The 83,626-nt window shown below is 38.1% G+C and carries 76 protein-coding genes and 1 tRNA gene; 32 read left to right on the top strand and 45 right to left on the bottom strand.

Features of this window, described 5'->3' with window-relative positions:
• Positions 1 to 68 precede the first annotated feature (68 nt).
• The 7 genes from fusA to JEP36_RS14610 all read right to left on the bottom strand — a co-directional run bounded on the left by fusA (position 69) and on the right by JEP36_RS14610 (position 5,136).
• A complete protein-coding gene (fusA, locus tag JEP36_RS14640) occupies positions 69 to 2,183 on the bottom strand; it encodes an elongation factor G (RefSeq protein ID WP_198620034.1) in 2,115 nt (704 codons plus the stop codon).
• 78 nt (positions 2,184 to 2,261) lie between these two features.
• Positions 2,262 to 2,732 (bottom strand): 30S ribosomal protein S7, encoded by a 471-nt coding sequence (gene rpsG, locus JEP36_RS14635; RefSeq protein ID WP_004246897.1) that lies wholly within the window; start codon positions 2,730 to 2,732, stop codon positions 2,262 to 2,264.
• Positions 2,733 to 2,831: 99 nt separating this feature from the next.
• A complete protein-coding gene (rpsL, locus tag JEP36_RS14630; protein ID WP_004236497.1) occupies positions 2,832 to 3,206 on the bottom strand; it encodes a 30S ribosomal protein S12 in 375 nt (124 codons plus the stop codon).
• 127 nt (positions 3,207 to 3,333) lie between these two features.
• Positions 3,334 to 3,627, bottom strand: coding sequence for a sulfurtransferase complex subunit TusB (gene tusB / locus JEP36_RS14625; protein ID WP_198620035.1), 294 nt, complete (start codon positions 3,625 to 3,627; stop codon positions 3,334 to 3,336).
• Between the two features lie 31 nt (positions 3,628 to 3,658).
• Positions 3,659 to 4,027, bottom strand: a complete 369-nt coding sequence (gene tusC / locus JEP36_RS14620; RefSeq protein ID WP_198620036.1) for a sulfurtransferase complex subunit TusC — start codon at positions 4,025 to 4,027, stop codon at positions 3,659 to 3,661.
• Complete coding sequence (tusD, locus tag JEP36_RS14615) at positions 4,027 to 4,422, bottom strand: sulfurtransferase complex subunit TusD (protein ID WP_109374252.1); 396 nt, start codon at positions 4,420 to 4,422, stop codon at positions 4,027 to 4,029. The genes tusC and tusD overlap by 1 nt, the downstream gene beginning before the upstream one ends.
• A 9-nt stretch (positions 4,423 to 4,431) precedes the next feature.
• Positions 4,432 to 5,136, bottom strand: a complete 705-nt coding sequence (locus JEP36_RS14610) for a helix-turn-helix transcriptional regulator (RefSeq protein ID WP_069369616.1) — start codon at positions 5,134 to 5,136, stop codon at positions 4,432 to 4,434.
• A 347-nt stretch (positions 5,137 to 5,483) separates the two neighbouring features.
• On the opposite strand from JEP36_RS14610, the gene JEP36_RS14605 reads away from it, so the two are divergent.
• Together JEP36_RS14605 and JEP36_RS14600 are read left to right on the top strand one after the other, a co-directional pair.
• Positions 5,484 to 5,642: a hypothetical protein gene (locus tag JEP36_RS14605; RefSeq protein WP_198620037.1), complete on the top strand. Its 159-nt coding sequence runs from the start codon at positions 5,484 to 5,486 to the stop codon at positions 5,640 to 5,642.
• Positions 5,643 to 5,788: 146 nt separating this feature from the next.
• Positions 5,789 to 6,670 carry a DMT family transporter gene (locus JEP36_RS14600; protein WP_198630390.1) on the top strand — a complete coding sequence of 294 codons (882 nt, stop codon included), beginning with the start codon at positions 5,789 to 5,791 and terminating at the stop codon, positions 6,668 to 6,670.
• Positions 6,671 to 6,782: 112 nt separating this feature from the next.
• Here the strand turns inward: JEP36_RS14600 and fkpA are convergent, their stop codons facing one another.
• Positions 6,783 to 7,535 (bottom strand): FKBP-type peptidyl-prolyl cis-trans isomerase, encoded by a 753-nt coding sequence (gene fkpA / locus JEP36_RS14595; RefSeq protein ID WP_198626321.1) that lies wholly within the window; start codon positions 7,533 to 7,535, stop codon positions 6,783 to 6,785.
• A gap of 333 nt (positions 7,536 to 7,868) precedes the next feature.
• Here fkpA and JEP36_RS14590 point away from each other — a divergent pair, with 333 nt between their 5' ends.
• The gene (locus tag JEP36_RS14590) at positions 7,869 to 8,087 is read left to right on the top strand and encodes a SlyX family protein (protein ID WP_023583298.1); all 219 of its coding nucleotides are present in this window, start codon (positions 7,869 to 7,871) and stop codon (positions 8,085 to 8,087) included.
• A gap of 80 nt (positions 8,088 to 8,167) precedes the next feature.
• Here the strand turns inward: JEP36_RS14590 and slyD are convergent, their stop codons facing one another.
• The 4 genes from slyD to kefG all read right to left on the bottom strand — a co-directional run bounded on the left by slyD (position 8,168) and on the right by kefG (position 11,516).
• Positions 8,168 to 8,806, bottom strand: coding sequence for a peptidylprolyl isomerase (slyD, locus tag JEP36_RS14585; RefSeq protein WP_069369613.1), 639 nt, complete (start codon positions 8,804 to 8,806; stop codon positions 8,168 to 8,170).
• A gap of 88 nt (positions 8,807 to 8,894) precedes the next feature.
• Positions 8,895 to 9,098 carry a YheV family putative zinc ribbon protein gene (locus JEP36_RS14580; RefSeq protein WP_198630389.1) on the bottom strand — a complete coding sequence of 68 codons (204 nt, stop codon included), beginning with the start codon at positions 9,096 to 9,098 and terminating at the stop codon, positions 8,895 to 8,897.
• Positions 9,099 to 9,111: 13 nt separating this feature from the next.
• The gene (gene kefB / locus JEP36_RS14575; RefSeq protein ID WP_198620040.1) at positions 9,112 to 10,965 is read right to left on the bottom strand and encodes a glutathione-regulated potassium-efflux system protein KefB; all 1,854 of its coding nucleotides are present in this window, start codon (positions 10,963 to 10,965) and stop codon (positions 9,112 to 9,114) included.
• Positions 10,965 to 11,516, bottom strand: a complete 552-nt coding sequence (gene kefG / locus JEP36_RS14570) for a glutathione-regulated potassium-efflux system ancillary protein KefG (RefSeq protein WP_109374247.1) — start codon at positions 11,514 to 11,516, stop codon at positions 10,965 to 10,967. Before kefG ends, kefB begins: the two co-directional genes overlap by 1 nt.
• Before the next feature lie 121 nt (positions 11,517 to 11,637).
• Here kefG and JEP36_RS14565 point away from each other — a divergent pair, with 121 nt between their 5' ends.
• From JEP36_RS14565 to JEP36_RS14555, 3 genes are all read left to right on the top strand, one after another.
• Positions 11,638 to 13,572 carry an ABC transporter ATP-binding protein gene (locus JEP36_RS14565; RefSeq protein ID WP_198630388.1) on the top strand — a complete coding sequence of 645 codons (1,935 nt, stop codon included), beginning with the start codon at positions 11,638 to 11,640 and terminating at the stop codon, positions 13,570 to 13,572.
• Positions 13,573 to 13,903: 331 nt separating this feature from the next.
• Positions 13,904 to 15,592, top strand: a complete 1,689-nt coding sequence (locus JEP36_RS14560) for a methyl-accepting chemotaxis protein (RefSeq protein WP_198620041.1) — start codon at positions 13,904 to 13,906, stop codon at positions 15,590 to 15,592.
• A 540-nt stretch (positions 15,593 to 16,132) separates the two neighbouring features.
• Positions 16,133 to 17,878, top strand: coding sequence for a methyl-accepting chemotaxis protein (locus JEP36_RS14555; RefSeq protein WP_198630387.1), 1,746 nt, complete (start codon positions 16,133 to 16,135; stop codon positions 17,876 to 17,878).
• A 99-nt stretch (positions 17,879 to 17,977) separates the two neighbouring features.
• On the opposite strand, the gene JEP36_RS14550 is transcribed toward JEP36_RS14555, so the two are convergent.
• From JEP36_RS14550 to JEP36_RS14540, 3 genes are all read right to left on the bottom strand, one after another.
• A complete protein-coding gene (locus JEP36_RS14550) occupies positions 17,978 to 19,522 on the bottom strand; it encodes a methyl-accepting chemotaxis protein (RefSeq protein WP_198626320.1) in 1,545 nt (514 codons plus the stop codon).
• A 149-nt stretch (positions 19,523 to 19,671) separates the two neighbouring features.
• The gene (locus JEP36_RS14545; protein WP_109374242.1) at positions 19,672 to 20,532 is read right to left on the bottom strand and encodes an SIS domain-containing protein; all 861 of its coding nucleotides are present in this window, start codon (positions 20,530 to 20,532) and stop codon (positions 19,672 to 19,674) included.
• Positions 20,533 to 21,257: 725 nt separating this feature from the next.
• Complete coding sequence (locus JEP36_RS14540) at positions 21,258 to 21,863, bottom strand: LysE family translocator (RefSeq protein WP_198630386.1); 606 nt, start codon at positions 21,861 to 21,863, stop codon at positions 21,258 to 21,260.
• A 99-nt stretch (positions 21,864 to 21,962) separates the two neighbouring features.
• Here JEP36_RS14540 and JEP36_RS14535 point away from each other — a divergent pair, with 99 nt between their 5' ends.
• The 3 genes from JEP36_RS14535 to JEP36_RS14525 all read left to right on the top strand — a co-directional run bounded on the left by JEP36_RS14535 (position 21,963) and on the right by JEP36_RS14525 (position 24,096).
• Positions 21,963 to 22,943: a hydrolase gene (locus tag JEP36_RS14535; RefSeq protein ID WP_109374240.1), complete on the top strand. Its 981-nt coding sequence runs from the start codon at positions 21,963 to 21,965 to the stop codon at positions 22,941 to 22,943.
• Entirely contained in the window at positions 22,940 to 23,161 is a 222-nt protein-coding gene (locus JEP36_RS14530) for a YheU family protein (RefSeq protein WP_023583288.1), read from the top strand. Before JEP36_RS14535 ends, JEP36_RS14530 begins: the two co-directional genes overlap by 4 nt.
• 65 nt (positions 23,162 to 23,226) lie before the next feature.
• Positions 23,227 to 24,096 carry a phosphoribulokinase gene (locus JEP36_RS14525; RefSeq protein WP_198620045.1) on the top strand — a complete coding sequence of 290 codons (870 nt, stop codon included), beginning with the start codon at positions 23,227 to 23,229 and terminating at the stop codon, positions 24,094 to 24,096.
• An 89-nt stretch (positions 24,097 to 24,185) separates the two neighbouring features.
• Here JEP36_RS14525 and JEP36_RS14520 read toward each other — a convergent pair whose 3' ends face one another.
• Complete coding sequence (locus tag JEP36_RS14520) at positions 24,186 to 24,593, bottom strand: OsmC family protein (protein WP_023583286.1); 408 nt, start codon at positions 24,591 to 24,593, stop codon at positions 24,186 to 24,188.
• Between the two features lie 312 nt (positions 24,594 to 24,905).
• Here JEP36_RS14520 and crp point away from each other — a divergent pair, with 312 nt between their 5' ends.
• The gene (gene crp / locus JEP36_RS14515) at positions 24,906 to 25,538 is read left to right on the top strand and encodes a cAMP-activated global transcriptional regulator CRP (protein ID WP_004246872.1); all 633 of its coding nucleotides are present in this window, start codon (positions 24,906 to 24,908) and stop codon (positions 25,536 to 25,538) included.
• 97 nt (positions 25,539 to 25,635) lie between these two features.
• Here the strand turns inward: crp and argD are convergent, their stop codons facing one another.
• The 3 genes from argD to ppiA all read right to left on the bottom strand — a co-directional run bounded on the left by argD (position 25,636) and on the right by ppiA (position 28,486).
• A complete protein-coding gene (gene argD / locus JEP36_RS14510; protein ID WP_198620046.1) occupies positions 25,636 to 26,850 on the bottom strand; it encodes a bifunctional acetylornithine/succinyldiaminopimelate transaminase in 1,215 nt (404 codons plus the stop codon).
• 117 nt (positions 26,851 to 26,967) lie between these two features.
• A complete protein-coding gene (locus JEP36_RS14505) occupies positions 26,968 to 27,543 on the bottom strand; it encodes an aminodeoxychorismate synthase component II (RefSeq protein WP_100159719.1) in 576 nt (191 codons plus the stop codon).
• Between the two features lie 373 nt (positions 27,544 to 27,916).
• A complete protein-coding gene (gene ppiA / locus JEP36_RS14500; RefSeq protein WP_069369599.1) occupies positions 27,917 to 28,486 on the bottom strand; it encodes a peptidylprolyl isomerase A in 570 nt (189 codons plus the stop codon).
• A gap of 270 nt (positions 28,487 to 28,756) precedes the next feature.
• Here ppiA and yihA point away from each other — a divergent pair, with 270 nt between their 5' ends.
• A complete protein-coding gene (gene yihA / locus JEP36_RS14495; protein ID WP_099075959.1) occupies positions 28,757 to 29,389 on the top strand; it encodes a ribosome biogenesis GTP-binding protein YihA/YsxC in 633 nt (210 codons plus the stop codon).
• 151 nt (positions 29,390 to 29,540) lie between these two features.
• Here the strand turns inward: yihA and JEP36_RS17950 are convergent, their stop codons facing one another.
• The gene (locus JEP36_RS17950; protein ID WP_438361642.1) at positions 29,541 to 29,588 is read right to left on the bottom strand and encodes a hypothetical protein; all 48 of its coding nucleotides are present in this window, start codon (positions 29,586 to 29,588) and stop codon (positions 29,541 to 29,543) included.
• Positions 29,589 to 29,874: 286 nt separating this feature from the next.
• On the opposite strand from JEP36_RS17950, the gene def reads away from it, so the two are divergent.
• Entirely contained in the window at positions 29,875 to 30,393 is a 519-nt protein-coding gene (def, locus tag JEP36_RS14490) for a peptide deformylase (RefSeq protein WP_198630385.1), read from the top strand.
• A 107-nt stretch (positions 30,394 to 30,500) separates the two neighbouring features.
• On the opposite strand, the gene polA is transcribed toward def, so the two are convergent.
• The 4 genes from polA to JEP36_RS14470 form a co-directional block, all read right to left on the bottom strand.
• Positions 30,501 to 33,299 carry a DNA polymerase I gene (gene polA, locus JEP36_RS14485; RefSeq protein WP_198630384.1) on the bottom strand — a complete coding sequence of 933 codons (2,799 nt, stop codon included), beginning with the start codon at positions 33,297 to 33,299 and terminating at the stop codon, positions 30,501 to 30,503.
• A gap of 638 nt (positions 33,300 to 33,937) precedes the next feature.
• Positions 33,938 to 34,561, bottom strand: coding sequence for a thiol:disulfide interchange protein DsbA (gene dsbA, locus JEP36_RS14480; protein ID WP_109374234.1), 624 nt, complete (start codon positions 34,559 to 34,561; stop codon positions 33,938 to 33,940).
• A 20-nt stretch (positions 34,562 to 34,581) separates the two neighbouring features.
• The gene (locus JEP36_RS14475) at positions 34,582 to 35,577 is read right to left on the bottom strand and encodes a serine/threonine protein kinase (RefSeq protein WP_198626317.1); all 996 of its coding nucleotides are present in this window, start codon (positions 35,575 to 35,577) and stop codon (positions 34,582 to 34,584) included.
• A gap of 14 nt (positions 35,578 to 35,591) precedes the next feature.
• Positions 35,592 to 35,861, bottom strand: coding sequence for a YihD family protein (locus tag JEP36_RS14470; protein ID WP_023583277.1), 270 nt, complete (start codon positions 35,859 to 35,861; stop codon positions 35,592 to 35,594).
• A gap of 220 nt (positions 35,862 to 36,081) precedes the next feature.
• Between JEP36_RS14470 and mobA the strand changes: the two genes are divergently transcribed.
• Together mobA and mobB are read left to right on the top strand one after the other, a co-directional pair.
• Positions 36,082 to 36,666, top strand: a complete 585-nt coding sequence (gene mobA / locus JEP36_RS14465) for a molybdenum cofactor guanylyltransferase MobA (protein ID WP_198620050.1) — start codon at positions 36,082 to 36,084, stop codon at positions 36,664 to 36,666.
• Positions 36,667 to 36,677: 11 nt separating this feature from the next.
• Entirely contained in the window at positions 36,678 to 37,196 is a 519-nt protein-coding gene (gene mobB / locus JEP36_RS14460) for a molybdopterin-guanine dinucleotide biosynthesis protein MobB (protein ID WP_198630383.1), read from the top strand.
• A gap of 49 nt (positions 37,197 to 37,245) precedes the next feature.
• Here mobB and JEP36_RS14455 read toward each other — a convergent pair whose 3' ends face one another.
• Entirely contained in the window at positions 37,246 to 38,487 is a 1,242-nt protein-coding gene (locus JEP36_RS14455) for a PDDEXK-like family protein (RefSeq protein ID WP_198620052.1), read from the bottom strand.
• A 152-nt stretch (positions 38,488 to 38,639) separates the two neighbouring features.
• Entirely contained in the window at positions 38,640 to 40,298 is a 1,659-nt protein-coding gene (locus tag JEP36_RS14450; protein ID WP_198630382.1) for an alpha-glucosidase, read from the bottom strand.
• A gap of 216 nt (positions 40,299 to 40,514) precedes the next feature.
• Between JEP36_RS14450 and JEP36_RS14445 the strand changes: the two genes are divergently transcribed.
• Positions 40,515 to 41,495 carry a LacI family DNA-binding transcriptional regulator gene (locus JEP36_RS14445; protein ID WP_198626315.1) on the top strand — a complete coding sequence of 327 codons (981 nt, stop codon included), beginning with the start codon at positions 40,515 to 40,517 and terminating at the stop codon, positions 41,493 to 41,495.
• A gap of 285 nt (positions 41,496 to 41,780) precedes the next feature.
• Here JEP36_RS14445 and JEP36_RS14440 read toward each other — a convergent pair whose 3' ends face one another.
• From JEP36_RS14440 to JEP36_RS14425, 4 genes are all read right to left on the bottom strand, one after another.
• Positions 41,781 to 42,275 carry a RidA family protein gene (locus tag JEP36_RS14440; protein ID WP_198620055.1) on the bottom strand — a complete coding sequence of 165 codons (495 nt, stop codon included), beginning with the start codon at positions 42,273 to 42,275 and terminating at the stop codon, positions 41,781 to 41,783.
• 45 nt (positions 42,276 to 42,320) lie between these two features.
• Positions 42,321 to 43,742 (bottom strand): NAD(P)/FAD-dependent oxidoreductase, encoded by a 1,422-nt coding sequence (locus JEP36_RS14435; RefSeq protein ID WP_198630381.1) that lies wholly within the window; start codon positions 43,740 to 43,742, stop codon positions 42,321 to 42,323.
• A 619-nt stretch (positions 43,743 to 44,361) separates the two neighbouring features.
• Positions 44,362 to 45,717, bottom strand: coding sequence for a glutathione-disulfide reductase (gorA, locus tag JEP36_RS14430; protein ID WP_099075969.1), 1,356 nt, complete (start codon positions 45,715 to 45,717; stop codon positions 44,362 to 44,364).
• 144 nt (positions 45,718 to 45,861) lie between these two features.
• Complete coding sequence (locus JEP36_RS14425) at positions 45,862 to 46,704, bottom strand: 23S rRNA (adenine(2030)-N(6))-methyltransferase RlmJ (RefSeq protein WP_109374314.1); 843 nt, start codon at positions 46,702 to 46,704, stop codon at positions 45,862 to 45,864.
• 180 nt (positions 46,705 to 46,884) lie between these two features.
• On the opposite strand from JEP36_RS14425, the gene JEP36_RS14420 reads away from it, so the two are divergent.
• The 4 genes from JEP36_RS14420 (at position 46,885) to JEP36_RS14405 (ending at position 49,993) form a co-directional block, all read left to right on the top strand.
• Positions 46,885 to 47,274: a DUF1090 domain-containing protein gene (locus JEP36_RS14420; protein WP_198620057.1), complete on the top strand. Its 390-nt coding sequence runs from the start codon at positions 46,885 to 46,887 to the stop codon at positions 47,272 to 47,274.
• A gap of 330 nt (positions 47,275 to 47,604) precedes the next feature.
• Positions 47,605 to 48,624: an inner membrane protein YhjD gene (gene yhjD / locus JEP36_RS14415; protein WP_196534050.1), complete on the top strand. Its 1,020-nt coding sequence runs from the start codon at positions 47,605 to 47,607 to the stop codon at positions 48,622 to 48,624.
• A gap of 69 nt (positions 48,625 to 48,693) precedes the next feature.
• On the top strand, positions 48,694 to 48,903 hold the full coding sequence (locus JEP36_RS14410; RefSeq protein ID WP_006534633.1) for a 2-hydroxymuconate tautomerase family protein: 210 nt from the start codon (positions 48,694 to 48,696) through the stop codon (positions 48,901 to 48,903).
• Positions 48,904 to 48,982: 79 nt separating this feature from the next.
• A complete protein-coding gene (locus tag JEP36_RS14405) occupies positions 48,983 to 49,993 on the top strand; it encodes a serine hydrolase domain-containing protein (protein WP_198620058.1) in 1,011 nt (336 codons plus the stop codon).
• A 106-nt stretch (positions 49,994 to 50,099) separates the two neighbouring features.
• Here the strand turns inward: JEP36_RS14405 and JEP36_RS14400 are convergent, their stop codons facing one another.
• The 8 genes from JEP36_RS14400 to JEP36_RS14365 form a co-directional block, all read right to left on the bottom strand.
• On the bottom strand, positions 50,100 to 51,635 hold the full coding sequence (locus tag JEP36_RS14400; protein ID WP_232797608.1) for an insulinase family protein: 1,536 nt from the start codon (positions 51,633 to 51,635) through the stop codon (positions 50,100 to 50,102).
• Positions 51,636 to 51,808: 173 nt separating this feature from the next.
• Positions 51,809 to 52,519 carry a HAMP domain-containing protein gene (locus JEP36_RS14395; protein WP_196534052.1) on the bottom strand — a complete coding sequence of 237 codons (711 nt, stop codon included), beginning with the start codon at positions 52,517 to 52,519 and terminating at the stop codon, positions 51,809 to 51,811.
• Between the two features lie 519 nt (positions 52,520 to 53,038).
• Positions 53,039 to 54,040: a dipeptide ABC transporter ATP-binding subunit DppF gene (gene dppF, locus JEP36_RS14390; protein ID WP_196534053.1), complete on the bottom strand. Its 1,002-nt coding sequence runs from the start codon at positions 54,038 to 54,040 to the stop codon at positions 53,039 to 53,041.
• Positions 54,033 to 55,016, bottom strand: coding sequence for a dipeptide ABC transporter ATP-binding protein (gene dppD, locus JEP36_RS14385; RefSeq protein ID WP_196534054.1), 984 nt, complete (start codon positions 55,014 to 55,016; stop codon positions 54,033 to 54,035). Before dppD ends, dppF begins: the two co-directional genes overlap by 8 nt.
• A 12-nt stretch (positions 55,017 to 55,028) precedes the next feature.
• Complete coding sequence (dppC, locus tag JEP36_RS14380) at positions 55,029 to 55,931, bottom strand: dipeptide ABC transporter permease DppC (protein ID WP_160230778.1); 903 nt, start codon at positions 55,929 to 55,931, stop codon at positions 55,029 to 55,031.
• A gap of 10 nt (positions 55,932 to 55,941) precedes the next feature.
• Positions 55,942 to 56,961: a dipeptide ABC transporter permease DppB gene (gene dppB / locus JEP36_RS14375; RefSeq protein WP_196534055.1), complete on the bottom strand. Its 1,020-nt coding sequence runs from the start codon at positions 56,959 to 56,961 to the stop codon at positions 55,942 to 55,944.
• A gap of 165 nt (positions 56,962 to 57,126) precedes the next feature.
• On the bottom strand, positions 57,127 to 58,734 hold the full coding sequence (gene dppA / locus JEP36_RS14370; protein ID WP_100159698.1) for a dipeptide ABC transporter periplasmic-binding protein DppA: 1,608 nt from the start codon (positions 58,732 to 58,734) through the stop codon (positions 57,127 to 57,129).
• Positions 58,735 to 59,596: 862 nt separating this feature from the next.
• Positions 59,597 to 59,673, bottom strand: a tRNA-Pro gene (locus tag JEP36_RS14365).
• Positions 59,674 to 59,972: 299 nt separating this feature from the next.
• Here JEP36_RS14365 and JEP36_RS14360 point away from each other — a divergent pair.
• A complete protein-coding gene (locus tag JEP36_RS14360; RefSeq protein ID WP_198620060.1) occupies positions 59,973 to 60,278 on the top strand; it encodes a DUF5339 family protein in 306 nt (101 codons plus the stop codon).
• Between the two features lie 62 nt (positions 60,279 to 60,340).
• Here the strand turns inward: JEP36_RS14360 and JEP36_RS14355 are convergent, their stop codons facing one another.
• On the bottom strand, positions 60,341 to 60,664 hold the full coding sequence (locus JEP36_RS14355) for a YceK/YidQ family lipoprotein (RefSeq protein WP_198630380.1): 324 nt from the start codon (positions 60,662 to 60,664) through the stop codon (positions 60,341 to 60,343).
• A gap of 402 nt (positions 60,665 to 61,066) precedes the next feature.
• On the opposite strand from JEP36_RS14355, the gene JEP36_RS14350 reads away from it, so the two are divergent.
• Complete coding sequence (locus tag JEP36_RS14350) at positions 61,067 to 62,725, top strand: putative transporter (RefSeq protein WP_198620062.1); 1,659 nt, start codon at positions 61,067 to 61,069, stop codon at positions 62,723 to 62,725.
• A 265-nt stretch (positions 62,726 to 62,990) separates the two neighbouring features.
• On the opposite strand, the gene JEP36_RS14345 is transcribed toward JEP36_RS14350, so the two are convergent.
• Together JEP36_RS14345 and JEP36_RS14340 are read right to left on the bottom strand one after the other, a co-directional pair.
• A complete protein-coding gene (locus JEP36_RS14345) occupies positions 62,991 to 64,250 on the bottom strand; it encodes a valine--pyruvate transaminase (RefSeq protein WP_198630379.1) in 1,260 nt (419 codons plus the stop codon).
• A gap of 170 nt (positions 64,251 to 64,420) precedes the next feature.
• Entirely contained in the window at positions 64,421 to 65,005 is a 585-nt protein-coding gene (locus JEP36_RS14340) for a DNA-3-methyladenine glycosylase I (RefSeq protein WP_198620064.1), read from the bottom strand.
• A gap of 238 nt (positions 65,006 to 65,243) precedes the next feature.
• Here JEP36_RS14340 and glyQ point away from each other — a divergent pair, with 238 nt between their 5' ends.
• On the top strand, positions 65,244 to 66,149 hold the full coding sequence (gene glyQ / locus JEP36_RS14335) for a glycine--tRNA ligase subunit alpha (RefSeq protein WP_004246832.1): 906 nt from the start codon (positions 65,244 to 65,246) through the stop codon (positions 66,147 to 66,149).
• A gap of 9 nt (positions 66,150 to 66,158) precedes the next feature.
• Positions 66,159 to 68,231, top strand: coding sequence for a glycine--tRNA ligase subunit beta (gene glyS, locus JEP36_RS14330; RefSeq protein ID WP_198630378.1), 2,073 nt, complete (start codon positions 66,159 to 66,161; stop codon positions 68,229 to 68,231).
• A 56-nt stretch (positions 68,232 to 68,287) separates the two neighbouring features.
• On the opposite strand, the gene JEP36_RS14325 is transcribed toward glyS, so the two are convergent.
• From JEP36_RS14325 to JEP36_RS14315, 3 genes are all read right to left on the bottom strand, one after another.
• The gene (locus JEP36_RS14325) at positions 68,288 to 68,728 is read right to left on the bottom strand and encodes a hypothetical protein (protein WP_198620068.1); all 441 of its coding nucleotides are present in this window, start codon (positions 68,726 to 68,728) and stop codon (positions 68,288 to 68,290) included.
• Positions 68,718 to 69,605, bottom strand: coding sequence for an endonuclease/exonuclease/phosphatase family protein (locus JEP36_RS14320; protein ID WP_198620069.1), 888 nt, complete (start codon positions 69,603 to 69,605; stop codon positions 68,718 to 68,720). The genes JEP36_RS14325 and JEP36_RS14320 overlap by 11 nt, the downstream gene beginning before the upstream one ends.
• A gap of 216 nt (positions 69,606 to 69,821) precedes the next feature.
• Positions 69,822 to 71,108, bottom strand: a complete 1,287-nt coding sequence (locus JEP36_RS14315; protein WP_198630377.1) for a DUF3748 domain-containing protein — start codon at positions 71,106 to 71,108, stop codon at positions 69,822 to 69,824.
• Between the two features lie 136 nt (positions 71,109 to 71,244).
• Here JEP36_RS14315 and JEP36_RS14310 point away from each other — a divergent pair, with 136 nt between their 5' ends.
• The 6 genes from JEP36_RS14310 to recG all read left to right on the top strand — a co-directional run bounded on the left by JEP36_RS14310 (position 71,245) and on the right by recG (position 78,094).
• Complete coding sequence (locus tag JEP36_RS14310) at positions 71,245 to 71,862, top strand: trimeric intracellular cation channel family protein (RefSeq protein ID WP_088494339.1); 618 nt, start codon at positions 71,245 to 71,247, stop codon at positions 71,860 to 71,862.
• A gap of 305 nt (positions 71,863 to 72,167) precedes the next feature.
• Positions 72,168 to 72,791, top strand: coding sequence for a guanylate kinase (gmk, locus tag JEP36_RS14305; RefSeq protein WP_006534608.1), 624 nt, complete (start codon positions 72,168 to 72,170; stop codon positions 72,789 to 72,791).
• Between the two features lie 54 nt (positions 72,792 to 72,845).
• Positions 72,846 to 73,121, top strand: coding sequence for a DNA-directed RNA polymerase subunit omega (rpoZ, locus tag JEP36_RS14300; protein WP_006534607.1), 276 nt, complete (start codon positions 72,846 to 72,848; stop codon positions 73,119 to 73,121).
• Positions 73,122 to 73,150: 29 nt separating this feature from the next.
• On the top strand, positions 73,151 to 75,277 hold the full coding sequence (gene spoT / locus JEP36_RS14295; RefSeq protein WP_198630376.1) for a bifunctional GTP diphosphokinase/guanosine-3',5'-bis pyrophosphate 3'-pyrophosphohydrolase: 2,127 nt from the start codon (positions 73,151 to 73,153) through the stop codon (positions 75,275 to 75,277).
• Between the two features lie 2 nt (positions 75,278 to 75,279).
• A complete protein-coding gene (trmH, locus tag JEP36_RS14290) occupies positions 75,280 to 76,002 on the top strand; it encodes a tRNA (guanosine(18)-2'-O)-methyltransferase TrmH (RefSeq protein ID WP_198626304.1) in 723 nt (240 codons plus the stop codon).
• A gap of 4 nt (positions 76,003 to 76,006) precedes the next feature.
• The gene (gene recG / locus JEP36_RS14285; protein WP_198620072.1) at positions 76,007 to 78,094 is read left to right on the top strand and encodes an ATP-dependent DNA helicase RecG; all 2,088 of its coding nucleotides are present in this window, start codon (positions 76,007 to 76,009) and stop codon (positions 78,092 to 78,094) included.
• Positions 78,095 to 78,255: 161 nt separating this feature from the next.
• Here recG and gltS read toward each other — a convergent pair whose 3' ends face one another.
• Positions 78,256 to 79,473 (bottom strand): sodium/glutamate symporter, encoded by a 1,218-nt coding sequence (gltS, locus tag JEP36_RS14280; protein WP_109374336.1) that lies wholly within the window; start codon positions 79,471 to 79,473, stop codon positions 78,256 to 78,258.
• A 241-nt stretch (positions 79,474 to 79,714) separates the two neighbouring features.
• On the opposite strand from gltS, the gene JEP36_RS14275 reads away from it, so the two are divergent.
• The 3 genes from JEP36_RS14275 to JEP36_RS14265 all read left to right on the top strand — a co-directional run bounded on the left by JEP36_RS14275 (position 79,715) and on the right by JEP36_RS14265 (position 83,595).
• On the top strand, positions 79,715 to 81,106 hold the full coding sequence (locus JEP36_RS14275) for a uracil-xanthine permease family protein (protein ID WP_198620073.1): 1,392 nt from the start codon (positions 79,715 to 79,717) through the stop codon (positions 81,104 to 81,106).
• Positions 81,107 to 81,263: 157 nt separating this feature from the next.
• A complete protein-coding gene (locus JEP36_RS14270; RefSeq protein WP_198620074.1) occupies positions 81,264 to 81,818 on the top strand; it encodes a hypothetical protein in 555 nt (184 codons plus the stop codon).
• A gap of 100 nt (positions 81,819 to 81,918) precedes the next feature.
• On the top strand, positions 81,919 to 83,595 hold the full coding sequence (locus JEP36_RS14265; RefSeq protein ID WP_198630375.1) for an AsmA family protein: 1,677 nt from the start codon (positions 81,919 to 81,921) through the stop codon (positions 83,593 to 83,595).
• The last annotated feature ends 31 nt before the right edge of the window (positions 83,596 to 83,626 follow it).

Here is an 83,626-nt window from a genome sequence, read left to right as displayed (position 1 = left end):
CGACTATATTCCTTAATATCGCTCCCTCAAATAGAGGGAGCGTAAACTAAATTGAACTCGAAAGGATCTTATTTCGCTTTACGAGCTTCGATAATAGCCTGAGCGACGTTGCTAGGCGCTTCGTTGTACTTCAAGAACTCCATAGAGTAAGAAGCACGACCCTGAGTTTGTGAACGCAGGTCAGTTGCATAACCGAACATCTCAGCCAGTGGTACTTGAGCACGGATGATCTTACCGGTAGGCAGATCGTCCATACCTTCAACCATACCACGACGACGGTTTAAGTCACCGATAACGTCGCCCATGTAATCTTCTGGCGTTTCAATCTCAACTTTCATGACTGGCTCAAGCAGAATTGGCTTAGCTTTCATGAAGCCGTCTTTAAATGCCATTGATGCGGCAATTTTAAACGCGATTTCTGAGGAGTCAACATCATGGTAAGAACCATAATGTAAACGAGCCTGAATATCCACAACAGGGTAACCTGCTAATGGACCAGATTTCAGCTGTTCTTGAATACCTTTATCAACAGCTGGGATGAATTCTTTAGGAATTACACCACCAACGATATCGTTGATAAATACGTAGTTCTCTTCACCACCTGCTGGTAATGGAGACAGGTCGATAACAACATGACCATACTGACCACGACCACCAGATTGTTTCGCGTGCTTACCTTCGATATCAGTTACTGTATCACGAATAGTTTCACGGTAAGCAACCTGTGGTTTACCTACGTTCGCTTCAACTTTAAATTCACGACGCATACGGTCAACTAACACGTCTAAGTGCAGTTCACCCATACCAGCAATGATAGTTTGACCAGTTTCTTCGTCGCTTGATACGCGGAAAGATGGATCTTCTTGAGCCAGACGGTTCAGAGCGATACCCATTTTTTCTTGGTCAACTTTAGTCTTAGGTTCGATAGCAACAGAGATTACTGGCTCTGGGAATTCCATACGTTCTAAGATGATTGGTGCATCAATCGCACACAGAGTATCACCAGTAGTTACGTCTTTCAGACCGATAGCAGCAGCGATGTCGCCCGCACGAACTTCTTTAATTTCTTCACGCTTATTAGCATGCATCTGAACAATACGGCCAAAACGTTCTTTTTTGTCTTTAACCGGGTTCAGAACTGTGTCACCTGAGTTAATCACACCAGAGTACACACGGAAGAATGTTAAGTTACCAACAAATGGGTCAGTTGCGATTTTGAATGCCAGAGATGAGAATGGCTCTTCGTCGCTTGAATGACGTTCTGCTGGAGTATCTTTACCGTCTGGTAAGATACCCTTGATTGCAGGTACATCTGTTGGTGCTGGCAGGTATTCAATTACCGCATCCAGCATTGCCTGAACACCTTTGTTCTTAAATGCAGAACCACAGGTAACCAGGATAATTTCGTTATCTAGAACGCGTTTACGCAGAGCAGCTTTAATTTCTGCTTCTGTCAGTTCTTCACCGCCCAGATATTTGTCCATCAGTTCTTCTGATGCTTCAGCAGCAGATTCAACCAGGTTGTTGTGCCATTCTTCAGCTAAATCTTGCAGATTTGCAGGAATGTCTTCGTATTCGAAAGTAACACCTTGGTCTTCTTCATTCCAACGGATTGCTTTCATTTTAATTAAGTCAACAACACCGGTGAAATCTTCTTCAGCGCCTACTGGGATTTGCAGTGGAACTGGGTTTGCTGCCAGACGTGTTTTGATTTGTTCAACAACACGCAGGAAGTTTGCACCCATACGGTCCATTTTGTTAACGAACGCGATACGTGGTACATGATATTTGTTAGCCTGGCGCCATACTGTTTCTGACTGAGGCTGAACACCACCAACTGCACAGTAAACCATAACCGCGCCATCAAGAACACGCATAGAACGTTCTACTTCGATTGTGAAGTCAACGTGACCTGGGGTGTCGATGATGTTTACACGGTGAGGCTCGAACTGTTTAGCCATACCAGACCAGAATGCAGTAGTTGCTGCGGATGTGATAGTAATACCACGTTCCTGCTCCTGCTCCATCCAGTCCATTGTTGCTGAACCTTCGTGAGTTTCACCAATTTTATGGTTTACACCGGTATAAAACAGAATACGTTCACTTGTAGTGGTTTTACCGGCATCGATGTGCGCACTGATACCGATATTACGGTAGCGTGCTATGGGGGTTTGACGAGCCATTTTTTCCTCTCTCGTGGGCGTTCAATTCAGGTAAAGGACAGCAGAGCTGTCCTGAAAAGAGTTGCAATACTCCGTGGATTACCAACGGTAGTGTGCGAACGCCTTGTTTGCATCTGCCATACGGTGAACGTCTTCACGTTTCTTAACAGCAGCGCCTTTGTTTTCAGCCGCATCAGATAATTCATTTGCCAGGCGAAGAGCCATGGATTTATCACCGCGTTTACGAGCAGCTTCAACAATCCAACGCATTGCTAATGCATTACGACGAACTGGGCGTACTTCAACTGGAACTTGGTAAGTTGAACCACCAACACGGCGGGATTTAACTTCCACAGTAGGACGTACGTTATCTAATGCGATTTCGAACGCTTCCAGTTCAGTTTTGCCTGAACGCTGAGCCAGGGTCTCAAGCGCATTATATACGATAGATTCTGCAGTAGATTTTTTACCGTCTACCATCAGAATGTTTACAAATTTAGCCAGCAGTTCTGATCCGAACTTAGGATCTGGCAGAATTTTACGTTGACCAATTACACGACGACGTGGCATGGAAATACTCCGTTTAAAATTCAGGGTTGTCCAAAACTCAATGAGTTTATTTTGACATTATTTGTGAAAAAATGTTTGGCCTTACTTAACGGAGAACCATTAAGCCTTTGGCTTCTTCACACCGTACTTAGAACGAGCTTGTTTACGGTCTTTAACACCAGAACAGTCCAGCGCGCCGCGAACAGTGTGGTAACGCACACCTGGTAAGTCTTTAACACGACCACCACGGATTAAGATTACGGAGTGCTCCTGCAAGTTGTGGCCTTCACCACCGATGTAGGAAGAAACTTCGAAACCGTTAGTCAAACGCACACGGCATACTTTACGCAGTGCTGAGTTTGGTTTTTTTGGAGTGGTAGTATATACACGAGTACATACGCCACGTTTTTGCGGGCAAGCTTCCAGAGCTGGAACGTTGCTTTTAACAACTTTCGAGCTACGAGATTTGCGTACCAGCTGATTAATAGTTGCCATTTAAAAAAAGCTCCTGGTTTTTGCTTCGTAAACACGGATTTGAACTCTGTCTTGTCAACAAGACAAAACATGAGGACGCAGAATTTTATTGCTGACGGGCTCATGTGTCAAGAATTATACAGCAATTCTACGCTCCCCAATGAATTTGTTGGGGGTGTTTTACCGTTAAATCGACAAAATCACTATAATTGATGAGTTTAATATGATGAGATACTTGATCTTTTAAGCCTCTTGCCAAAACATCATCAATTAATGCGTAAACTGAAATTTGCTGTTGAAGACAATGTTTTAATAAGGGATTGTCTTCAAGGACTGCCAGTACACCATCTTGTATTAACAAAACATCATCTTCTTTTGTCAATAAAGATAAAAAAGCCTCTAAATCACTTTGATAAATAGAGACAGAATAAGTATACAACATAACCGTTCAACCTTCCTGACTAACTTCTGTATTAAAAGCGCAATACCACATCATATTCACTCAATTTTTGAGTAATATCTTGTTGGGATATCACCTGTGCATCCAACACAAAAGAAGTTTGAGAGGATAATCCACGATGAGCCATGTCTTTCTGTGATATATAGACGTTTGTCACATCATACAAGGGTAGCACTTTAAATGTTGCAGCATGATGACGTGACAAAATCCCTTCAGGCTGTTGATTTTCAACGAGTTGAAACACACCATCAGAGATAAAAAAAACACCAATATCTTCTGTTAATGCAGAGGTTGCGAGTAATGCATCTAAACCTTCTCGCCCTGCACTATTACCATGAGGTGCTTGAGTAAAAAGGAATGCGATCGAATTCATTTTCTTCATTAAAATTGCACCACTCGGGAACAGGTCAACATCGCTTGAGCCAGTGAACCCAAACCACTTAACTCAAATTCGGGCGCCATGTTATAGCTATCCATTTCCTGCTCTTTGGCCTGCTGCTCATCGATAATTCCTCTACGTAATGCAGCAGCAACACAAACATGCAAGGGGATTTGATGTTTTTTCGCCAAGGTAACCCACGCTTTAGGAAGATCAAATTCATCATTTGCAGGCGATACCAATTTATTGGCGTTCACAACACCTTCCCGATAGAAGAAGATTTGTGCAATCTGATGCCCTTTTTCAATAAGGGCATTGGCGAATAAATAGGCACTTGAAGCTTGTTCAGTTCCGTAATGAGGCCCTGTAACCACTAAACAATATGTCAAGGAACTCATAATGTTGCCTTATTCTCCATTTTTAAACTGGCGAATATAGAGATACACAGTATGTTTTGAGATATTTAAGCGGTCTGCAACCTGATTAATGGCATCTTTAATATCAAAAATACCTTTCTCATAAAGGCTTAACACGACTTGTTTATTCTTGGCATTATTCGCGACTTCACGATCATTATTTACTTCTTCAATCGTGAACTCTAATGTTTGAGCCACTAAATCATCAACAGATGAGGCAAAGTTAACATCCGATGCAACTTCATGTGTTTCTTCAGGAATAAAGGTTTTGATTATTTCAGAGAATGGAACATCAAGGTTCATATTAATACACAATAAACCAATGACACGACGTTCACGATTACGAATGGCAATCGTGATTGACTTCATCAATGCACCACTTTTTGCCCTAGTAAAATAAGCCTTTGAAAAACTTGAATCTTCATCTGTGATGTCATGTAACATTTGTAATGCCAAATCGGTAATTGGAGAACCAATCTTACGACCAGTATGTTCTCCATTCGCGATTTTAACCGCTGAACATTTCAAATCTTCCAGAGAGTGCAATACGATTTCGCAATGATTGCCGATGAGCATTGCCAAACCATCCACGGCAGCTTCATAGGACTTTAGTACTTCGTGATCAGTTTGAGTAAAAGGTCGGCTATCTAGTTTTTCAAACTCGCTGCTGTCACCATTAAATAACGGGCTAGACATTTGATTATATAATCCTTAAAGGCTTTAATTATGATAATGACTTGAGGTTCTATTTTTTATAACGATTCGTCATTGCGGATCAATTCAATATTAAAAAAATTTAAATATAAAAACAGAATTAAGAACAATTCTGACGTTAGATCGCCAGAAGATCTACGTCAAGTGACTTAGAATAAGAGCTTTGTGATAGGTCACAGCTTTTTTCATTTTTCTTTATATTTTGTACTCATTCCCACCTTTTATTTTTGCAAACTTCCCTTCTTAGGTGTGGTTAGGATAAAAATTGACACTATTGAATAGATTACCTATATTCCAAATCATTATTATTTTAACGAGTGATTAATCCCATGAATATACTGATGATATGCCAATCTCAGCAAACTTCATCAATAATAGGATTAATTTCTGTTGCTTCTATACCTATTGAGATCCTCGCTTCACCACCTCCGCCTGTGAAAGTGGTTGTAGTCAATACAACGGTTGTTGTTGCAACTCACATCGCTTGATTAACTTGCTTAGCTTAAGAACCTACTTAACCAACATCTATATAATGATATGTTATTTACGTTTATTCATTGATACTTTATCAATTCGCTAATAATCATTAAAAATAATCAAGCTCTCTTATTGCTTGTTTTACAGGTATATCATCATGTACTTAGGTCAATATTGGGCAAAATTCGGCCCGACGACATTATTCGTTTTATTATGGAGCAGTGGTGCTATTTTTTCTCGCTGGGGATTAGATAATGGTAGCTCATTTGCTATTTTAACTTGGCGCTTTATTATCGCTTTAGCATTTCTCTCTTTTTTGTGTATTCAACGCCATCGCTTTTTGCCACCAAAAGGAAGTCGTTTAAAAACGGCATGGGTCGGCTTATTGATTATTGGTGGTTATTCCATCTGTTATCTTTTAGCACTCGCTAATAGCATTACACCAGGAATGTTAGCCACAATTATGGGCGTTCAGCCGATTATTACACTATGGATAATAGAACGTAATTTTACCGCGACACGGCTATTAGGGCTTTTAATCGCCCTGGCAGGATTAGTGTTAGTGGTTGCCCAAAGTCTATTTAATACAGCCCTTTCATTAAAGGGAATGATTTACGCGTTAGTTGCACTACTTTGTATGAGCTTCGGTGCAATCTCACAGAAAAAACTGCAATTAGCACCAATGGATGCCCTACCGCTACAATATGTTGTTAGCCTTGTATTGTGCTTGTTATTTGTGCCATTCCAGCCTTTTCACGCCTCATTCGACATTGGCTTTATCATTCCTGTGCTTTGGCTTGCCGTGATTATTTCTGTTGTTGCTCAACTACTACTATACCGCTTACTCACAACAGGTAATTTAGTTAACGTCACGAGCTTATTTTATTTAGTCCCTGGCGTGACAGCATTGATGGATTACATCTTCTTAGGTAATAAAATGTCTTGGCTGAGTTTAGCGGGAATGGGTGCAATCATTGTGGGCTTACTGTTTGTTTTTAAAAAGCCCAAAACCATTATTATAGAAGAGACAGTAGACTAACTCTATGTTCACTATGCGCACTATGCATTAATAAGTGGTGAGCTATACATTAGAAATAAAAATGCTGACATCAATGTCAGCATTTTTTTAGTGATATTTAGAGATAAGTAAATTACTTATCGCTTTCAACACTCAGTAATTCAACTTCAAAGACTAATGTTGAGTTAGCTGGAATACCACTTGTTGCACGTTGTCCGTAGCCTAATTCTGGTGGAATAACTAACTTGATTTTACCGCCTTCTTTGATGTACTTCATACCTTCAGTCCAGCCAGGAATAACGCTTTTCAGGCTAATTGTCAGAGGTTCGTTACGATCATAAGAGCTATCAAATTGTTTACCATCAATCAGCATGCCTTTGTAGTTTACAGTAACGCGATCAGCATCTGTTGGTGTCTTACCTTTACCAGGATTTTCAACTAAATACAGTAAACCTGATTTGGTTTTTACCACACCTTTTTCCGCAGCAAACTCTGTACGGAATTTATCACCCGCAGTTTTATTCTCAGTCGCTTCTTTTTCCATTTTTGCTGTTGCAGCAGTACGGACTTGATCTTCAAAAGCAGCTAACGTTAATTCAATTTCAGAGTCTGATAATTTTGATTTACTATTAAATGCATCCTGAACACCTGCTAACAGTTGTTTAGAATCTAAAGTAATACCAATATTTTTTTGTTCTTGTAATGCAGCTTCCATATAGCGACCCATCGACGCGCCTAACGCATAGGCATTTTGCTCATTTTGAGTTTTAAATGCGCTATTTAGTGTTGGCACTTTAGCTGCTGCTTCTTCAGCGAATGCATGAGGTGCACTGAATGCGAAAGCTAAACTGGTTGCCAGCAACGTCGTTTTTAATAAAGATTTCATCCCATTCTCCAGTATATGTTAGTGAGTCGCTACGTTTTGCAAACGATCATCATAGATCTTCGCCAAAACATTTTGCATCACTTCTTGCTGTCGTTGCGGTATATACTCATCCGCGGGTAGCAATTTTATATGAATTTAAAAAATTTGCCGACACTCTTAACAGTTAATGTTAGGATTTTTGTCAGCACAGAGTGTTATCACATTAGCAAAATAGTCTTTTATCTCAAACCAGATTTATGTCTTCCTGTGTATATATCAGTAAATAAGATTAAATTTTACGAGTTTGTTAATCATATTCGTCGTAATAAGACATTTTAAAGGAGGAAAAACACAATGGATATTAAGGAAGTAGAGCGATTGCTCATTCAATTAGAAAGCAAAGTTGCTTTCCAAGACGCGACTATTGAAGAATTAAATCAGGTGGTCACACAGCAGCAAATTGAAATCAGCCGCTTTAAAGAAGCCTTAAAAATTGTTTCTGAGCGCCTAAAAAATTCTCAAACCTCAATACTTGCTAGACCCGAGGATGAAACGCCCCCACCTCACTATTAAGTCGCCATTCGCTGTTAATATCAAAAATGAAAACAAAAAAGGAGCGCTTAAACGCTCCTTTTGATCTTTTCAAAAAAAGATTAGTGCTGGCAACCACAACCGCCATTGCCGTGACCGTGACCACCGTGACCATGACCGCCACCACCGCAGCATCCACCTTCTTCACCGTGTGAATGACCATGACCGTGACCACCGCCACAGCATCCGCCTTCTTCACCGTGACCGTGGCCACCACAACATTCGTGCTCTTCTTCTTCACCGTGTACGTGACCGTGAGCTAATTCTTCTTCAGTCGCTTCACGAATTGCAACGATTTCAACATGAAACTTCAGGTTTTGACCTGCTAACATGTGGTTACCATCAACGATAACTTCGTCACCTTCAATACCTGTGATTTCTACTGGTACTGGACCTTGATCGGTATCAGCAAGAAAACGCATGCCAACTTCTAACTCATCAACACCCACAAAAACATCTTTCGGTACGCGTTGAACTAAGTTTTCGTCGTATTGACCATATGCATCATCAGAAGCAACTTCTACGTCGAATTTTTCACCGACTTCGCGACCTGTTAATGCATTTTCTAAACCACTGATTAAAGAACCACGGCCATGCAGATAGTCTAACGGTGCGCTCACCGTGGACTCATCAACTAAAACACCGTCTTCTGATCTTACTTGATAAGCCAGACTAACTACCAAGTCGTTTGCTACTTTCATGACATCTCCTACATACCCGTGGGCAAAATTTTCCCGATTGTAACGAAAAATAAATCTTCTGTATCGGGTTATATCAAAAAACCTACAATTATTGTGGTGTAAAGATCCCAATGACTTGTTCATTTTCACGAACAAGTGAGTTAACTTCACCCTCTGTTTGCCGTTGCTGGTGGCCACATTTTGCACATTCCACAATATCCACTTTATCTTCACGCCATATTTTGAGTGTATCTTGAGCTTTACAGTGTGGACACACGGCTCCTGCGATAAAGCGTTTACGGGTTGCAGACATGGGGTCAATTCTCCTATTTATCAATAGATTTTTTTTCTTTATGCATTTGAGGAATATCTTCGGTTAAAGATTCATCCCAAATATCAGGCTGATGGTGCTCTTGACGAATTTCTTCACTAAAGAGCTCCTCAAGTTCTCGTCTCGCTTCTTTCACTCGTGAAACGTTAGAGACTTCTTCAGGAGATTCATCCACCAGCTTTCTCAATAAGTTAATATCCAGACGACGGAAATGCTGTTGTGCCCGATAAGCTTGATGAGGATGCATGCCTAATTCAATTAACGTTTTACGTCCTAATTCTAAGGCGCTAGAAAATGTTTCACGACTAAAATCTGTCACACCCGCTTTGAGCAACTCATGAGCTTCAACACGCCCTCTTGCCCTTGCAATAATATGCAAATTAGGAAAATGGTGTTGGCAAAGATGAACGATTTCCATCGTAGCTTCGGGCTCATTGCAGGTGATAACAATAGTTTTAGCATGCTCAGCACCAGCAGCGCGCAATAGATTGAGATCAGTTGCATCACCGTAATAAACTTTATAGCCATATTTACGCATGGTGCTTATGCTTCCGACATCATGCTCTAATACCGTGACATTAATCTTATTCGCCATTAATAAACGCCCTACAACCTGCCCCATTCGACCAAATCCAACAAGAATGACCTCTGGGTGGTTATTTTCAACAAAGGGCTGTTCGTCCGTTTTAGCTTCATTATAACGACGAGCAAACACAGCGTCTGTCATTTGCATCACAAGAGGTGTTGTCATCATAGAAAGTGTGACAACAACCAACAATAACGCCATTTGCTGACTATCTAATACGCCCATTGCCATAGATGTTGAGAAAACAACAAACGCAAATTCCCCACCTTGGCTTAACACCGCTGAGAATTGTAAACGCGTGGAAAAGCGCAATCTAGCTAACCAAGCAATACTATAAAGTATCAACGCTTTCACAATAACCAGAACTAAGACGCCCAATAATACTTGTGGAAGATAACGCCATAAGATGCCGATATCTAAAGACATACCAACAGAGATAAAAAAGAGTCCTAAAAGTAGACCTTTAAAAGGTTCAATGGAGATCTCTAATTCATGTCGATATTCTGAATCTGCCAATAACACTCCCGCAATAAAGGTTCCCATAGCCATTGAAAAGCCTAGGGTTTCCATAAAAATAGCAGCACCCAATACCACAAGTAACGCAGCAGCTGTAAAAACTTCTCTTACGCCTGATTTCACAACTAAGCGTAAGAATGGGCGTAATAAATAACGACCACAAATCAGTAACCCAGCAAAAGCAGCCACCTTCACGCCAATACGATACCAATCACTGCTTGCCGTTTCTCCAGCTAACAAAGGAATAACGGCAAGGATAGGAATAACCGCCATATCTTGGAAAAGTAAAACAGCAAAACCTAATTGCCCACCTTCATTATGGTTCATTCCTTTCTCGTTCATAAGTTGCAATGCCATCGCAGTAGAAGACATCGCAATACCTAATCCACCAATAACGGCTGCCTGCCACGAGAAAGAAGTGAAAACGAGAATGAGTCCTGAAAAAATAGAGGCGGTTAATACCACCTGCATTGAACCAACACCAAAAATGGCACGCCTCAATTCCCATAATTTGGCTGGATTTAATTCCAAACCAATAAGGAACATTAAAAAGACCACACCTAATTCAGCAAAATGTAAGATGTTATCGACATCTTTAAACAGCCCTAAACCCCAAGGACCAATGGCAATACCAGCAATTAAATAACCGAGTACCGCACCAATTTTAAGGCGCTGTGCAATAGGCACCATAACCACGGCCGCACACAGGAAAAAGAGCACAGCTTTAATCATCCAATTATCTTCCATTAAGCTTGCTCCCCTTCAAGTGGCGCACTTAACCAATGGCGATAAGCTTCACTGATATGAGTCAGTGTTGTTTTAGATTGTTGTCTTGCTGAATACACAATCATTGGTGATAACCAGCGCATACCACACATTTCTGCCATTAATTCAAAGGGGCGTAATAATTCTGTGAGTGTGTAGTGATTTTTCCCATCATGTTGATAAGCCTGCTCAGGCTCTCCCGTTGTAATAACACAACGAAATGACTTACCCTTTAATTGTGCTCTACCTGCTTTGTTAGCAAATGGGCGAGTTAACACTCTATCTTGCCACTCTTTTAATAACGCAGGGCAACTATATGTTTGCAATGGAAATTGAAAAACGATCACTTGATGTTTACACAGCAAAGATTGTTCATGGTGTATATCAATAAAAAAATCAGGATAAATAGCATATAAATCATGGATAGTTATATTCTCTAAATCCCTCACCGCATTTAATAACGCTTTATTGGCGATTGATTGGCGCGGTTCGGGATGAACATACACCAGTAATACATTTGATGCGTTTGACATCATTCCTCCTTACAAAACGTGTCAGAAACCATTTTTTCCGTTACCATGCACGCATTGTGACCAACAGTTACGAACAACTTACTCTATATATTAATTTACATACTCTTAATAGACGATATTTATGATTGTTTTTTCTTCTTTGCAAATTCGCCGTGGTGTCAGAGTGTTACTGGACAATGCCAGTGCAACCATTAATCCAGGGCAAAAAATTGGTCTAGTTGGTAAAAATGGCTGTGGCAAAACCACATTACTTTCTTTATTAAAAGGTGAACTTCAAGCTGAAGCAGGCAATGTCACCTATCCTAGTACATGGTCAATGGCATGGGTTAACCAAGAAACACCTGCACTTGATGTACCAGCTATTGATTATGTTATTGATGGTGATAGAGAATACCGTCAGTTAGAACAACGATTACAAAAAGCTAACGAAATAAACGATGGTCACGCTATTGCACTGATACACGGGCAATTAGATGCAATTAATGCATGGACAATACAATCTCGTGCAGCGACCTTACTGAATGGTTTAGGTTTTAGCCAACAGCAACTTAATGAACCTGTAAAATCATTTTCAGGTGGCTGGAGGATGCGTTTAAACTTAGCACAAGCGCTGATTTGTCGATCTGATTTACTGCTACTCGATGAACCCACCAACCACTTAGATTTAGATGCTGTAATTTGGCTAGAAAAATGGCTAAAAAGCTACACAGGCACACTTATTTTAATTTCCCATGACCGTGATTTTCTTGATCCGATCGTGGATAAAATCTTGCATATTGAGCAAGAAAGAATCTTTGAATATTCAGGTAACTACTCTTCATTTGAAATGCAGCGTGCAACCAAACTCGCGCAACAACAAGCTTTGTTTGAGAATCAACAAGCCAAAATTGCACACTTACAGAGTTTTATAGATAGATTTAAAGCGAAAGCGACAAAAGCAAAACAAGCTCAAAGCCGTGTAAAAATGCTTGAACGAATGGAACGCGTTGCTCCTGCACATTCAGATAACCCATTCCAATTTAGTTTCCGCCAACCTGAAAGCTTACCTAATCCTCTTTTATCAATGGAGAAAGTCAGCGCGGGTTATGGTGAAAAAGTTATTCTTAATGACATCAAACTCAATTTAGTTCCCGGCTCACGTATTGGATTATTAGGGCGCAATGGTGCAGGTAAATCGACACTGATAAAATTACTTGCAGGCGAAATTCAACCGTTACGGGGGAAATTGGCTCTTTCTAAAGGCATTAAACTTGGTTATTTTGCCCAGCATCAATTGGAGTTTTTACGCTCTGATGAATCGGCACTACAGCATTTAGCTCGTTTGGCGCCCAAAGAAACTGAACAAAAACTACGTGATTACTTGGGCGGTTTCGGTTTTCATGGCGATAAAGTCACGGATGCTTGTGGTCAATTTTCTGGCGGTGAAAAGGCACGTTTAGTCTTATCACTCTTAGTTTGGCAACGTCCTAACTTGCTATTAATGGATGAACCAACAAACCACCTTGATTTAGATATGCGCCAAGCACTAACCCAAGCTCTAATTAGCTTTGAAGGGGCAATTGTTGTTGTATCGCATGATAGGCATTTATTACGCTCTACCACTGACGATCTCTATCTTGTACACGATGGTCAAGTTGAACCATTTGATGGCGATCTTGATGATTACCAACAATGGTTAGTTGATCAAAATCGTCAAGAGACACAGGCAAATAAAAGCCAACAAGATAACGACAATACTACGACAACCACCAATTTAAGTGCTCAAGATAAAAAAGAGCAAAAACGTAAAGAAGCTGAGTTTAGACAACAAACCCAGCCTTTACGCAAGAAACTCACAACATTAGAAAGCAAGATGGATAAATTAAGCCAAGAACTTAGTGATATCGAAACTGCTCTTTCTGATAGTGGTATTTATGATACTAGCCGTAAAAATGAGCTTTCTGATTGCTTAAGCCGACAAGGTGTTGCGAAATCTGCACTAGAAGAAGTGGAAATGGAGTGGATGGAGTTACAAGAAACACTGGAAGAAATGACAAACACATTTGAAGCCCAGTAATACAACCCGATTCATTAAAAAAGGAACTATTTTAAGCGAAATAGTTCCTTTCTTTTTGCTCTTCAATTCATTCTGAAAATTTATACAATTCATTTCACTTACAGTATTTATATCATTTTACAATAGCACGATTTACACAAAACATAATCTCACTCTATCTAAAAATAACCCAATCAAAATAATCATCTAACGTTTATTTTCTACCTATTTATATTAAGTAAGGGAAATAAATTCTTTCACGCTAAAGTTTTTAACATTCCAGCCGAATTAATCATTCTGCTAAGTGGACCTCCCACTTACCAACGAAAAGGCAAAGCTAATAGGTAGGGTTATGTTAAAACGAATTAAAATCTCTCAAGGTTTAATGTGTGTCCTGACTCTGTTTTGTATTATTCAGATCATTTCTGGAGTACAAAGCATTCACGATGCCTACCAGACTCAAAATACTCTTAAAAGAATTTCATACAGTTTCGATCAACTACGTACCATGGATAATACCTATGCGGAGTTGAATACATTACGTACTGATATTATTGCACAAGCATTTAGTTATATTTCAAACCCTCAAGCCGAGGATGCGAATATCACTGCATTTATGCAAACTATGCCTGCACGTAAAGCGCAAGTTGATGCATTGATGAATGAATATGTTGAGCTATCTGCGCAAACAGGTTTCGATCAGCAACGTATGGCGCAAATCAAACAGCTCTATCAAAAAAGCCGAGCTGATCTTGATTTACTGGCGCAGTATTTAAGTGAACGTAACACTAACGCGGTTCGTTTAATTTTAAAAAGCCCAGCAAACACTAACTTCACGAATTCCCTGTATGAAGCCACAGACTTTATTACCGATGAAGTTGTTAACCCTTCAGTCATTGAAGCAGAAGATAATTACCACAGCATGTTGTGGGTAGCATCACTCTTTATGGGTATCTTCCTCATCTTTACCACCTTAGTTCTTATTTGGATCCGCAAATACATTATTGTGCGCATTAACCAAATGATCACCTATCAAGAAACGATTGCTAAAGGTGATTTAGTCAGTCGCATTGATAGCGATATTTCAGGTAAGACTGAAATCGATCAGCTCATGCTTGGCTTACAGCAAATGCGTGCTCAATTAAAAGAGATGGTAAGCTCTATTCGCAATACTAGTGCAACTATTTACACTGGCGTACAAGAGATTGCTGCGGGTAATAATGACTTATCAAGCCGAACTGAAGAGCAAGCCAGCGCATTAGAAGAAACGGCATCCAGCATGGAGCAAATGACCGCAACTATTCGTAATAACACGGAAAGCGCTCGTGAAGTAACAGAGCTCGTTATGAGCACTGCTGATATTGCCGTACAAGGCGGTGAACATAGTAATAAGATGGTTATGACAATGACCGACATTGCCGATCGCTCACAAAAAATTGGTGAAATCACTGCGGTTATTGATGATATTGCTTTCCAAACCAATATATTAGCCCTTAACGCTGCTGTTGAAGCGGCAAGAGCGGGCGAACAAGGTCGTGGTTTCTCTGTTGTTGCCAGTGAAGTTCGCAACTTAGCACAGCGCAGTGCAGAAGCGGCGAAAGAGATCAAAGAGCTTATTGAATCGACAATATTACGTGTTAGACAAGGTAATGATCTCGTCGAACAAGTTAGTTTATCAATGGGTGAGATTGTTACATCTGTTAATCATGTTTCAGGTTCGATGAAGGAAATTTTATCTGCATCAGAAGAGCAAACGCGGGGTATTGCACAAATCAGCCTTGCTGTTAATGAGATGGATAAAGCAACCCAGCAAAATGCGGCGATGGTTGAACAATCAACGGCTGCTTCCGCCACATTAAGTGAACAAGCAAGTATGTTGGATACGATTGTGAATACATTTAAAGTGGAACACGAAAAAGTCGCACCCGCTAAAGCTAAATTGCCCGCATTTTCAGCTAAATCGCAAGACACTGAAACACTTAAAACCCCCACAATCAAAACCAATAATCACGAAACAGACGATAATTGGGAAAGCTTTTAATTATCTTTCTCACCCAACATCGAGAGAGATAGCGGTGTAAAAAATAGTCCAGAACATATAACAAAACCTCACCCTCCCCTACTCCCAGTCATTTTTCTGGGAGTATTTCTGATCTCACCGCACATAAACACAAAAAAACAGATCGTTTTTCATACGAAATAAAAGCATTTTTTAAGAAATATTAAGAGTATTTATGAAAGCGATAATTTTATTGTGCTTATCATAAGACAAAAAGATAAATAAAAATAAAATACTGCTTATTATCATTTTAATGCTTAATAAATCATTATTAATATTTATATTTTAACAATTAACACAAAAAATAAGTAAGTTAATATACTTATAGTCTTTTCTATTAATCATTAGAAAATTTTAGCCATTAGCTGACAATTAAAGCTAAAAAAAGAAATATAAGTCGTTTTTACTATCAAACAGAGTAGAAAAGGTAAAGTTTTTAAACATTGAGCCGAATAAGTTTAATTGATAAATAGTTATCGCTCCTTGCTGTGTGTCCTACAAACCAATTAAATAGGTAAGGCTATGCTGAAACGAATAAAAATATCTAATGGTTTAATGTTTATCTTAATACTGTTTTGCGCCATTCAACTTTTTTCTGGTGCAATGAGTATCCGTGACGCGAGTTTAACAAATAAGCGGATCTCACAATTAGCAAATGGCTTTGAACAGATAAAAACGATGGATTATGGTTATGCTGAGTTAAATAAATTACGTGAAGATATGCTAAATGTTATGTTTGACGCTCATCTCACACCCGATATTGCAGAAAATAAGATCTCTGACTTTCTTACCTCTTATCCAAAAAGAAAACAAGAAGTTATACGTATTATTACCGAGTACTTCACTGCTACTGAAGAAGCTAATTTTGATCCCGAAAAAATAGAGGGTATGAAAAAGCTCTTTAATCGTGTGCTTTACGATCTTGACCAACTTGCATCATGTCTAGAGATACGCGATTACTACGGTTTTCAATCTCTTTATGCACATAATACCAATGAACGCTTCACTCAATCCCTTTATGAAGCAACAGATTACCTCAGTGATAACGTTGTTACTCACGCAATAAAAGCAGCTCAAGGTAATTATGAACGTACCTTGGTGTTAGCTTTTGTCTTTATGTTTGTTTTTATTCTTTTCACTGTCCTTGTTGTACTTTGGATACGTCGAAATATTGTTTTACGTATCAATCAAATTGTCGATTATATGTCGGAAATTTCACAAGGAAATTTATTAGAAAATAAAGATGTCACAGCAAAAGGAAATAATGAAATCGACCAATTAATTACAGGTATTCAATATATGCGTACCGAACTGTCATTAATTGTGAATGCGATCCGAGGAACAAGTCATCATATTTATACTGGTGTTCAAGAGTTATCCGCAGGGAATACCGATCTTTCTTGTCGTACCGAAGAGCAAGCGAGCGCATTAGAAGAAACAGCATCAAGTATGGAACAACTCACAGCAACAGTGAGAAATAATACAGAAAGTGCTCGTGAAGTTTCACACCTTATCAGCCAAACTTCCAATATTGCCAGTAAAGGGGGCGATGTCACCAATAGAATGGTGAAAACGATGACTGACATTGCTGATAGCTCACAAAAAATTGGTGAGATCACTGCTGTTATCAATAGCATCGCTTTTCAAACCAATATTTTATCATTAAATGCTGCGGTTGAAGCCGCCAGAGCAGGTGAACAAGGTCGGGGTTTCTCCGTAGTGGCAACAGAAGTAAGAGAATTAGCACAACGCAGTGCCGAAGCTGCAAAGGAAATTAAAGAGTTAATTGATGCCTCTATTAGCCGTGTTCGCCATGGTAATGATCTTGTTGAGCAAGTCAGTATTTCTATGTGCGAAATACTGACATCCGTAAAACATGTTGAAGATTCAATGACTGAAATTTTATCTGCATCAGAAGAACAAACTCGAGGCATTACTCAAGTCTCTCTTGCAGTCACTGAAATGGATAAGGCAACACAGCAAAATGCGGCGATGGTTGAGCAATCTTCCTCTGTTGCCAGCTTATTGACTGAAGAAGCAGGTAATCTTGAACAAATCGTTGAACAGTTTAAAACGGCTGAAAGTGAACAGTTCAATAAAAAGGCACAACACAAAGTCATAGAAAAACCGTTCTCATCTGAAACATCACTACATACAAAAAATGAGAAGATAAAAAATACAGTCAAAGATGAAGTGAAAGAGAAAAAATCGGCAAAAGGAACCGCAACTGTAAATAACGATGAAGATGATGATTGGACAAGCTTTTAATCCATTGATTTGATCATGATAAAAACGTGATTTAGATAAACACAAAGACACCTATTTTTAGTAGGTGTCTTTTTCTTTTACTTCTTAAATAATGACAAATTAATGGAATACATTGATTGCACTAACTAAGTAGTTAGTTTGTACTTTCATTTCACCTGAAATCATTGAAGCTTTCGAAACATAATTCGCATTTTCATGCGTTATCGATTCCAATTTTTCAACAGCGCGACCAAGCTCTTTTAAACCTGCACTTTGCTCTGTGGATGCGAGACTGATTTCACCAATTAAATCGGTCACATTTTTAACATGTACCACAATATCTTCCATTGTTCCGACAGTTTCATTGACCTGCTTTGAACCAACTTTGATATTGCTACTTGAGGCATTGATCAATGCTTTGATCTCTTTCGCTGCTTCGGCACTACGCTGTGCCAATTCTCTTACTTCTGTTGCCACTACCGAGAAACCTCGACCTTGCTCACCCGCTCTTGCCGCTTCTACAGATGCATTAAGTGCAAGGATATTCGTTTGGAAGGCAATGCTATCAATAACACCAATGATATTACTAATACGATCAGAGCTTTTCGCAATATCATTCATTGTAGTAACGATATTATCCATTGCACTACCTCCTTTTATCGCTGCCTCACAAGTGATATTAGAAAGATTGTTTGCCTGCCCTGCCGTTTCACTATTACTGCTTACCGCCGTGGTTAATTCATTCATTGTTGAAGCGGTTGCTTCAACATTGCTGGCGGTTTGCTCTGTTCTCACATACAGATCGCGATTACCTGCGGCTAATTGATCACAAGAGATATCGACTTGATGAATTTGATGACTCACATCACTAACCAGCCAACGGAACATACGTCCTAATTGATTAACTGAACGCTGTGTCATGCCGACTTCATCGATGCGATTTATATATGTAACATTATGTTCATCGCCAGTTGCAACTCGATTCGCTTGCTCATTAAGTAGTCTAATTGGCTTAACAATTTGAAAATAGAGAACGCGTTCATTAACCATCAGTAATATCAGCAAAATCGCGATATGAATAAAAAGCGCATTACCTGATAAGCCTGCAAACCATGCACTTAACAACATAAAAGGTAAGGGTAAGAGGATAAAAAGACGGAGTCGTTTTTTTAATGAAATTGTTTGATTCCATGAGCGCCAACGTTGCCATCCTTTATAAACAAAAGCGCCTTTTAAAAACGTGTGTGAAGGATATTTACCTTGATTAAATGCGGCATAAAGTGCTGAGGCTTGTGCTATTTCCTCTTTTTTTGCCGCCGTCCTTACTGACATAAAACTTTGAATTTTACCCTGACGTATAATGGGAGTGACGTTTGCCCTTACCCAATAGTGATCCCCATTTTTACGCCGATTTTTAACGATCCCAGTCCAAACCTCGCCTTGCTTTAAAGTTCTCCACATATCCTTAAAGACTTCTGAAGGTATATCTGGATGCCGGACAATATTATGGGGTTTCCCCACCAACTCTTCGACTGAAAACCCACTGGCTTCGACGAAATCCTCGTTGGCATAAATAATATTGCCATCAAGATCTGTCGTCGACATCAGTGTTGCGTTTTCAGATACCGGGTATTCTCGCTGTGTCACCGGTTGATTGTTACGCATTAGTTACTCTCCTCGACATTGAAATTAAAATATCTCAACAAAAAAAGACTGCCTAAATAACTATCGTTTCGGCCGTTAGGAGAATAACTTTAGTAATAAGTGTAAATACCTACATTTAAATATTAGTTTTTTGAATCAGTTCAAAATTTTTAATTATCAAGGCTATTAATTAATGCCTGTGAACTTAGCACTAATGTCTTCGCACACTCATCACGTTTCTTTAATAACGCCATAAAAATAAGGTCAGTGATCGTATTTTGTGCTGTACGTGAAGAGATTGAAGCGCTTCGCCACTCACCTTCATCCGCAATTGTTTCTAATATATAATCAGAAATTCTTCCTAATGGAGAGTGTTTTTCTCCTGTAATAGCAATGATTTTTGCTCCCTGTTTTTTAGCCACAGAGGCCGCAACTAACATATCTTTTCTTTTGCCACTATAAGAAATAACTATCTGTAAATCCTTTGAACTTAACATTTGAGCAACAGATATCTGAACATGATGATCTGTTTCAATCAGAGTGGTTATTCCTATTTTCTGTAATTTATAACTTAAGTCTCTTGCGACTAACCCTGAACCACCAATACCAATAATCTGAACTCGCTGAGCTTCATCAATAAGCTGGATCACCTTTTCAAAATGAAGGTAATTAATTTGGCGAGTGGTATCACTGATAGAATTATTCTTCTCTTGAGCAAGTTTTTGAGCTATTACAACTAAGCTATCTTCAGAGCCAATCTGATTATGTAATATGCTAGGATCCTGCCCAGTATTTGCATTTTTTCGCCCAAGATCTTCGCTAATTGCAAGCTTCAAAGAAGGAAAACCTTTGAATCCAATTTTTTGGCTAAATTTAACAATAGCTGATTGACTCACACCCATTGTTTCAGCAAGTTGCTGTGATGAAAGAGTGACCGTTTTTTCTGGGTTCTCTAAAATATAATCCGCTATTTTACGTTGATTTGTCGCCATACCAGGCTTGATCCACGCAATTTTCGTTAATGTTGGCATAATGACAATATCCACTTCGAGTACAATATAGTTATATATGGAATAATTTTGATAAAACGTTTAATACCTAAAGTAATTAAGTTTTTAGAATAAAATCAATTAGAAACAAAATATGAGATACAATAAATCATAAAAAAAGTAATATTATTATCGAAATACTTGTTCTTATAATAACGTTATATTGACTCTTTTTATTCAATCTCTCACACATTAACCTCTATATTTTATAATACTTAATTTAATTTTTTCCAATTTTAAATAATAATTTATTCTTCTTAGTCAACAACACGATATAAACTGAATATACTTATATTCAGCAAAATTGCGTTTTTAAACATAATAATTAACTAAATGACAATATAAAACACATTTTAAAAACATTAACACAATAAAAAACCTTTAATTACAAACAGTAATAAGGAATAAATAATTCCTTCATGGCGGAATTATTTTTATTTTTAATGATATAAAAATAGGTTAAACGACATATTTAAATAAAAAGACGGATATTAAAAAGAGTAAAACCCCAAAACCAATAAGCCTTTTATATGATTGACACTGTAACATACATAATAAAGATGACAGATGATCGCAGATCTCTCTTTTGATAGATTAATGCTCTTTTTTTGATACACATTCAGAAAGATCATTTCAACCAAACTTAAAAAAACATCACTTTAATCAAGAAAGTTAATTTATCTATTGATTTATAAATGTTTTTTAATTTACCCTATCCAAATCAAAGGTACACAAAGTGCCGTTAATAATCCCATCAAGATATTAAAAATAAACCAAGACTGTCTGCTTTGTAAAAATAGACTAATTAATGTTCCGCCTAATATCCAAACAATACCGGCAACGAAATTAACAATAACCATAACAATACTAATAGCAATAACAGAGCTAAAATAAGCATCGCCCGATAAACTGAAGCTTCCTACTGCACCTAATCCCATCATCCACGCTTTTGGATTTAGAAATTGCAATAATCCGCCTTGAAACCAGCTTACTGCTTGGGGCGTTTTTGCTGGAATATCTAAACGCTGATAAGATGATGTTGCTGTTTTCCAAGCAAGCCAAAGCAGATACGCACTCCCGACTACCTTCAATCCAATATGCAGTGCAGGATAAATTATTAATAATGCGGCAACACCAAATGCAGAACTCAGCAAAACACATTGCATACCTAGCATAATGCCAGCCATCAGCTTTAATGAGCTTTTAAAACCTACATTAGCACCTGATGAAGTAAGCAATAAGTTGTTGGGTCCAGGCGTGATAGCAGCAATAAATAGGAAAATAGCTAACGATGAAATCAGACTAATTGTCATTATAAGTGCTCAAAGATGTGACAGATGTTTTATTTTCACCGAAAATAGCAGTATGTTATTTAGCAAACAAGTGTTAATTCATTTTGATAGACGGAAAATATGTCTCAATACTTTAATCCAATGCGTTGGGCTAAAAATCCACATTTACAAACGCTCTTACCAAGAATTGTACGTAGGACGCCACAACTTACGCCACATTGGCAACGACTCAATCTCCCAGACAACGATTTTGTCGATTTAGCGTGGAGTGAAGATCCGACAACTGCACTCAATAAACCGCGCTTAGTCATTTTTCATGGCTTAGAAGGTGGATTTAGTAGCCCTTATGCTCACGGCATGTTGGCCGCAGCAAAAGAGAGAGGCTGGCTAAGCGTTGTGATGCACTTTAGAGGATGTAGTGGTGAACCCAATAGACAAAAGCGCATTTATCACTCAGGTGAAACGGAAGATGCTCGCTACTTCTTAAATTGGTTGAAAAAGGAATTTGGTGAGCAACCAACAGCCGCCGTTGGCTACTCTCTTGGTGGAAATATGCTTGCCTATTATCTCGCAGAAAGCGGTGAAAATGCGGTTGTAGATGCTGCCGTTATTGTCTCTGCACCATTAATGCTAGAACCATGCTCAACAAAAATTGAACATGGCTTTTCTCGTTTTTATCAATGGTATCTGTTAAAAGAGCTGAAAAATAACGCGACACGCAAGCTTATTCGCTATCCTGAATCATTACCAATCAGCTTATTGACGATAAAATCCATTAAAAAACTACGTCAATTTGACGATCTTATCACGTCTAAAATTCACGGGTTTAAAGATGCGTTAGATTATTATCGCCAATGCAGTGCATTACCTTTATTAAATAAAATAAAGAAAACAACACTGATTATTCACGCGAAAGATGATCCTTTTATGTCTGCGGATGTTATTCCTGATATCACAACCTTACCAAATAACATTGAATATCAACTCACCGAGTTTGGTGGGCATGTCGGTTTTGTAAGTGGAAAACTTTCTAAACCCGTGATGTGGCTTGAAAGCCGAATACCTGACTGGTTATCCGCTTATTTGGAGAAAACCAAATGATAATTCCTTGGAATGAGCTTTCTACAGAGACACTTGATAATCTTATTGAAAGTTTTGTTTTACGAGAAGGCACTGATTATGGTATCCAAGAGAAAACGCTTGAACAAAAAGTCGCCGACGTAAAAAAACAACTTAAATCCGGTGAAGCCGTATTGGTTTGGTCAGAACTTCATGAGAGCGTCAATATTATGCCGGCATCGCAGTTTCGCTCTGGTTAGTTATTCAAAGCAAGCGATGTATCGCCGTCAATAAGGGCCAACCTTATTTAGCAAAAGGATAACCTATGTCAATCAAGCATCCTATCATCGCAGTGACTGGCTCAAGTGGTGCAGGAACTACCACAACAAGCCAAGCTTTTCGTAAGATATTCCAACAACTCAATGCAAATGCTGCATTGATTGATGGAGATAGTTTCCATCGCTATACCCGTCCTGAAATGGATATGGCGATAAGAAAAGCCAGAGAACAAGGTAGACATATCAGTTATTTTGGCCCTGAAGCAAATGATTTTAGCTTACTGAGTAAGACCTTAAGTCAGTATAGTGATACAGGACAAGGTCAATCTCGCAAGTATCTACACTCTTATGATGAAGCCACTCCCTACAACCAATTACCGGGTACATTTACACCTTGGGAGCCTTTGCCAAATAATACCGATGTTCTCTTTTATGAAGGGTTACACGGGGGCGTTGTCACCAATGAGCACAATGTCGCACAACATGTTGATTTACTAGTGGGTGTTGTCCCTATCGTAAACCTAGAGTGGATACAAAAGCTTATTCGAGACACCACAGAAAGAGGACACTCACAAGAGGCGGTAAGAGATTCGGTTGTACGTTCAATGGATGATTATATTAGCTATATTATTCCTCAATTCTCACGCACTCACATTAACTTCCAACGAGTTCCAACGGTTGATACTTCAAACCCTTTTTCTGCCAAAGCAATCCCCACTCTCGATGAAAGCTTTATTGTTATTCGTTTTCGAGGCTTAACCGATATTGATTTTCCCTATTTGCTTGCGATGTTGCATGGCTCATTTATGTCAACAATAAATACTATTGTTGTACCGGGAGGGAAATTAGGATTAGCGATGGAATTAATTATGGCGCCATTAGTCAAAAAATTATTAAATGGCGAAAAGATAAGTTAACCAAAATAAAATTTATCTCTATAAAAATAATATCCCATTAATTAAGGGATATTATTTTTCGAATTAAACTTTATTTTAAAATATCAAAATTAGTCAGCATCTTTTATTTCAAATGAATGCGTAATATTGGCTGCTTTTCCTAGCATTAAAGAAACAGAACAATATTTTTCTGCGGATAATTGAACAGCTCGTTCTACGATTTTATCCGTTAATTCTTTACCTGAAACAATAAAATGCAAATTAATATCAGTAAATAGACGAGGGGCTTCTTCGCGTCTTTCTGATGTTAATTTCACTTCACAATCAGTCACTTGGTGACGACCTTTACGTAAAATGCTCACAACATCAATAGCGCTACACCCACCCGCAGCAATTAATACCATTTCCATTGGGCTTGGTGCTTTATCACCTGAATTTCCATCCATCATGATTTGATGGCCAGAAGAAGACTCACCGACAAAAGATAAATCTTCTACCCACTTAACTCTCGCTTCCATTTATTTTCCCCTAAAGATGACAGAAACTAAAAGAGTACATTCTCATAATTCAACTAGCAATTAGCAAATAGGTTTATTATGCTGACTGCGTAAAACGAGACTTAATGCACTAATTGTGTTAAAAACAATATCTGCTTGATGATAGTGGTTAAGATCAATGCATTATTTTCTCATTTATTATAATCTACTCCATATTAACTTACCGTGTTCTCAGGAAGTTAATAGGTAAAGATAGGATTTTTAAGCACGCTGTATCAAAAGGGAACCTATCCGTTTTGAAAGGCTGCATTTAACGTACAGAGGATAACGCGAATGGTTCTCGGCAAGCCGCAAACAGACCCGACTCTTGAATGGTTTTTGTCACACTGCCATATTCACAAATATCCATCCAAGAGCACGCTGATCCACCAAGGTGAGAAAGCGGAAACACTTTATTATATTGTTAAAGGTTCCGTGGCTGTTCTTATTAAAGATGAAGAAGGAAAAGAAATGATCCTCTCCTACCTAAATCAGGGGGATTTCATCGGTGAACTTGGATTATTTGAAGAAGATCAAGAACGTAGTGCATGGGTTAGAGCAAAAACAGCCTGTGAAGTAGCAGAAATTTCCTATAAAAAATTCCGTCAATTAATTCAGGTTAACCCTGATATTCTGATGCGCCTTTCTGCTCAAATGGCGAACAGATTACAAACAACATCAGAAAAAGTAGGTAACCTTGCTTTCCTTGATGTTACAGGCCGTATTGCACAAACCTTACTAAACTTAGCAAAACAACCCGATGCCATGACGCATCCTGATGGCATGCAAATTAAAATTACACGTCAGGAAATTGGTCAAATCGTTGGTTGTTCACGCGAAACTGTAGGCCGTATTCTCAAAATGCTAGAAGATCAAAACCTGATCTCAGCACACGGTAAAACTATCGTCGTTTACGGGACTCGCTAAGTTTCCCTACCCCGAACAAACAATAGCCCAATAAAAGGGCTATTGATGATACAATCTGTATAAACCCCATCCTTATAGATGGGGTTTATAGTCCGCACTACCCTTTTACAAATTCCGCAATAGCCGCTTTTAATGCCACCATTCCTTCTTGTAATTCTTCTTGGGTAATAATTAACGATGGTGTAAAACGCATCACATCTGCTCCTGCGTTTAACATCATTAAGCCATGTTTGGCCGCAAGACCGAGTAACTCTTTGGCTTTACCTTTATATTGTGGTGCCAATTGCGCACCGATCAATAAACCTTGTCCACGGATTTGCGAAAAGACATCGTACGTTTGATTAATTGCCACCAGTTCATCCACAATCCATTGATAGCGCTTTTCTACACCCTCAAGTACCTCAGGTGTATTAATTAAATCAAATGCGACATTACCCACTGCACAAGCTAATGGATTGCCACCATAAGTTGTACCATGAGTCCCTACGCCCATTACAGAAGCTATTTCATGTGTTGTTAACATCGCACTGAGTGGAAAACCACCTCCTAGCGCTTTTGCAGTGGTAATAATGTCTGGTGTCACATCATAGTTCATATAGGCGAAAAGCTTGCCTGTACGTCCCATACCTGTTTGTACTTCATCAAAGACAAGCAGAGCTTGATGCTTATCGCACAATTCACGTAACCCTCTCATAAACTCAGGTGTTGCTGCCGTGACACCACCTTCACCTTGCACAGGTTCCAATACGACAGCACAAGTATGGTCGTCAATAACCGCTTTAACCGCCTCTAAATCATTGAAAGGAATATGCACGATATCTGCTGGCTTAGGGCCAAAACCATCTGCATATTTAGGTTGCCCACCAACAGATACTGTAAACAGTGTTCTGCCGTGGAATGCATGGTGAAAAGCAATAATTTTAGTTTTATAAGGACTATGGCGAGTGATGGCATAATGGCGAGCCAACTTAAATGCTGCCTCATTCGCTTCTGCGCCTGAATTGGCAAAAAAGACACGTTCTGCAAATGTGTTATCTATTAATTTTTGTGCTAAACGCAATGCTGGTTCATTAGTAAAAATATTACTAACATGCCAAAGTTGTTCGCTTTGTTCTTTCAAGGCTTGATTAAGAGCAGGATGAGCATGCCCCAGTGCTAAAACAGCAATACCACCAGCAAAATCAATATACGATTTTCCCTGCTGATCCCAAACACGGCTACCCATCCCTTTGACAGGAATAAATTCTGCGGGTGAATAAATTGGCAACATTACTTGATCGTAAGTTGCCCGGTTGATGCTTTGCTTTGTCATTACCCCACCTGATCGTTATTCATATTCAATATGAAAATATAATCACTAAATATGAATAAAAAATCAAATGTGGTTTTGTATAAAAAGGCTTTATTTCGCTATTTAAATGCTATCCATTTAATATTTAAGGAAATTATTTAATAGCTCATGTCCTTGTTCACTTAAAATACTTTCTGGGTGAAATTGAACCCCTTCAATTGGCAGAGTACGATGGCGAATTCCCATAATTTCATCAACATTTCCATCATGTTGGCTCCATGCCGTCACTTCAAAGGGAACTGGTAATGTCGTCGCATCAATCACTAAAGAGTGGTAACGCGTCACATTTAAAGGCCGATTAAGTCCCTTAAAAACACCTTGTTGATTATGATGTATTAATGAATTTTTACCATGCATCACTTCTCGTGCTCTGATAACTGATGCACCAAAAGCTTGTCCTATCGCTTGATGTCCGAGACAAACGCCAAGAATAGGAATTTCACCGGCAAACCGCTGTATAGCCTCAAGAGAGATCCCAGCTTCATCAGGAGTACAAGGTCCTGGCGAGATAACAAGATGTGCTGGCATCATCTTTTCTATCTCTTTAAGTCCGATCTCATCGTTACGCTTAACAACAACCTCAGCACCCAATTCACAGAAATACTGATAGAGGTTGTAGGTAAACGAGTCGTAATTATCAATAAGTAACAGCATATTAGCCTATCCGACTGATTTTCTTATCATTATCTATTTTATTACTATTTTAAAGCGAGTGTAGATTTGCCAAAATAGCTCGTTGTTTAACCGACTTGGGTACAACAAAGCCGATTATCATAGCACAGGTGTAAAATATGAATAGTAAGCAAGAAAACCTGCTGATTTATTGCGCAATAACAAGAATGACGGTAATTGATGATGAATAGAGTGATTAATAGCGTAGTGAATACTTATTGCAGGAGATCACACGAAAAAAGGAAGGATAAAAAAGATTTTTTTGTACTAAAAATCCCGGAATGAAAATATTCATTCCGGTTTATATGCATTTTATCTTATTAGAATAAGTAAATATCCTATCCTAATAATGCGTTTATTGTTTTACGACTTCCGCAGATAAAATAGTGACCGTTTTTACTGGCACATTTTGGTAAGGTCCAATATTACGAGTTGGAGCTTGTGAAATTTTATCAACTACATCCATTCCTTTCACAACTTTACCAAATACGGCATAGCCAAAATCACGTTGACCGTGATCTAAAAATGCATTGTCAGCCACATTAATAAAGAATTGGCTGGTTGCGCTGTCTTTATCTGATGTGCGAGCCATGGCAATAGAACCTTTTACATTGCGTAATCCATTGTCGGCTTCATTTTTAATTGGCGCTCTGGTTTGTTTTTGCTGTAAATCAGCAGTAAAACCACCACCTTGAACCATAAAGCCAGGAATAACACGATGAAAAGTGGTGCCGTTATAGTACCCATCTTCGACATACTGAATAAAATTTTTCGTTGTAATTGGGGCTTTTTTATTATCCAGTGATATTTCAATATTGCCTTCAGAGGTGACTAATTTAACGAAGGTTTCTCCCGTTGCCATTGCAAAAGTCGCTGTTGTTAAAGTGCAAGCGGTAACGAAGGTGACAAGAAAACGTTTTAACATGCAGGGATCCTTTACTTTAATAGTCTACAACTTACTTAATATGCAGCGATTCTAATTCGCTGAGGTAAATAGTGCCAATCATTTACCTTTATTTACGCTCAATAAGTCTAATTACGTTATAACAGGGTAAATTTTAATTTTTAAGCACTGTTATAAGTCATTAAATTGCGCCAAAATAGAGCAAATAAATATTTTAGATATTCATTTTCATGCAAAATTGAAATGAGTATGCATGAAAAGCCGCATTATTTCAGAGAGGTTTATACCATAATGACCCAATTTAATTACCAAAAAGCACATTTCATCATCAGTGCACCTGATATCCGTCATTTACCACCAGATACAGGAATTGAAATTGCCTTTGCGGGTCGCTCTAATGCCGGTAAATCCAGTGCTTTAAATGCGTTAACCCAACAAAATGGATTAGCCAGAACCAGTAAAACCCCAGGCCGTACGCAATTAATCAACCTTTTTCAAATTGAAGAAGGCTTACGCTTAGTCGATTTACCAGGCTACGGCTATGCCCAAGTTCCTGAAGAAATGAAGCGTAAATGGCAACGCTCTTTAGGTGAATACCTACAAAAAAGAGAGTGCTTAAAAGGTGTGGTTATTTTAATGGATATTCGTCATCCATTAAAAGATCTCGATATGCAAATGATTGACTGGGCTGTGGGCTCAGAGCTTCCTACTCTCGTTTTACTGACTAAAGCGGATAAACTCGCATCAGGCGCGCGTAAAAAGCAGTTAATGAGCGTACGTGAAGAGCTGGCAAATAAAGTAGGCGATATCCGCGTAGAATACTTTTCATCATTGAAAAAAATTGGCATTGATAAGCTACGTAACACACTTAATGAATGGTTTTCAGGCTCAGAAGAACAGCCTACAAATGATGACAACGCTTAATTATCTTCTTTTTTCTCAACGATAGCGTTCTGATCTTCTATTGATAAAAGGGAAATCACTTTTCCCTTTCACTTCTCGCACAAACCACTTCAGTGAATTTTAGATAAAAAAATGCCCCAGTCGAAATAAAGTCGACTGGGGCAGCTAATATTCAGCTAAATCCGATTACGTGAAGTAAAAGGTCTGAAAGATAGAACATCTTACCTCTGTACCCTACGAGAGATAATGTACTCTATTTTATTGGTTAATAAAAGCCCTTTTGTAATTTTTTTTCACATGCAGACACGATTCAGCTATGTGTTTATGTATTCAAACCATAAATAAATGTAGTTTAATTACATAATTATGAGACTTTAATCACTTACGTGAATATGATTAAAAATAGAACAAATCACACAAAAGGTGCGGTTTATCCTTAATGATTTTGTGATACGCTTATTGCGAGACCGTAGTAAATATGTAATTAGCGATAAAATGAGGTATCCATGGCTGTATTAACGCTCCTGCGTTTTCCAGATGAGCGTCTGCGCAGAGTCGCAGTACCAGTGGAAAAAGTAGATGACGAAATACGCACATTAATCGATGACATGATCGAAACCATGTACGCAGAACGAGGTATTGGCTTAGCAGCACCTCAGATTAATGTATCTAAACGCATTGTTGTAATTGATGTTTCTGAAAACCGAGATCAACCGATTGCACTTATCAATCCTGAAATTATCAGCACTGAAGATGAAGTGATGGATATGATGGATGGGTGTCTATCTATTCCAGATTCTTTTGCCCCAACAGAGCGTTACCGCTTCTTAAAGGTTAAGGCATTGGATAGAAATGGTGATGAAATTGAATTTGAAGCCGCTGATTTGTTTGCAGGCTGCATTCAGCATGAGTTAGACCATCTTGATGGCAAACTTTTTATTGACCATTTATCTCCGTTAAAACGCCAACGGATTGAGAAAAAACAGAAGAAATTAAGCAAGCTGATAGACTCGCAAGTTGCTTAATTATTCACTTATCTCTTTTTCACATATTGATAAGTTTTGACATAAAAAATAAAGGGCACAATGTATTTCATTGTGCCCTTTTAATATTTAAAAACGATACTTAAAAACTAGTGTGCTTCATCCCAGTTATTACCAATACCTACTTCCACTTTCAACGGAATAGCTAATTCCATACTGCTTTCCATCAATTTATGGATCATAATATTTGCGTTCTCTAGGTAAGACTCTCGCACTTCAAACACTAATTCATCGTGTACTTGCATAATCATATGCACATCAGCAGGACATTCATTGCAAATCCAATTATCCACAGCAATCATAGCTTTTTTGATAATATCCGCAGCGGTACCCTGCATTGGCGCATTAATCGCCTCACGCTCTGAAGCTTTACGACGAATTGCATTCTTTGAATTAATTTCTGGTAAATAGAGGCGACGACCATCTAACGTTTCAACATAGCCTTGTTCAGAAGCTTGTTTACGTGTGCGCTCCATATAGTCCAAGACACCTGGATAACGTTCAAAATAGAGATCCATATAACGCTGAGCTTCTCTTCTCTCAACACCAATCTGTTGCGATAAGCCAAATGCGCTCATGCCATAAATAAGACCAAAGTTGATCGCTTTCGCACTACGACGTTGCTCAGAGGTGACGTCTTCTAAAGGTATACCAAACACTTCAGATGCAGTTGCACGGTGAATATCTTTACCTTGAGCAAAGGCATCTAACAAACCTTTATCTTGCGATAAATGTGCCATGATCCGTAATTCAATTTGTGAATAGTCGGCAGCAACAATTTTAAAACCTTCACGCGCAATAAATGCTTGGCGAATTCGACGCCCTTCTTCATTTCTCACTGGAATATTTTGAAGATTCGGATCACGAGAAGATAAACGCCCCGTTGCCGTCACTGCTTGATGATATGAAGTATGTACACGCTTCGTCTTACTATTTACCATCAATGGTAATTTATCAGTATAGGTAGATTTCAGTTTCGCAAGACCACGATGCTCTAAGATTAAGCGAGGCAATTCATGGCTATGTGCTAATTCTTCTAATACTTCTTCATTGGTAGATGGCGCCCCTTTCGGGGTTTTCTTGATAACTGGCAATTGCAATTTATCAAATAAAATTTCTTGTAACTGCTTAGGTGAAGAGAGATTAAACTCTTGTCCAGCTAACGCAAACGTCTCTTTTTCAATTTCAGCCAAACGTTGTGTAATTTCTTGAGATTGAACAGCTAACACTTGAGCATCAATTAATACTCCCTTGCGTTCCATTCTAGAAAGCACAGGAACTAATGGCATTTCGATATCGCGGTAAACATGCTTAAGAGGCTCAATAGCGTCTATTTGAGGATATAGCGCTTGATGGAGTAATAAAGTGATATCGGCATCTTCAGCCGCATATAACGTCGCTTGCTCAACCTCAATTTGGTTAAAGGTGAGTTGACCTTTACCTTTACCCGCGATCTCTTCAAATGTCGTGGTTTTATGGTTTAAATGTTTTTCAGCCAAAGTATCCATATCATGTCGATTACTCACGCTATTTAATACGTAAGACTCCAACATCGTATCAAAATGAATACCGTTTAATTCGATACCTTCATTTTCCATAATGCCACGATCAAACTTCAAGTTTTGCCCAATTTTTAAAATATTTTTATCTTCTAAAATGGGTTTTAATGCCTCTAGCACTTCATTAACAGGAAGTTGGTCTGGCGCATCTAAATACTCATGACGTAGTGGAATATAAGCGGCTTTACCCGGCTCAATAGCAAATGATAATCCCACTAAACGAGCATCAATATTATTTAAGCTATCCGTTTCTGTATCGAATGCAAATGCAGGTGCTTTTTTGAGAAGCTCAACCCATCGCGCCAGACTTTCATGCGTTAAGACAGCTTCATAATTCTCTTGTGTAATAACAGGAAAATTAGCTGATACAGGTGCTTCTTTGGGTTTAACAGCTTCTGAGGTGTAAGGCACTGCAACTTTGTGTGTACTGCGTTGTGCTAACCAGCCACCATTTTGAAGATCACTTATCCAGCGTTTAAATTCATAACGCGTGAACATCTCTAATAATTGATCTAAATTTGGCTCATTAACCACTAAATCATCAAACGTTTTATCGAGTTCAACATCAGTTTTAATCGTTGCCAGCTTATAAGAAAGTTTTGCCACTTTCTCATGCTCTGCCATTTTAGCGCCAAGTGTTTTAGCGCCACGGAAACTCAATGTTGCAATATTATCAAGCTGTTGATAGATATCATCTAAACTACCAAGCCCTTGTAGAAGACCTAGTGCGGTTTTTTCACCAACACCGGGGACACCAGGGATGTTATCCGATGAATCGCCCATCAATGCGAGGAAATCAATAATCAGTTCAGGAGGAACGCCATATTTTTCTTTAACTTCATCAGGACCCAAAATAACGTTGGTCATGGTGTTAATCAGCGTGATCTTTGGCGTCACTAATTGCGCCATATCTTTATCGCCGGTGCTTATTAGGACATCACGCCCATCAGCCGCCGCTTTTAGTGCCAATGTTCCAATAACATCATCCGCTTCCACACCTGAAATAGATAACAAGGGTAAACCCATTGCTTGCACCATCTCATGTAAAGGCGCTATTTGTTCACGCAGATCATCTGGCATTGGAGGACGATTAGATTTGTATTCCTCATACAACTCATCACGGAATGTTTTACCTTTAGCGTCAAACACAACCGCAACATGGCTTGGCTTATACTGTATTATCAAGCTACGCAGCATGTTCAACACACCATACATCGCACCCGTTGGCTCACCTTGGCTATTGGTTAGCGGTGGAAAGGCATGATAGGCACGATAAAGGTATGAAGAGCCATCTACAAGGATAAAGGGGTTTTCTGCTATCTGGACCATAATCTGTTCATCATTGTTCTGAGGTTCGTTGATATGACTAGAATGCCACATCACAGCCCAATAGACGAATTTTACCTGTTCTTAAATGCAGAAATTCGGCTTAAATACTCAATTATTTATTATTAACCGAACTTAACAGAAAGAATAAGTATGAATGATAACTTAATATTAATTAAAGTACTTTTTTATCAGAAGCCATATCCATTAATCTGATTTCAATTAAAAACAAAGACTAAAAAGTAAACTTACTGTGTAAATTAGAAAGTATTTAAGATAGAGCTATTTATTCATCATAAATATTAACGTTCATATTAGTATCATCTTTTTTTATTAAGGATTTATTTTTTAGACAACACCAGAACAACCTGTGGATAACTCTGTGAGTAGTTTTGTAACTCTCTCTATATTAATAAGTTAGCTTCCTTTTAAATTTATTAACACAATTAAAAAATCAATCACTTAGCGAAATCATTAAGATATTATAAATTAATCTCAATATTTTTTATTAATGTGGATAGTTATATTATGACAAAAATATGAAAGTAAAAAAAATAGCACTCCTATGTCTTGAGTGCTATTTTTCATATAAGAATCTATATACTTTTACTTAGTCTATATAGGAAAAAATTAAGCCTATATTATTTTTTCAGCAATAATTGATTCACAATATCAGAATATGTTTTTGCATACTCTTCTGGTGATTTTGCGCTGATACCATCATTTTTCATTTTATATTTACCACCAATGATCATGGCAGGAACACCATTGATTTGGAAATCAGCGACAGCATTTTGTTGTTGGCTAACTAAAGAATTCACCACAAAGCTATTCATTGCAGCATCATAATCTTCGCCTTTAACGCCAGCCTTAATAAAGGCATTACGGATATCGTCAACAGAGCGAATAGATTGCGTTTCTTGAATACCTTTAAATAAAACTGGAGAAACTTGATCTTCAACACCTAAGGCCATTGCTACAGCCCAAGAACGTGTTAAGTCTTTACCTAAAGGTCCTAAGAAATCAACGTGGTAGCGGACAATATTAGTATTTTCTGGTACATTCTTTTCAACAGTACTATTGACTTTATACACTTCAGAAAATTGATAACAATGTGGGCAATAAAAAGAGAAAAACTCAACAACATCAGGCGCTGATGCAACAGGTTTAGAAAGGTTCGTATACTGTTTTCCTTCAGAAAAATCAGCAGCAGAAACACTGAATGCTAACACCATACTTGCTAACGCCAGCCAAATCTTTTTCATTTCTCATCGTCTCCTAAGAATTAATACATTGGACTAAGTTGTAAAGGAGGCTCATTTAACTGCTCCACTTGTCCCTTGAATAAGGCTAATTGCTTAAACCAAAAATCTTGCTCTTGAAACCAAATAAAAGCACGAGGGAAAGCAGGATCATTCCAGCGTTTTAATACCCACGCGAGATAATGCACCATTCTCATTGCTCTTAGTGGTTCAATTAATGACAATTCACGTAAATCAAAATCTTGGTATTCATAATAAGACTCAAGGATCGTATCTAACTGTATAACCTGCTCTTGCCGTGAGCCATTTAATAACATCCAAAAGTCTTGTACCGCAGGTCCCATTCGGGAATCATCAAAGTCAACCATTACAACTTCATCACGCCACAATATATTACCGGGATGGCAATCACCATGTAGCCGTAATATTTGCCATGCAGAGTCCTCTATTCTAGGACGCACATCATGAATAAGTTTATCTATAACCTCTATAAATTGAGGTTTGAGGTTATTAGGAATTAACGCACTACTTTCAAATTCTAATTTTGGCGCTATCAGATATTCTGCAATAGAAACTGTCGGTCGGTACTCATAACTCTTTTTTCTGCCTATTTGATGAATGCGCCCTAATGTGCGTCCTACTTCTTCTAGCTGAAATAAATTATCAGTTTCATATGCTCTCCCCCCTATGCTAGGGAATATTGCAAAATAAAAGCCATTATCAGAAAAATGAACTGTCTCACTATTAATCATTAAAGGGGCAGCAACGGATACCTCTGCCTCCTTTAATGCTAAAACGAATTCATGTTCTTCTTTTATTTGTTCATACGACCAGCGTTGAGGGCGATAAAATTTCACCACATAACGTTGTCGATGCTCATCCATAAATTGAAAAACACGATTTTCATAGCTATTTAATTCCGTTAACCCTGACTCAGGATAAAAACCGATTTTAACTAACGCGTCCCAAATGTTATCAGGTGAAAGTCCCTGAAAATTAAATGAGGCAGACATTTCCATTTTCTATCCTGAATTTAATCTTTAATCACGCCACGAGCACGTAAAATGGCGGTTTTAAAATCTTCTTCGTAATCTTTTTTCAGTCCTGGTATCACATCTGTTGGCGCTGAACCGCGCATTTTCAGATGGTAAATCAAAATATCATCAGTCAGATCAGATAATTGACCTTTAAAACCCGCTTCATCAGCCAGTTTCTGCAATAATTGAATTAAGTTTAAATCAGAATTTTCTTCCCAAACTGGGTGCAATAATTCCATAACTTCATTAAGACGGTGACATTTCATACAAAAAATCCTTATTATTAATTACAACAACAAAGTACCAATTATTATCCGATAGAAAAAGGAAACCTCTGTCAATATGCGTAAAGATTACGCTTTTTTGATAAAAATTGCTGTCGCTTTACATGAAATCTCATTAAGTCGATATTTTTTATTAGTATATCGTCTTTCCTTGATAAAAATCGTTCGGAAAATTTAGCCAATTTATTCACAAATATTGAATATGAAAATGAAGAATATTACAGGCGGTATACTTGCGGGTGGCCAAGCAACACGAATGGGAGGGGCTGATAAAGGGCTTCAAATTCTACATGGACAGCCTTTATACCGCCATATTGCCCAAAAACTAGCACCGCAAGTTGATAGCATACTGATTAGTGCTAACCGAAATTTAGAACAATATCGCCAAAGCCAATATCCTGTTATTACAGATGAAATAGAAGGATTTTCAGGGCCTTTAGCTGGCATGCTCACGTTATTAAAGCAAGCTTCAACACCTTGGGTTGCTTTTGTACCTTGCGATGTCCCCTATTTCCCTCTTAATTTAGTTGAAAAACTCTATGAGCAAAGAGGCGATGCATTAGCCGTTTATGTTGATGATGGTGAAAGAGAACATCCTACCTTAGCACTGCTAAATCGTCGTATTATTCCTATGCTAGAAACTTATTTAGCACAAGGTGATCGAAAATTAATGTTGTTTATGAAACAGATAAATGCGCATTCTGTTTTATTTGCGGATCAAGCAAGTGCTTTTATTAATTTAAATACCCCTGACGATATTGAAAAAGCCAACAAATTAAAAAAATAGGAATGAAAAATATGGCACAAGTAGATTTACCCCTTTTAGGGATCACGGCGTGGAGTGGAACGGGTAAAACGACACTACTAAAACAACTTATTCCAGAATTACGCAAAAGAGAAATTCGTGTAGGCATGATCAAGCACACTCATCATGATATGGATGTGGATAAGCCCGGAAAAGACAGTTACGAACTCAGAAAAGCAGGAGCAGATCAGACATTAGTCGCAAGCCAACAACGTTGGGCATTAATGACAGAGACGCCAGAACTACCAGAATTAGATTTGTATTACCTCGCATCTCGTTTTGATACGAGTAAGCTAGATTTAATCTTAGTCGAAGGCTTTAAAGGCGAAGCTATTCCTAAAATTGCGCTCTATCGCCATATCAACGAACGTGATTTTAATGACTTACTTGATGAGCACGTTATTGCCGTCGCCAGTGATTGTGATTTAAACGTAGATTTCCCACTACTAGATATCAATGCACCCGAGGCTATTGCAGAATTTATTGCAGATTGGCTTAAAAACAATAAATGATCGTTGTGGGCTATTTTTATAGCCCACATAAATGACAGTCTCTTAAATACTATTCTAATAATTCTAAATCAAATTCGTCACTGATTGTTTTAATAATAGTCACCACAGTTTCTGCAAAACTGTCTTCGCCAAAATCTCTCAACATTAGCCAAATATTATCATCAGCATTCCAATTCTGTGGCATATTGAGGCTTTCTTCTGAATATGCATACCAAGGATAATTTTCAGCATTTAGTTGACACTCAACATAATAGTCAGGAAATATTCGTTCAATTTCACTTTGAATTTCAGTGTAGTTCTTTAATTTATTTCTTTTGGGTGCTTCATTTTTTCTTTCAAAGCCCCAATAAAAATCTCTTAAATTTGAACTCTCAAATTTAAACACCAAATAATAAAGGCTATCATCGTTAAAATCGACATAAAATCCAGACTCTTTTTTCCCTTTTCTAAAGTCTTCTTCATCAAAATAAAAATCTATAGAGAGCTCATCTGTTTTATTTATAATATGAGTTATAAACTCATTCATTATTGACAACTTAATATTTTCTATGCTTTTAGAAATTAAAAGAGCAGAGCTAATTGCATCATTATCTTCTAATATTTTTTCTACTATTTCGTCTTGCAATTCCATATTTAACTCGTAATTAATTTCTGAATTAATAAATTTTATAATAGATTCAATAAACATTTTTACCTGAATTGACTCTATTTTATAGGAGCATTCTTCTAACCATTTAATAATTTCATAATAAGTAATATGGTGAATATTATCTTTTATCTCTTTATCTGTATCTTTAGATAAAGAATACTCGCTATATTCGGAATTACTTAAATAAAATAAGATCCATTTTTTTCGACTTCTTCCTGCTCTTTTTTTCAACCAGCAGCCATAATCATATAACTGATTTTCTTCATCTTCAGCCCATGGTTTATTCTCAATACCTATCAATAAATCAGATGTTTCAACAAAAATATCTAAACGGCGATAACTATCGTCTCGCTCAACTGCCTGTTCAAGGCAGACTGATTTTACAGACTGATATTTATTATTTTTAATAAAATGTTTATAGAAATTTTGAGTAAATAATTTACCCTGAGCATGCGTTTCTGTTGGATCAAGTAGAAATGCTAAGCATTTTGAAATTGTGTTTTCATTTATCTTGAATAGAGATAAAGGTGAAAAATCTGGACTTAGCTTTTTATAGTAGCGCTTTTTCGCTTTGTCATAAGATTTTCGTTCTGTCGTAATACGTTGGATTACTTTATGAACAATAGCTGGGGAAATATCCATGTTTTTTCTAGTAATAAAAATAAGGTAATTTAGTTTATGTCTAATGTTGATTTCTAATTTAAACAATATCACCAATAAAATATAGCTAACAGATAGATTAATAAAAATAGGTTCCAATGAAGATCAGAACCTATCCATTAAAGTAATTATTTTCATTCAAAAATAATTGCTTGATAAGGTTGAAGAATAAGACCACCTTGCGCATCTTCCACTATTGGGCTGTTATGCAAATAAATATCTTTAGCTTTAATGGTAAGTGCTTTTTCTTCACCACTAAAATTACAGTAAATATTGACTGAGTTACCATCATAAGTACGCTTAAAAGCAATCACATTTTCTGGTGAAACCAATGGCGAGAATTCACCATAGACCAAAATATCACTGATCTTTGAATGTCGTCTTAATGCAATTAATTGTTGATAATAAGCGAAAAGAGAATGTTTATCTTGTGTCTCTTGCTCTGCATTAATATCCACATAATTAGGGTTAACTTTTAGCCATGGCTTTCCAGTACTAAAACCACCATTTATTTCACGATCCCATTGAAAAGGTGTTCTTGAATTATCACGGCTACGGTCATTAAAGTATTCAATTATTTGCTTGTCGCTATAACCTAATTTTTTACCCCATTCATATAATTTAAAAACATGCAAATCATCATGTTCTTCTAATGTCATTGGGCAATTAGTCATGCCAATTTCTTGCCCTTGATAAATAAAAGGAGTTCCTCGTTGAGTTAATAAAAATGTCGCTAACATTTTGGCACTAGTTACATTAATCGCACCTTTAGGAAGAAATTTATTTAATGAACGAGGCTGATCATGATTTTCTAAATAAGGTGCTCCCCAACCTACGCGTTGAGTATCTAGCTGACTTTTAATAAATACAGGTTTTAATCTTTCACCTGTGATTGGATTAATGGTAAATGGTTTCTCATTACGAATATCTAAATCAGCGATACTAAAATCAAATACCATGGAAAAATAACCATTCTCGCCAACATAAGCGCGTAAATCTTTTTCAGGTACATCAATTTCTGCAACCGTCATACTATTTGCAGGCTTAAAAGTATTCTCGACTAATTCAGTTAAAAACTTATCAATACCAGATTGATTTAATACCCAAGGCACTAAAGACGCTGAACCATCATCTTTATCAGGTTCAAATTGATATTCAGATAAGGCTTCAGGTGATTTTTTTAAATTACCAATCGCATCAATACGAAATCCTGCAACACCTTTTTTGATCCAGACATTTATCATGTTGATAATATCTTTACGTAATTGTGGGTTTTCCCAGTTTAAATCCGGTTGTTCAGGGCCAAAGGAATTGAAATACCAACGATTAGTTTCTCCAACGCGACTCCAAACAGAGCAATCAAAATAAGTGCGTAAATTATTAGGAGGAGTCGGTTTATCCCATTGTTTAAAAATATAATAATCGCTATATGGGCTATTAGGATCTTCAATTGCCGCTTTAAACCAAGGATGCTCATCAGAAGAGTGATTTAATACTAAATCTAATAGAATTTTAATATCACGTTTTTTAGCTTCGCTAATAAGTTTATCTAACGCGTTATTATCGCCAAAGATAGGATCGACAACAGAATAATCAGCAATATCATAACCATTGTCTTTCATTGGTGATTTAAAAATCGGACATAACCAAATAACGTTTGTACCAAGTGACTGAATATAATCTAATTTCTCCGTGATCCCAGCTAAATCACCGACACCATCCCCGTTACTATCATAATAACTCTTGGGATAAATTTGATAGACCACGGCATCTTTCCACCAAGTATTAGACATATTCACCTCACTAAGGTAATTAGCATATATGGAACTGTTCCATGATTAATATAAGATACTATAGGCACTAAAAGAGAGGGTAAGGTAATTAACATACTAAAATGTGAAATAGCTCATACTAAAAAAACACAATTACCTCAATAAAGATGGGTTTGTCATAATCATATTAAGATATATTAGGTCATCAACTAATTGAAAGGAGCAACAGCATATTCAATGGCCGGGATCCGTGATGTCGCAAAAAAAGCCAATGTCGCAGCAAGCACTGTTTCCAGAGCATTAAATAACAGTGGCTATGTGTCTCAAGCTGCACGAGAAAAAATAAAAAAAGCGGTTGAGGAATTAGATTATATTCCAGATACTTGGCTAAGAAATTTATATCAACAAAAGAGTGCTGTTGTTGGTGTCATTATTAATAGCCTTGAATACCCTTATTTTGCGACAGTGACACGTTTTATTGAAAATAAGCTCGCTGAAAATGGCTATAGCATGATGTTATGTGCAACACAAAATAGCAAAGTACGTGAACGTATATTTTTTGATATGCTTAAACGCGGTCAGATCGACGGTATTATTGCAGAATATCTGTTATTGGATGATAGTGAATATCAGCATATTCAAAGACCGGTGGTAACGCTAGATCGTCATCTTCGTGATATTCCATTAGTGTGTTCCGATCACCATACTGGTGGTCGATTAGCAGCAGAACACCTTATTCAAAAAGGTTGCCAAAAAATCCTCTATATTGAAGATAATTCAAGTTATTTATCATCAACCCCTTCATATCAAAGCTGTTTAGCTTTTAAAGAAACGCTTATTCAGGCAGGTATTAAACCTATTCCTTGTAAAGTAAATTGGAAAGAAGAAGAGAAAGACTATTTTCACTCTTTTGCAACAAAAATACTTTCTTTGCATTCAGAGATCGATGCTATTTTTGCTGCTGATATTCCCGCCATGGCATTATTTAATGAAGCAACAAGACGAAATATTGCCATTCCAGAACAATTAAAAATAGTTGCTTACGATGGCAGTCCTTGGTTAAACCAAACACTGCGCCAATTAACCTGTATTGAACAACCCTTTGAAAAACTGGCTGAAAAAAGCGTAGAAGTGATTAGCGCATTAATTGAGAATAAAACAATCACAGATAACATCTCTGTTATTCCAGTGAAGTTTATTCAAGGTGAAAGTAGCTAATTATTGATTCAATTCTTATGACAGTTTTGTGTTGAGATATCGCCATAACATGTCGATACCATAAACATGTCACGCTGTTATGTTTATAAAAGCTAGTTTTATCGACATATCGCCATAACATGTCGATACCATAAACATGTCTCGCTATTATGTTTATAAAAACGCATTTTATCGACATATCGCCATAATATGTCGATACTATAAAAAAACGCCAAAGAAAGTTACCCTTCTCTAGCGTTTTATTTGATTATGTTTTACTTCAAAATTGAGTAAAAGCTATCGTTCTTATTTTGCAGGACGAACTGCGATAACTTCAATTTCTACACGCCATGCTGGATTAGCCAGTTTTGCGATTTGGAAAGTTGAACGAGCTGGCAGTTGGTCAGTTTTAGAAGCATCAAAGTACTTAGAATAACCGTTCATAAAGCCTTTAAAGTCCATCTCACCTTTAGTTTCTTCGCCACCAACTAGGAAGACTTGCATTTTCACAACGTCTTTCATATCTAGGCCAAGTTCATTTAAGTGAGTTTTGATTTGTTCTAATACACTGATAGTTTGTTCTTCAGTATTACCATAAGACGCTAATACGCCTTCTGGTGCATCTGCTGATTTCTTAGCCGGTACTTTACCGCTTAAGAAAACAAGGTTGTTACCTGCACTTACTTCAACAGACTCAGAAATAGGCATACCGTTTAATTTATGGTGTACAACACCTTCCGCATTCGCGCTTGCTACACCAAAAATAAAAGGCAGAGCAACAAGTAAACTTTTATAACGCATGAAAACTCCTTAACATGTTTAATTTACAGTAAAACAAGGGGTTATTTACTTCTTAAAGCGATCCATACTAAATGGTGTTGGATCAATAACTGGTTTCTTACCTGTAACGATATCAGCAGTCACTTCACCAGCAGCAGGGCCTTCGGTCATACCCCATACGGTTGCAGTATTGATAACTAGGCCTGGGTATTCTTTGACTTCAGAAATAATAGGTAATTCATCAAATGTTGGACTAACTACTGCGCCCCAACGTTCAACAACTTGTGATTTTTCAAATACTGGGAATTCAGCTTTCATTCTTTGGAATACAGCATCCAAGTGCTCAGTATTTTGCGTTGCTGTTGCAACACGATATTGTTCAAACGGTGTTTTTTCATCTAATTTCCAAGATGTTGCCATCTTGAATGAGTTGAATAAATCTTCACCGATAGAGAATTCTAATGGTAGCTCACCACCACCTAATAGGTGCATGAACTTAGGCCCTAACAAGAAGCTATCTTTCACGATAGAGCTTGTGAAAATACGAGGTGCGACAGCATAAGTACCATCGGCTTGCTCACGGAAATGGATACCGTTTGGTAAATGCACGTTACCACGAGGTGCACCCGGAACACCTGATACACGTTGCTGTGATAAGTAAACATTCAGCGTTGGAATATCAATGCCCATGTTACCCATAAATAAACGTGACCAAATACCACCAGCAAGAACAACGTGAGATGTTCTAATTGCACCTTTTTCTGTTACAACATCAGAAATTTTACCACCAGCAGTTTCGATGCCTCTTACCGCGCAGTTGGTATAGATTTTTACGCCAATTTGTTTAGCGTAGCGTGCTAATGCAGGTGTGCCTGTTTCTGGATCAACAGAACCTGAGTCTTCTTCAAAAGCGGCCACAGTCCATGGTGTTTGAGCACCAACAAGACGGTTTGATAACTCTTCACCTTTAATAATGCGCGTATTTAATGGTGTATCAAATCCAGCCGTTTCTTTTGCTGTTTTGATCCACGCTTGCGCTTTATCAAATGCTTTTTCATCTGCAAGGGCTTCTACTCGACCTTGTGTACGATAACTAGTATCAGCACCAATCTTTTCGTTCATTCCACGCCATAAGATTTTCCCGTAATGGTGTAATGGGAAAATTTCTGGTGATGTTTGATAACTAATAATTTGGCTGTATGCTCGGCCTGATTGTTCACCGCCAATCTCGCCTTTTTCTAAAATAGTGACACTCATGCCACGTTCTGCAAGGTTGATAGCAGTCATGATACCTTGGATACCACCACCAATAATCACTGCATCAGACTCTTTAGGCAGCGCACCCTCTGTACCTTCAACAAATGATGCTCTAGATTTAGCTTCAACGAATTTGCCATCACGGCGAACCATTGGAACTAACGCAGCACCACCGGCTAAAATACCCGCAGCACCAACACCTAAAAGCAGCTTTCTCCTTGAAATTTTCATCTTCTACCTCAGTAATGGATTTACTATTTATATTTATAATGTTGTTCATTTATTTCTTTAAAACTGAATAATACCATAGTTCATTATATTGTTAATAATTATAATTATTTGTTAACCATTTCTTAGAACAACAATATCCATAGATACAATATGGTTACTTTAACCATTTTTTTTCATAGAAATTCATCATTTAATGAGCTAGAGATGAAAACCTTGCGTTTATTATCAATTGATAAATAAGAAGATATTTAGAATTGGATAAATTTTTAATAGAAAAAGCAATTGTTTAAATAATTAACATTTTGATACAAATGACGAGGATGGCTGTAAAATATTGTTTACAAAACAAGCAAAATCTATCGCACAATTGCATAAAATAAAAAGATGATCTGACTATCTAATAGCCTTATTTTTACAAAATAAGTAATTTTACTTAGTAACTGGTTTATGGGTCAGTTAGTAGACGAATATACTTTTTGGAAAATACGTAGAAAAGAGGATATTCGAGTTCGAAATAAAACTGGGGTAAGTACAAATTCTCAATAAAAAAAGCCAGAGGGTTAACTCTAGCTTTTTACATAATAATAAAAATAAGCTTAAGCGATAAAATGAAAATAGCTTATCTCATCGTAACAAATTCTTCTGCTGCAGTTGGGTGGATTGCCACAGTATCATCAAAGTCTTTTTTCGTTGCGCCCATTTTCAGAGCCACAGCAAAACCTTGTAGCATTTCATCCATACCAAACCCAATACCATGAATACCAACAATTTTTTCGTCTGCGCCAACACAAACTAACTTCATACGACACGGTTGGCGATGACGAGTCACAGCACTATACATTGCTGTGAAAGACGATTTGTACACTTTAACTTGATCAGCACCGTACTGCTCAACCGCTTGAGGCTCTGTTAAACCAACAGTACCAATAGCTGGATGACTAAATACCACTGTTGGGATATTTGAATAGTCTAAATGTTCGTTAGGTTTGTTGTTAAATAAACGCTCTGACAAACGACGCCCTGCGGCAACAGCAACAGGCGTTAATTCAACTGCACCTGTATTATCGCCAACAGCATAAATTCCTTTTACATTGGTATTTTGGAATTTATCGACTTTGATATAGCCTTTTTCATTTAACTCGACACCCGTTACCGCCAGATTCAGGTTATCCGTTGCTGGCTCACGACCAATTGCCCAGATTAATGTATCAACTGTCTGCTCTGTGCCGTTTTCCAGTTGTAACGTTAAACTTCCATCCGCATTCTTAATTACAGCTTTAGGAATAGCGTGTGTATGTAATTTAGGCCCTTCGGTTTCCATCACTTCTAACAGTGTTTCAACGATTAATGGGTCAAAATTACGCAGTGGCGCATGTTTACGCACAAATAGGTGCGTTTCACTACCCAAAGCATTTAACACACCAGCAAGTTCAACAGCGATATAACCAGCACCAACAACAGCAACACGTTTTGGTAAGGCTTTTAATTCAAAAAAGCCATCAGAATTAATACCATACTCAGCACCTGGAATATTAGGTTGAACAGGACGACCGCCTGTTGCAATCAGAATATTATCAGCCGTGATCTTTTCGCCATTAACTTCAATCGTATTGGCATCAACAAAACGAGCAAACCCTTGGATAACATCAACTTTGTTATTACCTAAGACACGGTCATAAGATTGATGAATACGGTCAATATAAGCAGAACGGCTACTAATTAGCGTATCCCAATCAAAACGGTTCACTGTGGTATCAAAACCATAATCAGGACCGTATTGATGAATAGCTTCAGCAATTTGCGCTGCATGCCACATCACTTTTTTAGGTACACAACCCACGTTAACACAAGTGCCACCTAACGCTTTCGCTTCAATTAATGCACATTTTTGGCCATACATTGCCGCTCTATTAATTGATGCAATACCGCCACTACCGCCACCGATGGCGATGTAATCGTAATGTTTGCTCGTCATTTCTCTGATCCATTTATCTGTAGAAAAATAGGTAACTCACAGGCTAAGTCTTTCATATCATGATGTCTATTATGACAAAATTTAAAACATAGCACGTCAGATTTTAGCTTTTACAGTAATAGGCAAAAACAATAATAAAGATGCTTATTCTGGTACAACCCACTCAACTAATGTATGTCCAATACCCTCAGGAACTAAGGTTTTATGTAACCAAGGGAGTATTGATTTCATTTGTGATTCTAATTTCCAAGGTGGATTAATCACAATCATGCCTGATGCAGTCATCCCTAGTTGATCACTATCGGGTTTTACTGCTAATTCAATTTGTAAAATCTTACGGATCCCTGTTGCTTCAAGCTCTTTTAACATGCGTTTGATTTGCTGACGGTGAACAACGGGATACCAAATCGCATAAGTTCCTGTCGCAAAGCGCTTATGGCCTTCAACAACACCTTTAACAACAGCAGAATAGTCTTGTTTGAGTTCATAAGGTGGATCAATTAATGCGAATCCACGACGACTTGGCGGAGGTAACTTAGATTTTAATTGGCCAAAACCATCTTCACGAGAAACTCTAACTCGCTCGTCACGAGAGAATTCGGTACGTAATAAAGGAAAATCCGTTGGATGTAATTCTGTTAGCGCTAAGGAATCTTGTTCTCTTAGTAATTTGCTCGCTAATAGAGGTGATCCCGGATAATAACGCAGTTCCCCACTTGCGTTTAATTCTCCAACCGCTTCAAGGTAAGGCAAAATAAGCTCAGGCACTTCTTCTTGCTGCCATAAGCGTGCGATCCCTTCTAAATATTCGCCAGTGCGAGTCGCATGAGCATTGGTTAATTGATAACGTCCAGCGCCAGCATGAGTATCAAGATAAAGAAAAGGTTTCTCTTTCTCTTTTAAAGACTCAATGATGAGTGTTTGAACAATATGTTTTAAAACATCGGCGTGGTTGCCAGCATGGAAACTATGGCGATAGCTCAGCATTCTTTATCTTCCGTTAGAAATAAGTATAGCTTAGTAATTAATTTACTCAGAAATAGTGATTAAACTCAGTGTATCAGAAAAAGCCGAACTTCTTCATTGAAAGCGAAAGAAACGTTGTGTCTTAGTATTCAGCCGTTATGATAAGCCCATATTTCACTTAAGTTTAAATAGGATAGAAAGATGAAAAAATTACTTTTTACTGCCATAACCTTAAGCTTACTCGCAAGTAATGCTTATGCCGATAGATCAACCAATGGTTGTGAAATAAAAAAACAGAATATCCAAAAGCAGATGGAATATGCAAAAGCACATGGTAATCAATATCGTATCCAAGGCTTGGAGCGAGCATTACAAAATGTTGAACGCTATTGCACACCTGAAAAAGTGGTTGAAAACACACGCCTTGAATTACGTGAAAAACAACTTGACGTTAAAGAGCGTGAGCTCGAATTAAAAGAAGCACAACTTAAAGGTGATGCAGATAAAATTGCTAAACAAGAAAGAAAGCTAGCTGAAGAAAAAGCTGATTTAAAAGCAATTGAAGAAGAATTAAATCTACTGACAAAGTAGTTATCATCAATAATTAATGCCTACTCCTTATTTGACTGTGAAATACAGACTAAAACAATAAGTGAGTAGCCATTCTCTTATTAAACTAAACTTAATTTCAGAATTGCTGTATTGGTTTTTTATCCTTTATTAAGTACAAGATTATCTACACCTTTTAATAGAGCATCATCTACACTTAAGCCAGAACAAACAAATACATCTCCTAAATCAGTGGCTAATTACAATAAGCATAAGGTGTGTAATAGAAATTAAGCTATGATATTTTTGAGTGAAAACTATAGTAGTAACATTAATTTATTGAAAATGGACTGATCTAATTAAAGAGGATATATGTCAGAAGAGCAGCAACAAAAAACAGTAAGTGAAAAAACTCAACTGACTCAGCCACTAAAAAAAGGGCTGGAAAAAGGGCTTCATGGTGGGAAAAAAGCCATTGGAATTGGGATAAAAATCAGTAACTTCATCACCAATATCCCTTTTATTGCACACCTTATTCGTGCAGCAGAACGTTTCACTGACAGAATGGGAAATCAGTTCGGCGCAGCTATTACTTACTTTTCATTTTTATCATTAATCCCAGTATTAATGCTTTCTTTTGCCTGTGCGGGTTTTGTTTTGGCCTCAAATCCAGATTTACTCGCTAAATTAATTACAGGTGTCGCAAATAGCATTGACGATCCAACGCTTGCATCCACAGTTCAACAAAGTATTGATACCGCAGTTCGCCAGCGTACAACCGTTGGTTTAACTGGTTTAGCAATTGCACTTTATTCTGGTGTTAATTGGGTGGGTAATTTACGCCAAGCCATTTTGGCTCAATCACGCCCCGTTTGGGAAAGAAATAAAGAAGAGCAAGAGAAAATCTATTTCCGCTACTTTCGCGACTTTTTAGCGCTAATTGGCTTACTTTTTGCGTTAATTGTCACTATTACGCTAACTTCTGTGGCAGGTTCAGCCCAAAGAATGATTGTTCACACATTGGGATTAGACGGTATTGAATGGCTAACGCCAGCATGGACAACCATCGGATTAACTATTTCCATTACTGCAAACTATTTACTCTTTTTATGGATATTGTGGATCTTACCTCGCCATCAACCAAAACGAATTTCGCTTATTAAAGGCACACTTATCGCTGCCATTGGTTTTGAAATATTGAAATCCGTTATGACATGGATGCTACCCAAAATCGCAAGCTCACCTTCAGGTGCCGCATTTGGTTCAGTGATAGGTTTAATGGCTTTCTTCTACTTTTTTGCCCGATTAACACTCTTTTGTGCCGCGTGGATCGCCACTGATGGCCCAAATATGCGCAAAGAACAGTTGTCTGAAACGCAATCAACATCTTAACTTTATGATAAAACTATATGGTTAATTCCCTGCATTAACCGCCTATAAATAACGTAATAAGGAAAAACAATGCCATACGTTAATATTAAAATTACACGCGAAGGTGCAACCGCAGAGCAAAAAGAGCAGCTCATTGCGGGAGCAACACAACTTTTGGTTGATGTATTAGGCAAAAATCCAGCAACCACGGTTGTGGTAATTGATGAAGTTGAAACAGATAACTGGGGAATAGGTGGTAAAACAGTAACAGAATTACGAGCAGCAACAAAAAGTAAATAAAAAATTTCTGCAATATAATAAAGGGTGCAAAGTACACCCTTTTTGCTGATTTATTTTCCTGACAGATAAGGAAGTAACTATGGTTCAATCAATGACTGATGCTTTTCATGCCTTACCTTCAGCAAGTGCTATCTATATTACAGGTGCAGGCATTCAGTACCCTTTTGGTATGGCGCACGGATTTGCCGATGAAAGTACCCAGAAAAAATTAACTGTAGATACACCTTTTCGAATCGCTAGTAATACAAAAACCTTTCTCGCAGCCGCTTTTTTACGTTTATGGGAACAAGATGCTCTATCCCTTGATGATGATATAACTAAATATTTAAGTGCTCATTATCAACAGACATTATTAGAGCTAGGGTATGATCTTAAAGCCATTACACTACGCCATTTATTAAGCCATAGCAGTGGTTTATTCGATCATGCAAATGAAGCTTATCTTGAAGATGTGATTAAAGATCCCTCTCATAAATGGACACGAGAAGAACAAATAGCGCGCTATGCTCAACAAGGCTTTCCCATTATTCCAGCTGGAAAACGCTTCATTTATTCAGATACAGGATACATCTTGTTAGGTGATATCCTCTCTCAGTTTATGAGAAAAAATATGGCCACCAGCGTTCGTGAATTATTGCATTTCCAAGACTTAGATTTACCACAAACGTGGTGGGAAGATTTAGAACTACAACCTAAGCATCCTAAAGCGCGTGCTAGACAGTTTACAGGTGAGCACGAAGGTACTCATATTGATGCTTCAATGGATGCTTTTGGCGGTGGCGGGCTTGTGATGACAACCCTTGAGTTAGCTAAATTTACAGCTGACCTCTTCGAAGATAGAGTTTACTTGCATCCATCAACCTTAAAAGAGATGAAATGGCAAGGATCACATACAGGTGCTGCAAATTATCGTTTAGGTTTAATGGCCGAAGAAACTGACCTAGGCACACTTTACTATCATCTTGGTTATTGGGGGTCAGTAGCTTATTACTTACCTGAAAAACAAATTGCTATTGCCGGTTTTACAACCCAAAAAAATAACCGTGAAGATCTGATAACCATTGTTAAAGAAGCATTTAAACGCCTTTAAAATCAAAAATCAAAAATCAAAAAGCCAAAAATGTATCAATAACACTTTTGGCTTTTTGTTTATTTTATGACTGATAAATTTCTAATATCAGTCTATCTCTGTTTTATTACGGTTTCTTCGTCGGTGTTGTGGCTACCGCTGGAGTTGTTACAGCCGGAGTTTCAACTGCTTTATTTGGTGTAGTATTAGTTGCAACAGGCGCAGGTGTATTTGCCGTTTCTGGATGAACTTGCTTTTCAAATTGAATACGCAATTCACCTAAATTCACCGTTGGTGTTTCACCACTTTGCGTTAATACAAAAGTAATATCTTCAGATAAAACTCTTGAAAGCTCCTGGTTTAATGTCTCTTTTGTTAAACCAGCTAAAAATGCTTGGCGTAAACGCTGATATTGTTCAGGTGGAATATCAATAATATTGCTTTGTTGTGATAACAGACGCTGATTAATTAAAATTGCCGTACTGGTTTTTGCATAACGGGCAAACAACTGAGTTAATTGAAGTTGTTTTTCTTGTTGAAGCTCTTGGTATAGTTCATCACTAATACCTTGATTACGTAAACGACCTAACTCTTCTCCCACCCATGATGCTAATGCAGGAATATGAGCCGTTGCGGTATCAATATTTAAAGAACAACTTGCACGCTGATATTGTACCCGGCAATCAATGTTAATTTGAGTACTGTCGTTTTCCTTACGTTGTTCAAGGCTACGACCCAAATGCACAAAAATGACTTCACGAGCTAAATCACTTAACCAATATTTATTTAATGTGTCAGAGTCTTTTACTGGCGACCAGTCTAAATCCCAAATTAAAGCAATTTGGTCTTTTGCACGCATAGGCTCTTGCACATATAACGTTTCAGGTTTCATATCGGCAAGAACAGGCACTGGAACAGGTGTTACACGCTTTCCTGATAGAGTTGAAAATGCCTGATTAATACTTTCAGTCAATACTCGATTATCAACATTACCTGCAACATAAAGTGTCATCATATCTGGGGTATACCAACGTTGTTGGTAATCTGACAGCTCTTTAGTATTTACAGATTGATTAACCGGTTTTCCTGGATTGTGGCCTTTTAGATTTGAGCCTTCAAGGCGTGAGCGCCAAATAGGATCTTCAATATTGAGAGGAAATGTTGCAATAGGAAGCGGTGATTGAACCGCATTACGAACCGCATCTTCGGTATATTCAGCAGGTTTAGCAATACCTGCTAATAATGCAAAAGCATCCTTTAATAGCTCAGGCTGGTTGTTCGGTAAACTTAGATTATAAACAGTAAAATCGTATGAAACGATCATTGGAGGTAACGGATAGTCAGGATCTAACGCATTTTTCCATAGATTATCGCGTTTCTCTGGCGTTAAGCCTGTATTTTCCAAAACGTTGAGTTTGGACACTAAGGATGAAAAACCCGTTTCACTACTTTTTTCTGATAAAGAACCTGTATTGACTAATAAACGGATCTGTATTCTATCATTTGGGCGTTGCGGTGTTTGTAAGATTTGCCACTGAAAACCATTTGCTAGTCGCCCTTCTTGCCAAGCCGGATCAGGCTGCAAAGCTTCCGCTTGAACTTGGCAAATAACAGCGCCGAACATAACGCTTCCCAATAAAATTCGTGTCATTACACCCTGCATGTGAACCTCTGTTGTATTAATCCTTGGTATTAAACCACTTATGAGGTTTAACAATAAGTGCCAAAAGACATGTTAGATGTTGGATGTCTATTTTTTGTATTATCATCTTTATCACCACAGAAACATGAAATGAAATCACTATAGTGATTAGACTCATTATGGCGTAAGAAGGTTCAGACCTTCGGCAATTTTTGATCAGATTTTTGATGATTATATCCTTTAACCAGCAAACCAATCTCATCATCACAATGTGATTTTGGACAAGATAACGCTGAAACTTGGCTATCTTTATTGAGGGTGACGGCGATTTGGCGTAAAGGTTTTACAACAATACGATTAATACACCAGCTAATAGCAACCGTCAGAATAAGCCCCATCAACAGATATGTTGTTAGCATCAAGGCAACAGTATTACTGGCAAAACGATAAAAACGATTTGTGTCAGCCTGTAAAATGAGATGACCACTATAGGACTTATCATCTGTTGAAGTAATACCTAATGGCTGTAAAGGAATAACAGCTTCAACGGGAATACCAAAAAGCCAACTTGAGAATTCAGAGACTTCTTTCTTAGGTGCGAAATCTAAACTCATCACTTGTACATTTTCGGGTTGCATGACAATCGCTTTACCTAAAATACCCGTCGCTTTTAGTGTAACAATCTGTTGTTTAGCATCGTTCAAATCTGATCGTAACAATGCATCAGCGAGTGGTTGCTGGATACTTACACCAGCATTAAAAAGCTGATTTTGATAATCTTCACGGCGTTGATCTATCAAATAAACAAGTTGAATACTGATAAAAATAGCAATAGTCACCAACGTAACGCCCGCAACAGCGGCCATCTGTTTTATTGTTAATGAATGTTTAAGATGAGGTTTCATCGTTGCTATTTCCAATATACATGTCTGATCAGAGCGATTATACTGTATTTTTGTGATTATGTATCACTCTCAATAAAGAAAATAGCGTTATAAAAAGCGCTTATCCATTAAAATGAAAGTAGATAAATATATAACTATTATTATTTGAGTATAGTTATAAGATAAAAATAGTAAAATAAAAATTAAATATTATTTTTTCTTGGTTATCTACAATAAATCTACTTTATTTTAATAAAAATATACAATTCACTAAAAAATATAAAATTAAATGCCATTAAAACCTTAACTTCAAGTTAAAGTGCAATGCTAACCGCAGTATATTTCTTAGTAAAAAATATTATTTTCCTTTAATATCATTGAAGTTTATATTTTAAAAAACTCATATAAATATAATATTTGATATCTATAAAATCATTATTAGATTATTTAGTTAAGATTAATTAAATATTATTAATAAAAAAAATAAGAACAATATAAATCAGTATATTGTTCTTATTTTATGAGATAAATTTATTTTATTTAAACTATCGCGTTATCTTGCTCCACCGCAAAACAAGCAATAAGCTGACCATTATACTCTTTTAATGTTGGCTGTAATTGACTACATGGCCCAAATGCACGACGGCAACGAGCAGCGAAAGCACAACCCGGTGGCGGATTTAATGGGCTCGGTAATTCTCCCGTTAATTTAATACGCTCTCGTCTTAATTCAGGCGTCAATCTTGGTGTGGCTGATAATAATGCCTGTGTATAAGGATGTTGTGGATTTTCAAAAATTTGAGCTTTTGTTCCTTTTTCTACACAACGCCCTAAATACATTACAATAACTTCATCTGCAATATGCTCAACAACCGAGAGATCATGAGAAATAAAAACATAAGAGAGCCCCATATCTTGTTGTAGATCCATCATCAAATTCAGTACTTGGGCACGAACGGATACATCCAGCGCAGAAACAGGCTCATCGGCTACCACAATGTCTGGATCAAGCATCAAACCACGCGCAATAGCAATACGCTGACGTTGACCACCAGAAAACATATGAGGATATCGGCTATAGTGCTCTGTTTTTAATCCCACTTTTGCCATCATTGATAATACTTTTTCTTTACGCTCAGAAGCATTCAGTGTTGTATTAATCAATAAAGGCTCTTCTAAAATTTGCCCTACTTTTTTACGCGGATTCAATGATCCATAAGGATTTTGAAACACAATTTGGATCTTTTGGCGACGTAGCTTCTCAGCCGATTTATCTTTAATTAACAGATTTTGCCCACGATAAGCAAGCTCGCCTGAAGTAGGAACCTCAATCATCGTGAGTAATCGACCTAATGTGGATTTACCACATCCTGATTCACCAACAACAGCCAAAGTCTTACCACGTTCTAATTCAAAAGAGACACCATCAAGGGCTTTAACTGTTCTCTCTTTTGAAAAAAGCCCACCTTTTACGCTGTAATACTTCGCTAAATTAACCGCTTTTAATAAAGGAGTTGATACATTTGGATTAACTTCAGCCATGGGTAGGTTCCCCTGCATTATCTAACGGTGTATGACACTTCACACGATGCGTTCCTAATTCTTTTAATTCAGGCTCAACCTTATAACATTCATCATGAGCATATGGGCAACGAGGATTGAGTAAGCAACCTGTTGGTCGATCATAGCGCCCTGGTACAACGCCCGGTAGCGATGCTAGTCGCGCTTTATTACTCGCGAACTCAGGGAGTGCTCTTAATAATGCTTGAGTATAAGGATGACGAGGCGCTTTAAAAATTTCTGATGATTTTCCAGATTCCACCACTTGCCCCGCATACATCACAATAATGGTGTCTGCGGCTTCTGCCACCAATGCAAGATCATGGGTAATCAACACTAGCGCCATATTTTCTTGTTTTTGTAAATCGAGCAAAAGCTCTATGATTTGAGCCTGAATAGTCACATCCAGTGCTGTGGTAGGTTCATCTGCAATCAATAATTTAGGGCGACAAGCGATCGCCATTGCGATCATCACACGCTGGCTCATTCCCCCTGAAAGCTGGTGTGGATAGACATCTAAACGAGAAGCGGGATCAGGAATACCCACCAGCGTTAAGAGATCGATAGCACGTTGTTTACGTGTTTTACGACTTCCTCCCTGATGGACTTTTAATGCTTCCATGATTTGATAGCCAACCGTAAAACAAGGATTCAAGCTTGTCATCGGATCTTGGAAAATCATTGCAACCTCTGCACCCACCAAATTTCGTCGCTCTGATTCAGAGATTTTCATCAGATCTCTGCCATCAAAATAAAGCTCTTGTGCTGTCACTCGTCCTGGAAAATCAATAAGTCCCATAATTGCCAATGAACTGACTGATTTACCAGAGCCAGACTCACCGACAATACCCACAACTTGCCCTTCTTCAACCTGATAGCTTATTCGGTCTACCGCTTTAAACGGAGTATCTTCATCACCAAAGTGAACAGATAATTGATTAATATTTAGTAATGCCATGTTCTTACTCCGTTACTGCTTTAATTTCGGATCAAGTGCATCTCGTAAACCATCACCCATTAAGTTAAAGGCTAATACGGTAAACAAAATAGCAAGACCAGGAAACGTCACAACCCACCACGCACTCTGTGTAAACTGCAATACATCAGATAACATGGTTCCCCATTCAGGTGTCGGTGGCTGCGCGCCCATTCCTAAAAAGCCTAATGCTGCCATATCTAAGATGGCATTAGAAAAACCTAAAGAGGCTTGAACAATTAAAGGGGCAAGACAGTTAGGTAAGATATTGATAAACATTTGACGCATTGAGCCCGCCCCCGCAACACGAGAAGCAATAACGTAATCGCGGTTAACTTCAATTAAAACAGCGGCTCGCGTTAATCGAACATAGTGAGGTAAAGCAACAAAGGTCAGTGCGATAGAAGCATTAACAATAGAAGGACCAAAAATAGCTACCAACACTAATGCCAATAATAAACTTGGTAATGCCAACATGATATCGACGACACGCATAATGCCGATATCTACAAGACCACCGAAATAACCCGCGGCCAATCCTAGAATAATTCCTAAGATAAGTGATAGCACGACAACAATACAGCCCACCAATAATGAAAGTCGAGCACCAAACATTAAGCGAGAAAGAATATCGCGACCAACATCATCAGTACCGAGAATAAATTGCCAGCTTCCCCCTTCTTGCCAAACAGGAGGCACTAATAAGAAATCACGAAATTGCTCATTAGGGGCATGAGGTGCAAGAAAGCCCGCCAGTAATGCAATAAGCAACATAATTACAATATAGATTAACCCAACAACAGCACCTTTATTTTGTTTAAAGTAGTGCCAAAATTCTTGGAAGGGCGTCATGGGAGCCGGTGCACTGATGACCGGTGTTACTTTATTTTCAGTCATTATGCATTCCTTATTTTTTATGGCGAATACGAGGATTCACAATGCCATAAAGAACATCAACCAACAGATTGACAAAGATAATCATCGTTGCAATTAAAAGCACACCACCTTGAACAACTGGGTAATCGCGTCGCTGTAAGGCATCAATCAACCAGCGTCCTAATCCCGGCCATGAGAAAATAGTTTCTGTTAAAATTGCACCAGCCAGCATTGTTCCAACTTGTAATCCAATAACGGTGACAACAGGCAACATCGCATTGCGTAATGCGTGGATAAGAATGACGCGAGCACGGCTCAAACCTTTTGCTCTAGCAGTACGAATATAATCTTCGCCTAATACTTCAAGCATCGAAGAACGCGTCATACGCACGATAACAGCTAAAGGAATGGTTCCTAATACAATAGCAGGTAAAATGATGTGGTGAACTGCATCTAAGAAATCCCCTTCCTCCCCCCAAATAAAGGTATCAATCAGCATAAATCCAGTGAGTGGGTTGCTGTCATCTAAAAAGACACTATCAGCCAAGCGCCCAGAGACTGGGGTTAGGTCTAATTTTACAGACACTAGCATGATTAACATGATCCCCCACCAGAAAATTGGCATGGAGTAACCCGCTAATGACACACTAATCGCGGTGTGATCAAAAATAGAACCACGTTTTACCGCAGCCAAAACACCAACAGGGATCCCAACTGAAACCGCAAAAATCATGGCGCAAACGCCAAGTTCTAAAGTAGCTTTAAAGCGAGGTAAAAATTCATCCCATACAGGAATGCGGCTTTTTAATGAGATACCTAAATCACCGTGGAGAATACCATTTAGATAATTGAGATATTGTTGCCATAAAGGCTTATCCAGTCCCAATTCAGCCATTAAATAAGCATGTCGTTCTGGAGAAAGTCCACGCTCACCCGCCATAATCATTACCGGATCACCGGGAATAAGATGAACGAAAATAAACGTCAGTAATGTAATTCCGATAAACGTAGGGATCACAAGTCCCAAACGTTGAAGGATAAATTGCAGCATATCCTAATTCTCTTTTCAAACATCAGCTAAAAGATAGCGCTGATAAATCAGGGGAAAGTCCCCTGCGCCCACAGTGTACTGAATGTATTCGTTATTATTGAATAGCGGTGCCTTTCATAAAGAAAGACACCGTACTTAAGACAACCCAACGATTAGGTATTGCTATTATTTAAGAGAGACATTCTCGAAGTGATGTTTACCTAATGGGTCAACCACGTAGTTTTCTACTTTTTTACTCACAGGCTCATAAACAGTCGAGTGAGCAATAATCAGAGCAGGCGCTTGATCATGCATAACAACTTGAGCTTGTTTGTAGAGTTCAACACGTTTTTCGTGATCGGCGGCTACTCGTGCAGGCTGGATCAGATCTTCAAATGGCTTATAGCACCATTTTGAATAGTTCGATCCTTGCTCTTTTGCCGCACAACTAAATAGCGTAGCGAAGAAGTTATCAGGGTCCCCGTTATCACCAGTCCAACCCATCATGACTGCTTGGTGTTCGCCAGATTTAGCGCGCTTGAGATATTCGCCCCACTCGTAACTTACAATTTTGGTTTTAACGCCAATTTTTTCCCAATCCGCTTGTACCATTTCAGCCATACGGCGGGCATTTGGGTTATAAGGACGCTGTACTGGCATTGCCCATAAATCGATAGTAAAACCATCTGCAAGACCAGCTTCTTTTAGCAATGCTTTCGCTTTTTCAGGGTTATATTCGTAATCAACGATGTCATCGTTATAACCCCACATTGTAGGAGGGATGAGGTTTTTCGCCTTCTGACCTGCACCTTGATAAACCGCTTCAATAATGGCGTCTTTATTCACCGCCATACTTAATGCTTGGCGAACTTTTTGGTTATCCAATGGTTTTTTCTCAACGTTAAAAGAGATATAACCCACGTTTAAGCCTGGTTGTTCTAATAGATTGATATCGCTATTTTGTTTCATCTTCGCAATATCAGCAGGATTTGGGAAAGGCATTGCCTGACACTCACCTTTTTGCAGTTTTGCATATCGTACAGAGGCATCAGGTGTGATAGAGAAGACTAAACGGTCAATATCTGGTTTTTTACCCCAATATTGGTCATTGGCTTTATAAAGAATACGAGAATCTTTTTGATATTGCTGTAATTGAAAAGGCCCTGTACCGATAGGATCTAGATCCACTTTCTCAGGTGTACCTGCTTTCATCATATTATCCGCATATTCAGCAGATAATATGGATGCAAAGTCCATTGCCATATCAGCAATAAAAGGTGCTTCTGAACGAGTTAAAACAAAACGAACGGTATGATCATCAACTTTCTCGATTTTCTCGATCATGTTGTTCATATCCATGCCGGAGAAGTATTCATAACTTCCGCCAGAGACTTTATGGTAAGGATGTTTTGGATCCATTTGACGCATAAACGTGTACATCACGTCATCCGCATTAAATTCACGCGTTGGCTTAAAGGTTTTACTACTATGCCAATTCACGCCTTTACGTAAATGAAAGGTATACACTTTGCCATCATCGCTTACATCCCAGCTTTCAGCTAAGCCCGGAATAATTTCTGTTGTACCCAGTTTAAATTCAACTAAACGGTCATAGATAGGTACTGAACTTGCGTCATAGGTTGTTCCAGAGGTAAATAACTGAGGGTTAAATCCTTCAGGCGAACCTTCAGAGCAATACACCAATGTTTTGGCCTGCACACCCGCAGAAACAGCTAATGCGAGCAATCCAATTGTAGCGGTCAAAATTCCTGTCTGTTTTTTGGAGCTTTTCATCATTACTCTCCGAAATTGTTCTGTTGTGTTTTGGTTTCCTGTTTAAAAACGGAATACCTTTTTATTTTGTCATTGTTCAATTAACCAACTGTATTCCCTTACGTCAATAAGGTGTTAGAAGGTAAAAAGAACCTGTTATAAACACAAATGAAACAAATATCGAACAAACTCAGAATAAAAAAATAAGTCTCTGACTAATATCTAGTCAATAAAACCACACATTAAGAAATCCTTAAGTGAAATGACTATTTTAAAAAAAGCCATAATTTGTGATTAACCGCTTAAATATTGAACGAATATTTTGAAATGAAACAAAGAACTTGGTGCTTTATTCTGTTATGGAAGAAAAATAATCACCTTGCTAGACGATCCTGATTTTAGTTTTAATCAGGCAAATAGAGTGAAAAGTATCAATTTTTGGCTCTTAACAAACCACTTAACTAGATAAGCCGATTAGATTTAGTCTGTTATTAATGATTTTCATGCTTTTATAGTGAAAAATTTATGTTCGTTCAACATTCTCAGACGTTCCATCCTCAATAAAAAGAGAGTTGAACGAAAAACTGAGAGGTTTCTTTAGATTATTAATAGGGCTTTTATAAAATCATTTAAGGATAAAACAACTTTATTGAGCTGGATAAATCCAAAGCTATTTCTAGCCAATATTTCTCTTAATTTGGAAAATATTTCCACGGTTCTCTGCTTCTGAGCAGAATGCGTGTTTGGAATGCAAGATAGAGATGAGATAGAAGTGAGATGATCGAGAGAAAACACCATTTATGGCGAAATCAAAAATAAGAGCAAGGTATTTTGGTAAGACTAAAACGACAAAACCCCGCTTTAAAAGCGGGGTTTCTTAATATGGTCGGCGAGAGAGGATTCGAACCTCCGACCCACTGGTCCCAAACCAGTTGCGCTACCAGGCTGCGCTACTCGCCGAAAACGAGGTGCATCTTACTGCCAGAAACCCACTCCGTCAATACTTTTTTAGTATCTCCTGACTGTTCGTATGGTTTTCAACCAAAACGGTTGATTTTTAACTTTTTTATCATAAAAACGAGGTGAGTTTTAGCTTTATTGTAACAAGCTCACCTTTCTTTCCTCGTTTTACTATGGCTTTCTTTACGTTGTCCATAAAACATGAAAAAAAATAACAAATTTATTCTTAATTATTGTCGTCTAATTAGTGTGCTTTTTATATAATTACCTTATGTCAAATAAGGTAGGTAGTTTAGAGAATGAAACAATGTTGGTGGGGTGTCGCACTACTTTTATTGTCAACCACACTTCCAGCTCAAGCATCTACAGCTCATGCTTGCCGAGTGTACTTTAAAGAAGCGGATAAATTTATTCAGTACATTTCTCAAAGAGAAGATCTAAAACATAATATACCGGAGATTAAGGCTAACTTCGAGCAAAGCAAAAAGCAGATAATGACAGCGCCTTTGGCAAACCAAAAAGTAATATGTGACAAGGAAATGCAAGAGCTTAATAGTTTGAATAAGATGTTTGGCCCTAAAGAAGAAACAGTGCTAAATAAATAATTAAATAAACAGATAATGACTAAATATAACTACTTATTTATTATTTAGTCATTAACTTGATATTAATTCTTATTTTCATGACTATTATTCACAGTTGTGCTTTCCAATCTTTTTATGCGCTCTTTAGGTGAATTATCACTTTTATCATCACCCTGAGTATAATAATCATAAGGTAATAATAAAGTATCTAATACGGCACTAAAAGGGAGATCGAGAATAACCAATGGTTTCATTGCCCATCCAGTTTCATCATCTTTTAGCATTGTCATGTTATTTTTTGTCCCTGAATAAAGTTCTTTATTCGGGCCTGCATGAGTCATAACACTTGAGCAACCTGTCAGTAATGTCGTCAAAAATGTGACTAATGTTAAATTTTTACTTGTCATTCTGAATATCATAGGGCACCTATAAAACGAGATCTGTAGTCAACGCTTTTTATCATATAGTTAAACCTGTTTTCTCTTATAGGACAAGAGAAAGATGATATAAAAAAGCTTAATTTTTCAGTCATTAAATAAATAATTCTAGTATAAGAAAGTTTCACTTTATCCAATAAAAAAAAGCATAATAATATTATTAATTATTATGTTTCGATGATATTAAAATTCAACCTTCATTATTTTAAATAAATACTTTCACTCTATATTTATCTTTCTTGTTTTTTTGATCTCTATATATGTTGAATCTGTGCGATAAGACACAGCGACTTTCATCGTTTTTTGCCAAAATAGGTTTATCGTTTTAGCTCAAATTTTCTCATTTTTGTTTTTGGGTACAGGATCTTTTTTATGAGTGATATTGCATTAACAATGGTGATGTTGTCATTAGCAGGCGCTCTAGGTCTTTGGATTGGCAATATCAAAATTTATCGGGTCAGCCTAGGGATAGGTGGTGTTCTTTTCGGTGGAATTATTATTGGCCACTTTGCTCAACACTATAACTTATCTCTTAATGCACAGACCCTTCATTTTATTCAAGAATTTGGGCTTATTCTTTTCGTTTATACTATTGGTATCCAAGTCGGCCCTGGTTTTTTTTCCTCACTACGTGTTTCGGGCTTAAAACTAAACGCCTTTGCCATATTAATTATTCTTCTTGGCTCAATCATAACCGCGTCTATTTATCGTCTATTTGACGTTCCTTTGCCTATTATTTTGGGTATTTTCTCGGGCGCTGTTACCAACACCCCTTCTTTAGGTGCAGGACAACAAATACTGACAGATCTACATGTTGACCCAACATCTGTGGGGCAAATGGGGATGGGCTATGCCATGGCTTATCCTATGGGGATCTGTGGCATTCTGCTAGTAATGTGGCTTATTCGTGTGTTCTTTAAAATCAACATTGATGAAGAAGCAAAAGCTTTTAGCAACCAACAACACAGCACTAAAGATGCACTACATACCATTAATATTGCGATTAAAAACCCCAATTTAGATGGCTTATTAATGCAAGATATTCCTCTGCTCAATGAGGACGCCATCGTCTGCTCCCGTTTAAAGCGTGGAGATAACATTATGGTACCTATGCCATCAACGATTATTCAGTTGGGAGATTTACTGCATATTGTGGGTTCAAAAGAAGATCTCAATAAAGTACGCCTAGTACTTGGTGAAGAGGTCGATGCTTCACTTTCAACATCAACAAATTTACTGCAATCAGTGCGGGTCGTTGTAACGAATGATTCTGTACTCAGTAAGCGTTTAAAAGATCTGGATCTGAAAAGAAAATACGATGTTGTAGTGACTCGATTGAACCGCGCAGGTATCGAACTTATTCCAAGCAATAATAGTATGTTGCAATTCGGGGATATTCTTAATGTCGTTGGACGTCCTGAATCTATTGAAGCTATTACAGTCCTGTTAGGTAACGCTCGTCAGAAATTAGAACAAGTTCAAATGCTCCCTGTCTTTATTGGTATCGGCTTAGGGGTTTTACTTGGCTCTATTCCTATTTTTATTCCCGGCATTCCTGTGGCACTTAAACTGGGATTAGCCGGTGGTCCCCTTGTTGTTGCCTTAATTTTAGGGCGTATTGGTACATTTGGTAAGCTCTATTGGTTTATGCCTCCAAGTGCAAACTTGGCATTGCGAGAACTGGGTATTGTCATGTTTCTTGCGGTGGTAGGGCTAAACTCTGGCGGTGAATTTGTTGAAACGTTAATTAATGGTCAAGGCTTGAGTTGGATTGGCTACGGTATTTTGATTACATTATTACCGTTATTAATTGTTGGTGTGCTCGCCAGAGTCTTCTTTAAGCTTAATTATTTAAGTCTCTGCGGAATGTTAGCAGGCTCAATGACCGATCCCCCTGCATTAGCCTTCGCAAACTCAATTCATAGCTCAAGTGGAGCTGCCGCGCTTTCCTATGCCACAGTTTACCCTTTAGCCATGTTTTTACGCATCATAACACCACAATTGATGGCACTTATCATATGGACTTTGTAGTAAAAATAATAAATATATTAAATAGTTGAGCCAAGTTTGTTATCAAAATCCACATTTAGCTTAGCAGAGGGATAATTAAGGCAATGAATGGCTCTTATTTAAGCCATAGATTTTATAAATATCTGTTTTAATAGTTCTCGTGCTAAGAAATTTAGATTGAGACGGATTGCTAAATTTTTAGTAATCAATTTCTTTCCGTCAAACTTATGCTCAAAAGTCCTCGTTATTGTCTTTGCCCCTTCTTCTCGCTGAAGGGGCATTTTTATTAGATATTCACTGGCTGATAGATATTCTCGATTTCTTCAGCCAGAATTTTTATTCCTTCCTCAATCAATTCAGGCTCAGGTACGTAATTCATTCGCATACATTGATGAGCGTGATCCCATGAATCTTCTAATCCTGGAAAGAAGTAATGTCCCGGCACCATTAATACGCCACGTTTTTTCAAACGACGATAAAGCTCTTCACAAGAAACGGGTAAGTCTTTAAACCAAAGCCATAAAAAGATTGCACCTTCAGGCTTATGAATAAGACAACGTTCTTCAGGTAAATAGCGGCGAATAATATGAATAGTTTCAAGTACTCGTTGATGATAGAAAGGCCCTATCACGTCTTGGGATAACCGCATTAAATCATCGCGTTTTAGCATTTCTAATGCCATTGCAGGCCCAATTCCACCGGGTGCGAGGCTAATAATGCCGTTAACATTTGTAATGGCTGAAATCAGCTCTTCACTGGCAATAATAATGCCACAACGCGCTCCTGGTAAGCCTAACTTAGATAGACTCATGCAAAGGATAGTGTTGTCATTCCAACGAGGTGTTGCTTGAGTAAAAATAATACCTGGAAAAGGAACACCATAAGCATTATCTATAATCAGAGGGATATTGTGCCGTTTAGCTAAAGCCTCTAGCTTTTCAACTTCGTCATCTGTAATAACATTACCCGTTGGGTTTGTTGGTCTCGAAACACAAATAGCCGCAATATCATCACTGATTTCAAGATGAGCAAAATCAACATGATATTTAAATTGCCCATTCGGCAACATTTCTATTGTTGGCTTATTCGCAACAAACAGATCTTCTTCTAATCCAGAATCAGTATAACCAATGTATTCAGGGGCGATTGGGAAAAGAATTTTACGTTTTTTCCCATCCTTGGTTGTGCCACCTAATAAATTAAACAGATAGAAAAAAGCACTTTGGCTGCCATTAGTTAGTGCAATATTTTTCGCCGAAATATTCCAGCCTAGCTTCTCTTTTAAACATGCCGCCAGCGCTTGTAACATGGCATCTTTACCTTGCGGGCCATCATAGTTACAAACCGCATCACTTAATGAGCCATTTTCTGTCATCTCTTTAAGTAATTGACGAAAATAATTATCCATTTCAGGAATATGAGCAGGATTTCCCCCCCCGAGCATCACTGCGCCAGGTGTGCGAATACCTTCATTTAAGTCTTGCATCAAGCGAGCAATGCCTGAATGCTGGGCAAACTTTTGCCCAAATTGTGATAGTTGAGTCATCTTTGCAGGTATCTTCTATGTTGTTTTCTCGTTAAGAAACACCATACCGCGAGCTTTAATCTGCATCAATAGTTATAATCAAAATCATAAAACAACAATATTAATACAGATGAAAATATTGAAATATAAATCCAATTACATCTCAAATTAAAGATAACTCAACTCATATTTTACTTTTTATTGGTGTTTTTATTCTCTTCTTGGCGACAAAAACAAGAGAGAATATGGTCATTTACCATACCAACGGCTTGCATAAAAGCGTAGCAAGTTGTTGTGCCAACAAATTTGAAGCCTTTTTTCTTTAAGGCTTTAGCCATTTTATCTGAGATGTCAGTTGATGCGGGTACCTGAGAAATATCGTTCCACTGATTAATAATGGGTTTATTATCAATAAATTGCCAAATAAACTGACTAAAGTCTTCACCTTGTTCTTCCATTGCCATAAAAATACGTGCGTTATTAATAATGGCGTTAATTTTTCCTTGATGACGAATAATTGCGGGATTTTGTAATAAGGTCTCAACATCCTTATCTGTCATTTTGGCAATTTTTTCAGGCGAAAAATCAAAAAAACAACGACGAAAACCTTCTCTTTTCTTAAGCACGGTATACCAAGATAGCCCTGCTTGTTGACCTTCAAGGCAGATCATTTCAAAAAGCTTGTACTTATCTCGTTCAGGTTTACCCCATTCTTCGTCATGATATGCCAAATATTCAGGATCACTGGTTACCCAATCGCAACGCCGCTTATTCATTTTTTCATTCCTTGTTACCAATAACTTTTAATAGTACCATTTTATATACTGTATAAATATACATGTAAATAGGTGAAAAAAAATTCAATCTAATTCTTTGAGCATAGTCATAAACTCAATTAAGGGATTATTTTTTTGATCGAGGGAAAATTGCCCGCATTCCTTGCTGTATATCTTTCGTCTAGAAGGTATACTGAAACCTTTCTTTTTATTCTATGTATCGCCATGCGGATATAACATGCAAAAGTTTGATACCAAAACCTTTCAAGGTCTTATCCTGACACTGCAGGATTACTGGGCTCGCCAGGGCTGTACCATTGTCCAACCATTAGATATGGAAGTGGGCGCAGGCACATCGCACCCAATGACTTGTTTACGAGCATTAGGTCCAGAGCCTATCGCTGCGGCTTATGTACAGCCTTCTCGTCGTCCAACAGATGGACGTTACGGTGAAAACCCTAACCGCTTACAGCACTATTACCAATTCCAAGTTATCATTAAGCCATCACCTGATAATATTCAGGAACTTTATCTTGGCTCATTAAGAGAATTAGGTTTAGACCCAACAATTCATGATATTCGTTTTGTTGAAGATAACTGGGAAAACCCAACTTTAGGTGCTTGGGGCTTAGGCTGGGAAGTTTGGCTCAACGGCATGGAAGTGACGCAGTTTACCTATTTCCAACAAGTTGGTGGATTAGAGTGCAAACCTGTTACGGGTGAAATCACTTACGGTTTAGAACGTCTTGCCATGTATATTCAAGGTGTTGATAGCGTTTATGACTTAGTTTGGTGTGATGGCCCATTAGGTAAAACCACCTATGGTGATATCTATCATCAAAACGAAGTTGAGCAATCAACCTATAACTTTGAATACGCAGACGTAGACTTCCTGTTCTCTTGCTTTGAGCAATATGAAAAAGAAGCTCGTGAGTTGTTAGAGTTAGAAAAACCTCTGCCTTTACCTGCCTATGAACGTATTTTAAAAGCAGGACACACCTTTAACCTATTGGATGCACGTAAAGCTATCTCTGTGACAGAGCGCCAGCGTTATATTTTACGTATCCGTACTTTAACCAAAGCAGTTGCTGAAGCATATTATGCTTCTCGTGAAGCGCTTGGTTTCCCTATGTGTAAAAAGTAAGAGGCTATCATGACAACTGAGACTTTCCTCGTGGAAATCGGCACAGAAGAATTACCGCCGAAAGCGCTTCGTTCTTTAGCCGAATCTTTTGCTGCTAATTTTACTGCTGAACTGGATAACGCAAATATCACTCATGGTGATGTATCTTGGTTTGCAGCTCCTCGCCGTTTAGCCATTAAAGTGGCCAATATGGCAAAATCACAAGCAGATAGAACCATTGAAAAACGTGGTCCTGCGATTGCTCAAGCATTTGATGCTGATGGTAAACCAACAAAAGCAGCTGAAGGTTGGGCAAGAGGTAATGGCATTACTGTTGATCAAGCAGAGCGCTTATCAACAGATAAAGGCGAATGGTTATTTTATCGTGCAGAAGTAAAAGGTGAAGCAGTTAACCAATTACTGATTGGCATGGTAAGCAATGCGTTATCAAAATTACCAATTCCAAAATTAATGCGCTGGGGCGATAAAGAAACTCACTTTGTACGCCCTGTTCATACTGTCACCTTATTATTAGGTGATACTGTTATTGATGGTGAAATTTTAGGTATCCAAAGCGATCGCGTTATTCGTGGTCACCGCTTTATGGGTGAAGCTGAATTCACTATTGATAATGCGGATCAATATCCTGAAATTCTGTATGAGCGCGGAAAAGTGATTGCTGATTACGAAACGCGTAAATCAATTATTCTTCATGACGCTCGCCTTACGGCTGAAAAACTTGGCGGTATTGCAGATTTAAGCGATAGCTTAGTCGAAGAAGTCACTTCATTGGTCGAATGGCCGGTTGTGTTAACAGCAAAATTTGAGGAAAAATTCCTTGAAGTTCCTGCTGAAGCACTGGTTTATACCATGAAAGGTGACCAAAAATACTTCCCTGTTTATGACAAACAAGGTGGATTATTACCAAACTTTATTTTCGTCACTAATATTGAATCTTCTGATCCACAGCAGATCATTAGCGGTAACGAAAAAGTGGTACGTCCTCGCTTAGCTGATGCCGAGTTCTTCTTTAAAACTGACCGTAAACAACGTTTAGAAGATAACTTACCACGCCTTGAAACCGTATTATTCCAAAAAGATTTAGGCACACTGCGTGATAAAACTGACCGTATTCAAGCATTAGCTGGCTTTATTGCGGGCAAAATGGGTGCTGATGTTAATAAAGCAACCCGTGCAGGTTTACTGTCAAAATGTGACTTAATGACCAATATGGTGTTCGAATTCACAGATACCCAAGGTGTTATGGGTATGCATTATGCGCGTCATGATGGTGAAGCCGAAGAAGTCGCAGTTGCATTGAAAGAACAATATCAGCCTCGTTTCGCGGGTGATGAATTACCTTCTAATCCTGTTGCTAGCGCCCTCGCTATTGCAGAGAAGATGGATACACTTGCGGGTATTTTCGGTATTGGTCAACATCCTAAAGGGGATAAAGACCCATTTGCTCTACGTCGTGCATCACTGGGTGTTTTACGTATTATCGTTGAGCAAGATTTACCGTTAGATATTGAAGAGCTGACTCAAGAAGCGGTTCGCCTTTACGGTGACAAACTGACTAATAAAAATGTGGTCAGTGATGTGGTCGAATTTATGTTAGGTCGTTTCCGTTCTTGGTATCAAGAACTGGGTTACAGCATTGACACTATTCAAGCTGTATTGGCACGTCGTCCAACACAGCCAGCTGACTTCAATGCTCGCGTTAAAGCAGTAACTTATTTCCGCACATTAGAGGAAGCCTCTGCATTAGCAGAAGCCAATAAACGTGTTTCCAATATCTTAGCTAAATCAGCTGATGTAAAACTAAATGACACCGTTTTAGCTTCCGTCTTAAAAGCACCAGAAGAAGTTCAATTAGCGGCTAATCTTTCTGTATTACAAGATAAATTGGCACCTTTATTTGCAGAACGCCAATATCAAGAAGCATTAGTTGAACTGGCCTCATTACGTGATGTGGTCAATAACTTCTTTGATAAAGTCATGGTAATGGATGAAGACGAGGCTGTTCGTATCAACCGTTTAACAATGTTAAGTCAATTGCGTGAACTGTTCTTAAAAGTCGCAGATATTTCTGTTTTACAATAAGTTGTAAAGCTCAGAAAGTGTAAACCGGCATTGTGAAAACAATGCCGGTTTTTTTATCAAATATCATTATTTTTACTTGAGTTATCTTTGAGCGGATGATGAACAAGCTCCATAATTCTTATCGATTCTCTATCAATGATATTCACAATAATATGTAATAAATCATCGATATCTTCCGCATGAAAAGATTCCATTTCAGTTTCTATTTCAATAGGAAAACCATTAATTTTACTAAAACTATAACCAAATAGTATAAATCCAGACTCATCACTTACATTTACTTTATCGATATAAATAAGCCTTTCACTATTAATAAATTTAGGGCAATAATGATGATTATCTTTAAATAATATTTTAATTTTATTATTAGTGATCATTTCTAGTTTTTCGATAACTATGCTTATTTTATTTTCTATTTGTTTTTTTATATCAATGATAGATGATGCCCTATCCAATGAAGCCTTTATCTTTTCAAAAAAATTATTTTCATCGTTCATGTGAAATCCTACAAAATATTGGATAATGATCAAACTTTTTAAAGAAAATATCATCAAGGCAGTGATTGTCATCATTGAGTATCCGATAAAAATCAATCTGCTCGAGATCTAACTTAAAACAATCTTCTTTTCCATATAAAAATGATGAAGAGAAGATCATTTGATCAAAAACATACCATCGACTCATTGAAGCTGAATTATAATAATACGTACCTAAATTATTTGTTTTCTTATCAGACAAAAGATACCAAAATGGATTAAATAATAACTCTCTTTTCTTTTTTATTATGTGGTAATCTCTCGTTGCATATAATGTATTAATCATCGAATCAGAATAAGGCTCTGTATTATAATCTCCCATACAAATAATTTGAGCATCTTTTCCTTGGTTTTCAAATAGCTTATCAATACTATTCCTCAACTCTTGGGCGGCTATACGCCTGATTTTATCATCAGCACTAAGTACTGATGGCCAGTGAGATAAAAAGAATGTGATTATTTTTTGATTTTCAATCTCTTTAAATACAACACTTACACCTACTCTTATTGTTCTATTATCAGGTTGAAGCTTAGTTAAAAATTTACTTGAGATAAACTCTAATTTACTCATCTTATACATTATAGATATATCAATAAATATACGCCCTATTCTTCCTGATAAATCAATGTATTCCATATTTAATTCACAAGCTAATTGTTTAAAATCTAGGTTTTCTTTTTTAGAAATCTCACAAAGTGCAACTATATCCAGTGCTCTTTTTTTTATCATTTTTCCAAGGTATTGTTTTGCTAATCCAATATCTTCTATATTTATTTTCTTACTTGATCTTATTGGTGGAGATAATCCCATATTCCACCAGCATAAATTCAATTCCATTTTATATATCATTCCATTAATAATAAATTACTTTTAAATATTACTAGTTATTATCTCACTAAAGTTTATTAACTTAGCACAATAAATAAAAATAGGAAAAACAATAAAATAAATCAAAACAAATAAATATTTTAATTCATGTTTAAATTATTAGTTTTTTATTAAATACGAAGGTATCTTATTATTTAAGATACCTTCTCAATATATTGTAAAGTTTTACAACCCAGTCTCTACTGTAAATATCTGACGATAACCATCAACATCACGCATAAATGCAATATATTGGTCATTTGGAGAGAATACGACAGCATCACTACTCGGTGCTTGTACTGTTTTTTCTGTTAATCGAGTTAACTCACCCGTTTTCGCATTACATAGCATCACGCTATTATCACAAATAAAAGTGAGATATTGTCCGTTACTATTCCACGTAAAGGCAGACTGAATATCCCATGGTTGTGAGGTGATTTGTTTCACTTCCTTGGTACTTGGCGAAACAGTATATAACTGCACAATACCGTTATCATCTTTCATTAAAAAAGCAATCGCATCGCCTTGCGGCGAGCTTCTTAACCAGTGACGAGGCTGATTTAAAACACCTGCATATTTTCTATTTGCGGTATTTGTTAGGCGAACTTGGTAAATATCTTTAGCCACTGCTGGCATTGTTGTGTCGGTTCCTGCTAGTGGTTTATCACCTTCAATACTAAAAGCATGATTATCATCGGGTAAATCCACTAAGAAAATATCAGAAACTTTATCACCATTTTCACTCACGGTATCGCCGATAAATGCAATAGCCCAACGTTGTTGTGAACCATCCGCTTTTGTATAACCTTGAGTACCAATCCAACACTCTTCATAAGCTTTATTAATTTCGTCGCTTCCCTTTTGTGGATGCGCCACGGTTTGGCTTATCACTGTACAGAAGTATTCACCATCATATTCACGAGGGTGTTTCTTAATGACGTTAACCGCTTTGAGAGGCACGGCGACAGCTACATTACGTTGATCATATTCACTACCAAGTTCGTGCATAATATGATCATTGTAAGTAAAGCTTAAACGAGTGCCATCAGGGCTAAAAACATGAACATGCGTACCGCCACGCAATGCACCCGCTTGATAAGGTGAAGTCAATGAACACGCATCAATATTAAATGCACGATTATTTTCTGACTCATCAACAATCACACCACGACGATGATGGAAGTCATAATGCCATTCATTATCTGGATTTTCTGGCCCATGAATAAAGGCATAACGTACGGGCTCTGTTGGGCTTACTGTCGCAACCCCTGCATGTGCCCCTTGTGTTGCTGTGTAAATGATCTGTTGCTGTTTTGTTTTCGCATGAATTTTTTCTATGGTTAGACCTGTAAAAGATCCCCCATTGGGACGTACATCATAGACTAACCACTGGCTATCTGGCGTCCAAACATTTATATTAGTTAGCTGATGGTGACGGCTATCAAACGTAATCTGGTGTTCCTGAAAAGACATATTTATCCTTATCGGGAAATAAATTTCCACATTATAAAAACTAATTAATTTTACCTGGCACTAAAAAAATTCAGTCGAGACTTTTTCGCAAGGTAATTATTCTATCCTCACTAAATAGTCAGAAAATTAGAAAATCATGTTACTTAGTGTTCTCTATATTATTGGTATTACAGCAGAAGCCATGACGGGTGCACTCGCTGCTGGTCGTCGTAAAATGGATGTTTTTGGCGTAATTATTATCGCCTCTGCAACTGCCATTGGTGGTGGATCTGTCAGAGACATTCTACTCGGCCATTACCCGCTGGGTTGGGTAAAACACCCCGAATATATCGTCACTGTTGCATGTGCTGCTGTTATCACCATGTGGGTTGCACCTATGATGAAACACTTACAGCGACTCTTTCTTATCTTAGATGCCATTGGCCTAATGGTTTTCTCTATTATCGGCGCACAAATCGCACTCGATATGGACTATGGCCCAATTATTGCTGCTATTGCTGCGGTGATTACGGGTGCTTTTGGTGGTGTATTAAGAGATATGCTTTGTAATACCATTCCTCTGGTTTTCCAAAAAGAGATTTATGCCGGTATCGCTTTTGGTGCTGCGTGGCTTTATATGGGATTACTGTTTTATACACCGTTACCAAGAGACGTCATTATCATCATTACCCTAATTGCTGGGTTAACAGCTCGACTTCTCGCTATTCGTTATAAATTGGGCTTACCTGTCTTTAATTACGAGAATCAAGATTAACGAATCGCTGTTTTAACGACAGCGGTTCTTTTTGATTCTGTGGGGTATCTCAAAATATAATCTCTTTTCGCTATTGTGATAAAAGGTAATTCCTATCACTGAGCCTTTAATTGTATGTTAATATTGACATAGTTTAATTTTTCTCTTGTTTCTATATTAAGAAAATAGAATGTAATAAGAAAAAAATGGCCCTGTATTAAACATGGGCACTGTATGTCATTCATTGTATGTGTATACTATATGGGGGATTTGCTCCCTAAACATGTATTTATACTTAATTCTCCAGTCAAATTCAGAAAGTCATCATGATCCAAGGAACACTTTATATTGTTTCCGCTCCAAGCGGTGCGGGTAAATCAAGTCTTATTCAAGCGCTGTTAAAAACACAGCCTTTATATGACACGCAGGTTTCTGTCTCTCATACAACCCGCCCAATGCGACCGGGAGAGAGCCATGGTGAACATTACTTCTTTGTTACTGAAGAAGAATTTAAAAGCATGATAGACAGCGGGGATTTCCTCGAACATGCTTGTGTTTTTGGTAATTATTACGGAACTTCCGGCAAAGTTATCAAAGAAATCTTAGCCAGTGGTGTCGATGTCTTTTTAGATATTGACTGGCAAGGCGCACAGCAAGTGCGTAAAGCGATGCCTGAAGCTCGCAGTATTTTTATTCTGCCACCGTCAAAAGAAGAGCTTTACCGCCGACTTCGTGGACGTGGGCAAGATAGCGAAGAAGTGATTACAAAACGTATGTCACAAGCTGTATCGGAAATGGAACATTTTAATGAGTATGATTATTTGCTGATTAATGATGATTTCAATACCGCGCTTGCTGATTTACAATCAATTATTCGTTCAGAAAAATTACGCCTTGATCGTCAAACGCTACGACATGGTGATTTAATCAGCAAATTATTGGCAGACTGAGTTAACTTTCAGTATTATGCCCAGTCATTTCGTTAATGGTGGAGTAACACAAATATGGCACGCGTAACCGTTCAAGACGCTGTAGAGAAAATTGGTAACCGTTTTGACCTCGTTCTGGTCGCAGCACGTCGTGCGCGTCAGTTACAAGTTGGCGCTAAAGATCCTTTAGTTCCAGAAGAAAATGATAAAATGACTGTTGTCGCGCTACGTGAAATCGAAGAAGGCCTGATTAACGGTAAAATTCTTGATGCTCGTGAACGTCAAGAGCAGCAAGAGCAAGAAGCAGCAGAATTACAAGCTGTTTCAGCGATTGCGGAAGGTCGTCGTTAATCGTTTTATAAAATAGGGGTAGGTCTGCCTTGTACCTGTTTGAAAGCCTGAATCAAATCGTTCAAAAATACTTGCCATCGGAGCAAGTCGAACAACTTAAAAAAGCCTTTATCGTCGCCCGAAATGCCCACGAGGGGCAAACTCGTTCAAGTGGTGAGCCTTATATTACTCACCCTGTTGCGGTTGCGTGTATTCTTGCAGATATGCGATTAGACCACCAAACGCTGATGGCGGCGCTGTTGCATGATGTTATCGAAGATACACCTGCAACCTTCCAAGATATCGAAAGCCTCTTTGGTAGTACGGTCGCCGATCTTGTTGAAGGAGTCTCTAAACTTGATAAATTGAAGTTTAGAGATAAAAAAGAGGCTCAGGCTGAAAACTTCCGTAAGATGATTATGGCGATGGTAAAAGATATCCGCGTCATTTTGATCAAGCTGGCAGACCGAACTCACAATATGCGCACACTGGGATCATTACGCCCAGATAAACGTCGCCGTATTGCTCGAGAAACACTCGAAATTTACAGTCCTCTTGCACACCGTTTAGGTATACACCATATCAAAACAGAGCTCGAAGAGCTGGGTTTCGAGGCGCTACATCCTAATCGCTACCGTGTAATCAAAGAAGTCGTTAAAGCAGCTCGAGGTAACCGTAAAGAGATGATTAATAAAATCCTCTCTGAAATTGAAGGTCGCCTGACAGAAGCGCATATCGAATGCAAAGTTAACGGTCGCGAAAAACACCTTTACTCTATCTATCGGAAAATGTTGTTAAAAGAGCAACGTTTTCACTCGATCATGGATATTTACGCCTTTCGCGTTATCGTGAAAGAAGTCGATACCTGTTATCGCGTTTTAGGTCAAATGCACAGTCTTTATAAGCCTCGTCCCGGTCGAGTTAAAGACTATATTGCAATCCCAAAAGCCAACGGCTATCAATCTCTTCATACCTCACTAATTGGCCCTCATGGAGTGCCAGTTGAAGTACAAATTCGTACTGAAGATATGGATCAAATGGCAGAAATGGGGGTTGCAGCACATTGGGCTTATAAAGAGCAAGGTGAACAACCGGGTACAACTGCACAAGTTAGAGCCCAACGCTGGATGCAAAGTTTACTTGAATTGCAACAAAGCGCAGGTAGCTCATTTGAATTTATTAAGAACGTAAAATCAGATCTCTTTCCTGATGAAATCTACGTTTTCACGCCAGAAGGTCGCATTGTTGAATTACCAACAAGTGCAACCCCTGTCGATTTTGCTTATGCCGTACACACAGATATCGGTCATGCCTGTGTGGGTGCTAGGGTTGATAGACAACCTTATCCACTTTCACAATCGCTACGTACTGGACAAACGGTTGAAATTATTACTGCTCCGGGTGCAAGACCGAATGCAGCTTGGCTAAACTTTGTCGTCAGTTCAAGAGCTCGCTCTAAAATCCGACAACTTCTAAAAAACCTAAAACGTGAAGACTCTATTAATTTAGGTCGTCGTTTACTCAATCACGCATTAGGTGAGCACAAGCTTGCTGATATTTCAGCTGAAAATATTGAGCGCGAGTTGAAGCGTATGAAGCTTCATTCAATCGACGACTTAATGGCTGAAATTGGTTTAGGTAATACTATGAGCGTTGTTGTTGCGCGTAATTTATTGATTGATAGTCAAAATCAAGATGAGAACGCACCAACAGAAACATCTAATGATGAAACACCTAAACTCCCAATTAAAGGTGCTGATGGTGTATTGATCTCCTTCGCTAAATGTTGTCGCCCTATTCCGGGTGATCCTATCATTGCACATATTAGCCCAGGTAAAGGTTTGGTTATTCACCATGAATCTTGTCGTAATATACGTGGTTACCAAAAAGAGCCTGAAAAATTCATGCCTGTCGAGTGGGATAAAGAGATCAACAGTGATTTCATCACTGAAATTAAAGTTGATATGATTAACCACCAAGGCGCTTTAGCAAACTTAACCGCAGCTATTAATGATGCAAACTCGAGTATTCAAAGTATGAATACCGAAGAGAAAGATGGTCGCGTGTATTGTGCTTTTATTCGCTTAACCGCGAAAGACAGAATTCAATTAGCCAATATCATGCGTAAACTTCGCATCATGCCAGACGTTCTGCGCGTTAGCCGTAATAAAAACTAGTCATGAATTCAATTCGATATGCCCGCATCTGCCAAATGATGGCGATGCGGCAGCCTGATCTTACCGTTTGCCTTGAAGAAGTGCATAAATCCCATAATGTTGCTGCGGTTATAAGAACAGCTGATGCTGTGGGTATTCCTAAAATTCATGCTATTTGGCCTGAAGAAAAAATGCGGATGTTAGTTTCACCTGCGGCTGGGAGTAACAGTTGGGTCAATGTAGAAACTCATCCTACGATTACAGATGCAGTTAGCGCCTTTCGCACCCAAGGTATGCAAGTTCTTGCGACTCATCTCTCAGATAAAGCGGTTGATTTCCGTGAGATTGATTACACACGCCCGACTTGTATTATTATGGGGCAAGAAAAAACGGGTATCTCACAAGATGCTATCGCGCTTGCAGATCAAGATATTATTGTGCCGATGATGGGAATGGTACAATCCCTAAATGTTTCTGTCGCCAGTGCGCTAATTTTATATGAAGCACAACGCCAACGTCAGGCTGCGGGTATGTATAATCGAACAGAAAGCACCTTAACGGAAGAAGAACAACAAATTCTTCTCTTTGAAGGCGGATACCCAGTATTGGCAGAAGTTTCTCGTCGAAAAGGACTGCCTCGCCCTTATATTAATGGTAACGGTGAGATTGAAGCACCTGAGTCATGGTGGGCAGAAATGCAAATGACGCAAAAACAACTTAGGAAATTAAAAAAGACGGAGTATTGATCCCATGAAAGGAAAACTGCTTGATGCAATCCCCTTAACCACTCTTCACGGCGTAGGTGCAAGTCAGGCAGACAAGCTGGCAAAAATAGGGCTTGTGACTATTGAGGATTTGTTACTCCACCTTCCTTTGCGTTATGAAGATCAAACACACCTCTATGCTATCAGCGATCTGCTTCCCGGCATTCCGGCCACTGTTTCAGGTGAAATTCTAAGAACCGAAGTCACTTTTGGTCGACGAAAAATGATGACCTGCCAAATTTCTGATGGCTCTGGCATTTTAACCCTTCGCTTTTTTAACTTTACTGCCGCAATGAAAAATAACCTTGCTCAAGGTAAACAAGTCACTGCTTATGGCGAAGTTAAACGGGGAAGCCGTGGACCAGAAATTATTCACCCTGAATACAAAATCAAAGTTGCAGGTTCGGAAGTTAAACTACAAGAAACGCTCACGCCCATCTATTCAACAACAGAAGGCTTACGCCAAACATCACTACGCAAATTAATAGAGCAAGCCTTAGAATTACTCGATACCTGTGCTATTAACGAATTATTGCCCGAACAATTTATTCATGGTTTACCTCCGTTAGCCACGGCATTACGCACTCTGCATAATCCTCCACCTGATATCGCTTTTGCGGAGCTTGAGAAAGGACAGCACCCTGCGCAAAAAAGGCTAATTATTGAAGAATTACTCGCCCACAATCTAGGTATGCTCAATGCAAGAGCTGGCGCACAATCTTATCGTGCAGAGCCATTGTTTATGCCAAGTACCTCTACGTTACGCCAACAATTTCTATCGTCACTCCCCTTTACCCCTACGAATGCACAACAACGTGTCGTCCATGAAATAGAAACAGATTTAGAAAAAGACTATCCGATGATGCGGTTGATCCAAGGGGATGTAGGTTCAGGTAAGACTTTAGTTGCAGCACTAAGTGCATTGCGTGCTGTTGCTAATGGCAAACAAGTGGCTTTAATGGCACCAACAGAATTGTTGGCAGAGCAACACGCATTAACCTTTAAAAAATGGTTTGAGCCTTTTGGTATTCAAGTGGGTTGGTTAGCAGGAAAACAGAAAGGAAAAGCGCGTGAAACACAGCAAAATGCCATTGCTAATGGTGACGTTTCCATCATTATTGGAACGCATGCTATATTCCAAGAACAAGTTAAGTTTCACTCTCTAGCCTTAGTGATTATTGATGAGCAACACCGCTTTGGCGTACATCAACGTCTCGCGTTGTGGAAAAAAGGCGAAGAGCAAGGCTTTCATCCCCATCAATTAGTGATGACGGCAACGCCAATCCCTCGAACATTAGCGATGACAGCCTACGCTGATATGGACACGTCTATCATCGACGAATTACCACCAGGGCGCACACCTGTTACTACTGTCGCTATCCCTGATACTCGCCGTAATGACATTATTGAACGCATCAGGCTGTCTTGCACAGAAGAAAAGCGACAAGCCTATTGGGTATGTACCTTAATTGAAGATTCTGATGTTCTTGAAGCGCAAGCAGCCCAAGTTATCTATGATGAGCTTACAATCGCACTCCCTGAAATCAAAGTGGGATTGGTACACGGGCGAATGAAACCCGCAGAGAAACAAGCTGTAATGGCCGCATTTAAAGAAAATGAGCTTCAACTTTTAGTCGCGACAACAGTGATTGAAGTCGGTGTTGACGTACCTAATGCAAGTTTAATGATCATTGATAACCCAGAACGACTGGGACTCGCACAGTTACACCAATTACGCGGACGTGTAGGCCGAGGCGCTATCGCCTCTCATTGTGTCTTGTTATATAAAACACCACTCACTCAAACAGCACGTTTGCGATTGCAGGTATTAAGAGATAGCAATGATGGTTTTGTGATTGCACAAAAAGATCTCGAAATTCGTGGTCCTGGTGAGCTTTTAGGCACTAAGCAAACGGGTAATGCACAATTTAAAGTCGCTGACTTGTTACGCGACCAAGGACTTGTTCCTGAAGTTCAACGTATCGCTCGTTACCTGCATCAACACTACCCTAAGCATTCTCAAGCCTTAATCGAACGCTGGCTGCCTGCCAAGACACAATATAGCCAAGCTTAAGGTTACTTTTTTGCATGGCTTAGCGTGCGTTTCATCTCGCTTTGGGTCGATCTTGAAATATTCGTAAGTTAAATACACATAGAAAAACACCTCAATGTCGATATTCAACATTGAGGTGCTCTTTAACGTTTTTGAAACTCTTTTAATTTATAGCAACCAAACTACCCTGCAACTATAGGCGTAAAAAACGGTAGCATCAGATACAGTTTAATCACTATTGCATTCACAATATCAATAAAGAATGCACCGACCATAGGTACGACCAAGAACGCAAGATGAGACGGTCCAAAACGGTCTGTTACAGCTTGCATATTTGCAATCGCCGTTGGTGTAGCACCTAAACCAAAGCCACAGTGACCTGCTGCTAAAATCGCGGCATCGTAGTTTTTTCCCATGACACGGAAAGTTACAAAAATGGCATACAGTGCCATTACACCTGCTTGAACACCAAGGATAACCAGCATTGGTATCGCCAGTGACGCAAGCTCCCATAATTTCAAGCTCATTAATGCCATCGCTAAGAATAACGATAAACTCACGTTACCTAAGACTGATACCGCTCTATCAAAAACACGGTAGAACCCAAGCATTGAAAGGCTATTACTTAAAATAACACCAATAAACAGAACGCACACAAAGGTCGGTAATGAGAATGCTGTACCTTCTAACAGTTGAGAAAGGAACGTACCTGCCATTAAACAGATAGAGATCATCGCAATAGTTTCTAATAAAACCATTGAAGTGATCATTCGGCCTGTTGTCGGCTTCTCAAACGCTGTTGGCATTTCATGGTCGTCAGCACCTAATCCTGGCGTTGGGATATTTTTGATTAAGTAGCGTGCAACTGGGCCACCAATCAATCCACCTAACACTAAACCAAAAGTAGCACAAGCCATCGCCACTTCAGACGCGCTCATAAAACCATAATTTTCAACAAAGGTTTTACCCCAAGCAGCCCCTGTACCATGACCACCCGATAATGTAATCGAGCCAGCAAGTAATCCCATTAATGGATCAAGACCTAACATTTCTGCTAATGCAATACCGACTGTGTTTTGTACTAACAACAGTCCAACAACAACAAAGATGAAAATAAAAAGCGCTTTTCCTCCCGCTTTTAAGCTTGCGAGGTTTGCGTTTAAACCAATTGTTGCAAAGAATGCCAGCATTAATGGATCTTTTAATGAGAGGTCAAAACTCACTTCCCAGTCCATAAAAGATTTGAATGCTAATAGAAGAACAGCAACAAGTAGCCCACCTGCAACGGGTTCTGGGATCGTATACCGTTCTAAAAAAGGAACAGATTTCACTAACTTACGTCCGATCAAGAGAACCAAAGTGGCCGCAACCAGCGTGCCATAAACATCAAGATGATACATTTATGTACCCCGTCTTATTTGTTAATTTTATATAAAAATACTACGACGCTAAGTTCATCCATAAACAACGCCAAAAGCAGGTATCCCCGATTAGAAAAAAAAACGGAGACAAACACAAGTTAAAACATATAAAAATGTGAGCACCTCTTATGCATTTTGATAACATCATTTTTACGCAAACGATTGCTTTTGTGGCGCAGATCATTAAAATACCGTTTTTGTCGAATAAGAAATTCACACCATGGTTACTTCAGAAAATCAAAATTTGCCTAAAAATAGTGACGTTTCAATTAAAAAAAATAGCGAACTTCTTTTTGCTTTAGAAGAGAAACCGCCATTACCACAAACACTTTTTGCTGCTTGCCAACATCTCTTAGCCATGTTTGTTGCGGTTATCACACCTGCGATCCTCATTTGCCAAGCATTAGGATTACCTGCACACGATACTCAACGCATTATCAGCATGTCTTTATTTGCATCAGGCATTGCCTCTCTTATTCAAATTCGGGCATGGGGACCGATAGGTTCAGGATTGTTATCAATTCAAGGTACTAGCTTTAATTTTGTCGCACCTTTGATTATGGGCGGATTAGCGCTAAAAAATGGAGGGGCGGATATTCCAACGATGATGGCGGCACTTTTTGGTACATTAATGGTTGCCTCATTAACCGAAATCGTCCTTTCTCGCGTCCTTCATTTAGCAAGACGCATCATTACACCGTTAGTTTCAGGTGTCGTAGTGATGATAATCGGTCTCTCTTTAATTCAAGTTGGATTAACCTCTATTGGTGGTGGTTATGCAGCCATTGAAAATAATACCTTCGGTTCACCACAAAACCTGTTATTAGCAGGCTCTGTACTTATTGTTATTATTTTACTTAATCGACAAAAAAATCCTTATTTACGCGTTGCTTCTTTGGTCATTGCAATGGCTGTGGGTTATGTTCTTGCTTGGGCTTTAGATATGTTGCCCACACCAGCAGAACATCAAGAAACACCTTTCATGACTATTCCTGAACCCTTTTATTATGGGTTGTCATTTGATTGGCATTTGCTTATTCCTTTAATGCTGGTGTTTATGATCACATCACTAGAAACCATTGGGGATATTACAGCAACTTCAGATGTTTCAGAGCAACCCGTTAGTGGTCCTTTGTATATGAAACGTATTAAAGGGGGCGTATTGGCTAATGGAATTAACTCTATGGTTTCGGCATTTTTCAATACCTTCCCAAATTCTTGTTTTGGTCAAAATAATGGCGTTATTCAATTAACAGGCGTTGCAAGTCGCTATGTAGGTTATGTTGTTGCCGCAATGCTCGTTATCTTAGGCTTATTTCCATTCGTTGCAGAATTTGTGCAAAGAATTCCTGAACCCGTATTAGGTGGAGCCACATTAGTTATGTTCGGTACGATAGCTGCATCTGGTGTACGTATTGTTTCCAAAGAAGCACTAAACCGCCGAGCCATCATGATCCTTGCGATTTCACTTGCAGTAGGATTGGGCGTTTCACAGCAGCCTCAAATCTTGCAGTTTGCACCTGATTGGCTAAAAACATTGCTGTCCTCAGGTATTGCTGCTGGTGGTTTAACTGCCATTATTTTAAATCTTATTTTTCCACCAGAAAAATAATCATTAATTAGCAACATAATAATAAAGCGCTATCTTCATAATAAAAAATAGCGCTTTATTTATTACTTTTAGGCTAATGGCATTTTTATAAAAGCCTTTTCCTTTTAATTACAGTAATTAATATTCATCTTCTTACTAAAATTCAAAGGAAAATAAGATGCCAATACCTCTTACCCCAATGACAAACACTGCACTTGAATACTTAAAAAATCACCCATCTACTAAAGATTTTCATATACAAACTATTGGGCAATTTTTTACTTATCTCAAAGATTCCATTCTTTCATTGTTTAATAGTGACCATAAATTTGCTTATTTAGGAAATAAGTCTGTTGCTGAATTTAACTTAAAGCATATCAACATAGATTTACACACGTTTTTAATAAATCCATGCCTGAATAATCCTGCCAATAAAGACAAAGCAGATGCCCTTCAATATTCATTTAATTACTTACAAAATCAATCCAGTACTACACCTAATCTCTACGATGTTTATCGCTCCGGAAATATCGAGCCTAATGAGTTAATATCTCAACTTATTAATTACGGTAATAAGTTACATCAAAGAAAATTAACCGTCGAAGAAACCCAGTACTCTCAATCCGTTATAGAAATACTTAAAGAAGTGAATAAGTGTTTAGAAAAATTACCTAAGCCGTCACCACATACACAAAGCTTGATCACGAGGATATCCGAGATAACTAATAAGTAGGCAAAATCTCTTTGATTTATCCGATGATGACTTGAGCATCGCTCAGTTTTCAGGCATAACTGTATACTGTTTTGATGGAGTATAAAACAGGAGAAAGGTTATGCGCTGGCTGATGAAAAGTTTGGTATCTCTGATACTTATCGTTATTTTATTTATTATTATAATTTACGCTTTTATTCAGACTCAGTGGGGCGCACAAAAAACCAGTGAATGGCTGACACAATACACTGACTATGATATTCGCTTCTCAGGTATTGAGCATGATCTTATGCAACCCGAACAAGTCATTGTTCATGATCTCCTCGTTAATCCTAAACAAGATAAAGCCACAGTATCGGCAAAATCAGCGCAAATTAGATTGAATTGGCAATTTTTTACCACACCATCTCATCTACAAAAAATCACCTTAGAAAACGGTTCAATTAAGCTCACTGGTAAATCGCCAGCCATGCCACTAAGTGCTGATATTTTGCAATTTAAAAATATGGCATTGAGCAACAATACTGTGGATATCACGTTTAATGCTGACAAAATAACAGGTGGTATTACACCTTGGAAACCAACATTAAATGATGTTATTGGTGCGGGTCATTTCCAATTTTCGATTGCAGAAGGCTCAATAAACAACAATCATTTTAGTAACTTTATTATTTCAGGTGAATACCAACCCGATAATATTCAAATAGAGAAACTAGGCACCCGCTTACTCAGTGGTTCACTTTCATTAAGTGGTCAATATCAAGATAATCAATGGAAATTTGATGAAGTTTATATGAATGGCTTGCGCTGGCAATCCTCGCAAACCTTTAACGAATTAATTCAGTCTCTCTCTGAATATCCCCGTATTAGCATAAGAGCACTCAATATTGTTGATTTTACTGCTGAAGGAAAACAGTGGGCAATCAGTGGTTTTGATGGGCAATTTTCTCAGTTTAGTTGGGATAACGCTCTTTCATTTACAACTGGTGAACTCAATACAAATGACGTTGTTTTTCAAGATGAACACTTCACTGATCTTATCGCAAAACTCAACCAGCAAAACAATCAACTTAATCTAGATAACCTCAGTCTACGCTATGAAAAAGGCTTAATTAAGCTTGCTGGTCATTGGAATAAAGACAATAAAACCATCACTATCCAAGACGCCACACTATCAGGCATTTTATATACGCTACCTGAAAATTGGCTCAACTTTTTAGCTAAACCAATAGATAACAAGAGTAATATTCAAAATATCACTATCGAACAGTTATCTATCAATCAATCTATCTTGATTGATATCACACCAGAATTTCCATTCCAATTCACCAACTTAACAGGAAAACTGCGAAATTTAGTGGTTGCAAAAGAAGGTGAATGGGGATTATGGCAAGGTTCAGCCATATTAAATGCCGATAGTGGTACGTTAAATCGCATTGAATTACGTCGCCCTGATTTAAAAATTGTCACTCAACAAGATAACGCTATTGTTGAGCAATATTCAGCATTTATTGGTGATGGCATTGTTCGAGGTTCAGCCGGTTTAGTGCAATCTAACCAACAGCGCCAATTTTCACTTATTGCTAATGGCCTAAATGTACCTTTATCAACGCCTTATACATTAGGTTTAAAAACAACCTACTCTGATGAAATAGGCCAGTTCACACTAAAATTGAAAGGTGATTTACGTTCAAACCCAGTGGCATCAACACTTAATGGCACATTAACGGGAAGTAAAGATGAACAACAAATACTCAACTCAGTGATACAAAATGGCGAGATAATTAATCACCTATAATATTGATCTTTCGCAGGAGCACGGATTGCTC

Source organism: Proteus sp. PR00208, assembly GCF_016238545.1.
Taxonomy (GTDB): Bacteria; Pseudomonadota; Gammaproteobacteria; order Enterobacterales; family Enterobacteriaceae; genus Proteus.
This window is presented reverse-complemented; position numbering and strand designations above follow the sequence as displayed.

What these genes read in the sequence shown, in the direction of transcription:
- def (WP_198630385.1), top strand. Translation starts at nt 29,875, where the DNA reads ATGGCTGTATTAACGCTCCTGCGTTTTCCAGATGAGCGTCTGCGCAGA.
- JEP36_RS14540 (WP_198630386.1), bottom strand. Translation starts at nt 21,863, where the DNA reads ATGACAATTAGTCTGATTTCATCGTTAGCTATTTTCCTATTTATTGCT.
- JEP36_RS14410 (WP_006534633.1), top strand. Translation starts at nt 48,694, where the DNA reads ATGCCATACGTTAATATTAAAATTACACGCGAAGGTGCAACCGCAGAG.
- JEP36_RS14420 (WP_198620057.1), top strand. Translation starts at nt 46,885, where the DNA reads ATGAAAAAATTACTTTTTACTGCCATAACCTTAAGCTTACTCGCAAGT.
- yhjD (WP_196534050.1), top strand. Translation starts at nt 47,605, where the DNA reads ATGTCAGAAGAGCAGCAACAAAAAACAGTAAGTGAAAAAACTCAACTG.
- JEP36_RS14455 (WP_198620052.1), bottom strand. Translation starts at nt 38,487, where the DNA reads ATGGATATTTCCCCAGCTATTGTTCATAAAGTAATCCAACGTATTACG.
- JEP36_RS14545 (WP_109374242.1), bottom strand. Translation starts at nt 20,532, where the DNA reads ATGCCAACATTAACGAAAATTGCGTGGATCAAGCCTGGTATGGCGACA.
- JEP36_RS14395 (WP_196534052.1), bottom strand. Translation starts at nt 52,519, where the DNA reads ATGAAACCTCATCTTAAACATTCATTAACAATAAAACAGATGGCCGCT.
- JEP36_RS14400 (WP_232797608.1), bottom strand. Translation starts at nt 51,635, where the DNA reads ATGCAGGGTGTAATGACACGAATTTTATTGGGAAGCGTTATGTTCGGC.
- JEP36_RS14310 (WP_088494339.1), top strand. Translation starts at nt 71,245, where the DNA reads ATGTTACTTAGTGTTCTCTATATTATTGGTATTACAGCAGAAGCCATG.
- JEP36_RS14525 (WP_198620045.1), top strand. Translation starts at nt 23,227, where the DNA reads ATGTCAATCAAGCATCCTATCATCGCAGTGACTGGCTCAAGTGGTGCA.
- JEP36_RS14600 (WP_198630390.1), top strand. Translation starts at nt 5,789, where the DNA reads ATGTACTTAGGTCAATATTGGGCAAAATTCGGCCCGACGACATTATTC.
- yihA (WP_099075959.1), top strand. Translation starts at nt 28,757, where the DNA reads ATGACCCAATTTAATTACCAAAAAGCACATTTCATCATCAGTGCACCT.
- JEP36_RS14345 (WP_198630379.1), bottom strand. Translation starts at nt 64,250, where the DNA reads ATGACTCAACTATCACAATTTGGGCAAAAGTTTGCCCAGCATTCAGGC.
- dppC (WP_160230778.1), bottom strand. Translation starts at nt 55,931, where the DNA reads ATGACTGAAAATAAAGTAACACCGGTCATCAGTGCACCGGCTCCCATG.
- JEP36_RS14340 (WP_198620064.1), bottom strand. Translation starts at nt 65,005, where the DNA reads ATGAATAAGCGGCGTTGCGATTGGGTAACCAGTGATCCTGAATATTTG.
- JEP36_RS14555 (WP_198630387.1), top strand. Translation starts at nt 16,133, where the DNA reads ATGCTGAAACGAATAAAAATATCTAATGGTTTAATGTTTATCTTAATA.
- gltS (WP_109374336.1), bottom strand. Translation starts at nt 79,473, where the DNA reads ATGTATCATCTTGATGTTTATGGCACGCTGGTTGCGGCCACTTTGGTT.
- glyQ (WP_004246832.1), top strand. Translation starts at nt 65,244, where the DNA reads ATGCAAAAGTTTGATACCAAAACCTTTCAAGGTCTTATCCTGACACTG.
- gorA (WP_099075969.1), bottom strand. Translation starts at nt 45,717, where the DNA reads ATGACGAGCAAACATTACGATTACATCGCCATCGGTGGCGGTAGTGGC.
- dppD (WP_196534054.1), bottom strand. Translation starts at nt 55,016, where the DNA reads ATGGCATTACTAAATATTAATCAATTATCTGTTCACTTTGGTGATGAA.
- JEP36_RS14590 (WP_023583298.1), top strand. Translation starts at nt 7,869, where the DNA reads ATGGATATTAAGGAAGTAGAGCGATTGCTCATTCAATTAGAAAGCAAA.
- JEP36_RS14505 (WP_100159719.1), bottom strand. Translation starts at nt 27,543, where the DNA reads ATGCTGTTACTTATTGATAATTACGACTCGTTTACCTACAACCTCTAT.
- tusC (WP_198620036.1), bottom strand. Translation starts at nt 4,027, where the DNA reads ATGAAGAAAATGAATTCGATCGCATTCCTTTTTACTCAAGCACCTCAT.
- crp (WP_004246872.1), top strand. Translation starts at nt 24,906, where the DNA reads ATGGTTCTCGGCAAGCCGCAAACAGACCCGACTCTTGAATGGTTTTTG.
- fkpA (WP_198626321.1), bottom strand. Translation starts at nt 7,535, where the DNA reads ATGAAATCTTTATTAAAAACGACGTTGCTGGCAACCAGTTTAGCTTTC.
- mobA (WP_198620050.1), top strand. Translation starts at nt 36,082, where the DNA reads ATGAAAATGAAGAATATTACAGGCGGTATACTTGCGGGTGGCCAAGCA.
- JEP36_RS14445 (WP_198626315.1), top strand. Translation starts at nt 40,515, where the DNA reads ATGGCCGGGATCCGTGATGTCGCAAAAAAAGCCAATGTCGCAGCAAGC.
- JEP36_RS14605 (WP_198620037.1), top strand. Translation starts at nt 5,484, where the DNA reads ATGAATATACTGATGATATGCCAATCTCAGCAAACTTCATCAATAATA.
- JEP36_RS14580 (WP_198630389.1), bottom strand. Translation starts at nt 9,098, where the DNA reads ATGTCTGCAACCCGTAAACGCTTTATCGCAGGAGCCGTGTGTCCACAC.
- JEP36_RS14435 (WP_198630381.1), bottom strand. Translation starts at nt 43,742, where the DNA reads ATGAAAATTTCAAGGAGAAAGCTGCTTTTAGGTGTTGGTGCTGCGGGT.
- recG (WP_198620072.1), top strand. Translation starts at nt 76,007, where the DNA reads ATGAAAGGAAAACTGCTTGATGCAATCCCCTTAACCACTCTTCACGGC.
- JEP36_RS14530 (WP_023583288.1), top strand. Translation starts at nt 22,940, where the DNA reads ATGATAATTCCTTGGAATGAGCTTTCTACAGAGACACTTGATAATCTT.
- gmk (WP_006534608.1), top strand. Translation starts at nt 72,168, where the DNA reads ATGATCCAAGGAACACTTTATATTGTTTCCGCTCCAAGCGGTGCGGGT.
- JEP36_RS14265 (WP_198630375.1), top strand. Translation starts at nt 81,919, where the DNA reads ATGCGCTGGCTGATGAAAAGTTTGGTATCTCTGATACTTATCGTTATT.
- polA (WP_198630384.1), bottom strand. Translation starts at nt 33,299, where the DNA reads ATGGTCCAGATAGCAGAAAACCCCTTTATCCTTGTAGATGGCTCTTCA.
- rpsL (WP_004236497.1), bottom strand. Translation starts at nt 3,206, where the DNA reads ATGGCAACTATTAATCAGCTGGTACGCAAATCTCGTAGCTCGAAAGTT.
- JEP36_RS14325 (WP_198620068.1), bottom strand. Translation starts at nt 68,728, where the DNA reads ATGAACGATGAAAATAATTTTTTTGAAAAGATAAAGGCTTCATTGGAT.
- tusB (WP_198620035.1), bottom strand. Translation starts at nt 3,627, where the DNA reads ATGTTGTATACTTATTCTGTCTCTATTTATCAAAGTGATTTAGAGGCT.
- JEP36_RS14560 (WP_198620041.1), top strand. Translation starts at nt 13,904, where the DNA reads ATGTTAAAACGAATTAAAATCTCTCAAGGTTTAATGTGTGTCCTGACT.
- tusD (WP_109374252.1), bottom strand. Translation starts at nt 4,422, where the DNA reads ATGAGTTCCTTGACATATTGTTTAGTGGTTACAGGGCCTCATTACGGA.
- JEP36_RS14275 (WP_198620073.1), top strand. Translation starts at nt 79,715, where the DNA reads ATGGTTACTTCAGAAAATCAAAATTTGCCTAAAAATAGTGACGTTTCA.
- argD (WP_198620046.1), bottom strand. Translation starts at nt 26,850, where the DNA reads ATGACAAAGCAAAGCATCAACCGGGCAACTTACGATCAAGTAATGTTG.
- JEP36_RS14450 (WP_198630382.1), bottom strand. Translation starts at nt 40,298, where the DNA reads ATGTCTAATACTTGGTGGAAAGATGCCGTGGTCTATCAAATTTATCCC.
- trmH (WP_198626304.1), top strand. Translation starts at nt 75,280, where the DNA reads ATGAATTCAATTCGATATGCCCGCATCTGCCAAATGATGGCGATGCGG.
- mobB (WP_198630383.1), top strand. Translation starts at nt 36,678, where the DNA reads ATGGCACAAGTAGATTTACCCCTTTTAGGGATCACGGCGTGGAGTGGA.
- dppB (WP_196534055.1), bottom strand. Translation starts at nt 56,961, where the DNA reads ATGCTGCAATTTATCCTTCAACGTTTGGGACTTGTGATCCCTACGTTT.
- JEP36_RS14535 (WP_109374240.1), top strand. Translation starts at nt 21,963, where the DNA reads ATGTCTCAATACTTTAATCCAATGCGTTGGGCTAAAAATCCACATTTA.
- kefB (WP_198620040.1), bottom strand. Translation starts at nt 10,965, where the DNA reads ATGGAAGATAATTGGATGATTAAAGCTGTGCTCTTTTTCCTGTGTGCG.
- JEP36_RS14315 (WP_198630377.1), bottom strand. Translation starts at nt 71,108, where the DNA reads ATGTCTTTTCAGGAACACCAGATTACGTTTGATAGCCGTCACCATCAG.
- dsbA (WP_109374234.1), bottom strand. Translation starts at nt 34,561, where the DNA reads ATGAAAAAGATTTGGCTGGCGTTAGCAAGTATGGTGTTAGCATTCAGT.
- JEP36_RS14470 (WP_023583277.1), bottom strand. Translation starts at nt 35,861, where the DNA reads ATGAAATGTCACCGTCTTAATGAAGTTATGGAATTATTGCACCCAGTT.
- JEP36_RS14550 (WP_198626320.1), bottom strand. Translation starts at nt 19,522, where the DNA reads ATGCGTAACAATCAACCGGTGACACAGCGAGAATACCCGGTATCTGAA.
- JEP36_RS14405 (WP_198620058.1), top strand. Translation starts at nt 48,983, where the DNA reads ATGGTTCAATCAATGACTGATGCTTTTCATGCCTTACCTTCAGCAAGT.
- glyS (WP_198630378.1), top strand. Translation starts at nt 66,159, where the DNA reads ATGACAACTGAGACTTTCCTCGTGGAAATCGGCACAGAAGAATTACCG.
- kefG (WP_109374247.1), bottom strand. Translation starts at nt 11,516, where the DNA reads ATGTCAAACGCATCAAATGTATTACTGGTGTATGTTCATCCCGAACCG.
- rpoZ (WP_006534607.1), top strand. Translation starts at nt 72,846, where the DNA reads ATGGCACGCGTAACCGTTCAAGACGCTGTAGAGAAAATTGGTAACCGT.
- dppF (WP_196534053.1), bottom strand. Translation starts at nt 54,040, where the DNA reads ATGGCTGAAGTTAATCCAAATGTATCAACTCCTTTATTAAAAGCGGTT.
- slyD (WP_069369613.1), bottom strand. Translation starts at nt 8,806, where the DNA reads ATGAAAGTAGCAAACGACTTGGTAGTTAGTCTGGCTTATCAAGTAAGA.
- JEP36_RS14350 (WP_198620062.1), top strand. Translation starts at nt 61,067, where the DNA reads ATGAGTGATATTGCATTAACAATGGTGATGTTGTCATTAGCAGGCGCT.
- JEP36_RS14355 (WP_198630380.1), bottom strand. Translation starts at nt 60,664, where the DNA reads ATGACAAGTAAAAATTTAACATTAGTCACATTTTTGACGACATTACTG.
- dppA (WP_100159698.1), bottom strand. Translation starts at nt 58,734, where the DNA reads ATGAAAAGCTCCAAAAAACAGACAGGAATTTTGACCGCTACAATTGGA.
- rpsG (WP_004246897.1), bottom strand. Translation starts at nt 2,732, where the DNA reads ATGCCACGTCGTCGTGTAATTGGTCAACGTAAAATTCTGCCAGATCCT.
- JEP36_RS14270 (WP_198620074.1), top strand. Translation starts at nt 81,264, where the DNA reads ATGCCAATACCTCTTACCCCAATGACAAACACTGCACTTGAATACTTA.
- JEP36_RS14320 (WP_198620069.1), bottom strand. Translation starts at nt 69,605, where the DNA reads ATGGAATTGAATTTATGCTGGTGGAATATGGGATTATCTCCACCAATA.
- JEP36_RS14520 (WP_023583286.1), bottom strand. Translation starts at nt 24,593, where the DNA reads ATGGAAGCGAGAGTTAAGTGGGTAGAAGATTTATCTTTTGTCGGTGAG.
- JEP36_RS14565 (WP_198630388.1), top strand. Translation starts at nt 11,638, where the DNA reads ATGATTGTTTTTTCTTCTTTGCAAATTCGCCGTGGTGTCAGAGTGTTA.
- JEP36_RS14360 (WP_198620060.1), top strand. Translation starts at nt 59,973, where the DNA reads ATGAAACAATGTTGGTGGGGTGTCGCACTACTTTTATTGTCAACCACA.
- JEP36_RS14610 (WP_069369616.1), bottom strand. Translation starts at nt 5,136, where the DNA reads ATGTCTAGCCCGTTATTTAATGGTGACAGCAGCGAGTTTGAAAAACTA.
- fusA (WP_198620034.1), bottom strand. Translation starts at nt 2,183, where the DNA reads ATGGCTCGTCAAACCCCCATAGCACGCTACCGTAATATCGGTATCAGT.
- JEP36_RS14440 (WP_198620055.1), bottom strand. Translation starts at nt 42,275, where the DNA reads ATGCGTTATAAAAGTTTACTTGTTGCTCTGCCTTTTATTTTTGGTGTA.
- JEP36_RS14475 (WP_198626317.1), bottom strand. Translation starts at nt 35,577, where the DNA reads ATGGAAATGTCTGCCTCATTTAATTTTCAGGGACTTTCACCTGATAAC.
- ppiA (WP_069369599.1), bottom strand. Translation starts at nt 28,486, where the DNA reads ATGTTAAAACGTTTTCTTGTCACCTTCGTTACCGCTTGCACTTTAACA.
- JEP36_RS14425 (WP_109374314.1), bottom strand. Translation starts at nt 46,704, where the DNA reads ATGCTGAGCTATCGCCATAGTTTCCATGCTGGCAACCACGCCGATGTT.